This is a genomic window from Candidatus Bathyarchaeota archaeon (assembly GCA_018396705.1).
In the GTDB taxonomy this organism is placed as follows: domain Archaea; phylum Thermoproteota; class Bathyarchaeia; order Bathyarchaeales; family Bathycorpusculaceae; genus DRVP01.
This window is the reverse complement of record JAGTQZ010000003.1, coordinates 115,034-230,376: the sequence shown is the minus strand read 5'-3', so window position 1 is coordinate 230,376 and position 115,343 is coordinate 115,034. Positions and strand designations below refer to the sequence as shown.

Genomic DNA, 115,343 nt, shown 5'->3' with positions numbered 1-115,343 from the left:
CTGCTGCTAGGGCAAGTCCACCAACCATACATAACCCAAACCTATCCATGGACACTGGCACACCGAGCACAGGTTCATTAGGAACGCCAAAAGCTAAAACGCCTCCCCACCCCCTTTCCTTCAACGTCGTAACAATTTTATGTGTTCTTTCCCTAGCTTCAGCCACGATCTCCCTCATGCCCACAGGCAAAACACCAGATCCAGTTTTAACAACTTTCAAAACCGAAGTCTGGTTGCTTCTAATGAAAAGCTCAAGCGGAGAAATCGTCGTCCCCTCATAGGATATCATATCAACAAAACGTAAAGGTTTACCATTCACCACTTGAACCAAACCGCCATACCTAAAAAATAATGGAATCCCGGAACGGATAAGCACTCCGTCCACAGTCAGATCGCAAATTGTGAGAAGACAAATCTTTCCCTCAGGAACAACAATATTTTGATACTCTTCATTCTCATCTAAAACCTTAATGTAGGGAGCCAAAAGCAAATTCGCAAGGTGTAAATCCCTTACTATCTCCAACATTCTATCATGAAAAGACTTATCCACAAGAGAAACATTCGCAACCACCATCCCGGAATCTGCAATATAGTCATATGTAACCGAACAAGCCATCGATAAGAAACGGGTTATAACAAAACCAACCCTCTGAGAAACCAAAGCCCTGCTAAGCTCCTCCAACCCTTGACTGGTTATAGTCCTTCCACTTCGCTCATGCCCAGCAACTAAACCTTTTAGCTCCAGCAATTGAAGATGATACCTCACAGTCCTCTCACTCAGAAAGAAACCCCTCTTCTCCAATTCCCGCTGAAGCAACCTCGACCCGACATGCTCGGCCGACTCACTCAAAACCCTCAATATCTCAGTTTCCAACCTAGAAATCTCCTCAGCAGACTTAACCATACGCCATCACAAGAGAATGCTCCTAAATAACTTATAAAACTTTCAATACTCAACCCCCAATACTTATCTAAACACAAAAGGCGAAAACAAATCAAAATTTAGCCCCGTAATGAATACTGTGTACAAACCTAATTCTTCTGTTAGTTGTAGTAAATAGAAGAATTTTATAGATGTTGATTTATAAAATGCGTTTGGAGTTGTGGTTGTGTGTCTGGCAGGAAATTGGTTTGTCGTATGTGTGGTGGGGAGCTTTCTGAGGGTGAGGCTGTCCCTGTTTATAAGAGTGTTTTGGATCGTGAGAGTGGCGAGTTGAAGCGTGTTTTGGATTATTATCTTTGTAAATCATGTGATGCTTTTGTGAAGAAAAGAGTAAAAACTTGTTAGTATTTTTTGATTAGGATTTTTTGTGATGGTAGTACGCTTACGAATTGCCACCCTTTTGCCAAATATTTTCCAAGCTCTCTTTCATGTATTATTCTTTGTGGGTTGTGTTTTCCCTCTCTTAGTTTTTTCAGCTCTTTCTCGTAAAGCTCGAGTTCTTCGTCCTTGTTTAGTTCTCTTCCAATCTGCCTTTCTTTTGCAACCTTAACGTCAAGCAGGTCTATTCCAAGGAGGCTTTTGGCCATACTTTTCAAAGCTTCAATTTTGGCTTCCTTAATTATGCTTGATTGTTCTAGGGGTTGGGTTGCCGTGCTTAGGAAGGGCTCGCATTCTTTGTAGGCTTTGCGCATGTCCTCGATCATGTTTGGCGGCAGTACGCCCTTGTTTGTGCTGTATCTGGCTTCTATGTCGCCCTTATGCCCCATAATAAACTGCAGATATGGGTGGCTGATTTTACCTTTAGACTCGGCTATGATCATGTTTGTGTCGCAGTAAGCCCTCAAGACATAAGGCCTCCACTTGAAGCCGGCCCTCAAAATGGCTTCGCGAATATCCCTCGTCACTAAGGTTGTCCTCAAAAACCTGTTCTTTTTAACCCCTCTAGGGTCAAAGCCCAGTAATGGGGAATCTTTACTCAATTCTTCGCCTTGTTTAACTCGCTCCTCCAAATACTCCTCAATGTAGGTTATTGTTTGCTGCGGAACGAATGTGAAGTATTGGTGCCTAGCTTTGCTGAGGCTTTTCCTTACCACGAGCATTGATGGAATTTTTGCGAATTCTATACCGTCTGGGCGGATTTCAGCCTCAACAAAGTCTCCAAGTTTCAAGCCGTCGCTTCCATCATAATTGCCTATGCTCTCAGGCCTTAAACCGCTGAAAGCCATTAGGGCTATTGAAACTCTTCCTCTGGGCGTGGCCATTCTGAGGATTCTGTCCAGCTCTTCTTTGTTTGGCACGCGCTCATCGGCTATTCGTGGCGTATCAGACTCGCCTCTGATGTTAACTTTAAGCTTTACGTTAACGCCATTATAGGAAAGCCAAGAGTTAAGCACTTTCTTGAACCTGGACAGGTAGGAGCCAGCCTTGCCCTCACGCTCCATACGCCTAATAAAGTCTGTGAAGTCATCCCTGAAAGCCTTGGTTTTGGCGGCTTTAAGAATTGCCTTTGGATCAGTCTTGTTAAGCTCGCAGTAGAAACCCAGAGTCCTAAGATAGACAGTAGCGGTGACAATGGACTTAGCGGCCAAATTTTCAAACCAACGCTTGACATCCGCATCATTAAGCAGATGCGCGTACTTAGACCCCATACTCCATCAATTAGAGAGAAGAATGTTCCATATTTAAGGATTCACTTAAAAATCTAAGTGGGCCGGGCCGGATTTGAACCGGCGACCTTTCGGTTATCAGCCGAACGCTCCAGCCAAGCTGAGCTACCGGCCCACACTAGCACCAATTATAATAGAAAGGCATATCATTTCCTTTTAAGGTTTTCAGAATACTTTTAATCGTATAGCAACAATTTTTCCAATAAATACGGGCCCGTGGCCAAGTATGGATTAAGGCGCCGGCCTTCGGAGCCGGAGAACCGGGGTTCAAATCCCCGCGGGCCCGCTTGCTGTGTTCCTTTCTTTGGCAAGATTAGTTTTACATAATTAGTATTTGGCTTATTTGTAGGGTATGTACTCTCTGCCTAGGAGTTCTCTTGCTATAATTATTCTCTGGATATTCATGGTGCCTTCAGCTCCTATGTAATAGGACATTATGCCTCGCAACCCCATTTCCAGTGGGCAGTCTTTTGTGTAGCCCCATGCTCCCATCCAGAGCATAACATGTTCGAAAACTTTGAAGGTGAAGGGCGGCACTTTCAATTTGACGGCTGAGATGTACTTTGTAACTTCCAGTGTTGTGAATCGTCCTCGTTTGTATTTTTCGTCATTCATCCATGCTGTACGATAAACAAGCGACCTTAAAGCTTCAAGTTCAGCCCACAAGTCTGCTAAATCGAATTGAATGCCCTCATACTTGCCAATAGGATTTCTGAAGGCTTTACGCTCCTTGATATATTGCATACCAAGCTCTAGGGCTCTTTGAGCTGCACCAAGGCATGTTGCGCCTATAAGCAGTCTAGCATTGTCGAATCCTTCCATGGCTAAATAGAAGCCTTTGCCTTCCTCGCCTATGCGGTAAGCGTCAGGCAGCCTAACATTATCCATGGCTATACTGCCTGTGGAAATCGCCATTCGCCCCATCTCTTCGAAACGTTTGCCTGTCTCCACACCTGGCGCGTTTATAGGCAAGTAAAAGGCTGTCATACCTCGATGGCTTGCCTCAGGCGGTGGGGGCGAAGTTCTAACAAGTGTGAAGTGTCCTCCGCCAAGCCTTTTGGCTTCCTCGGTTCCACTTATATAGGTTTTCTCGCCGTTCAAAATCCAATGGTCCCCATTCCTTGTTCCCGTAGACTTTATTGCGGCAACGTCTGAGCCGCCGCCAGCTTCGGTTGATGCTATGCCTATGAACGCTTCTCCCTTAGCGGCTTTCCGTATAACCTCCTCTCTGACCTGCTCAGTGCAGTGCTTGTCTGTTACAAAACCCCATGCAGTTTCCACCAAGAAAAACACGGGTACAGCTATGCTTATGTCAGCGTAGCCTAACTCCTCAGCTGCGATACATGCGGTTGTCCAATCTACGCCTGCACCACCATGTTCTTCAGGCACCGTCATAAGCAACAGCCCTAAATCAGCTAAGCCCTTAATGATCTCTCTTGGAATTTCGCCTTTTGTGTCCGTTTCCCTAACTTTTTCTAGTGTAAGCTCTTTGCTGCACCATTCGCGGACAGACTTACGGAAAAGTATTTGCTCTTCAGTGAAAGCAAAATCCACCATAAAAGTTCACCTTCCCAATATCCTTTTATTCATTTTTCACAGCATATAAAAATTGCCAGATTCTAAGCAAAAGCTTTCTAAACAAGAAATTCATATTTTTGCATGACTGGTGAAGGCTTTGAACCTATTCATATTCCTTCTTCTATGGGCTTCTATTTGGTACATGCCCATCCCACTGCGAAAAACTGGTTGGAAAAAATTTGCCCGTGTAATTTCGCTCCTTTTAGGTTTGTTCCTCTTCTTTTCTAATTCAGTTTCTACAGCTGCCCTTAAGCGTCTTCACATACACGCTTGTTTTTCTCAGAGTTTTTGTCGCCTTTGTGGAATTTACCATAACAATAAGGCGAATTAGTACGGAAGAAGTGTCGGAAAGACACCACTACTATTACTACCACCGCCATAGCCGTCTACCATGGAAAATTTCTGCGAAAATAAGGGCGAAGCTGGCTGCAGTTCTATTTTTGGCTTATTTGTTGGCTGTTTCCGGCTTTATGTATTCTGGTAGGTTCAAAGAGTTGCCAACGCCGCGTACTTCAACAATTTCATCCAAATAAGCTCAGGGCTACCTTTCAACAGGGAAATTCCAGACAGCATGGTGTGGCTTGTCACAGGGGAACTTGCAGTTTCCATTGTCAGACGCCACATGTCAGAGTTTGGAAGCAACACTCAAGTTCTAGGCTGCCACATAACGAAAACTCCGGATGGCAAGCTGGTTTGGGTTGCCATCATAGGCTCGACAAGCGTTATAGCCGAAAACTATGTGAAAAGCTTTGTGATAATAAATGCCACAGAACCGCTTGCCCCTCCCAAGGTTTTGAGAAAGGAGTTTAAAGTCGGTGAAAGTTTATGGTTTGATCGCAACATTCACTATGGTTCTTATATGAATGACATTTCTAAATGCTATGGCACAGCCTATGTAACATGGGATTTTGAAACAAATGAGCCGGTTTACGTTGTAACACGCTGCAATATTGGCTTCGACTTGATTAGACGTTATGAAACTCCCATAGTTTACAACGAAGATTATGGCTTACATCCTAAAGCAGAAGACCTTCAGCACATCCCATTGTGGATTACGCAGGTTTATGACGAGGACTGGCTTGAAGAAATGATAAACGAGATGGGAAACTTCGGAAGAGGCGGAGGCTTTGATTATTGGGCCGGAGGCCTCTTGTGGTTTATACCGCCAAGCCGTGAACGCTTCGAAATGACAGAGGGCACCCGCTACATTGTGGATCCAGAAACAGGTGACGTTGTAGCTCTTGTCTGCGTGAATCCTGTTGGCAACAGGCGCACTTTATCCGGCGTTTTTAAATCCACTAGGGGCAGCATACACTTCTACGATTACAGACAAGCCAACTACATTTCCGGCATGACGGCTGAAGATCTTGTGAAGGGAGACTTCCAAAACCAGCAACAGGCTTATACGATGCTGAAATGCCACTACTCTATCCGGTACAAGTTTCACAAGGCAACTATCGCCTCGCGTGGTATGTGCCTATCTACTGGCGAGAAGGCACTGGTGGAAAAGATGAAACCATCTATCTAGCTGGGTTTGCTATTATTGACGCAGAGGAAACGAACAAAATAGCTATAAAAATGCATGAAGAGGGCATGACCAGCGAGCAACTCGTGCGCGCTACGAGGCTTAATTTTCTGAAACTTTTCGGCACAATAACAGAAATAGAAATCACAGCTAAAGTTTTAGGAAAATATGAGTACGTGGAGGATGGCACAACTCACATAGTTCTCCGTTTGGACAATACCACATACCAGTGGGTGGAAGCTACACCAAAAGATCTCCCGGCGCTTCAATGGAACAAGCTTATGGTAACAAAAAATGGTGATACTGTAACTATGCGTCTCGAAAAGCGAGGAGAAAAATGGATAATAATAGCCTTCGAGAACATGGGCATCTAATAGACGGAAACTTTGGCGACACCCTTAACCTTTAAGAACTCAGGGATAAGTTCTCCAGGAATCTTCTTCTCAACAATAAGCGTCAGCTTTGGCTCTGGGGAAAGCTCCGGATCATCCACAATTGCCTGTCTTATACTTAAACCGTTTTTTGCCAGTATCATAGCTGAATTAGCCAATATACCCGGTGTTCTCGCGTCTGCAGGGGTTATCTCAACCACTCCAAATCCAAGATGGCGCGCAATTTCCTTTAAGGAATGCCCAGCTGATCTTAACCCTTCAAAGATTTGACGAAGTTCCCTATTAGCCCTTATAGCTTTTAATGTTTCGTTTACGGTTCTCCTATCCACGCCGGCGGCTTTAGCTATTCGCGCTCGTGGAATTTCAATCTCGTTTAGATAGATTTTTCCGTTTTTGACGGTTAAGCCGTTTTCCACAAGGATTCGAGCCACCTTTAGCCTCTCCGGGTAGTTTTCTAAATGTTGTTTTATAGTATTCCACATTTTTGTTCACCCTTGAATGTACTTTTTTGTGCAATAAAGCATAAATATGTTCATTCCGTCATTATGAATTCCATGTACAAAAATGTGCATAGGTGAAGATAAATGGGCGTTAAACTTCAGAAAAACGAATACTTCATTCTGTTGAGTCAAGATGATATTCCCACGGCGTGGTACAATATTCAGGCAGACCTTCCAGAACCACTTCCACCACCTTTGGATCCAACGACATTGGAGCCCATAGATCCAAAATTGTTAGAGAGAATATTTGCAAAAGAGCTTATAAGGCAGGAAATTTCGACAGAACGCTTCATAAAAATTCCAGATGCAGTTTTAGATGCCTATTTACGGTTACCTCGTCCTACACCATTGTATAGAGCGAGGCGACTTGAGAAGTTCTTGAAAACGCCAGCGAAAATATACTTTAAGTTCGAGAATTTCAGCCCCACCGGAAGCCATAAGACTAACACGGCTATAGCTCAAGCTTACTACAACAAGGAACAGGGCATAAAACGGCTTGTAACCGAAACTGGCGCTGGACAATGGGGCACCGCTTTGGCTTTTGCATGCACTATTTTCGGTTTAAAATGCCGCATATACATGGTTCGCGTTAGCTATACGCAGAAGCCTGGCAGAAGAACCATAGCTCAGCTTTACGGCGCTGAAATGTTTCCGTCGCCAAGCGACCAAACCGAGTTTGGAAGAAAACTTTTGAGGGAAAACCCCAATCATCCAGGCACTTTAGGCATTGCCATAAGCGAAGCCTTAGAAGACACGCTAAACCATGAGGATACGCGCTATTCTTTAGGTTCAGTGTTAAACCATGTATTGTTACACCAGTCCATCATAGGCTTAGAGGCTAAAAAACAATTTGAGATTATAGGTGAATATCCGGACATTGTGTGTGGCTGCATAGGCGGCGGCTCCAACTATGGCGGTTTCTGTTTTCCCTTCATGATGGACAAGCTTAAGGGCAAAGTTGACACTGAGTTTGTTGCCTGCGAGTCTAAAGCTGTTCCACATACGACAAAGGGCGTTTACACCTACGACTTCGGAGATACGGCCAAGCTTACACCCCTCCTGAAAATGTTGACGTTAGGACATGAGTATGCATGTCCGCCAATTCACGCCGGAGGCTTAAGATATCATGGGATGGCGCCCTTAATATCCTATCTGATAACAAAAGGATATATGCGGTCTGTTGCATATCACCAGACAGAAGTGTTCAAGGCAGCTCAAATATTAGCCCAAACAGAGGGCCTAATAATTGCACCAGAAACAGCTCACAGCTTAAAATTCGTCATAGACGAGGCTCTGCGGTGCCGAGAAAAAGGCGAAAAGAAGGTTATAGCCATGAACTACAGCGGCCACGGTCTATTGGACATCGGTGCTTATGAACAATTCCTTGCAGGCAAACTTGCAGATTATGAGCCTGAAAAAATAGAAGTTCCAACTATTGCTCCCAAAAAATAAAACGGTAGATCGTTAACATTTGTAGCTTTTCCCTTTTGTTCTTTTGTCTTACAGCAAGTTTTTTAATAATTTTTGAATACACAGTATTGGGAGTGGAGCTTTTGATTCCAATAAACGCTCCGCAGATAGGGGAAAAAGAAATTGAAGCTGTTGTCAAAGTTTTGAAAAGCGGTGTACTCACCCATGGGCTTGGCACTGGTCCGATGGTTAGAAAATTTGAAGTGGAATTTGCAAGGTTTATGAGATCGAAATATGCCGTGGCCGTCAACAGCGGAACCGCTGCCCTTCACATGGCCGTTGTTGCGACTGGTGTAAAACGCGGAAATGAGGTGGTTCTTCCAAGCTTCACGTTTGTGGCAACAGCGGAGGCAGTGGTGCTAGCTGGAGCAAGGCCTGTCTTTGTAGATATAGACCCTGAAACTTACACTATTTCCCCAGAAGAGGTTGAAAAGGCTATAACAAAACGGACGAAGGCCATAGTCGCCGTAGACCTGTACGGTGCACCAGCAGATATGAAGCCGATACGGGAAATAGCGGACAAGTATGGATTAAAAGTCATAGAGGATGCAGCTCAGGCCCATGGCGCTGTTTACGATGGCAAGCCAGTTGGCGCTTATGCTGATGTTACTTGTTGGAGTTTTTATGGCAGCAAAAACATGACCACCGGCGAGGGCGGTATGATAACAACAAATGACGGCGATTTAGCCGAGAAATTAAGGCTCATACGCTGCCACGGAGAACGGCAAAAATACACATCGAACCTTATAGGCCATAACTACAGAATGCCAGAAATCGAAGCAGCCATAGGCCTTGTTCAACTGGAAAAATTACCGGGGTTTCTAGCTGCGCGAATGAAAAACGCTGAAAGGCTTACCGCAAAACTCTGTACAGCGGAAAAACTGCAACTGCCGAGGGAGCAACCCAACTGCAAAAACAGCTGGTACCTCTATACTGTCAGACTTAAAGGAGCCCCCAGACAGAAGCGAGACGCGGTTGTTGAGCAACTCAAGAGCAAGGGAATTGGCACCGAGGTATACTATCCTTGGCCAATCCATCTAATGCTCCCGTACCGCAGATTCAGGCGATTGAAGCTTACCGAAACAGAAAGAACATCAGAGCAAGTGTTTTCGCTTCCAGTTCACCCGGGCGTAAAAGTCGAGCAAATCGACTTCATAGCAGAGAATGTGCTAAATCTTATCTAAACGCATTTTCCGTCTTAAGCTTTATAGAATTTTTGATTTTGAATTTTCATTTGCTGTTCATAATGCTTATGTAGCTTTCCCATCGTATCGTTTAGAATCATCTCTACAGAGGAGTTTGAATGGAAAAGAAAAAAGTATCCGTTTTTCTGGCTTTTCTTCTATTATCAGTTGTTCTGCAAATTGGTTTGGTTACGCGTTCCTCTTTGGTGATGGCGCACAGCGATGTTTTGTTGTCTGCTTGGACTTGGAACCAGCCAACAATAGACGGTGTCATAAATGCCGCTGAATGGAGTGCAGCGGCAAAAATTAATTTCAGCTTGACTGCTTCAAGCCTTGTATACAATGGTACAATTTATGTTATGAATGACTATGAAAACTTGTATTTGGCTGCAAAGATAACCGATGATGACTTTGGAACCAACGAGAGCACAGTCGACATTTTCGGCTTCTTCTTTGAAAACGACCACGATGGTATACCTCATGAGCAAGGCGACGATGGACTTGTGTGCGCTAGTATCAGTGGACTGCCTCTTGACATTTTTTATGTTGCGGGTGATGGATGGCCCACTGACAGTGCGGATGGTGGAACACAAGACGGAACTGCTTCAGCTTCCGGAGATGGCATCTACAATTATTTTGAGTTTGTTCACCCATTGAATTCAATGGACGATGCTCACGATTTTAGCCTAAAAATTGGAGATGTTGTAGGTTTCTGTGTCGCATATGCTGACAACGGCCTTAACTCATCTCCCAATCCTTTCGATGTTATCTGGGGTTGGCATGACATTAAGATTGCTGCGCCTTTCTGGCAAGGCGACTTAGTGCTTTCAGATAACGACGTTTACATAATCACTGGAGAGTTTAACATTAATGGAAGCATAGTTGTGACAGAAAACGCCACGCTGATTATAGAGAACGCGCATCTGATGTTTACACAAACGGCTCCCTTTCAGTTTAACATCACTCTAAAAGATGCTTTCGGCGGAAAACCACGCTTAATAATGGATAGCATCACTATTAACACGAACACTCATTCCTTCAGAATAGAGCTTTTCGAAAATAGCATAGCGCAGATAGATGGTGCACAATTAGCCCCTAACTGCCCAGTCTACTTGTTGCTGTATGACCTTTCCTCAGCTAAAGTTTCCAACTCCACTTTTACAGAAATATCGCTATGCGAAAACGCATCACTTGTTTTGTCTTCATCACACGTGAGTTTACTAACCGCGTCGGGTTCCTCCTTTATCCGCGCGCACCACGCTTACGTTGAGTCAGTTAACATCAGCGGTTCCTCTGAAGTTAATGCGGAGAATTCAAGGGCTAGCAATGTTTATATGTATAGCTTTTCCGTGCTTCGTGCAGTAAACTCCACAGTCATAACAACAAACGTTCAAGGACGGTCTCTAATTTTTGTCAACTGGTATCTTGACGTTCACGTAGTTGATTCTACTGGGCAGAACGTTCCAGGGGCAAATATAACCGTTGTATGCTCGGATGGAACAGAAACCGCAAGGGAACAGACAAACGCTACCGGATGGGCAAGGCTGACAGTACTCTCCAGCATTATCAATGCGACATGCGAGTATCCGCAAGGCTCCCATAATATCACGGTATCATATGAAACTTACAGCAACACAACCACCATAAATGTAACAAGAAATATGCAGGTTACGGTTATGTTGTCGGATTTCATAATTCCAGAATTCCCGACAGTGCCTCTGCTATTAATGGCGCTTCTCACAGTATCATCCACGGTTCTAGTGTTTCGCATGAACAAAAACGCTAGGGAAAAGCGCTAGTGCTGCGGTCTCTACTCTTTCATTAAATGTCCACCGAATGCTATAGCCCAAAGCAACACCGGATAGGCTATCATGCGTTCCATTCCACCTTTGCCCAACCCTAGGTAAATGTTTGTGGCGAACATCACAAGCGCCGCCAGTGAAGTTAAGCCCAAAACTACAGCGAAATAAGATAAAGGCGGCTTCTGATATCCATGGGAGGCTATGGCGGATAAAGCTCCGAATAGAAATGCAATTAAGGAGACTATTGTGTGCAATATGCCAAAGTCTTCTGGAAATATTCCAACACCCATGGCACCTATTCCGCACAAAACTAGGAAGCCTAGGAAAACCTTTCCGCGGATAGTTCGTCTCAGAAAATAAGTGCCAATTACAACCGTAAACCCAAGCACGAAAACCGACGTGTTGAAAACCGGAGCAGATGCAGCGTCTAATTTTCCTAAGTCGCTTATGTAATTGCTTGAAACGCTATAGTTAGGATAAAGGCATTCAGCAATTAACATGCTTAAAATAAACTGGACAGCACCGACGAATATTAAGGCTCCAGCCGCTTTACCATTAAAATGCTTCATATTCTTTCTAAAATGCTCCATCCCGCTGATAAATTTTAACGTCCGGAGTGCTGGCTGAACGCTTTAAGCAGCTCATCCACACACTTTCCAACGTTCTCGCCGACATAGCCACCCTCCAAAACGAAAAACGTTGGCTTACCGAAAGAAGCCAGCATCTCACCTATTTTTCTGTAAGTTTTCTCAGTTAACCCTAAAGAAGCCAAATCTCCAACGTAAGCATCGAATCCAGCTGAAACAGCAATAACCTCAATTTTCTGCATATTCACCCTTTTTATGGCTTCCTCAAGAGTTTTTAGGTAAACTGTCTCTCCACAATCCGCCGGCAATGGAAAATTTAGGCAATTATCCTCAGAATTGACGCCGGTTCCCGGATAGTGAGGATACCTATGCAGGGAAATAAAGATAACTTTCGGGTCCCTTAAGAAAATTTCCTGTGTGCCGTTTCCATGATGGCCGTCAATGTCTAAAATCAGTGTGGGCTTGCCTAGGTGTTTAACGGCTACGGAGATGTTGTTTATATAACAAAAACCCTTTGTGTAGGCTCCCAAAGCAGCGCCAAATTTGCCAGCATGGTGTCCCGGCGGCCTCATCAGGGAGAAACCGTTTATTTTTGCGGCTAGGATGGCTCCTCCCGCAGAGAGCCTCGCGTATTCATAAATGTTTTCGTAGGCTGGAGTATCAGGGTCTTCAATGTTACCTCGCTTAAGCAGTTGAATATATTCTACACTATGAACTTTAAGTAAGTCTTCTTCGCTTGCTGGTTCGGGTTCGACAAACTCGTAGCCTTTTTCCTTTAATATTTCGTAGGCTATTTGCACCCGCCTCGGGCTCTCAATATGCCACGATCCATACTCCAAACATTTTTCAGAAAATACTATCTTCGGCTTCATATCATGCCACTCCTTTCAGATTATTTTGCTCCTTCACTTTCTCACCTTGAAGACATTATTGCGCGAGTCCCCATGTGGCTAAAGTGGAAGATATGTTAACAGTTTGTTTTTATAAGCTTATACGTTAGGTATTCTCTCTTAACTGTAGGTCATAAGAAGGCGAAAACTTAATGATCTCAGAAAACCCTTTGGCTGAACTGAAAAAAGAATGCGAAGCCTTACTGGAAGAAGCTATAAGCAAACTCCAAATAGAAAACTTGCCTACAAAAAAGTTCACCTTTGAAAAGCCTCCAATCTGGGATTTTGGGCAACTTGCCACATCCATCTGCTTTGAAATTGCAAGACACATGGATGAAAAGCCTCTGATTCTGGCGCATCGTCTGGTCCAAGCTATGGACAAGTCAAAGTACTCGCTTGTGAAGGAAGCCACAGCAGCTGGTGGAGGTTACATAAACTTTTACGTTAACTTTGAACGTTTTTCAGCCTTGACAATAGAATCCGTCCGAAAATTAGACGCTGACTATGGACTAGTTAAAGTTGAAAAACCATTGAGGATTATTGTTGAGCATACGAGTGTGAATCCGCTTCATCCAATTCACATTGGACAAGCTAGAAACCCCATGTTAGGTGACGCCCTTGCACGCATCTTATCTGCGAGAGGACACACGGTGTTCCGTCACTATTACGTGGACGACGTTGGAAGACAAACAGCCGTAATTGCATATGGATATGAGAAGCTCGAAAGACCAAAACCAATGGAAAAGTCAGATCACTTCATAGGAAAAATCTACACTATAACAAGCTGCCTCGTCGAAATAAACAGGCTTAAACGAGAACTTGAAAGGGCGAAGACTGTTTCAGCTGAAGAAGAAATCCTAAAAATCAATAGAGAACTTGACGATTGGATGTCCATAGCATTTGAACTGAAACAAAAACATCCGGAACTTTTTGAAAAGCTTCTACAAAAGATAGGTGAAGACCAGGATCCGGAAGAAAGAATAAGCGAGCTAAACAGAGCCTATGAAGCCGGAGACGAAAAGGCTAAAAAGCTCATCCGTGAAGTGAGCCAACTATGCCTTGAAGGTTTCAAGGAAACATTGAGCCGAGCTGGTGTGTTTTATGATTCTTGGGACTGGGAAAGTGACCTTGTGTGGAATGGACTGGTCGCAGAAACTCTTCAGAAACTTAAACAAACGCCTTACGTTTCCGTTCTTGGTGGTGTTCTCGAATTTGAAGCCGGAAAAGTTGTTGAAGACTTGAACCTACGAGAAAAACTTGGCTTAAGAAAGGACTATGAAGTGCCAAGTTTAACGCTTGTCCGAGCTGATGGCACAACGTTGTATACTACCAGAGACATAGCCTACACTTTATGGAAGTTTAGGAAAGCTGAAAGATGTATAAACGTCATTGGAATGGAGCAATCGCTTGCACAGCTTCAATTAAAAATAGCATTATACGCCTTGGGCTACGGCAAATACGCCGAAAACCTGACCCACTTCGCATATAACTTGGTAACTTTGCCAGGCTACAAAATGTCAAGCCGTCGAGGACGCTACATAACCTTAGACGAAGTTTTAGACGAAGCCACGAGAAGAGCTTACGAAGAGGTCTCAAAGCGTTCACCCCAGCTTTCTGAAGGGGAAAAACATAGGGTTGCTGAAATTGTGGGCATAGGTGCTGTCCGTTACGCGCTTGTGGAAGTTGACCCAGCTAAACCAGTCGAATTTAACTGGGACCGCGTTTTAAACTTTGAGAAGAACAGTGCACCTTACATTCAGTACTCGCATGCACGAGCATGCAGCATAATGCGTAAGGCTGCAAGAAAACCTGAAAAACCGGATTACAGCCTCCTAAAGGAAAGGCTTGAGCACGAACTTGTTTTCGCTCTTGCAGAATTTCCGGAAAACTTTGTTGAAGCTGCTGAAACCCTTAAACCAAACCTCATAGCTGAATACGCAAACGCTCTGGCCGATAAATTCAACACGTTTTACAATGGCTTTCCAGTTATTAAAGCTGAACCGCCCGAACTTAGCGACGCAAGACTGGCGCTTGTTGATGCTGTCCGAATAGTTTTAAGAAACGCCCTAAACCTTATAGGAATAACAGCGCCAGAAAGAATGTAACTTTTTATGGTGCACCTTGAATTATCGCTGTTGCAGCGCTTGTTCCTATGCGGTTGGCGCCCGCCTCAATCATGGCTATAGCATCCGTATAAGTTCTTATACCGCCGGCAGCTTTAACTCCAAAATCTTTTCCAACAACTTGACGCATAAGCTTGACATCCTCCACCGTGACACCTTTGCCAAAAAGACCCGTAGAAGTTTTAACGAAGTCCGCCCCAACCTCCTTAACAATCTTACATGCGGCAACCTTCTCTTCATTTGTTAGTAATGGAGTTTCAATTATCACTTTAACGATTATGTCGCTATATAATCGTTTTACCGCCACTACCGCTTCGATGTCCCGCTTAACCAGATCATAGTCGCCGGATTTGAAAGCGCTGAGGTTCATAACCATGTCAAGCTCACATGCCCCATCCTCTACAGCTTTAACAGCCTCCAAAGCCTTAATGTCGGACAAAGAAACCCCAAATGGAAAACCCACTGTGGAGCCAACCTTGACATCTGTGCCCCTCAATCTAGACGCTGCAAGACGCACATAAACGGGGTTCACAATGACGCATCTAAAACCATACTGGACAGCTTCTCGGCAAAGCTTTTCAACTTCACTCCTTGTGGCTGTAGCCTTAACCATTGTGGAATCAATAAGCTTGGCCAATAGCTCTCTCGAAACAACCAACAAGCACACCTTAAAATTATAAGATCACGAACCCAACTATTAATGATTTCTTCCAAAGCTTAAAAAGTAATTTGTCCTGTCGCTGTTGTCATTTCCTCAACTATAATTTCCATAAGGTTTATGCGCGTTTAAAAAAGTAAGCTAACTTTTATCTTTTGTGTTAACTAAAAATAGAATTTGGTTAGCGAGGCGTATGAAAAAGCGAGAAAGGATATGCGTAGCAATAGGAGGTTTTCTCATAATGATTGGGGCAATTTTGACAGGAGTAACCTTGCTAATTTTATTCAACCTTATTGACACCACAGTCTTTCAACATGAACTACACATGTCCTTGCTGATGTTAACTCTCTTTTTGATTGGAATATTAGATTTCACAGCTGGGATAATACTGTTGCGGAGATAAATGCCTATGAAATTTATAAGGGCTATTTCAAAAGCAATTGGTTTGTTGCAAGCTCTTATTGGCGGTATATCGTTAATTTTTGCGTTTCTTCTGTTCTATAATTTCTTCAATGTTCAATCTATTTTTGGCTTCTCCGGAGACAATATAGAATTTTACATGCTGGTTTTTATGGTGTTTGGCTTCTTTTCAGTTGTAAGTGGTTTACTGCTTTTCTATGAATAAAGGAGACGGTGCAGATGGGTGAGCTGCATTTAAAACGGGAGCTGGGTCTTCTGCGCGCGACAATGTTAGGGATTGGAGGCACGTTAAGCGCGGGCAATTTCGTTATAATAGGTCACGCTGCAGGTCTAGCAGGATACGGTATTGTTCCGGTGGTCTTTATTTGCGGCATCATAAGTTTGCTAACAATGTTCAGCTACTGCGAATTAGGAACAGCTATTCCTAAGGCTGGAGGAGAATACACTTTCGCAAAGGCAGCATATGGCGGCTTCATCAGTTTTATTACTGGATGGTTTGAATGGGTAAGTAACATGTTCTACGCAGCGCTATCTTCCATAGGCTTTGCGTATGTTATTTCTTATATTTTTCCCAAAATCAATATTCCGTTAACAGCGGCACTTGTAGTGATCATTTTCACAATTATCAACATAAGAGGGGTTAAAGAAACGGGAACTGTTGAAACCCTAATAACCGCTTTAGTGCTTGCCATATTGGGCATTTACATTTTAAGAGGCTGGCCCCATACACAACAGGCACAAGCACCCATTTTATCACCTCCAACTAACTGGTTAGGAATTTTTGCGGCTATCGCCTACCTTTTTGAACTTTACCTTGGAGCAGAGGCTGTTGCTGCAGCTCAAGCTGAAATAAAAAATCCCGAGAAAAACATTCCACGGGCAATAATACTGTCGTCGATTGTGCTGATTGCACTATATACGAGTATAGTGTATGTTGCCGTCAGCGTTGTTCCCCCCGAAGTTCTTAGCAAGCAACCCTCACCCATCGCTTTTGTCGCGGAACAAGTAATGGGACCGATTGGAGGCATCTTAGTGACAATTGGCTTGGCAATTGCTGGGTTAGCCGCGACAAATGAAGCTATTATGGCTCAGTCGAGGGTTCTATACGCCATGGGTAGAGACGGTTATTTCCCACAAAAAGTTTCTAAAATTCATAAGCGCTTCGGCACACCCTATATTGCAGTAACAATAAGCGCTGTTTTCACCCTATTTTTTACGGCCACCGGACTCGTAAACTTTGTGGTTTACGCAGTTAATCTCGGTTTTATCGTCGGTTTTTCGATCGTCAACTTGTCAGTAATAAAACTTCGAAAAGAGAAACCATACTTGGAAAGACCTTTTAAAGCACCTTTTTATCCCTTAACGCCTATCGCAGGATTAGCTGCCTCAATTTTCCTTGTAGCCTTCATTGAACCAGCAGTTTTGATTTTGGGTTTAGAACTCAGCATTATAGCCTTGTTTGTCTATTACATTAGAATGGTGGGCTATCACCGTCTACGCATCGCTTTTGGAGGAATGAGCCTTGGCACAGGTGTTTTCGCCTCCTTCACAGCCTACCTCATAAGAACAAGCCAAATAACGCTAAACAGCGTATCAGCAGAAGCAATCTTCTATATACTGATTTTTGTAAGTGCTGTACAAATTTTAGCAGGAGTTTTTAATATAACAACATCAGAATAGGAAATTAAAATGCCCACAAGACTTAATACTAGGGGACATCTACCTTTACAAATCGAAACTTCATGCCTCGAAAACGTAGAAAAAGTTATATCCGCCCACGGACGTCACATACGTCAATCTACAGCAGCTCGGACAACCTCATAACAGACACCACAGGAGAAGAGCGCTTTAAAGTATTTGAAGTTTGCTCTCGCATGCGCAAATACACTGCTGCTTTGCTTATAACCAGCGCAAGCCTCTCCACATTTATGCTACTCTTGCAGTTTTTTATAAATACCCAAATGTTCCTCATATCTCAGCTGAAACCTTTCACCATCATTGCAACAAGCTTCATGGGAATAACTAATCTAGTTTGTGGACTACTGTTATTAGCTACAGAGTGAATCAAAATTTCAACAGAATTCTTAGCGGGCCCGCGGGGATTTGAACCCCGGTTCTCCGGCTCCGGAGGCCTACGCGCATGTCACGGCTTCTCCATGATACATGTTCGGCGCCTTAATCCTTGCTGGGCTACGGGCCCATCTTTTAAGGGAAGTTAAGCTTTTTCTAGGAATTAATGATTATCGGTGCTGTATAGGGCTTTTAAATTTCTATAAGCTCATCGTTTAACCACCACGCTTTTTTCTTGCCAGTTTTTTCGCCTGGATAGTATTCTATTATTGGTTTGCCGAGTTGTTTTTTGGAGTTTTTCTCTATCCTTTTAAGCCTGTTCAATATCAGCCACCTATTTGTTTTCAAGTATTCAGCTATCTCAGGCGTTGTGGCACCTTTATAGTGTATTAGGTAATCTATGATCTTATGGTCTAATTCGTCTAAGCAGAAGGCGTAGGGGTTTGCTTTGCCTCTTTCATGTGTAAGAAGCTCCAAGTCTGCGAGATACTTTCTTATTTGGGAGAATTCAGCCTCAAGCTTTTCTAATCGTCTTTCAATTTCGAGAATCTTGTCCGGCCTCGGCGTTTTTTGAAGTTTCTCAATTATAGCGTCTCTTATGAAGTTACTTCTTTCGCCTTCTGGAACCCGCAAGACTAGTTCTTGATAAACTTCTTCAGGAATTTTCACGGAAACCACTTTTAACTCGCTCATATTACCACCGCTAGGCTAATGTTAACTATTCCCTATTTTCTTCGGTAAACCTTTTAAAAGCTAGAGGTTCTAACTTTTAACCGTAATCTGCTTGGCAAAGTGGGTATTTCATGGCCAAGAAAACCACGATTTCAATTATAAAATGTGATGTAGGTTCCCTGGCTGGACACCATGTGGTTCCTAAACCATTACTTGAAATAGCAAATAGAAACCTTGAAAAAGCTAAGGAAAAAGGCTTAATAAACAGTTACTATGTTTTCAACGTTGGAGACGACTTACAGCTTCTTATGGTGCATGAGAGGGGTGAGTCAAACCGGGAAATTCACCAGCTTGCATGGAACACCTTCCAAGAGGCTGCTAGTAAAGCTTTAGAGCTGAAGCTTTACGGAGCGGGGCAAGACTTGTTGAAAAATGCTTTCAGCGGGAACATTCGTGGATTAGGCCCTGGTGTAGCTGAAATGGAAATTGAAGAACGCAAATCAGACCCAATAGTAGTTTTTGCAGCAGACAAAACATCAGCTGGATGCTTTAACTTGCCACTTTTCCGCATTTTTGCGGATCCAATGAACACTGCTGGCCTCGTTATAGATCCAAACATGGCTGGAGGTTTCAAGTTCGAGGTTGTGGACACAAAGGAAGGAAAGAAAGTTGTCCTTAAATGTCCAGAAGAAATGTATGAGCTTGTAGCGTTAATAGGCACTGTTGAACGATACATAGTTTCAAGGGTTTGGCGAGCCCGAGACGATTTAATATGCGCTTCAAGCAGCGTAACAAAGCTTTCACTTATTGCTGGAAAATACGTTGGAAAAGATGACCCCGTCATGATTGTACGCGCTCAGTATGGCTTACCGGCTGTCGGCGAAATTCTTGTACCTTTTATGCATAGCTACCTTGTGGCAGGTTGGATGCGAGGAAGCCACTGGGGACCCATAATGCCCGTGGGGTTGAATGACGCACGGTGCACAATTTTTGATGGTCCTCCAAGACTTGTGGCTTTAGGCTTCCAAGTTTGTAACGGGACAATAGCGAGCGACGATGAAGGCAACCCTATGATAGCAGACTTTTTCGCAGATCCAGCTTTTGAAAAGGCAAGGAAGGAAGCCTTGAAGCTTGCAGCCATGCTTAGGCACATGGGCGAATTTGAGCCAGCCCGCTTAGGCGTCGAATCCATGGAGTACACAACTTTGCCTCAGATCATTGAAAAGCTTAAGGAAAAGTTTGTGCCAGTCTAACAAATTTACTGGTTGTTCCATGCGGATTTTCTCAGTTTTACAATTTTTTGATGCCTCTTCCTCATATATACTTCGAGTCAGCCTTTAAATCCAAAAGTTTGAATATTAACTTATGAAGTCAACCAAAATTTTAACCATGATAAACCCTAATAGAAGGATTTTTTATAATAATGTTTGCTGAAGGGCTCAGTTTGGCTGTAGAAAGACTTTCGACTGGCGTGCATGCTCTTGACAAAATGCTTGCAGGCGGTATTCCAAGAGGTTTCTGTGTAGCCGTCACTGGTGAACCGGGCACCGGGAAAACTATTCTATGTATTCATTTCATTGCGCAAGGTTTATCCGACGAAGACAAGTGTATTTATGTGACAACTGAGGAAAGTAGAGAGTCTATAGTAACGCAGGCTGCACAGTTCGGCTTCGACTTTGCCAGCGCTATAAAAAATGGAAGACTTGTTTTGATTGACGCTTTGATGGGAACCGAAGATCAGTGGACCATTAAAACATTAAGCGTTGAAGAGCTTGTAAACAAGGTTATTGAGGCGAAAAAGGCTTTGGGTTATGGGAGAGCCCGCTTAGTTATTGATTCGCTTTCAGCTTTTTGGCTTGACAAGCCTGCCATGGCACGACGGCATTCCTATTTTGTCAAGAAGGTTTTAGCAAAATGGGGCTTCACCATTTTGGCGACATCCCAATATGCCATAACCACTTCTGAGGCTTTCGGCTGGGGCGTCGAGCACATAGCAGATGGCATAATAAGGTTTAGGCGTTTTGTACGAAACGGCGTTTTAAAGCGTTATTTGCTTGTAGAAAAAATGCGACAAACGTATCATAGTCTCCAAATGCACGAAATCGCCATTGAACCTGGAAAAGGACTTGTGATTCTGGGACCGGTGGAGGAACGTATAGAAGATATAGCTTTGCCCAGAAAAGTTATGGAGAAGATTGAGAGGACGATGGAGAAAAGAAGGTTTGAACAACCGGAATCTAGTCCTTGAACATTATTCTAGACTGGATGTTCAAAAAGAAATAGCGGGCTTCTGCGCCTAAAGGTGGATTGCAACTCATTGCGTAAACGAAAAGGGTGAATTGGTTTTCAGAAGATACATTAAGGGCAAACCACTAACAGTCAAGGAGGTAAGAGATTTCCAAGAACTTTTGAGAGCAATGAATTTTCAAGTGAGAACCATTTATGCGTCAGCTAACAAATACCGCTCAGTGAATAATGTTGGAGACGTGCGCGCACTTTCAAATGTAGCCCGCTGCACTCCAACATGGGATGTTAACAGCAAACTTTCAAACTGGCAGGAGACCATAGCTGTTGCAAAGCGAATAATTGCTTTTCTCGAAAACGAAGGTGTGAAAGATTCCGTTTACATTAAATGGTCTGGGAACGGTTGCCACATCCACATTCACGAAGAAGCAATCTCTGAAGACGCTCTCAACGGAGCACATCCATTAGACTTGGCTTACGCTATCGTGGAGTATGTAAATCTTCATGCATTGCCAAAGATCTCTGAAAAACTATGCGCTGGAAATATACGTGTCGAAAATAGGATGGATGCTGGTAGAGTCTTCACATGCCCATTAAGTTTTCATCGTAAATTAAACGTGGTTTGTGTATGCCTAAAACCAAATAAAGTTGACAGCTTCTCCACAGAATGGATTCAACCAAAAAAGTTTAAACATAACCCTGCCTGGCGAAACTTCAAAAAGAGGGAAGCTGACGCCCTTGCCACAAAAGCTTACGAATCAATCGGAGGTTACATAGGCTCATGGAGAGGAAAAAAGCCCAAAAACAAAAGACTTGACAAGCAGATAAACGAGTGGCTCCGAAAATTTTGATTACTCAGCACACCGTTGGACGTTAAAACACAAGTGGTATCTCCAACTCCAGTTTTCAGTGTTCGATGCGATTAACGTTCATCAAATTTCCAGTTTGCCTTTCCACTTCTTATATTTATTTTTGGTATGGTCATAGTAAACTTGACTCCCTTTCCATATTCGCCTGTTTCCTGTATCGTCCAACCGTAGCCTTCACAGATTTTTCTTATCAAATACAAACCATAACCCGTACCTTTTCCATAGCCCTCCTTGAAAATTAGTTCCTTTTCTTTTTTAGGTATACCTACACCATCATCTTCATAGATCAGATTTAACTGTTCTTCGCTTGTCTTTTCATAATATACTCTAATTTTCTTTATTTTCTTGCCATACTTCAAAGAGTTATCGATAAGATTGTAAAAGATTTGTCTCAGCAATGAATCTGCTAACACTTTCAAGCCTTTGCATTTATTCATTACTTTGACGCCTTTAAGGTCTGTAAATAGCGAAACCGCTTCTTGAATGGTTTTCTCGACGTCGATGTATACTAACTCTTCAACACCAAGCAACTCATATGTCGCAGCGAAATTAAGGATTCTCTCGATTTGTTTAATGACACCCTCTATTTCTTCTAAATACCTTAAAGCTTCATGATTGTCGGCCAATCTTTTTTTAATTAAGTAAACATTACCAACAACTGCTGATAGTTTATTTCGCACGTCATGTCTCGTCAATTTGCCGACAACACGCAACTTTTCCAGCGCATCCCTCAATTCTTTTTCAATTTTTTTCAAGTGTGAAATATCTTTGTATATTCCTATAGTGCCGACAAGTTTTCCATCTATAACTATTGGAGCTGCAGATATGGATACTGGAATTAAAGTTCCATCTTTTCTTTGTCTGATACTGTCGTAATAGATATACCCCTTCTCGGCTTTTTCGTTTAACATAAGCCCCTCTTTGATAAGGTCTTTAGGCACTAATACATCATCAATATGCTTACCTTTAATTTCTTTGAGCGTGTAGCCGAAAAGCTCCGTGAAACGAGGATTAATATCTAATATGCGAAAGTTCGAATCCGTATAAACAGCGGCTTCCGGGTTGTTCATAAACAACTTTTCAAATTTTTCTTGGCTCGCTTTGATCTTACGTGCGTATTTTTCTAGGTTTTGGGCATGCTTTAGGTTGCTTATTGCGGTTGCAGCATGAGACGCCAAGATTTCAAGTAACTCTTGGTCCTTTTCGCTGAAAGCAGCTGCCCTTTTACTTTCAACATTTAAAACTCCAAGGACTTTGTTACCAACTTTGATAGGTACGGCAAGTTCGGAGAGAACTCCATATTTAACTCTAACGAGATCACCTTCATTCCTAACGTCTGACACTAGAATTGACTTGCCTGTTCTTGCCACCTCTACGGCTACACCGCTCTTACTGCCATCAAGAGGCAAATCAGAGCAAATGGGTTGCGAATATCCACGGCAGGCGACAACACGAAGCGTGTTTCCGCTAATCATCATTACTTCAGCATACTCAAACCCAAGCACCTTTTGTAAAGCGTCCAATATTAGGTTGTAGATTTCTTTCATACTTTTGGCAGCGTTTAGGCTGTGGCCGTAAAAGTTCAACGCAGATAGGCGTTCCTCATAACGTTTTCTCTCTGTTATGTCTCTATATATTCCCACCGCCCCTAAAAGTTTACCTTTAAATTTTATTGGAGCTATAGACAAGGACACTGGTATTAAGGAGCCATCTCTCCTTTTTCTGACCGTTTCGAAACAAAAGGGGCCTTCAAGCGCTTTTTTGTTTAGTTCCCTTGCCTCATCAATTTTATCATTTGGTACAACCACGTCGTTAATGTTTTTACCTTTGATTTCCTCCGATGTGTAGCCAAAAAGTTCCGTGAAACGAGGATTAATATCTAAAACATGAAAGTTCGGATCTAAATAAACACAAGCATCAGGGCTATCCATGAATAACCGTTTAAACCTAACTTCACTTTCACGTATTCTTTGTTCATCTCCCTCGTCGCTATACGACATCAACTGTATACTTCCTAAGCCAATATCAGGTAAGCCTCCAGTGAGATATCACATAAAGATTATGGACATCTAATCAATATCAGAGAAGCAAAAACTAAAACAATCAATTTGTTTCGCATTAGAAAACGCAAATAAGCCAGCACACTAAAAAGTAAACGAAGACTGGGAAACACTATGAAGATGGCTGTACTTGTCTACGAGTACCCGCCTAAAATCGTTGGTGGCTTAGGCACGTACGCAGCTGAAATTACACGTAAATTCGTTTTGATGGATCATGACGTTACAGTTTTCACAATGAATGATGACGAGGGCACTCTTCCAACGAGAGAAATTTGGCGCGGCATAGAAATCCACCGGCCATTACACATTGACATTTCGGATTCTCTGCCAGACGTGGTGGCTGAAGACGTTAAAAAATGGGGCAGGGGCATACAGCTTTTCTCAAAAATTTTAGTTTATAACTATTTAAGTGCTTCAAAACTTGTTAACGAGCTTATCGCCAAAGAAGGCTTCAAGTTTGACATTGTAGTTGCCCATGATTGGCTTTCAGTTATAGCCGGCATAACCGTTAAAAAAGAGACCGGCCTGCCGCTGGCTTTCCACGTCCACTCCACAGAGAGGGGCAGAACGCTTGGAAACGGCTCGGAGGTTGTTAGCAACATAGAACTTCGCGGGGCTAGAGCTGCAGACATGGTTATCACAGTTTCCTATGCCATGAAGGACGAATTAATATCGCTAGGCTTCCCTAAGGATAAGATAGAGGTTTGCTACAATGGTGTCGACCCACAGAAATACAATCCAGAAACAGTAACCCAGGAACAAATAACCCGCGTAAGAGAGTTTTACGGCATAAAACCCGAAGAACCTATGATTCTGTTCATTGGAAGACTCGTAGGTGTCAAAGGCGTTGACAAACTTGTAATGGCGATGCCTCATATACTGCAGAAAATCCCAAACGCAAAACTGGTTATTGTTGGATTAGGCGACATGCAAGACTACCTTGTTAACCTCGTAAGGATGATGAAGCTCCAAGATGCTGTAAAATTTAACTTCCAATTCTTGCCAGAAGATGAACGCATCCTTCACTACGCGGCATGCGATGTGGCGGTTTTCCCAAGCCTCTACGAACCCTTTGGGATAGTTGCACTGGAAGCCATGAGCATGGAGCGTCCAGTCGTTGTAGGCGCAGCGGGCATAAGCGGAATGCGCGAAATAGTCGTGCCATGCGGTGAGGAGCAATGTGGCTTTCACATCAACCCAAACAACCCAGCGGACATCGCTTGGGGCGTTTTAAATGCTTTGGAAAATCCTGAAAAGAAAAAATGGCTTGGCAAAAACGGAAGACGCCGAGTTTTAAATGAATTCACATGGGACAAAATAGCTGAAAGAACCATTGAACTATATGAGCGAATAATAGAACGCTGAAATGTTGCATTGGGCTTTCTGATGGACGCTGGCATCCGAAGAAAAGTTGCAAGAGAGGCTGCTAACCTTTTATACCAAGGAATTGAGAAAGAGTACAAGCAAGCAAAACTGAAGGCAGCTGAGACTTTCAAAGCAAGCATTCTGCCAACAAACCTTGAAGTTGCAATGGAGCTTGACAGGATAGCCGAAGAAAAAGAAGGCGCCACACGACAAGAACGCCTCATCCGAATGCGGCAGGAAGCTCTAAATCTTATGAAAACCTTAAAAAGATATAGCCCGGTGCTTGTGGGTAGCGTTTGGCGAGGCACAATCCACCACAAAAGCGATATAGACATAAACGTCTATCATGACCAGCCTGAAGAAGTTTCAGCTACACTGGAGCAAGCTGGCATTAAGATAGTGGAAAAAGGTTGGATAGCCATGACTAAGGGCGGCAAATGGAAAAGGGCTTACCGCGTACTGGCGAAGTTACCCTCTGGTGAGGAAGCGGAAATAATAGTCAAAAATCAAGCGGAAGCAGAAGCAGAACATGACGCAAAAGAAAGTTGCGAAATATATGGAGACATTATTTCAGGACTTAACATTCATGAATTGGAAAAAGTGCTATCAAAAAACCCAACCAAAAGATTTGTTCCATTCTAGTCGACATTAAACCTTGCTAGACATTTAAATATTAGAATCATCATTTGAGATTATGAAACCTTTGAAGGTAAACCATGTGGAGTTCGACAAAGAAACTTTCAAAAAGCTTTTCCCGAACCTAGCGAGAGAAATAGAATTAGACGAAAACAAAGTTCAAATAAATTCTATCCGCACAAATGTTGAAGTGGGGGAAAAAGCAGTTTCTGAAAAACGGAGAAACCACGCTGACCCCTTTATCCACTATGACCCAGATGTTATTGACTTTTTACGCCGATGTGACACAGAAGAACAAGCCGAGGAGATAATAGCTTACATGGAGAAAAGGGGTGAAATAAGCAGTGAATATGCTTTACAACTTAGAAAACAGCTTAAAGAAAAAGGCGTTCGAAGTTTCGGTCCCAAAAAAGAAGAAAACTACTACCTGAAACATGGTGGATTACTTTAAACTTGCTCCGGGGGAACGCTTTCAGGAGCATAACCAGAATAATACTTCAATCCATGCTTTTGTAGTCTCCGAATGACATGCGGGTACAATATAAGCTCTTCAATTTCAATTTCTTCCACTAGTTTAGGACTTATTTGATTTAGTTTATGCATAAGCGATTGGAGGCTTTCCCTTGTTGAAAAAGAAGCCATAACCGATGGATGGCAGCTTACACCAGCCTCAACAAGCTTCCAGAGGGCTTCAAGTTGCAGTTTGAACCCCTCCGGCTTAGCACCCGTTAGCATTGTAAATTCCTCTTCGCTGCACCCTTTAAGCGAAACCCTCACGTGGACGAAATCGTATTTTGCCAGATTTTTGGCGTAGTCTTCGTCGTGAGCTATAAGTATGCCGTTGGTTTCAAGAATGAAACGATATCTTTCCCTGCCTAAGTTTTCAAGTACAGCCAGCAGATGTTCTTTCCCTATGGTTGGCTCCCCTCCGCTTATTCTAAGTTGGTCTAGTTTGCATTTTCTTGCAAGGGTGATTAGGTTTTCAGCAACTTTTTTTGGTGTGTAAAAGCTTCCAACACTTGCTGGTCGATTGGCGACAACATCCGAAACCCAGCAGAAACGGCACAATAAACCGCATCCAACACAGTCAGCTGTGACTATTCCACCATACCATCTTGCAAGTCTTATACGGTAATATTTTCTCTCCTGCCCCTCTGGGCTATGACGTGTCACCAATTTTTCGACGGTAATATGCCGTTCAACAGGATCGTAGGGCAATGTGAAACCTTTCCTTTTAAGGACTGCTCAAGGGCTCCTGTTTCTCAATGCTTTATTTTATGCTAGGGATACTTTAATTCTTGTCTGCACATGTGTACATTGATGGATATATGCGGTTGAAGGTTGGCGATATCCTCAGCAATCGGGAAATTTCAAGAATTTTCAATGTGTGTACGCGACGGGGGATAAGGTATAGCGGAAGCCTAAAAACTGGGATTAAGCATGTTGTTCTCACAACGGTTATTGTTAAGACTCCAGAGGAGCGTGTTGAAAACCCATACCACGATAGGTTTGAGGGTGAAATTCTCCTGTACACCGGTGAAGGACGCTTTGGGGATCAGCAAATGACAAGGGGAAACCTAGTCCTAAAAATGCAGATAGAAAAACGTTTCCCATTATTTGTTTTCGAGAAAAAGTCTCCAGGAAAATACATGTTTCTCGGACAGTACAATGTCGAATCGGTTCAAACGGAGAAGCAACCCGACGTTAAAGGGAAACTTAGAAGCGTCTTTATTTATAGGCTTAAAAGAGCATCAAATTTCATATCACAAGTGCCCCTCTAGAAGCGTGAAAACCTCGGAAAATGTAAAAGAAAATAAATAGTTCTTCGAATATCTTTGAAAACCAGACTCGAAGGCAAGCGGAGGAAAACCGTTGAAAAGGAAAACTTTGATGTTCACAGTTTGGGTTGTTCTATCTTTAACCTTGGCATTAAACATTTTTCATGTTGAGAGATCCCAGGCGGAAAACAAATACACTGTAGAGTGGGTTAACCACAAAGTGGAGGTTCTTTACAACGGCTATATCCTTATAAACGACACAATTAAGGTGGGTGGTAATCCACCAGACAATTTTTTGATAGGCCTACCGTACTTATACGGTGCTTATATCCTAGAGTGCATGGCTTATTCACATTCTAACGCCATGCAACGATATAATGTTGTAGCTGGTGTTCCGCTAGAAGAACGAGTAGGCTTTTATGGCGTGAGTATAAACCTCAACCCTCCACCGGAAGGAGGTGTTTTCAGCGTCTGTTTTGTACTCTCACAAAATCTCCTTATACAAAATGCAACGAACAAAAATCTTTTCACTTTAGATTTTCCAGCGTTTCCAAGCTTAACGTTAAAAGCAGCTTCCTGCAACGCTTCGCTAGTTTTGCCTTCAAACGCGCAGTATGTTTCTGGCACAGTTTCTGGGTTCAACTATGCGGCTGATGTTGAATTGCAGCCTTTCGTTTATGAAAAGGCCAACGTAACCTTTTCTTTAACCACGGAAGAAATACAACTTTTCACTGTGGAAGAGTTTAAACGGGAAATCTCTGTAGGTGCGATGGGGGAAGTTACAGTTTCAGACAGTTACCTCATTAAGAATCAATCGCCAAAAGAGATATCATCCATAGACGTCGTTCTCATGCCGAATGCCTCTGACGTAACTGTAGAAGACGAATTTGGAAGAAAGGGGGAAAAACCCACACTGACTGATGCAAACTCAAGCCGTTATAAAGTGAAGTTAACATTTGCCGGTCGAGCTTTGTCCTTGAAAACAGGAGAATCTGCAAGGTTTATCGTAAAATACAAACTTTCAGACAACCTTGTTGCAAGGTGTGAAAAAGGTAATGAACTTAAACTGCAAATGTTCCAAAATATCAAATACTACGTTAAAGAAGCATGGATAACGCTTACATTTCCAGAAGGAGCTAAAATAACGGATTTAAGCTGTGAAGGTTCTCCAACCGATACGACTTATGGAACTGTCAAGGAGATTTTTCAAGAAAAAATTATACTGCACAAGCAAGGTTTGCTTTTATTGGATGCGTTTACAGTGATTGCGTCCTACACGTATAACCCTATTTGGCTTTCTTTCAGGCCCACACTTTGGACTTGGGCTTTAGCCACATTCGTATGCGCAATCATAGCTGTTTGGAGGAAGCCTAAAGCACCAGCGGCTGTGGCCGTTATGGTTCCAACAGTGGCTGTGAAGCTAACCCTTGAGACAATAAAGGCTTTTGTCGATTTTTACGAAGAAAAGAGAAAAATCCTTGCTGAAATAAAGTCTCTTGAAAATGCGGTAAGTAAGGGGCGCATTCCAAGACGAAGGTACAAGATTAAAAGGAAGACTTTGGAAACACGTCTTACAACGCTTAATCGAAACTTAAATGAGCTTAAAGTTAAAATTCGATCCGCTGGAGGCCGATACGCAAACTTAATGCATCAGTTGGAAGCAGCAGAAGCCGAAGTCAATGAAGTTGAAGCGGACATCCAAAGCATAGAGGCCCGTCATAGAAGGGGCGAATTATCCATAGAGGCATACCGTAAACTTCTCGCCGACTATCAACGTAGAAAAGAAAAAGCTGAAACAACAATTAATGGAATTCTATTGAGAATACGTGAAGAAATCCGCTAGAGCACCTAAAGATTTTTATCCCACTCGTTAAATCTAGATGAGATCTAGTTTAAGGAGGATGAATATGGTAAAGATAGTAGTTGACAACCACAAGTGCACGGGTTGTGGAACATGCGTTGACACATGCCCGGTGGGCGTCTACGAGATAAAGGACGGAAAATCTGTCCCGGTGAAAGTGGAAGAGTGTCTTGTCTGCAGAGCATGCGAAGCTCAATGCCCTGAAAGCGCCATTCAAGTAATCGAGTAACGTTTTTGCCAAAACCCCTTTTCATCCCCCTCCTAAAGTTTTACCAAAGCTTTCCTTGAAAATCTTCACTAAATACCGTTTTAGAGACAGACTATGTTTTTTAGCCAATTTTTTGAGGGTTTTATCAACTCCTGTGGCGTATTGTATTGCTTTTTTAGGTTTACAGATTATTTGTTTGGGCAGTCCAAGCTTTTCAGCCGTCTTTCTAAGTACAAATTTTCGAAGCATGTCACTTTTGGAAACTATTTTCAAGTTTAATGGTAGGCCCATGGCCAATTCGACAAGCGGGTAGGAGGCAAAGGGCAAACGAAGTTCAATGTTGTGGTAGTTGCAAACTTTGAAGTCCCTTTCGAAATTGTTCTCATACATTTTCAAAATGTCAGATATAATAGCTTTCTCAGCAAAATCTTCGCCGAAGCGTGTGTAAAGAGTCAAATACCGCCTATAACCCCCAAAAAGTTCATCCGCTCCCTGTCCAGCAAACAAAACTCCAAACCCTAGTTCCGCAGCTTTTTCAGCTGCCCAGAAAACGGGTATGCCTATGCTTACTTGAAGCGGATCTGGGATTTCAACACACCACAAGATTTTTGGAAGGTCACGTTCCACCTCTTCAACACTATACAAAAACTTGTTAAATGGAAGATCCAGCAAGCGAGCCACCTCTTCGGCTTGTGAAGTTTCAATTTGGCTTTCAAGGCTTACATGGATTAAGTGCACATCAATTCCAGTTTTCTGAATTAGGAAAGCTGTTAGACTGCTGTCTAGACCTCCAGAAAATGCCACCGCAACTTTATCTAGGCATGCTGTTCTTTCAGCCGTCGACTGTAACAAAAGCCTATGAACTTTATCAACAGCCTCTTCCACCGACATTGATTTAACTGGGTTCGAAGGAGTTTTAACTCGTTTAATTTTAAAACTTTGTTTATCCGTGATCAATACATGTCCCGGTGGAAATGATTTTGCTCTGGTTATGCCTATCTTCCGGAGGGCTTTACATTCTGATGCAACCGCAAAAAAGTCGCTGTTTTCTCCATAGTATAGGGGATACGTTCCCAAGGCATCCCTACCGGCAACCAGTTTCCCGTTTTCAACCATGGCAAAGGCAAAGCATCCGTCAAACTCTTTGATCAATGTTTCAGCCGCTGTTAAGACGTTGCCAGCTTGAAACTTCTGTGCTAAAACTGTTTCAAGGTTCTCCGTAGCGGGAGAGTATACTCTTCCATCAAAAACGAATGCTGATTTTCCAAACTGTAGCAGTTTGGGTTTGTCCGCAGCCACCACCTTTAAGAACACATGTCCTAAGGCTGTTGACGATTTAATCCCTTGAATTGAAAGTTTCTCTAATGAAGAGTTTAAGGTTATGTCATCTTGTGTAGCTATACAAAAGGTGTCTGTACCGGTTCGTCCCAGGACATTAAGCATTGAAACTAACATGTTAACAGCATTTTTCCCCCTTTTATTGAGAATCGCTGCAAGTGCTTTCATTGTCATCCAACCTTTCTGGGCACGTAGCAATTTATAGCGGTTATAGCCATTTAAAGCAGATTGCATTGTTTATATGATATGCTCATAAACTGAAAAAGCATTAATCCCCAACTGTAATACTCTCTAAGAGGGAAAAAATTGCCAATCCTCCCAATCGATACTGGGCGCTACGGCACGCCTGAAATAAGGCGCATTTTCGAAGAAGAAAACCGTATCCAAAAGATGTTAGATGTCGAGGCAGCCTTGGCTTGGGCGCACGCTGAAGTTGGTAACATACCGCGGGAAGACGCTGAACGGATAGTAGCTGCTGCGTCGCTTGAACATGTGAAACTTGCCCGCATAAAAGAGATTGAACGAGAGATCAAACACGATGTGATGGCGCTCGTCAAGGCACTGGCAGAGGCTTGCGGTCCAAGCGGGGCTTACGTACACCTCGGCGCCACAAGCTATGATGTTGTTGATACAGCTACAGCCCTCCAATTGAAAGAAGCCCTGGATATCATAGAGAAGCGGCTGAACGATTTTGAGAAAGTTTTGATGGAAAAAGCCCTATGCTATAAGGAAACGTTGATGATGGGACGAACCCATGGGCAGCATGCCCTACCCATAACTTTGGGCTTCAAGTTTGCTGTTTGGATGAGGGAAGTATCCCGCCACATTCAAAGGCTTAGACAATGCCGTGAACGAGTGCTTGTGGGGAAAATCAGCGGTGCTGTGGGTACACAGGCAGGTTTAGGCGAACACGCCATGAAAATCCAAGAACTTGTCATGCAAAAGCTTGGCTTAAAGCCAGCGGACATTTCAACGCAAATTGTGCAGAGAGATCGCCACGCCGAGCTAGTATGTCTACTGGCCTTGATTGCCGTAAGCCTCGAAAACTTCGCCACAGAAATACGCGAGCTCCAGCGGCCTGAAATAGGTGAGCTGGCTGAACCATTTGAGGCTGAAAAACAAGTGGGAAGCTCCACCATGCCCCATAAGAGGAACCCGGAGACATGTGAGCGCATTTGCGGATTATCACGCATAGTCAGGAGCCTCATAATTCCAGCTCTAGAGAATGTAGTGACATGGCACGAACGCGACTTAACCCAGTCATCCGCGGAGCGCTTTATTATTCCAGAAGCCTGCATCCTCGTGGATTACATGCTCCTTCTAATGACAAATGTGATTGCAAACATTTACGTGAACGAGGAGCGCATGCGCCAGAACATAGAGCTAACCCAAGGAAGAGCCATGTCAGAAGCCGTCATGATAGCCCTAACGAGAAAAGGTTTAAGCCGACAGGAAGCCCACGAACTGCTCAGAAAATTAACAATAAAGAGTGAAGTGGAAAAAGTTCCATTCAAAAAAGTTTTGTTGGAAAACGAGATTGTAAGGGGGAAACTAAGTGAAAAAGAGATCGACGATGCGTTAAATCCGCGGAACTATCTTGGAACAGCCATGCAACAGGTTGAACTTATGGTGGAAAAGACAAGACAAGAGCGCAAAAATAGAGGGCTAAAGGATTAGAAAATTTTAAACCATCATAAGCGTCACTCACACGTAAGACATTCAAAGCTTTAAACAAGACATGCAAGCTATCCCAAGGTTTAAATGGCAAAAGAGATGAACCCATTGAACCGCTGGAAAAATTGTTCTCGCCGCTGTAGGTTTTAATCTCCTCTTTGAATACTCAATGAGGGGATTAAACAACTTAGCTGTTCGCCCACTGCTGCCGGTTTTCCTGTTTATGGTTTACTTTCCATACTTACACTGCTGGAAGACTTGATTACGAGACACCGCCTAAAAGACTATAACGTTGTCATTGCCTGTTTCTTTTTCGGAACCTTTTTCACGCTTTTCGTACCCGCGTCACAGTTTATTGACCCACAAATCTTCGGCATAAACTGGGCAGCCCTCTTGTTCATTAACATTTTCTGGTGGGGTGTCTTGCAGAGTGTGCTAACATTTTATGTTGCGACACGTCTTTTCCCGAGAGACTGGGATCATAAACTTCTCTCAAACGGGCAAGGGCAATTTTGGTCTTGTTACTGCTTTTTGTGGGCTTCCTCTACTGCATAAGCATACAATTAAACATGCCCGGAGCCCCGCAAATCCATCCAGGAGCATACATTGCGATTGCCGTTTTACTAGTTGTAACTGCCTTTATCTTTAAGAAAACGATTCCAAAGCAGGCAACGCTGCAAACCCAAACAAGAGAAAAATTGATCGACCTTGTGGCTGTGGCAACAATGATAATCTTTGCCTTTTGCGCCGTTTTCTTGACGCGAGATCCAACTCAGATAAATGTTCATGAAGTAAATGCGATGGCTGCGCGTGTAGTAACCGCATGGACAATCATAGCCGACTTGATTGTTTTAGGATATAGGTTATACACGCGTCGTCCAATACCAGTCTAACCTTGAAGCTGCAAAAGGAAGCCTTTGGTTCTGTTAAAGCCATTCCTTGTTTTGATTGTAGCTAGAACTGTGAAAATTGTAAACAGTAGCACTGCGGCTAAGCTCAAGCGTTCTGGGATGACTTCTGTTCCGAGTATTTCAAGTTCATGCGCGCTATGGGTGTATGTTATATGGAAAAGGCATTGGACATCATTGCACGTCTTCATGTAGTTGACACCCTCCTCTAGTTGGACACCGTCCATATATAGTGTGAAGTCTCCCCAGAGGAGGTTTAACGGGACAGTTATGTTGCAGAAGCCTTTCGTTCCCGCTGGTCCGGTTATGTTGAAGCTTATCGATTTGGCAGTTGTATCGAATTGGAACTGCGAGATGGAAGAGTTGCTGCGCACTTCCACTTTCGTATCGTCGTAGGCGGTGAACTTTCTCGTTATGGGTTTTGTCGGCGCCATAAGCGGATAGTAGTCAATGTTTTTCGTGTTTATTATGTATGGTGTATCCCATAAACCGGAATTATTAAGTTCAGTTGCGTTTGGGTATTTGTCTTCGTATCCGGTCCAGTAGTTTCCGCCAATAGGATAGGTGTTATTCCAAGAGTTAGCGATGCCGGACCAGTAGTAGGTTACGTGTTTTTTGTTGTCCACGAAGTTATTGTGGAAAAATAAGTTGTTTGTACCATAGCTGTAAAGATAAACTCCTTCGTTGTTATTCATGATGTTGTTCTCGGTAAAGTTGTTAAATGAACCATCCAGCGAGATCCCTTTTTCCAAATTGTCCATAATGTTGTTTCCGACTATGGTGTTCCGTTGACCCACTACGTAAACGCCTTGTTGATAAGCGGTTATGTTGTTTTCCGAAATGATGTTGTGTTCCATGCCAAGGTATATACCGTATTTGCCTGGACCTAATATGTCGTTGTTATGCACCTTATTGTTTGATGAGTATTCTAAGCTGATTCCTCGGTTACCGTTGTTTTTAAGAAAGTTGCTGGATATGTTATTATGATGGCTATCACTTGGCAGGTAAACTCCGACACTAGTCTTCGTGATGTTGTTTTTTGAAACTGTATTGTGTGAAGAACCGTGATCAAGTACTATTCCATGCCCATTCCAGTTGCTTGTTGCCACATTGTTGTTGTATATGCTGTTGTTTGATGAGCGGTAAAGTGCGATGTTACCGTAGTAATATGAGGAATATCCGTTGTCGGTAAGGTTATTTCCATAAATTGTGCAGTTGTTGGAGTAGGCGAGTATGATGCCCTCTAGGTTTTTTTCTATGTTCAGGTTTGCTACTGTTATGTTTTTGCAGTTAATTAGGGCTACAAACCCGGCGTCTAATGGAAGTGCATCATTTTCTTTACTAATCCAATAGTAGATTGGTTTGCCATTAACGGTGTTTGAAGTGTCTACATCATTGTATAAGTGCGGCATCTCAGCCCGATAGCCTTCGAGTCCGAAGTTTATGCGGCTGTTGTTCACCATAACATTGCCTTTCAAAGTGTTAGGCGTATAGTCGCCATGACCAGCTCCCAGTATAATGCCCCAGGTGTTTTCTGCGACATAATTATAAGACACATTACAGCCTCCACCCTGTGAATGGATGGAGATACCTTCCCCGTCGGGGTATTTGTTTCGCGTGATAATGTTTTCGTAAACGTTGTTAAAGTTGCCTCCAATACTGATTCCGCGGTTGTTTCCAGTTACGTTGTTTCTGTAAACGCTGTTGCTGTAGCCGAGCAAGTATATTCCATGATTGCTGTTGGAGGCTACGGTGTTGTTGTATATCAAATTGTGGTGTCCGGCGCTCTCAACCTCTGAGCCTGTTATGCTTATGCCTATGCCGTTGCCTTCAATGGTGTTTCCGTATATTTTGCAGTATGAAGTGTAGTAGATGCTTATGCCGGTGCTTGAAGAGTAAACCCTGCAGCCAAATATGGTTATGTTATTGGAATAGTAGGCGTATATGCCAAATGAGTTTGGTCCAGCGTCCACGTTCAAATTCTCTATTGTTATGTTGCTTTGATACTGAAAGCTTATTCCATCAGCACTTGCCACTTTAAGCGTGAACCCCGCTCCGTTAAGTATTATGTTGCTCCGCTCTATGACTATGGTGTCGTAATTGTTGCCGGTAAAAGTGTAAGTCATATTAAACTCGTCTCGAGTTATGTTCGCGGTTGGTGGGTCAATGGATCCATCGGCTCGAATATAAATGGTTCCAGCCGCTTCCACATTTGGCGTTTTAAGGGCGTAAAATGATGCGGAAACAAGCATAAGCAACATTATAAGCCATACTTTGCCAACATTTTTCATTCTTAATTTCTCCTTCAATTTTGTTGAGAAAAACGCAACTTCCGAATTCGCCCGAACCCTTCAAAAGAAGAGTTAGGCAAACCCCAGCGAAGCGTCTTTCCCAGCATACAAAGTTTCTACAAAACTTTTATGTTTTTCGGATACTTGATCTAGGTTAGTACTCGGTTAGGGCTTTCTGCTTCCACTCTTCTTTTTCAAGCTTCTCCAAAGCTTCTTTTTTGATGAAGCCGCCCACCTGCTCCTTAATTTTCTTTGCCAACTTCGGCCCGATTAGCGGTAGATTCATCAAGTCTTCAATTTGAGCATGTTTCAAGTCCTCTATTGTTTTGTATCCAGCGTTGTATATTATGCGTCCACGCACTCTGCCCACGCCTCCTAGGCGGACTATTGGAAGAAGCTCCTTTTTCACGCCTTTTTCCACTCTTTCCATGAGTTCACTGGCTAGGGGCGGTATTTCCTTGTTGTTGAATAGAACTGCCAGCTCGTGGGTTGCGTAAAGCAGCCACTTGGCGCTTTCGATGGTTCGGTATAGATCGCCGGGCTGCACGCGGTACTTTTCAATTATTTCGTCTTCGCTGACTTCCTCAATCCAGGCCTTCAAAACCATGGCTGTTTTCACTTCGCCCAAGAACTGCTCGTAGGCTATGCGATCCTCCCATTCGTCTGGAACGGGCACCATAAACTCGTCCCAATGCTCTTCTAGGAAAACCGCAACAGTGTCAAGTTCGCTTGTGAATGGTCTGAGAATCGGCCCCATGTCGGGAGTGTGGCAGATCATGTGGAGGAGGCTTAATTCCGTCAGAAGTGGGGGTTTCTGCCGCAGGGCGTCGCGGATTATAACTGCCGAAATGGGGTCTATGTAGAGTTCACTTACGCGTTTGCCGAATCTTGTAGCGTAAATGTTGGCGCCGCTCACATCTATCATTTCCTCATCATAGAGGAACTTGAGGATTTTTGCAATCATTCCTTTAATGGCTGCCACATCATACTGGTAGGCGTAGAAGGTTTTGCCGAAAAACTCGTAAATGCCAGCCTCTGTGTGAGCGTAATCAGCAGCGATGGTAGCCAGCACGTGGCTGCGCAGAACACGCTCCACAGCAAGCTTAGACCATATGCGTTCGGGCTTGGCAAGCACGTAGCTTTCCATTAAGTAGTCGGCTTCGTCGGCTGTTCTAGCCACTATAACGGCTTCGCCTATCTTGTCATATTTTGGTCTGCCAGCCCGCCCGCACATCTGCTTATACTCTAAAACGCTAATGGGATAGTAGCCGTACCCCGGCTCATAACGCCTATAATCGTAGATGATGACTGTTCTGGCTGGAAGGTTCACGCCGAAAGCTAGGGTGGGTGTGGCGGTTAAAACCTTAATCTTGCCCTCACGAAACGCGTCTTCAATGATTTTTCTGTGCTCACCCCCTAAACCAGCATGGTGAAAGGCGACGCCTCGCTTAACCAGCTCAGCCAATAGCTCGCTTATCCTTGTTTTTTCGCCGGCGCCCAAAATTCGCTCAGCTTCGCGTTCTAAAGCCCTTTTAGCCGGCTTCGAAAGCACCTCTTCTATCTTTTTGGCTGTCTTCTTCGCCAAAGCCACGGCGCTTTTCCGAGTAGCCGCAAAAATTAAGGCTTGTCCGCCAGTTTTCACCGTGTGCAGAGCCAAGTTGATGGCTGGATTTTTGACCTCCTTCTCTATTTTTCTGGCGTCGCCTTCTTTGAACTGAATTTCATTGTGAAGCAGGACGCCCTCCTTTAGCGTTATGGGACGCCATTCAGTGGTTATGCAGCCAGCCCTAATCCAGCCTGCAACCTCCTCCACGTTGTTTATGGTGGCGCTCAGAGCCAATATCTGGATGTCTGGATTTGTCTGCATAAGCCTCGCCAAAACCACCTCCAAGGTTGGACCGCGGTCCACCTCGTTGAGCAGGTGCACTTCATCCGCTACTACGAGGCTGACGTCGTCAAGCCATTTGGCTTTATGCCTCAAAAGCGAGTCCACTTTCTCATTGGTGGCGACAATAATATCGTAATGCTCAAGCCACGGGTCAGAACCATCATAATCACCCGTAGAAATTCCCACGCTTACCCGTTTACCATCTGGCTTAATTATGACTGAATATTTCCTAAATTCCTCATACTTCTCGCTGGCTAAAGCCCTTAAAGGCGACAGGTAGAGGACTTTACCATTCTTTTCCAAGACATGTTTAAGCGCGCAAAGTTCCGCAACCAAAGTCTTGCCAGAAGCTGTTGGACTAGCCAAGACAAGGTTATGCCCATCCAAAGCCCCAGCCTTAATAGCTTCTTCTTGGGGCGGATATAGCTCGACAATCCCGCCTTTAATAAGAATCTCCTTGACAGACTCGGGAATCGGTAGATCAACAATTTTCACTTGGACGCCCTTTTATGTTCCTACTGCATAATAAAGAGTGCCATCAATTTAAAACATTACGTAGGTTTAAAATCATGAAGTGCGAAGCGATTATTAAGGAGAAGCCAAACCAAATGTTGGGATGTAAACGGTTGGAATGCTAATGATCAACCTGCTCCTATTCTTAGCTGGGTTGCTGGTGGCCACCATTTGCAGTTTAGTTGGTCTCGGTGGGGGATTCTCATAGTCCCCATACTTGTTTTGGGTTTCGGCCTCAAAACACAGCACGCTATCGGAGTCAGTTTATTAATGATGACGTTTACAACAATTTCTGCAGCAATAGCATATGCTAGGCAAAGGAAAATTAATTATAAAGTGGGAGTTTTGCTTGACGTATTTGACGTCCCTGGCGCTGTTCTAGGAGCTTTCATCACAACGCTCTTATCTTCCAACATCCTTGCAAGCTTATTTGGCTGTTTGCTTATGATAATTTCAATTCGCATTCTCAAAACGAAGAATGAGAAAGGTGGCGAAATCGAATGTGGAGACTTTATTTTATCTAGGCGGACAATTTGTCTCTGTCTTTTAGCAAGCTTCGTCAGCGGCTTCGTTGCTGGGCTGTTCGGCGCTGGCGGCGGCACAGTGGATATGATAGTAATGGTTTTAGTTCTGGGCATGTCGCCATACATAGCTGCGGGTACAAGCGAGTTTGGGATGGCCCTCACGAACACGGCTGCTCTTATACCTCACATTTTTCTTGGAAACGTTGCCCTACAGTGGGCTGCACCAGTAACTATTGGGGCCGTCATAGGCGCTCAGCTTGGACCAGCCATTTCAAGGCGGATAAAAGTTACAACTTTAAGGAGGATCCTTGGCTTAGTCCTTTTTGTCGTTGGGATAAGAATGCTGGCAACATTGTATATTGGAGTTTAAACTTGATTGATGGGCTATCTTGTAGACTGTGAAAAACTAAGGGAAGAGTCGCTATTTTGCTTCGTAAACGCCAAAAATATATGGAGAGGAGGGAAGCTAGGTATTGTTTTATAGCAACTGCAAATTATTGACCTTTTGGATGCAGTTTCACATTTTCAAATAGCTTTTTCTATAAGCTTAAACCTATTATGAAGTGACAAGTATAAGCGGATCTGAAGGTTATGATGGAAAACGTTCGTGAACTTCTTAAAGCCCATGAAGGGCTAAAACATGAAGTTTACTTAGACATTGAGAACTCAAGCTTTGTTCATCCAGAAGTCGTTGAGGTTATGCTTCCATATTTTAATAAACGTGCTATTGGCAACCCAACGCTTACCCACAAGCCGGGATGGGAAGCCTACGAGGCAATAATGGAATCTGCCCAAAAAATTGCTAGCTATTTAGGATGTAGAAGCATTGAAGAAGTCAATTTCACACCAGGTGAAACTGAAGCTAACAACCTCGCTTTGCTTGGCGCAGCTTCTCAGATGCGGATGAAGGGTGCGAAAATCGTGATCTCCGAGATTGAGCCATTAAGTGTGATACACGTGGCCGAAATGATGGCCCAACAAGGATTCTTAGTAGTAAAAATTCCAGTAAACAGCGAAGGCTTCGTAAACCTTGAAAAACTTAAGGAGGCGGTTAACGGCGAAACAGTTCTCGCAAGCTTCTCGGCAGTAAACCATGAAATTGGAACAATACAGCCCATAAAAGAGATAGTTGAAATCATAAAGGACAAAAACCCAAACGCTCTTGTCCACGTAGATGCATCAGATGCTTATGGCAAAATTCCTTTTAACGTGCAAAAGCTGAATGTGGACATGGCAACAATAAGCAGCTACAAGATACTGGGGCCACGCGGGATTGGCGCTCTATACGTAAAGGAAGGCGTAAATATCCAAAGAATATTGGAGGGGCAAATAGGCACTCAGAAACTTTGGCCCGGCGTTGAAAACACGCCGCTGATTGTTGGTTTTGCAAAGGCGTCTGAGTTAGCCTTCAAGAACTTTGAGGATAATGTTAGCTACATGCGGAAACTCCGCGACAAACTCATTGAAGGCGTAATGGGTAAAATACCGGACGTGCGACTTAACGGTCCAAGAGGTGAGAAAAGGGCACCTGACAACGTTAACATAAGTTTTCTACGCTGTGAAGGCGAAGCTCTAACCATTGAGTTAAGCCTAAACGGTGTATATGTTTCAAGTGGAAGCGCCTGCACAAGACGTTTGCTCCAGCCGAGTCACGTGCTGGTTGCCATAGGCAGAAAATTCGAAGAGGCCCACGGGAGCATCCTCATGAAAGTTACACGAGTCCATACAGAGGCGGATATAGATTACGTGTTGAAGGTTTTGCCCAGAGCCGTTGAAAGGCTTAGGGGAATAACAGGTTCAACGGTGGTGGAGTAGCCTTGTCACGTGTACCTTTACCCTACAGCCAAAAAATCTTGGAACTCTTCAGGAACCCAAAGAATTTAGGGAAAATGGAGGACGCTACGGTTTCAGCGGTGGCTGGAAACCCACAATGTGGAGACATGATAACCTTCTATTTGAAGATTAACGAGCAAGATACCATTGAAAAGGCAACCTTTGAAAGTTACGGATGCGCCGCCAACATTGCCACATCAAGCATTGTAACTGAGAAAATTAAGGGAATGAAACTTGAAGACGCCTGGAAAATCTCGTGGAAAAGTATAGCTGAAGAGGTGGGTGGGCTGCCAGCTGTTAAATTTCACTGCGGGATATTGGCTGTCGGAGCTTTGAGACGCGCCATCCGCGCCTATTACAAAATGAGACAGCAAACTCCAGAATGGTTGCCGGGAGAGTTAACTTTCGAAGAAAAACAGGCATTAGAGGAGGAGGAGCTGGCAAAAATCCTCTCGAAAAAAATGAAGATGGCTGAAGAAGGCGCTTAAAATGTTTGACCCCTACAAGGTTAGGGAAGACTTTCCCATATTGAAACGAAAAATAAACAATTATCCACTCATATACTTTGACAACGCGGCGACATCTCAAAAGCCAAAGCAAGTTATCGAAGCCATGAAAGAGTTTTACGAAAAACAAAACGCCAACGTCCACCGTGCTGTGCACACATTATCGCTGGAAGCCACAGAACTCTATGAGGAAGCCCACGAAGAAGTTGCCGAATTCATAGGCGCCAAAGACATGGAAGAAATAATCTTTGTCAGAGGCACAACGGAGGCTATAAACCTTGTCGCCTATTCGTGGGGGCTTCGCAACCTCAAACGGGAAGATGAAGTCCTTGTAACCCTCATGGAACACCACAGCAACATGGTTCCATGGGAGATCCTTTCAAAAATAAGAGGCTTCAAGCTCAAGTATGCAGACGTCAACCCAGACGGCACACTAAAGTATGAATCCCTAAAGGAAATGTTAACGCCTAAGGTAAAGCTTGTCTGCATAACCCATGTTTCAAACGTGACGGGCGTCATAAACGACGTGCAAACTATAGCAAAACTAGCCCACGAAAATGGTGCTCTAGTGCTTGTGGATGGTGCTCAATCAGTGCCTCATATACCCGTAAACGTTCGGGAGTTAGACTGCGACTTCTTAGCTTTTTCTGGGCATAAGATGCTTGGGCCGACAGGAATAGGCGTATTGTACGGCAAACGGGAAATTCTTGAAAAAATGGAGCCTTTTCACGGCGGCGGCGAAATGATTAGGGAAGTTTCCTTCAATCCCGAAACTCAGCGATGCAAAATTTCATGGAACGAACTACCGTGGAAGTTTGAAGCTGGAACCCCAGATGTCTGCGGGGCTGTTGGTTTAACGGCTGCAATAAAATATTTGAGGACTCTTGGAATGGAAAATGTAAAAGCCTACGAGTGCGACTTAACCGAATACGCCATGAAACGCTTAGGAGAATGCTCAAAAGTCATGGTTTACGGCCCAAAGGATAGGGCGCTGAAATGTGGAATAATACCATTCAACGTTGAGGGATTCAACTCCCACGACGTGGCTCTACTCCTTGACAGCTATGGCATAATGGTGAGGAGCGGTTTCCACTGTGCTCAACCGCTTCACCAAAGACTTAACATTTCATCATCTACAAGAGCCAGTTTCTATATTTACAACACGCTGGAAGAAATAGATCGATTCATTGAAGCTCTAAAGGAGATTGAAAAAGCTCTATGACTACAAGCACAGGTCTGGGAGAATACATAGCTAGGATTGAGGAGGCTTGTGGCGAGGAAAAAGACGTTATAGTTCACTTCAAATATGAGAAAAAAAACGAGGCAATAGCAAAAATGCTTAAAAAAGCAAAAGTAGAGAGGACCGCTGCTGGAATAATCTTCGACCTAACATATAAGGACTTTTCCATACGCCTCTACAACACTGGAAAAGCGATCTTCAGAAAAGTGAGAGAAAAAAGCCAAGTACAAGAAGCTCTAGTTGAGCTTTTGTTGTAGGTTTGTAGACAACAAAACAACCATAAAGAAAAGCTTTCAAGAAAGGGCTCAGAACTCAATGCCGCCAAGTTACCTTATATTTGCTTCACGACGGAGAAGTCAGCTACAAACTTGAACTTTTCCTCGTTCTCTAAAGTTTTCTTTGGTTTGATGGCTATTTTCTCCGGGACGCCGTTTTGAATGTAGGTTACGTAAACAACGTTTTTGCCAAATCCGTAACGTTCCAGCTCTGTTAAAGAGTTTTTAGCCTTCTCCAACTTGTTAATTTTGTTTTTTAACTCTTCAACAGCCTCAAAGATTATTTCTATTTCGCCAAACTCATCTGCGCAGAGCATTAAATCCTTGAATTCAACCCATTCCGATGAGTATGAAGGTTTTTCCTCTTTTTTCCCACTTCTGCTACTTCCGGATTTCAAAATTTTCTGCAGCTCTGAGACTTTTTTAGCCCATTCAGGATTCTTTGATGATTCTGGATTTCTTAACAATGTGCCTAGCCATTGGCTGTAGTCCTCCAACAACGCTTTATACTGGCTTATTTCAGCTTCAACAGTTTCCCTGATTTCTCTGATCGAAGAGAACGTTCGAATCTCTGTAGCAAGGCTGTTCAATCTTAGCGGTACCCCCTTTGTAAATTAACCAGAACTAGTTTTCGGCATTTAATGTGCTCTTAACAACGTCCACAGACTCCCTATCAGCTTCCTCAGTAACTTGGTTTCCAACTATCGCTTTTACAACGTTCTTTAATTCCTTCTTTATCTTTACAAAAAAGTTGATGCGAGCGCTTATCCTTTTCCTGTGTAACATTAAAACCTCAGCTAGCTCAGGCATTATCACCAATAAAATTGCTAAAACTATCTCCGGAGGGTATTCCGCCAAAAAAGCAGAACGCGTCTCACCCTTATCGTAAACTAGTATTAGACAGCATTCTTCATTTAAAATCACCTTCTTTACCTTACCCTTTACCGGAATTTCCCGCGGTGGAATATAAAACGAAACTCTCAATTTCTTCAAAACTTGCTTGAGAGAGTCGCATAACTCTTTTATTAACTTGTTTTCCTCCGTTAAAAACTCGCTGAGTTGTAATGTTTCCTCATTTATATTCTTTAAAAGCTCCTGAAGTTTTTGTTCAAACCCCGCTCTATTATTTTCAAACTCCTCGGGACTTGAAGTTTCATCTCCGCCAGAAACTCCCGATGAATGGAGAAAGTAAACAGTCTCTGCAGTCTCTTCCTGAACATTTTTTCCACTCGCCCAAAATTCAGCATTTTCATCTCTCTTTATATCTTTATTTTCCACATCAGACACCAACTTACAAAGCTAGCCTAGTCACATATTGAAAAGCATCTTAATGAGATAATAGAGTTAGTATGTGGCACATTGATACGCACTGAAACGCCTGCCACAAAAAAGGCGTGGGGGCCTTATAAAAACAAATACACCAAAGAGATATAACGCTGCGCCTGGACCTTGCCTTAAAAGGCTAGGGGCAGTCCAAAACCAGCTTGCCCCTCCGTCAAAATGTAGTCCTGCGATAAACCATGCGAAAACAAAATCCACAAAAGATTCTGCAACAACAGCTATCCGAGAAGGAAGTCGAACAACGTTAGAATCAAGCGTCAACAGTATGTAGACGGAAAAATTGGCTGACAGAACGAAAAGCGTCAAACCTGCATGAATGCCGAGGTTCTCCATGAAGAACCTAGCATAAATGTTAGCTTCCTCCCAAGGCGTGTGACAAAAAACCAGCGTTGAAAAGTAGTCGAATAAGATAAAGGAAAAAATCAGAATGATTCGCCTCAGCCAGTGATTTTTCTCAGGAATAAGAAAAGTTCTCAGCCTCAAAGATAAACCCAAACTCTTGATACGCAACCTCCTTTCCCCTCTTCTGGGCATTTTATTTTCAAGAGTAGTTGGCTTTAAGTTTTAGCAACATGTATTTCTAATTCATATTTTGAATTCAGAAGTATAAAATATAGTGACAACTGAATCGAGTTTCGGCTTCGAATCAGAACAATGTAGGGATTTAAATGGAGTTATCTATCGAAAAGCCTGAAAGCATAGTGAAACTTTACGATGAAAACAGCGGGTTATGGCGTTTTGTAAAAGCAGACAAGGGGCTGGTAAAATCTATAGAAGTGATAGAGAAAGCCCTTCGTGGGTTAGGATTATCAAAAAACGAAGTTAAAGTTTACATTTACCTGGCAAGAACTGGTGAGCATAAGGCAAGCGATATTTCTGAGGCGTTATCTCTGCATAGAACAGAAACTTACCGAATATTACGGGATCTAGAGAAAAAGGGGTTAGTTTCTTCAGTTTTTGAAAAACCTTTAAAATTCATTGCGACACCTTTCGAAAAAGCGTTAGACATACTCATAGAAACTAAAAGGATGAAACTTAGCCTCCTTGAAAAAAAGAGGCAAAGCCTTATTGATATTTGGCTTTCACTACCAAGACCAGAGATAGAAGCTGACAGGAAAGAAGTCTTCCAAATATTGGAAGGTGAAGAGCAAATAAGCTTGAAGGCAGATGAAATCCTCGACAAGGCTATAAAGGAAATCCTTGCATTCATTTCAGAAAACGACATTGCAAACTTCTACCATTCAGGATTCTTGGACAGGTTGGAAAAGACATCCAAAAAAGGCGCAAACGTGCAACTTCTCACAAATTACTCGCCAAAAACATGCTTCTTTCTGGAAAGAACCAAGTTAAAGAAAGCGAAATACTCAAGGCTAAACGCTGAAGAAATACCAACCTTCATAATAGCGGACAACGAACAGTTACTACTGTTAATCCGAAAAGGAAACGGCAAAAAAAGAACAGCAGCCCTATGGACAAACTACGACGCGTTCATAAAAACCCTAAAAGCCCTTTTCAGTGAACTATGGAGTAACAACGAGTAACCCCTACTATTCGAACTTTGTCTTTACTTCCAGCCAAGCTGACTTGACAAGAACTCTTGCATTTTCATCTATAACCATGAGCAAAGCGAAATAAAAAATGCCAGCCAACACGGTTATGCCAAGAGCTTGATACACCCTTGTTAAAGATAACCTTAAGCATAGCCAATGGAGAAGGCAACCCATAACTACCGAAGCTAAAACATACTTTGCAATGCTCTTCCAAGGAATAACCATCTTAATCATTCTACGAACCATAATGTACAGTATAAGAAACATGGTAAACCGTGCTACAGAATTTATCAAAGCCACCGCAAAAGCCGACGTTACAGGCTGGTTTAAAGTGAAATTAGTCAACACAAAATACGTTGAGGGTATAGTTATGGCCGAGTGAAAATACGGTAATGAGAAAGCTATAAACATGCGGCTTTTTAAAAGTTCTTTAAAGGATATTTTTGCTCCTTCATCAACTCTCTCAAACCCGTAAAGAACAAAGCCGTAAAGTGTAGATACTGTTGCAACTAAAGCATCTATAGCCAAGACGACTAAAACATGCCACGCGCTGGCGTACTCACGTTCAAGGATTGAAAGATATAGTCCGGGCGCGGCAAGAGCACCAATAGTCATGGGAATTGCAAACATCAAAACCGTTTTAAAAGAGGTTGTAACGTCTTCACTTTTACCTTCAGCCAAAAGTTTTGGGTATAAAGCAAACGCCAAAGCGGTTGAATATGTTACAATGTTTGCTATCAAGGAGGCGGCGCCGTAATAGCCTCGAGCCCCCTCTCCGCCGTAGGCGAATAGTAGGATGAAAACGAAGGCGGCTATTTGATTTCCTAAGACATTATAGAGATTTGCAATTGATCCTTTTACCCACTCCTTCACATATGCCCATTCAATTTTCTGTTTAAAGTCTTCAGCCAAAAGTTTTAGGTAATAAATTAGCTGAGCAGCTATAGCCGTTATTATGCTAATTATAGCACCTTCTAAAGGCTTTTGTAATCTCATGATGAGGATATATCCCAAAGATACTTTGATTATTTCAGCGATAACCGCTCCGTACCCCAAGACTTGTGGCTTCCTAGCTCTAAGACACGCCTCGATCACATTTAACATATAAAATTCTACCACTTGAAGAGCGGCAAGCAGATAAAGGCTGGTATACTGGTGAACACCTATGGCTGAAGTTATCAGCGGGACAGAAACCAAATAAATAATGGTCGCCACTAACGAGATAGTCAAATTTGCTAGAACACCTGTTTTCACAGCCCCCTCCTCAGATCTCGCCACAAAACGTACAACCCAAAATGGTATAACCCCGGCAAGAACCAGAAAATAGCCTAGCACATCATTTATGTTGAACCATATGCCATATTCCACTGTAGAGGTGTAACGAGCTATCATATACTGGAAAATAAAACCAGTGGCCACGCTGAACATTTTTGCTGAAAAAATTACGAAACCTGAATACTGAAGCCTTATTGGGTTTTCTCTCAAACACCAGCACCAAACGATGCGAGTCCGATTTTAGAGTCTAAAAACAATTACTTTTTTAAAACACTTGCTGTCCATAATTGTACCGCGGAAGACCCCCTAAAAGAGGAGCAATGAATTGCCAACCAAAAACGTATTAATTCTTGCTGGTGGTGGAGGACATACCGCCTACGGCTACGCCTTAGCCCAGAGGCTCTGTGGAAAAGTGAACTTATACTTTCTCGTCCCTAAAGGAGACAAATTAAGCTATGAAAGACTCGAAAAGTTCGGCTCCGTTGATTTCCTTTTAAAACCTAGGGAACCAAAAACGCCAACAAAAGAGTTTTTGCCGAAACTTGCCAAGGCCTTCGCTGAAGCCTTCAAAAAAGTTCCAAGTAAATTCGACGTCGTCGTAAGCACGGGCAGCAACTTTTGCATACCACCTTGCCTATTCGCGTGGATGAAAAATATACCCGTGGTTAACATAGAAAGCTCAGTGCGCTTTACAAAAGCCTCCAAAAGCGCCCTCCTCCTGCAACCTCTCTCAACTGTAACGGTGCTTCAATGGGAGGAACAGAAAAAACTGCTAAAAAAAGGAATAGTTTTTGGTCCACTGATTCCAAAACCCGAGATTCAACCATGGAACGGAGGATACATCCTTGTAACGGGAGGCACTCATGGACATAAACAACTTTTTGACGTGATCTCAAAAAGCAAGCTGAAAAATGTAGTGCTACAAACAGGTAGGGTTGATCCGGAACCATACAGAAAACGCCATCCAGAATGGAAAATCTTGGAACATACGGCGAAATTCTATGAACTTATTGCAGGTGCAGAGACTGTGGTCACGCATTTCGGCGCAACAATTTTAGAAGCACTCATCTACAGAAAACCAATAGTCGTTGTTCCGAATCTCGAATGGACAAGAACCGCTGGAGTTGAAGATGCAAAACACTACGTGAATAAAGTGAACGCTGTGCTAGTTTCAGAAATCACTTTAGAAAGCATATTAAACGCCATAGAAAGGGCAAAAGAAACCAAGCCACCAACCTTGCCAGACGGAGCAGACAACCTTGCAAACTTTATTCTAAACCTTTGAAGAAATAAAAATGATCATATTTGACAGTGCAAAACATTGTAACATTAGATTTTTGGGCGTCTAGACAATGTATTGTTGACTATTTCTACAACTTTTTGGGCAAGCCTCCGCCTGTCAAAGTTCATTGCAAGCTCTCTGGCTTTTGACATATACTTCTCATGCTCAGCAACCAGCTTAACTAGTTCCCTTGAAAGAATTTGAGGGTTAGGCTCAGCTACATATGCGCCTATGGTGTTTCTTTTAATAAATTCTTCTAACGCTGAATTTTTAGGGCCATACCCCACTATTGGAAGGCCAGCTGCCAAATAGTCATAGGTTTTAACTGGAATAGCGTATAAATATCCAACATTGCTGATGAAGGGGCGGCCCACAACTCCTACTTTTGCCATGCAGAGGTAGGAAGAGAGGTCTTCGTATGGAACCCAACCTGCAAAGGAGACATTATCAGTGATTTGGAGATTTTGCACCTCTCTTTGCATTGCGGCCAAATGCTTGCCACCACCGATGACAACGAGGCGGAGTTTACTGTTTTTCAGTGCGGAAAATAGAAATTCTATGTTATGATAAGGGTGATTTAAATCCGCCAAGTACACAAGGTCTTCTTTTCGTTTGGCTGTGTTATCACACTTGATTGTGCCAACGTCCGTGCCGTTGCTGATTACGGTGACCTTATCGCTGTTGCCGAGAACGTTCTCATAGTATCGTTTCATTGGTTCTGTTACGACGAGAATTTTCGACGCGTATTTTAGCGCCTTGTAGTATTCTGCAACTATTCTTTTTACCACGCCTAGGCTATGCATTAGGGAGTGAGCCGTTTTTGCGTATTCCTCCCATATATCTCTCACGTCGACTATCAGCGGCAGTCCCTGTTTTTTGGCGATTTTATAGCTTAATATAGCGTTCAACAAGGTTGGCGAAGTTGTTATTATCAAATTCGCCGTCTTCGCAGCTTCAATCAAGTTTTTAGGCGGAGACCTGAAAAAATAACTTAGATATTTTTTGAAGCCGCTCAAGCCAATCTCAAAGTTAACGACTTCGTAGCCGTTAGCCTCGAGAGCTTGTCTGAAGTACTTGATCCTTACATTGCTTGCGGATGTTTTCTCGCCTTTCGTGGACACAAACAGCACTGTTTTTCTCGCCATTCTCGTCCCTGTAAGTGTTAGTGTAAAGTCTCAGCGAAAAACCTTAATAAAATATTCCCAATTTTGTGAAGGGCTTGATGGTTTATTTTAGCCTATACCATAAGATTTAATGGTTTCCAGTATTCTTTGAGAAGCCTTTCCGTCTCCAAAAGGGTTAGGCAGCTTTTGAATTTTTTCACGGGTTTCCCTTTTCGCTATTAGCTTTGTCGCCGTGTGCACTATTTTTTGCGTGTCTGCGCCCATTAAGTAGTTGGCTCCCAGTTCCACCGTTTCCGGCCATTCTGTTGTTTCTCGTAATGTTATGCACGGTGTTTTTAGCCAGAAGGCCTCTTTCTGCATTCCACCGGAATCCGTCAAGACTAGCGCTGCGTTTTTTATCAGCTTTATTGTTTCATGATATCCTATGGGCTTGATAATTTTGATGTGGCTTTGCCCTTGAATATTATTGTAGAGCTTCAATTTTCTGAGTTGTTTTTGGGTTCTCGGGTGGACTGGAAAAACTATAGTTAATTGGTTAAGCTGGATTATGGCTTTCATTATGTTCTCTAACTTTTGAGGATTGTCCACGTTTTCCGGTCTGTGCGTTGTTAATAAAGCATAGGCGTTAGGCTCTAGGTTTAACTGCTCTAAAATTGGGTTTTTCTCCGCTTTTGGAAGTTGCTGAACCAATACATCATACATTGTGTCGCCTGCTTGGTGAATTTTCGCCTTTTCTATACCCTCATTGATGAGGTTTTTTGTGCAGTTTTCTGTTGGAGTGAACAGAATCGTGGAGCAATGGTCTGTTAGGCGTCTGTTTACTTCTTCTGGCATGCGCATGTCGTAGCTTCTTGCGCCTGCTTCGATGTGGGCTATTGGAATATGAAGTTTTACAGCTGTTAGTGCTCCAGCAAGTGTTGAATTTGTGTCGCCTGGAACTATAACCATGTCTGGTTTCTGTTTTTGCAAAACTTTTTCTAGGCGGAGCATCACTTTCGCTGTTTGCTGCGCATGTGTTCCACTTCCAACGTTCAAGTTCACTATCGGGTCTGGCAGTTTCAGTTCTTCGAAAAAGATTTTCGTCATCTCATAGTCATAATGCTGACCCGTGTGAATTATGTCTAAGCGGATTTGTTTATCGTTGCTTGCTAAATGGATTAAAGGCGCGGACTTAACGATTTGGGGGCGAGCGCCAAGAACCAAGGTTACGTTCAAACGCTTTTCCACCAGCATTAGCTTGAATTCTTAGTTTTGGATAACAGTTATTTAACTAATATGTTTCACCTTTGTTTCTGGTTGGCAAAAGCCATGCACAAACACAGCGGAAAGAAAATCAGGATTTTATTTGTCTACTACCAGTTATCCAGTTTTGTGCGCAATGATCTGGAGTTTCTCAGGAAATACTTTGACGTAAAAGAGTTAGAGATACCAACTTTTAGAAATTCATTGAATGTACTTAAAATGTTTTTATGGACTACCCGCGTCGATTTGGTTTACACATGGTTCGCCGGCACAAACGCCCTTTTCGCAGTGTTATTTTCAAAACTTTTAAGGAAAAAATCAATGGTGGTTGTAGGCGGCTACGAGGTGGCTTATGTTCCAGAAATTGGTTATGGATCTTTGCTTTCGCCGTTTGAACGTGTTAAAGTGAAGTTTGTTTTGAGACATGCCAGCATGGTTTTACCCGTTTCTGAGTCAACGGCCAGAGAAATGTTGAGGATTGCCAAACCGGAAAAATTTGAGGTTGTGTATAACGGTGTTGACGTTGACAGATTTAAGCCTCTTGGCAAAAAAGAAGACTTAGTCATAACAGTCGCGAAAGTTACTGAATTAACTATAAAGAAGAAGGGCTTAGAGTGTTTCGTAAAAACAGCGGCACTTCTTCCTGAAATTAGATTTGTCTTGATCGGAAAATACGATGACTCAATTAAACGTCTGAAGGAAATTGCCGGTCCCAACGTGGTTTTTACAGGTTATGCTTCAAGCGAAACACTATTAGAGTATTACAGAAAAGCGAAGGTCTATTGCCAACTGTCAGCTCAAGAAAGCTTTAGTGTGGCTTTGGCTGAAGCTATGGCGTGCGGGTGTGTCCCAGTTGTTACAAAGCGGTATGCTCTTCCAGAGGTCGTTGGAGACACGGGCTTTTATGTGCCCTATAATGACCCCGAAGCGACAGCAGAAGCTATCAAAAAAGCATTAAAATCAGAAGATAAAGGCGGAAAAGCGCGAGAAAGAATACAGAGAAAGTTCTCAATAAAAACTAGAGAGTGTAGACTTGTTAATGAAATTGTTAAAATTATAGATAAAAACTATAAATTATAAGATAACAAGATAACTAAATGGTCCACAAGAATCGCTTGTAAAATGCCAAAGCAAAATTGTTAAGTGTTGTAAAATATTTTTAACAGTCCCTTGCTTTTTTAGGGTACATTTTAGGAATTATGCATCCTTGCGCCCCTGAAGCGTTTGGATGTTTCTCAAAAATCTCTAATATCTTCTCTACTATATAATCTGGATAAAGTAAAACATCACTATCCAAAAGGAGTAATTATTTCGCCTTTAACCATACTTACTCCAATGTTGCGTGCAATTGTAAGTGAAGGTCTCTTATAATCTTAACAAAATATCAAACTGCAGACGACTAAGTGGTTCACACATGGCTTTTAGGCGGATGGTCTTTATCTTTAGTGAATTCAGATTTTCGTCAAATCTCTTAAAATATTTATATTTGGAAGACTTGCTATTCACCTATCCAATTGAGAAAAAATATCCAAACACTCTTTATATAACCCCTTATGCAAAGTGCATACATAAAGTAAGCGTGGAAGGACGAATAGAAGCTTCATTTTTAGAGCGTCCTTATTTTACGTATATGTAGAAAATATGCGTTAATGAAGCTTTTCGGTGTAAAAGGTCTATTAATCTTTAGTTGGCAAACTTTAGGCCTATTAATGCATGGCATACTGCGAAAAATCTGGAGATTCCGTTAGATTTTAAAGTCTTGATCAAAAAAAGTTCGTAGAAATATTTCCAAGGTTATTAGAAAGGCGATTTTTTCTCCGTTGTTTCTTCGTCCTTTAAGATGTTCGTCTACGATTTTGACTACATAGTCTCTATTTAAGTAGCCAAATTTATATATCAGAGCGTTTTTATCCATCAAAGTTTCTTTGAGCAAAATTATCCATCTAGAATGACGGCGCAAAATTTCATTGAACTCAAAATAAGAGTGTTTATATCTAATTGCGTCTCTTGATAATTTTTTTAGTGCACCGATGACCAAAATTGCTGGATGCCAAAATCGTGAGGGCACAATTGGAGGTAACAGCGTCTTTTGGTAAGGCACCTTAGCCAATTCAAAGTTTAAGGCAAAAAGAAACTTTCTGTAAATACGATAATTGAAGCGTAGTTCGGGTGGTATGCGACGTATTATCTCGATAACTTCATTGTCTATTGTTGGAAGCATCTCTTCAACAAACTCCCTACATAAAATAGAACCCATTAAAGTATAACGTCGCTGACGCGTTGTTATAATAAAGTAGTCTGCCCTATCTGGGAAAGTATTCCCCTTAGTCTCACGGGCTGTTTTGGCAAATTCTTCTCGGACTTGGGCTATGTATTTATGAAGTCTCACGTTTAAGAGTCTTTTTAATTCAGAAGGCTGAAACAGTGTATACTTTTTCTCTAAGGATTGCATAAATTCATTAAAACCTTTAACTTTAAAGAATTCTTTAGACAGAAAACTTCCACCTAACAATACATCAAATATGAAACCTTGTAGGTAATATTTAAGCCCGTTTTCCATCATTTTCTTAGCAACGTATGGGATGTAGCTAACGTTCACTGTTGCTTGTCCATCAGTTAGAGATACAACATCAAAAGAATAATCAACCATCTCGTTGGGATCATAGTTAATTATTAGACGCCTAACTCCCAACCTTTTAGTAACTTCTATGGCTATAGCAATGTCATTGCAACCCTTAATACCAAAAGTCACGGCTGTCACATTGCTTTTCTCTTTAATCACACCAAGCACGCACCGAGAATCTAAACCACCACTAAGCTGTACTGAAACTCCATCTAAGTCTTTAACTCTAAGGTTCACAGCCTTTTTGAAGGCTTTAACAAGAGCTTGTACCAATTCATCTTCATTTACAGATCGAGCGGAATAGACGAGATCCCAATACTTGTCTAAAGTGTAACCCTTTTCCGTAAATGTTAACACGGATGCTGAAGGCATGAGTTTTATTCCTTCAAACCATGTTTCATCGCCTAAAATGCCTAGCTTCCCATAATATAAGAACTTGACAAGCGTCTTAAGATTAAGCTTCCTTGGAAAAGGGCACTCCAGAATAGCTCTACAATGAGACGAAAAGATGATTTCTCCGTCCATAAAAGTGTAATAAATTGGTCTTGTTCCGAAACGATCTGTCACCAAAAGCACCTTAGGAACCTTTACATCATACAAGGTTAGGCAAAAAGAGCCATTTAAATCGCGAAAAACTTCATTACCATGTTCCTCGTATGCGTGTACTATGAACTCTGCGCAGTTGCTCTCATTCTTAAAATAGTGACCCTTATTTTTAAGAAGCTTTAGCTCATCCTTAAAACCAAAAATTTTACCATAAATGAGAACACCAACCGATCCGTCCTCATTAACGGCGAACTCGCTGAAACCAATATCTGGGTACGCGACAGATGCAACATCAAGGAAATCGTTTGAGAAATATTCAATTTTTTGGTCCCTGTTTGTTTTTATAGCGCCAGCCATTCGCTGGATCCGTGTTTTCGATGGAGAATTCTTGAATTTTGTGTATCCAACAATGCCAACCATTTTAGTACACGTAAATTTGCCAGACTATATAACTTTTGATCAAAGTTACAGAATTATGCCATACCTTCTTTTTGCGTATTCTTTTAATGGTCGGGGATAATCACCATAAACATCCTTACGGTACTTGACCAGATTTAAAAGGTATTTTTGAAAATATAGGTTTGCTGCTTGATTAATGTCTGTTGTTTGGAAGTCTTGGCTTATTCTCGTTTTAACATAATCCTCTGGGTTTACTTTGCCTTCAAGTCCTTCTCTGCGCATAAGCCATCTATAATGTCTATAAAGTAGTCTAATTGGGCTCCGCACGGTTCTCAAGTGAAAGCTTAACGGCTCATTAACATACAAGACTTTATAGTAGGCCAAGGGAGCCACGAGGCTGTCGGATAAGCCTACTTTCGCGTAGCGCAACTTGGGGCTCCATGTGAAAAGCCAATGTTCAACATGAAGCGCATTCCTAGGATCTTGATGCATTAAATCTCCATCAAGGCAGATGTGCGGCCAGTAAATAAGATAGTACCTTCTCTCGTCTAAGCTTTCCAAAAGCTTCTTTAATATAGATGCGGCTTCATCCTTCAACACAAAGTCAGCGTCCCATATCAAAATCCACTTGTACTTTGCCATTGAGAGCCCAAGATTTCTCGTATGCGCCATGTCGCCTAATGGCACCCTATGCAGCTTAACTGGAAGCCCATGGTTTTCGCGGAGGTCTTCCACAATTTCTGGTGTTCTGTCTGTTGAAGAATCCAGCACCAAAATTTCGTTGACAAGGTCTTTTATCGACATTAAGGATGCTTCTATCCAGTCTTCTTCATTGTAGGTGCAGGTGATAGCAGATATGCCATCTTGTCTTTTTACGTTGGTTGCTGGAGGAATAAGCCTTAAAGAGAAAGCCATAGACGACGCGATGTTTCTAAGGAGAAAAATGCCCCTGCGGCCAAGCATCTTCCGAACGGTTATCCTCCAATGCAAAAACTTTTCACCTTACACTTTTTCAACGCTTTAGTTATTGATCTTGCAATTTTTTTGGAGAATTTCCACACGTTTCATAATTTTTGCAACCTCATCGCGGACACGTTTGTCTTTCATTTCTTCAACACGCCTCTCGTTGGATTCAAATATAAACCGCAGAAGCTTAGAATCGTAATTTCTAAGAAGAAGCTCAGCGTTGGGAATTAAACAGTGCCCCCCAATAACTCCTGGAAACATCACCGGCCTATCTAGTCTAACACGATGTGTGTCTTCGATAAAGTCAACCACTTCGTCGAAATCTGCACCGAAGTGTCTGCTAATTCTGTGCATTTCCTGGAAGCACACGATCATCCAAGCCCGGTAAGTAGTTTCAAAAAGTTTAGCTAACTCTGTTTCAAGGCTGCTTTTCAAAACTTTTGTTTTTAATCCTAGTTTTTCATAATGCTTTTTTGCATTTTGCGCTGATTCTTCGTTAACTCCGCCTATGTATTTTGTCCAACGTTTCAACTCCCATTTCATGTGTTCTAGGCTTTTGTGGACTCCGCGCACAGGGGAATGCGCCACGAAACATGCTTTGCGGAGACGCTTGTAGATTTCCGCGGTTGTGCCGGGTTCAACAGTGCTGTTTATTATTACAAGGTTAGGCTTGAAACACTCCACATAGCCCACAACAGCGTCGGCGAATTTCTCTTTATTAACGCATGGAATGCAAACGTGCATTATGTCAACGGTTTCGGGCAGGGAATCTTTAGACTGGCCGATTTCACGCATTCTATCCGTATTCAAATCATAGCCGTAAACTTCAAACTTTCCACATTCTTTTAGCAGTTCAAACAAGGGACGGCCAACTTCGCCTAAACCGACAACTAAAACCCTTTCTTTAACCATTTCAACCACTTTAACTAGTGGAAAACACTAAAATCGTCAAACTATTTAAGCTTCACATCATTGTTCATAACTAAAAGCGAAAGGAGAAAAATTGATGCCCACTCCTAAAAAGGGTGAAGGCGTGATAATAGGCAGAAACGTACAAGTAGGCAAAGACGTCGTGATATGGAACTACGTAGTGATAGGCGACAATACAGAAATAGGTGATGGAACCCGCATCGGAAGCTTCTGCGACATCGGCAGAAACGTTGTGATAGGCAGAAACTGCAACATACAAGCCCACGTGACAATATCAAACGAGTGCAAAGTGGGCGACAATGTCTTTATAGGCCCCAACACCAGCTTATTAAATGACAAATTTCCCAATGGTCGATGCATAACACCATCCATAATAGAGGATAACGCCATAATAGGCGGGGGATGCATAATCCTCCCAAACGTGAAGATCGGCAAACACGCCGTGGTCGGTGCCGGAAGCCTTGTTACAAAGGATGTGCCTCCACACACGGTTGTTGCCGGTTCGCCAGCTAAACCAATTATGACAAGAATGGAGTATGAAGCGAAAAAAGAGGCTTTCACCAAGAAACATTCAAAGTGAAGGATATGCGAGTTTGGTATGACGCGTGCACCGGAAAGCATGTACGCTATGGAACAACCATAGCCAGAAAGCTGCGCAGTCTAGGCCACGAAGTAATCCTAACAACAAGAAGACATCCCGACACTTTAGCTTTAGCAAGCTTACTAAAAGAGGACTTTGTCGCCATCGGCAGATACAGCTCAGCCTCGCTTTTCAGCAAGCTAAAGGAAAGCACAAAGCGAACATCTAAACTAGCCGAGTTTTTTAAAAACAACTTGCCAGACGTTGCCATTTCCCATCAGTCCGTAGAACTGTGCCGCGTGGCGTTTGGACTTGCCATTCCCATAATTTTAACAGCCGACACCCCTCATGCGGACGCGGTTAACAGACTTACGATTCCCCTGTCAAAAGCTCTTGTAGTTTCGGAAGCAATTCCGAAAAGGCTTTTCGCGTGCTATGGCAAACCCAAAATCTACCAGTTCAAAGGCGTGGACGAAGTCGCATGGATTAAGGGTTTTTCGCCAACCAAAGACTTTAACTTTGAAAGGCCGTTAATCGTTGTAAGGCAACTTGAAACGCGAGCCTCATACGCCCTTGAAAAAGAAGACGTAACTGAGAAAGCGGCGAAAAAACTTGCTAAACTTGGAAATGTCCTTTTTATCTCGCGTTACGGCAAACAAAAAATAAACGGAGTGATAACCCTTGAAAAATTCGTGGACACTGCAAGTTTAGTGGCTTCAGCTGACCTTGTTGTAAGCGCTGGTGGAACGATATCAAGGGAAGCAGCTTTGCAGGGAACCCCAAGCATAGTCATTTCCGAGTTCGGGAAAACATATGTGAACGAATATCTTGCAAAGAAAGGTTTCCCGTTATTTATGGCGAATGCTTCAGACGTCATCTCAATAGCTAAACGTTACATTGGAAAGCGGTTTGATGTACAAAAAAAGCTTTCATCTTTAGAAGATCCTGTGGATATTATTGTAAAAGTTATTTCCGAGAACTTTAATAAAAGCTGCTAAGAGATAACGTGTGGAAAAGGGCCGGTCGTCTAGTTTGGTTAGGACGCAGCCCTTACGAGGCTGAGGTCACCGGTTCAAATCCGGTCCGGCCCATTATGTTAAAAGAAGCTAAATAATCGTGCGGTTGTATGGTAGCCCGGGGGAGATTCGAACTCCCGTCAGCGGGTCCAAAGCCCGCTATGCTTGTCCGCTACACCACCGGGCTTCTGTTTAGTCTTTAATATTAACTCTTTATGTGGGTTTTGATTAAATGTTTCTTTTCTCTGCGCAGTTTAACTATGTCTCTTTTGGCTTTTTCGATAATCTTTTTCACTTTTGCTTCGTCTGTGTCGTTCAGTCCTAGAAATTTTACTATACTCTGATAGTTTCTTGGGCTTGTTTTTTCAAGGTTTTCCATGGAGCGTATCAGTGTTGTGTAGTCAACTTGCTGTCTTTCTACGACAGATTTTAGCCAAGCATAGTTTTCAAGCATATTAAGAAAAACGTTGTTTAAGTAGTGGACAGATTCTGCAAAATTTTTGGCGTTGATTATTGAGGTTGTTCTTAAGACAGTACCTTGCATAAAGACTGGGTTAAAATAGTATCTTAGACTTGTTTTTATTTTGAAGTGGGCTCTTTCAATTGTTTGAGCGTTCTGCTTAACCAGATGGCTCATTTCGTCCCATAATGCCTTAAAAAGTTTCAATTTTTCCTCAGCCAGAACTCTGTCTGCCATGTCTAACTTCAATGTTTCCATGTAGTTTGTGAATATTTCTTTCAAACCGAGTTTTTCTGTTGCGATTTCAGCGTTTTCTATGAAGCGGCTGTTTGAAATTGGCTGCAATGTTATCTCTAATGGTATCTTCAGGATGTTTTCTATAGCTGTTGAAGCGAAAAGATGAGCGCTTAAAAAGTCCTTTTTTGATAGGGCTGAGGTTGCTCTGCTTAAATGGATATCGGCTTCCACCGCGTGGGCATCTGTTCGAATTTCCACTCTTTCTGGAGAGCCGTAAGATTTAGCCATTAACATTTTAACGTTTGCTAATGTCCAATCTCTGTCATAGAGAATTTGGGTTTCGAAGATTTTTTGGTCCAACTCAGGCGGTAGGAGCCCTTGAACCCATTGCATTGGGATGAAGTCCAGATCTACCATTATATCGTTAACTACAACTCTTTCCACACATTCGTCTGGAATGCTGCTTTTTGTTAAGATAAGCAAGTCGACGTCGCTTGTGCTGGTGGAGTCTCCCCTGCTCCAGCTTCCAAACATGCCTAAGCCGTAAACATTCTCTTTTACAGTCATCTCTTTGACTATTTTTTCGAGAGTTCTTCTGATTTTTTCTGGAAGTTTTATCATACTGGACATTTGTGTTCTCCCAATAAATCAATAGTTTACATTAGTATTCAAAATTTGTGAATGGTATCCTTTAATCTGAACCGTAAAATTTATATATTAAAACATTTCATCTGAGTAAGCACGCGGGCCGAATGGCTGTCTTCTATTCCGATCTGATGAGGGAAATGAAAAGAGGCAACGGTTCTACCGCGGCAGAGATGGTGAGAAAGTGAGTGAGCAACAAGAAGTTAAAACCCGTCAACGCTTGGTTGACAAGTGTCCAGAGTGCGGTAGTCCAAACCTTATTCATGATTATGACACTGGTGAGACTGTTTGCGGAGAATGTGGGCTTGTTCTTCACGAACAAATGATGGACAAAGGACCGGAGTGGCGAGCTTTCACTCAAGAAGAAAAAGCTTCAAGAAGCCGTGTGGGTGTCCCGACATCCTACTCTGTCCACGACAAGGGGCTTTCAACAGCCATAAGCCAAGTGGACCGCGACGCTTTCGGAAGGAAACTTCCACTTTCAACACGCTTACAGATGTGGCGTTTGAGGAAGTGGCAGATACGCTCAAGAGTACATTCCTCAATAGACCGCAACTTAGCACAAGCCATGGCTGAGCTCGATCGCTTGTCAGACAAGGTTTACATTCCACCACCCATAAAGGAAAAGGCTGCAGTTATATACCGAAAAGCTCTCGACAAGGGACTAGTAAGAGGCCGATCAATAGCCGCAATAGCCGCAGCTGCTTTGTACGCGGCTTGTCGTGGAAGCGGAACCCCTAGAACATTGCGGGAAATAGCTGAAGCCAGCCTTGTCGACAAAAAAGATGTTGCTCGTTGCTACAGACTTTTACTTCGAGAGCTGGATGTGCAGATGCCTATAGCTGACCCATTAACATACGTGTCAAAAATCGCTGAGAAAACTGGAATTTCTGGCAAAACGCAGGGGATTGCCATACAAATCTTGAGAGAAGCTAAAAAACGTAGGGCTGCAGCAGGCAAAGATCCAATGGGGCTTGCAGCCGCAGCCCTTTACATTGCGTGTTTAATGGGTAACGAAAAGAAGACTCAAAAAGACATTGCAGAAGCTGCTGGTGTTACAGAGGTTACAGTGCGGAACCGCTACAAAACTTTAAAGAGACAGCTTAACCTCGAATTGCCGGACTAAGTGTTCTCGGGTTAGTAGCCATTTTTTCTGTCCTCTTCAAGCTCCATAACTATTGGTCCATAATAGCCGCAGTCCTCACAAAAATATTTTTTAGGAGTTAGCCAATAATCTAAACTGTTTGACAGATGGAGTTTCGAGCTTCCGCATTTTGGACAATAAATTTTTGATGGTCTACAGTGTCTTAGAGTTTTAAATATCTCACGCAGGTTTTGTAGGAATCCCGTTGGCTTAATCCCCTTTGCAGTCTCTAAGGTCTACTGAACTTCTATGTTTTCCTCAGGATATCCGAGTTTTATTAGGTACTGGCGAACTTTTTCGCGGTGGTCTCCTTGGAGTATTATTTGTCCATTTTTTGCTGTCCCACCACAAGCGCAGAAGCTTTTGAGTTTTTGTGCTATGCTTCCGATGTCTGTGTCTTTGTTGTCCAAGCCTTCCACAATTGTTGTTGGTCTGCCAAACTTCCTTGTTTCAAACCTTATGCGAATCCTTTGCTGCTCTTTTCCTATTTCACCGCAGACACATAAGTCCTTGGGAAGCCCGCATATTTGACAGATATCCGCCATGACACTCAACACTACAATAACAATAGCCCTATATAAAATTTTCAAATCTCAAACTTTAGAATCATAAAACGCTTGTCTGAATTTTAGTAATCAAAGCTTTCCTTAACTTATGTAGGTTCTCATAGCCGGCTACAGGAGAATGTGTCCAGTGGCGGCGGAAATGGGTTAGCCACATCAAAGTTTTTATAGTTAAACAAAAGGCCCGTTGGCAGCCAAAAAGTTGCTAAAAAGTTGGAAAGCAAAATATTTCATGGACGCTGTTGTTTCGCCAAAACATAAAGAGCTTACAAATGCATTGAAAAGACTTTGACTTAATTTTAGGTTTCTTCCGCCAAGGTTTGGCTTCCGTCGATGAAAGCGTGTATCCCGGCCAAGAGAAGTCTTGTGGACATTTCTTACATGCTCGAAAATCCTCTCATGTTGCATGTATAAACTATAGCCGAACAGAATAATAGAGGAATCAGAATCGCAGAGGGAACTTTTACATGGTAAATACGAGCCTACGCTGGGCGTTGCTTCTTTCGTCTTCCTTTCAAGCTTTATATTTCATTTTGCTTTTCTTCTAGAGTTGAAAAGCCATGCCCATAACAAGAATTAGAAAGAGAGACGGTCGCATAGTTGACTTTAACCATGAACGGATTCGAAGCGCCATTCACAAGGCTTTTGTAGCCGTGGAACTTGAAAATGGCGAAAAAGCTGAAAAACTGACACGAGAAGTTGTAGGGCTTCTGGAGGAAAGGTTTAAGGAAAAAATTCCATCAGTTGAAGATGTTCAAGACGCGGTTATAGAGGTTTTAAAGAAAAATGGTTTCGAAGAGGTGGCCGTTGAATATCAAGCCTATAGAGAGAGAAAGACGGAGATAAGGCAGCTTAGGGCGCAGCTTGGAATTGAAGAACCGAAGTTGTCGGTTAATGCGCTTGAAGTCTTGAAGAAACGTTATCTATTGAAAGATGAAAACGAGCGTGTAATTGAGACTCCTGCGCAAATGTTCCGTCGAGTTGCCAGAGCCATAGCAAGAGTAGACAGAAGATATGGTGATAATCCGAAGACAAGCGAGGAAACTTTTTACAAAATGATGGCAAGGCTGGAATTTCTGCCGAATTCACCTACACTTTTTAATGCGGGCACAAGACTTGGACAACTTTCTGCATGTTTTGTGCTACCGGTTGAAGACTCATTAGACAGTATTTTCACGGCGGTGAAGAATATGGCTTTAATTGAGAAGAGCGGCGGTGGGGTGGGCTTCGACTTTTCAAGGCTTAGACCGAAAGGTGACATAGTGATGTCCACAAAGGGCGTAGCTTCTGGGCCAGTAAGTTTCATGAGGGTTTTCGACGTTGCCACAGAAGTTATAAAGGCTGGCGGAAAGCGGAGAGGTGCTATGATGGGTATTCTGCGCATCGACCATCCAGACATATTAGAGTTTATAACAGCTAAACAGAAACCCGGCTTCTTGTCTAATTTTAACATTTCAGTGGCGGTGACAGATGATTTCATGAAAGCGGTTGAAGAAAACGGCAACTACTGGCTTATTAACCCAAGAAATAGAGATAAGACAAGCGAGCTTAAAGCCAGAGAAGTTTGGGATTTAATTGCACGTTCCGCGTGGGCGAGCGGTGATCCCGGCGTAATATTCATAGACGAAGTTAATAGGCATAACCCTACACCAGAGTTAGGGCGTATAGAAGCAACCAACCCATGTGGTGAACAGCCGCTTTTGCCTTACGAGTCGTGTAATCTCGGTTCAATTAACCTTTCCCGCATGGTGGAAAACGGGAAAATCAGCTGGGAAAAACTTAGAGAAACCGTGCACAATGCCGTCCACTTCTTAGACAATGTTATAGACGCTAACAAATATCCGCTAAAGGAGATTGAAAGGATAACAAAAGCAAATAGGAAAATAGGCCTAGGCGTGATGGGATTCGCTGATATGCTCATAAAGCTTGGGATCCCATACAATTCTGAACAAGCCTTGGAACTTGCCGAAAAACTGATGCGTTTTATCGACGAGGAAGCCCACCGTAAGTCTGAGGAAATAGCTGAAAAACGTGGGTCATTCCCAAACTTTGACAAAAGTATCTGGAAAGATAAGTACAAGGCTATGAGAAACGCCACAGTCACTACTATTGCACCAACAGGTAGCATAAGCATTATAGCCGGTTGCTCTTCAGGGATTGAACCCCTGTTCGCTATATCTTTCATTAGAAACGTTTTAGATGGTACAAGACTTTTTGAAACGAATCCGCTTTTCGAAATAATAGCCAAGGAAAGAGGCTTCTATGATGCAAGGCTTCTTGAGGAGATTGCTAAAACTGGTTCTGTGCAGAAAATTGACAAGATTCCAGAAGACGTGAAAAAGGTTTTCGTAACAGCCTTGGACATTGCGCCAGAATGGCACGTGCGGATGCAGGCTGCCTTCCAGAAATATACGGATAACGCTGTTTCAAAAACTGTAAACTTACCTTTCGAGGCTACTGTTGAGGACGTCCGTAAAGTGTTTGAACTTGCTTGGCGGTTGAAATGTAAGGGTATAACGGTGTTCCGTTATGGAAGCAAGCCGGAGCAAGTGCTCTACATTGGCGAGGTGAAAACTGCTGAGAAAACTTTCGTGGCAGCAGAATCAGAATATGCTGGAGGGTGTCCCGCTAAAACTTGCCCGTTCCCCGGATAGAAAAAGGGATATTAGTTGGTTGTCGCATGGTGAAAGTCTATGAAAGGCACGTTGGGCTTCGTTAACGAGTCTAACATGAGCATGCTCACAGATTTATACGAGCTTACCATGTGTGCTAGCTATTTTGACCACAAAAAGTTTGAGCCAGCCACCTTCGACCTATTCATTAGGCGTCTTCCACCAAACCGTTCCTATTTCCTTTTTGCTGGTTTAGAACAGGTTCTGCTTTTTCTAGAAAAAATGAAGTTCACAGAAGAACACATAAAATATCTGAAAAGTTTAGGGTTTAAGGATGATTTTCTGAATTATTTGAAGGATTTCCGCTTCACTGGTGATGTTTGGGCGGTTCCGGAGGGGACTGTGGTTTTTCCAAACGAGCCTTTGATTAGGGTTACAGCCCCAATAATCGAGGCTCAGTTGATAGAGACCTTCGCCTTGAACACCATTAATTTGCAGACAACCATCGCTACAAAAGCTTCTAGAGTTGTTTACGCTGCTAAAGGCAGAACCGTAATCGAGTTTGGATTAAGACGGGAACACGGAACGGATGCTGGCATGAAGGTTGCACGGGCAAGCTACATAGCTGGCTGCAACGGCACGTCAAACGTTCTCGCCGGAATGGTTTATGGCATGCCAGTTTTTGGGACTATGGCGCATTCTTTTGTCATGTTTTTCAGTAATGAGTTAGAATCTTTTAGGGCTTTTGCTAGAACGTTTCCAGATAAGGTTACGCTTCTCATAGACACCTTTGACAACGTTAAGGGTGCTGAAAACGCCATAAAAGTCGCTAAAGAGCTTGAAAGACAAGGGTTTAGACTTCGAGGGGTACGTATTGACAGCGGTGACCTTGTGGCGATAAGCCACAGGGTTAGAGAGATGCTCGATAAAAATGGGCTTGGCTATGTGCAAATTTTCGCCAGCGGAGACCTAGACGAGTATAGAATAGAAGAACTATTGAGTAGGGGGGCAAAAATTGATGCTTTCGGCGTTGGTACAAAGATGGGGACTTCAGCTGACAGACCGTATGTGGATATAATATACAAGCTGTGCGAAAGAGCCAACGAAAAAGGCGAGTTTGTTCCGATAATGAAGCTCAGCGAAAGAAAAGCCACATTGCCTGGAAGAAAACAGGTCCATAGATTTGTAGACGACAAAGGCAACTTTATAAAGGACGTCATAGCTCTCGAAGGCGAAAAAATCAGCGGGGAACCACTGCTGGTTAAAGTCATGGAAAAGGGCAGAATAGTGTACAATTTGCCTTCGCTTGAGGATATCCGGAAAAGGGCTTTAGACAATCTTGCTAGACTTCCAGACAAATACAAGCGCCTCCGGGGCGCTGCCAAATACCCTGTTAAGCTTAGCCCAAAGCTTAGAAGTCTCATTAAAGAGTTGAGCGAGAAACTGCGGAAAACAGAGGAAGCAATTGCCAGTTTAGGCGGACAGCCTTAAAACTAGAATGAGAACGTTTATGAAGGTTACCTCTAACACCGCTGCAGCTAGAAAAATACTGTAAATGAAGGCCAGGTCTCTTGTCTTCATTGTTTGGCTTAGCGTCTTCTTTATTGTTGTGTATATGCCGTAGCCCTCCACCAAGCCGATTGGTGTACTTATCAGAAGTATTGCAGGTAAGGTCTCGAGGCTAACTCCGCCATATATAAGGGTACACCCCCTCAATATGCTTAGGAAAACTACCACCACTGTAAAAACGAGGGCGAATATTCTCGGGTGCTCCAAAACTATGTGAGAGTGTTTTTCTCTTCTAAAAAATCCAGATTGCACGAGGCTGACGTAAAAGCTCATGCCAAGCAAAATAAGCGAGACCACAAGGAGGTTGTGTAACAAAAGCGTTCCAACAGCCAAAAACTGGTTTTTGAGGATTTCTCTCAACAAAAGATTGAAGAAAACAGTGTTTTCGTAGGATGATAAAAGCAAAAAAGCGAGGAAGACTAAGCCCAGCAAGGCTGTGTGCTTCTTAGATTCTGACAACAGTTAAACCTCGCTTGTTGTCTCTAGAAGGGTATAGTAGTGAGCCACCGGGTTATCCAGCCCAGAAGCCCGAGGACGAAGGCTAACAGCATGAGGATTGCCAAGTAGATTAAGATGGCCAGTATGCCTACGGCGATGGCGCCAAGCCAGCCTGTTTCAAATAAGCGTTTTATCAGTAACAGCCATGTAACAACTATGAGCAGTAGCGCGATGAGGTTTGGAAGAAAGATCACAAAAAGTGTTGACAGCACTGTTCCAAGAAGCGCTATTATAAAGGCGTCTGAAAACAATGCACGCTTTTTGCCGACGACAATTAAGCCTGCAAGGTAAAGCAGAACCGCCAGCACAAACAGTTCTATAAAGAACAAGGCAAGAGCGAAAAGCAGCGTTAGGCCTTCTCTCATTCCCCAGTGCCAGTCTAGTTTAGCGCTGGCCAGCAGCGATTGTATAAGGATTCCAATTAAGTGTTTCCACATCATTTCTCTTAATCACTTAATGTTCAGCATGTGGCGTGTTAAAAATAAAAGGGTTGTTATTTAAGAATATACATTGAAACGCTCAACACTTATTCTGTTATTTCCTCGACTTCTTTTTTCCCCTTTTCCAACTCTTGGGCTTGCTCTACATCCTCCTTCAGGAGCAATGCTTGAAACTCGCCGACATGGGTTTTCTCTTCCTTGGCAACTTCTAAGAGCACTTTCTTGACCTTCTCATTGTTAGCGACGGCTGCCATTTGCTCATAAAGGTTCACAGCGTCCAATTCAGCGATTATAGCAACCCTCAAAATTTCACAGTCTAACGGCTTCTTTGAAACCTTCTCCATCTTGGTAGGCATCTGGGATAACATACATTTCTCACCTTTCATGCCGATTATATTTTGCCACTGTGTTTTCAGCACAAATTAAACTTTCGCAAAGAAAATGGCAAACACTCACAGCTTATTTCCCTACTCCCCCCTCTAGTTCATTAGTGCAGAAACATACGTCAAAATAAATAAAAAGGGTGTGAAGGGAATGGAGTTGCGTGTTTATAGTTCTTCTGCTAGAGTTGTGAATAGGTCATGGTGTTCCTCTTCGTCCTTGAGAATTCCTTCAAATAAGAATGCTGTTGTTACATCGCCCTCTTTCTGGGCTTGGGCTATTATCTCCTTGTATAGGTTTATGGCGTTTTCCTCGTCTTTTATGTCTCGTTCAATCATTTCCTTAAGGGTTTTACCAACAAAAATTTCGGTTGGCTTTGTGGTGGGCGTCCCGCCTAAATAGAAAAGCCTTTCAGCAATAGCTTCTGCATGCTTCATCTCTGTAATTGCCACTTTTTTGAGTTCTTCTTGGACGGCGAAGCCTTTAACTCCGCTCCATTGAACGTGCTGCCACATGTATTGGATAGCGACTTGCATCTCCCTTGCGATGGCGTCATTCAACATTTCCAACAACTTTTTAGAAACCAACAAATTCACCTCCTTTCCAGTTTTATTTAAAGTTCAATTTTAAAACTTTCACGAAAAAAGGGGGATTTGAAGCATGTAAGCTAACCACCCGGTGCTCCGTGGAACGGCACATTTTTCCAGAGAATGTCCCACCAGTCTTCCTCGGTTATTGTTTCGCCTCTAACAATGATTTCCAAAACCGCTTTCAGAAGTTCATGATGTCTCCTTTCGTCGGCAAGTATGGCGGTTAAAAGAAGCTTAACTTTCTCATTTTCAACTGTTGGTAAGATATCACTTATCTTCTTAATCAGCTCGGCTTCCACACGGATATGCTTCTCTACAAGACTTCGCTGCTTGTCAAGATGCTCTTGGGCAAGCGCCTGCTGGGTTGTAGTTAAAAGCTTCAAGGCTGCATCATACATTTCCGCATGCTTTAGAGAATCAAGCGAAATCCCTTTCAAAACACCCCTAACCGACGGATTGCCAATAGTTTTCAAAGCTTCGTTAAGCGAATCAACAATCTCGTTCTCCACTTCTATCTGTCGTTTAATAAAATTTAAAAGCTCACTTTTTGAGGGCATAACCCCTTTCTCCATACATAATATGTCCACTTTAACCTATTTATGGATAAGCCTCTCAGCAACTCTCCGCCCAAACTCCTTGCACTTTTCAAGCATCGCTTGGTCCGGTGTGTACTTCGCCAAAAGAGGAGGCTCCGCCACGTCCATACTAAACCTGTTTTTCATAATTTCAAGGACCAGTCTCGGGGCTTCGCCACTCCACCCGTAGGATCCAAAAGCAGCACCAGCCTTGTCCTTCAAGTCTATGTTTTTTGCAGCCGCATCTTCAAACAGCTTTTTAATGTCGATGGTTGTGTCATGGTGATATGTTGGTGTCCCCACAATTATGGCGTCAAACTCCTTCAGCTGCTCCGCCGTCACATGATAGGTTAATTCCACTTCGATGCCTTGCACTGTTTTTGCGCCTTCAGCCACGGCCCTAGCCATCTTCTCAGTGTTGCCAGTCTTACTATAATAAAGTACTAGAATTTTTGCCACTTTCCCTCATCCTATTTTAGGGATTCTTCCAAGCGTCTGTCGACTTCGTCCCAGTTTACTATGTTCCAGAAAGCTTCGACGAACTTGGCTCTGTCATTTTTGTAGTCTATGTAGTAGGCGTGTTCGAAAACATCTAAAACCATTAGTATGCGGAACATTGGATAAACGTTCACGTTGTGTTTTTCCACCTGCATAAGCATTAGGCGGCCCGTCTGCCTACATAATGTTAGGGCTGCCCAGCCGGAGCCTTCAACGCTTAGAGCTGCCTGTGAAAACTCTTTCTTGAAGCGTTCAAAGCTTCCGAATTCTTCAGCGATTTTATCGGCGAGTTTGCCGCCGGGCTTCCCGCCGTCTCTGCTTGGCGGGGCTAGGTTGCCCCAGAATAGCGAATGCAGCAAATGCCCAGCCACGTTCCATGAAAGCTCTTTAAGTGTAGCCTTAACGTCGATGTCTAGGTTTTCCCTGCGAGCTTTGTCCAGCCTTTGGAGGATGGCGTTCGCCCCGTTAACGTAGGCTTGATGGTGTTTGGTGTGGTGTATCCGCAACTGCTCCTCAGACATGTAAGGCTGCAAATCTCCATAGCCGTAAAGCAGCTGCGGCAAAACATAGAGTTTAGTCTGCTCCAAAGCATTCACCTCCATAAAACTATTCCTTCTTAACAAACTGGTCTTTAGGGGCTCCGCAAATTGGGCAAACCCAATCTTCAGGTAGAGCCTCGAAGGGTGTTCCGGGTTTTACGCCGTGCTCCGGGTCTCCAATCACCGGGTCGTAAATGTACCCGCAAATCGAGCATTCCCACTTTGTCAAAGGCATCTAGCTCCTATCTTTCTGTTTTTAGGTTATAGCTGATCTTGACGTTGGCTCTTTCGAAAAGCTTCCCAACCGGACAGTTTTCCACCGTCAGCTTGAAAATTCTCTGAACTGTTTCCTCTGAAGCGTCGGTTTTCACGAGGATATCAAAAGCTGCTTCTGTTAGGGTTCCAGCCTCGTCGGATTTTACGGCTTCAAGTTTAACTTCCAAGTCATTAAGCTGAACTCTCATTTTCTTAGCCATCAAAGCGAAAATTGTTGCGAAACAGCCCGCATAGCTCATTACGCATAATTCAAGAGCTGTGGGTCCCATATTTGTTCCAAGTTCAGGCGGTAGGTCAAGGCAGACGCTGTGGGCTCTGCCGTTGTCAACATTTATTCGAAAGTCTTTCACAAGCTTAGCTGTGGAACGAAGCTTCTGCACCAAACACTTTCACCTCAATTAAATGCATAAAAAGGAGGTTTATGGAAGCTTTTTCTTGCATAGGAACCAGTCAACGCACTCGTAGCCTTGTTGAGCGGCTTCCTGCAAACGTTTTTCAGCATCCTCTTGAGTTGTTGGAGGCGGCACTATCACCGGGTCGCCGGGTCTCCAGTTGGCTGGCAAAGCCACCTTGTACTTGTCAGCTGTTTGTAGCGCGTCAATAAGCCTCAAAATCTCGTCCATGTTTCTACCTACATTCAGCGGGTAATATATCATTGCGCGTAATTTCATTTCCGGGTCTATTACAAAGACACAGCGAACTGCTGCTGTCGTGCTTTGTTTGGGATGTATCATGCCGAATAAGCTGGCTACTTTCATGTCTAAATCGGCGATCACTGGGAATGGTATTGTTATGCCAAATTTTTCCTTGATGGTTTTAACCCATGCGATGTGGGAGTAGACACTGTCAATGCTTAATCCTATAAGTTGGACGTTGCGTTTGACAAGCTCAGGATAAATTTGAGCGAAAGCCACAAACTCCGTTGTGCAGACAGGTGTGAAGTCAGCGGGATGTGAAAACAGGATAACCCATCTTCCCTTAAAGTCTGAAAGCCTAATCTTGCCATGGGTTGTCAGCGCCTCAAAATCTGGAACCACTTCGCCGAGACTCAAAAGCGGTTTTTTCTCTTCAACTTTCTCCATTTTACATCCTTCTCCACTTCCGTATACCACAATCTTTTTATCTTTCAAGGCATATATGCTTTTCGTACAAATTTCAGCTAAAATCGTACAAGATGATACGAAAATGGCGCGAAAAAATGCGGAAATAGACGAAGTTGATCAGAAAATCCTAAAGCTTCTGCAGGAGGATGCAAGGCTTCCCTTTTTAGAGATAGCTCAAAAGCTCAGATTAAGCGAGTCCACAATCCGCAAGAGGGTTCAAGCCCTTAAAGAAAAAGGCGTAATAAAAAGGTTCACTGTTGAAATAAACCCAGCGATGATAGGATTAAACACCGTGGCTATTGTTGGCATAGATGTGGATCCACCTAAACTTTTGGAGGTTGCCCAAAAACTCTGCGAGTTCAAAGAAATCCGAAGCGTCGCCACATCCACCGGCGACCACATGATAATGACGGAAATCTGGACAAAAGACGGCCGAGAACTAACGAGGCTTATATCTGAAAAAATCGGGCCAATAGAAGGGGTTAAGAAAATCTGTCCCGCAATAATTCTTGAGAAGCTTAAAGGCTAGATACTGGAGCGGAGGCATTTGAGCACCCATAGTCATCATCACCATGCCCATCACGTGGGGGAATTTAAGCGGAGATTTTGGGTTTCGCTTGTGTTAACGGTTCCAATTTTGCTACTTTCCGAAATGATTCAGATGTGGTTTGGCTTAGAGTGGCTTAAAATCCCCTTCCAGAAGGAAATCCTTTCACTGTTATCTCTGATAGTCTATGTTTATGGCGGCTGGCCCTTCCTCAAAGGCTTGACGGACGAGATTAAGGCTAAACAGCCGGGCATGATGACGCTTATCGGTGTAGCCATTTCAGTTGCTATGTTCTACTCGCTTGGAACAGTCTTTGTCTTTAGCGGAAAAGACTTCTACTGGGAGCTTGCAACATTGATTGATGTTATGCTTTTGGGTCATTGGGTTGAAGCCAAGAGCGTTATGGGCGCTTCCATGGCACTGGAGGAGCTTGTCCGCATAATGCCAACATCAGCCCACTTGGTCAAAAATGGCGAAATCGTAGATGTGCCAACAGCCCAGCTGCAGAAGGGCGACGTTGTGTTAGTTCGCCCCGGAGAGAAAATACCGTCAGACGGCGTTGTCGTTGAGGGTACGTCTTCGGTTAACGAGGCGCTGCTGACTGGGGAGTCAAAGCCCATAAGCAAAACCATCGGCGACAAAGTGGTGGGCGGCTCCATAAACAGCGAAGGCATGCTAAAAGTGCGTATTGAAAGGATAGGCGAAGAAACCTATCTAGCGCAGGTCATAAAGCTTGTCAAACAAGCCCAAGAAAGCCGTTCGCGAACACAGGATTTGGCGAACAGGGCTGCAGCTCTGCTCTTTTACGTGGCGCTTGTGGCTGGAATAACCTCCTTCATAGCATGGAGTTTTCTGGCTGGTTCAGATGCTGCCCTTGAAAGGGCTGTAACAGTGCTTGTCATCGCTTGTCCCCATGCGCTTGGCTTGGCGATACCGCTGGTTGTGGCAATTTCCACATCAATAACCGCAAAGAGCGGCATCCTCATAAGGGATAGACGTGCCTTTGAAATGGTTAAAGACGTGGACGTTGTAGTCTTCGACAAAACCGGCACCTTAACTGTTGGCAAGTTCGGCGTAACAGACATCGTTACACAAATGTCTGAGGAAAAGCTTTTGAGTTTAACAGCCGCCGTTGAACTCAACTCAGAGCACGTGATTGCAAAAGCCATAGTGGAGTACGCCAGAAACAAGGGAGCCAAAATTCCACAAGTCAAAGAATTTAAGGCTCTACCTGGGCGAGGTGCCTACGCCAAGGTTGGAAAAAACGAGGTTTATGTTGGAAGCGTAAATCTCCTAGACGAGTTGGGCATAAGCGTCAACGACCCAAAAATAGCGGAGTTGCAAAGGCAAGGCAAAACCGTTGTCTTTGTGGTTGTTGATGGCAAGCTTGCCGGCGCCTTGGCTTTGGCTGACATTATTAGGGAAGAATCCTACGAGGCTGTTAGGGAACTCAAAAAGAGAGGCGTAAAGGTTTACATGCTTACCGGTGACTCGGAAGAAGTTGCCAGCTGGGTTGCCAAGGAACTCGGCATAGACAACTATTTCGCCAGAGTTTTACCCGACAAAAAGGCGGAAAAAATAAAGTTTCTAAGAGACGGAGGCTACCGCGTTGCCATGGTAGGCGACGGCATCAACGACGCTCCGGCGCTTGTCACAGCGGATGTGGGCATAGCCATAGGCGCTGGAACAGACGTGGCAATTGAAAGCGCCGACATAATCCTCGTTCGAAACGACCCGCGGGACGTGGTTAAAGCCATAGACGTTTCCCGCAAAACCTACTCTAAAATGGTTCAAAACCTATGGTGGGCAGCCGGCTACAACACGGTGACAATACCCTTAGCAGCAGGTGTGCTAGCAGGCTACGGCGTGAATCTACCGCCAGCCATCGGCGCGATAATAATGTCCCTAAGCACTGTTATAGTCGCCTTAAATAGTCAGACTTTAAGGAAATATGAGCCAGAGGTGGTGAAAGGGATAATGGCGAAAAAACGCTTGGTTACGGATCCTGTCTGCGGCATGAAAATAGATCCGGATACAGCCTACAGCAAAATTGAATATGATGGGCGCGTCATCTATTTCTGTTCAAGAATATGCGAGGAAGAATTCAAGAAGAATCCAAAGAAATACGCGAAATAGCCGACGTTTAGGGAAAACCTTAACTCATATTAGTAACTGCAATCTCACTGGTGTTAGTGAGTCTTGGGAAGGCTGGCTGAGCTTAAGCTTGCCATGGGCACATCTATATTCCTCGCTGCCTTTATATTTGCCCTCTTCTTAACCGCGGTAATGATAGTTCTCCAAGTGAGCGTCTTATACGCTTTGATCCTCACTGTCCTCTTCATACTCTTCCAGTACCTTATTGGGCCAGCTATTGTAGCAAGCTCCACGGGGCTACGCTACTTGGAGAAGGGTGAAAACCCATGGCTTGAAGAAACCGTAAGAGAGCTCGCCGTAAAGGCCGGGCTGCCAATGCCCAAACTTGCAATAGTGCCGGACGGGACGCCTAACGCCTTCGTGTTCGGCAGAATGGCCAAGGATGCCACACTGGCAGTTCACGAAGGCCTATTGAAGAAGCTCAATAAGGACGAGATTAGAGGCGTTATAGGCCACGAGCTCGGCCACATAAAACATAAAGACTTCATTGTTATGACTGTGCTTTCCGCCTTGCCGCTCATTGCATATATAATCGCGCGAGCCACTTGGGAAGCTGGAAGATGGGCGCCGACGTCAAGAAAGCAGGAAGAGGGGAGCAGCATTAAAGCAGCCTTTTTCGCCGCAGCCTTAATCTCCTATATTGTCTACATTATTTCACTTTTATGCGTTAGGGGGTTAAGCCGTCTCCGCGAACATTACGCGGATGCCTACTCCGCCTACTTAACTGGTTCGCCTCGAAGCCTCCAAAGCGCCTTGGCGAAAATTACTTATGGCTTGTCACTTTCGCCTAGACCACCTTCCGGAGCTAGACCTTTCTATATAGGGGATCCGGCGACCGCTAAGCTTGAGATATCCTCAATAATAGAGAAAAAGGCTGAATATGACCTCGACAAAGACGGTGTTTTAGACGAGCGGGAACTTGAACTAGCCATGGAAAAGGAAGCTCAATCCACATGGACAAAAATCAACACATGGTTCTCCACGCATCCGCCAACCTTCAAGCGCATTTTATTGCTGCGTGAAATTGAAATGGAAATGGAGAGCGGAAAATACACAGTCGACCGCATATACGAGAAAATCTAGACACCACTTGGAACACATTTGGCAACAAAAATTAGGAAAGCCTCAGTTTCATTGTTTTCTAGGCTAAACTGGAACACCCCATCCGCCCAGTTTCTCGCTAGCTTCAGGAGGTTGTCATCCAACTCCCTTTTAACATAGGCAACTATGCATTTGGCTTCAGGTTTCCACTTTTTCAATATGGCAAAGGAGGCAATTGCCGTTTTCAACCTTGAAGAATCCAGTTCCACTTTGGCATCTAAAACAATCATTGGATCCACAAGCTCGCCCTTGCAGGTGCCTATTGAAACGTCGAATTCCATAGCATATTCTTTGCCCTTCTCCCGCCAAACGAGGCATTTTTCAGCCCAAAAGATTTCCAGAGGCTTTTCTAGGTGAATTTTTGCCTTTAAAATGCGATAAATATATTCTTCGAAGGCGTAAGCTCTAAATTTTCCGAAAAACTGGGCTGCGCCGATTTCCGCCTTGTTTTCCATTATAGTTTCGCTGAATTTTAAAAAGTCTTCAAGGGTAAGCGTCTCTGTCCACCGTTTATACTGGGCCCTGAGTGTCTCTCCAAGGGCTCGCTGTTTCTCGTTTTTGCTTTCACACAGCTCGTTTATGTAGTCTATGGCTTTCTTTATTCTTGCCATGAAGCAGTCCAAAAGCGTTTTATCGCAAGCCAGATTTATTTCCTTCGGAGTCTAAAACGCAAAAGGTGTTCAAAATGAGGGTTAAGCTTCTCCGTTATACGGCGGATCCGGAACTTCTCTGTGGAGCTGCAGCGCTAACCTCATCTAAAGGCGGGTACCCCTCTGAAATGTTTGAGAGCATGGACTTGGAAAGGGCTAGGCAGATTGTTAAACGCGTCACTGGCTACGGGCACATGTCTGTTATTGAGCATGCCTCCTTTACTTTTAGTATTGAAGATGTTTCTAGGGCTTTGACGCACCAGCTTGTGCGTCATCGCCTTGCCTCCTACACACAGCAGAGCCAACGCTACGTGAAATATGACATTTTGAAAAGCTATGTGGTTCCACCGTCCATAAACGCTAACCCGGAAGCCAAAAAACTGTTTGATGAAACCCTAGAACGCATATCAGAAACCTACAACAAGCTTCTGGAAATGGGAATCCACAAAGAGGATGCACGTTATATTCTGCCCAACGCTGCGAAAACCAACATCGTCGTAACCATGAACGCTCGGGAACTCCGCCACTTCTTTAATCTGCGCTGTTGCACACGCTCCCAATGGGAACTCCGTGAAGTAGCAACCGAAATGCTTCGCCAAGTAAAACAGGTTGCGCCATCCCTTTTCGAAAACGCTGGACCTACATGCGTGGAGCTCGGCTACTGTCCAGAAGGCAAAATGAAGCCGCCGGAATGCAACATTGAGGAAATTAAAAAGCGTTTCAAAAATCTCTGAGTGTAAACGTTTGAAAATTGTTTTTAAGACTTATGCTATAAAAACTAAATACTGGCGACCGGGCGAAAACTACTTACAAGAAATAATCAAAAGTGTCGCTGGAAAAATCTCGGACAGCGACTTCTTAGTCATATCAGAAAAAGCCATTTCCATTGCAAATGGCAACATTGTGGATGAAGGCAAAGTGCAGCCAAGCCTAAACGCAAAATTGATCGCCAAGCTATGGATGCCCATAATATGGGGTTATGTTTTAGGACTCATCTGCCACCTACGACCAAAATTAATACAACAACTTCGAAAGTATCCGCAAGATGCTGGAAGCCGCCACAAACAGGTTGCTCTTCAATATGCTGGTTTGTTACAAGCCCTCATGTTCGGCTCCGAGGGAGGCATAGATGGAACAAATCTTCCTTACTCGTATGTTTGCCTACCACTAAAAAATGCCCAAGAAATAGCTGAAAAAATTCACAGAAAAATTTTTGAAACGCTTGGGAAGAGAGTCTGCGTCATAATTGTCGACACTGATAAAACATACTCGTTCAGAAACTTTCACTTCACGCCAAGACCAAACTCCATCAAAGGAATCCACCCATGCGGCGGCTTTATAACGTACGTTGTTGGACGAATGCTGAAACTTAGAAGGAGAGCAACGCCCTTAGCGGTTGCCGGATGCAAGATTTCAGCCGAGAATGCTCTAACAATTGCAGAGCTTGCGAACCGCGCTAGAGGCTTCGGCGCCGGCAGAACCGTCTGGGAAATGGCTGAAAGGTTTAAAGTTGGTGTAGCTGAAGTAAGCTGGGAAATGCTTGAAACGATAAAGCATAAACCAATAGTTATAGTTCATGCAACTTCACCTGCAAAATCTACACAAAATTGTAAACTTCATAGGCATGAGAACCGTTAATATCAAGATTAAAATGAAAGAAATAGCGGTTGCAAAGTATTTTTATAAGTCTAGGTAAGGCTTTATAAAGTATATTTAAAGACTAAATATGTGTGCAAGTGTAGTGATGTTTCATGCCCAAGGTTAAACCTATAATAAGTATAGAAAACGTCGTTGCATCTGCAACCTTAAACCAAAAAGTGGACTTAAACGCAGTTGTTAAAGGCTATCCTGGTGTCGAGTATCGTCCAGAGCAGTTTCCAGGGCTGGTTTTCAGGCTTAAACGTCCTAAAACAGCTACTTTAATCTTCAATTCTGGCAAGATGGTTTGTACTGGAGCTAAATCTGAGAAGGAAGCTAAAAGAGCTGTTATGAAGGTTATCAAGGAACTGAAAAGAGGTGGAATAATTATTATTAGTAAACCTGAACTTAAAATCCAGAACATTGTGGCATCCGCCAGTCTTGGTGGAATGATAGATCTGGAGAAGGCTGCTTACACACTTGGAAAAACTATGTATGAGCCTGAACAGTTTCCAGGGTTGATTTACCGCATGGACGATCCGAAGGTGGTTATACTGCTTTTCGCCAGCGGCAAACTTGTTTGCACTGGAGCGAAAAGAGAACAAGACGTCTACGACGCTGTCAACAAACTTCATGAAATACTGGAGGAAAAAGGGCTCATATTCTACGAGTAGCTGCCCGCTAATTCTCTAAACCCTTTTTATCACTTTTTAACTTGTTTCAAAATAGTTTTTAATTGCTCTTCATTTATTGCACCTGTTTCATAAAGCATGTTGGCTGCCTCGCTGATTTTTACCACTGCATGAAGCCTAATTCCACTCTTGCAGAGTTTTTCTTCTCCCCCCTCCTCTCTGTCGAGGAGAACCACAGCGTCATTTACAACTCCCCCTTCAGCAATGACTGTTTTGGCTGCCCGTCTAAGCGACAGCCCTGTTGTAATGAGGTCATCAACCAACAAAACACGGTCACCTGGAGCCAAAACACCTTCAACCCTCCTTTGCCTTCCGTGCAGGCGCACTCCCTTCCGGATATATATGAAGGGTTTTTTGAGGTTGTAAGCGATTATAGTGGCGAAAGGCATGCCTGCCATGGGTGTTCCAGAAACCCTGTCAAAGTTTTCAACACCCACTGTTTCTTTCACAAAGCTCGTGTATATGTCGCATATTCGCTTGAAAGCGTCTGGAAAGCTTGGGACCACACGGAGGTCTATATAGTAAGGGCTTATTTTGCCGCTGGTAAGTTTAAATGTTCCAAATTGCAGCGCTCCAATCTTGTTTAGGATTTTACACACTTCAACCTTTACGTCTTCCTGTGGCATCACCTACACCTTTTTTGAAACTTGGTAAACCTTGCCAGTCTCAGGAATTAAACATGTAGTTTTGGGCATTTCCTTCTTTAAAAGTTCGCTAAACTTCTTTAAGTCAGCGTTTGAACCGGTATGATATGGAACAGCCACCTTAGGCTTGGTAAGCCTTGCTATTTCAAATCCTGTTTCTGGAGAAGCTCCCGGAGCAATTCCAACGGTGCAGAAAACAACGTCAAATTTTTCTCTTTCACCTATGGCTGCCATCTCCGGGTATGGAAGACTGTCTGCTGTATGGAAAATTTTGACGCCATCCTCGCTTGTAATTATGTAGGACACGGGCGTAGACGCAGGTGGATGGTTGCACTTCTCAGCCTTGACAGAAACCTCGCCTAATGTAATCTCCAATCCTGGTTGAACTTGGCTGAGCTTTTCTTGTGGAATAGTGTTGCGTAGTCTCCTCGCTGAAGTTTGATCGGCTATAACTAAGCATTGGGAAAACTTGTGGATCTCCGCAACCAGTGAAGGATCCAAATGATCGTAGTGCTCGTGGGTTATTAGCACGGCATCAACTTTCTGGAAAATTTTAGCTTTAACATCAACAGGATCTACGACAAGAGTTTTCGTCGGGGTTTTTATGGTCACTCCAGCATAGCGGTTAAACCACACAAACATTATCTCATTTTTTCCAGGCGTTTTCTCGATTGCCATACAAGGTTCCTCACGTCTATACTTAATGCTACCCATGTCCTTAAAGAGCTTATGCCCATCCATTAATTACTAAAACTGATGGTTTCCAGCCGGTTGTTCCGAGTTTACAGTCTCGCCTTATATCACGTTTTAAAATTAGCGAGCTGGTAGTTCCTCTTGCCAATGCGTTTTCAATGGATCATATCGATCGAAGAAGATATTGCTACCCCTAACTGAGATAGGTATGCCGAAGACAACATCTCCATCTATAAGCTTCAAACTTTGAGCCGCTTTGCCAACGGTGAACATTACCCTGTTATCTATATTCAGCAAGCTTGCGGTTTTAACAGCTGAACCAATAGCAATACCCAAATCCACTAATCTCATGATGCGCTCGTTTTCATCTTTTTCTGCATCGATTTTCACTCCAATTAAAACAACTGCATCAGCATTTTTTACGTTAACAACTTGTTTGCGAATACGCTCTTCCGGAAGGCCCGGCACAGCTAACTCCACCATTCTATTGGCAAGCGCTTCTTTTTCATCTCCGGTTACAATAGCAGCGGTGATCTTATCTTCTCCACGTGCTTTAGGTGCAGTTCTTGCAGATGCAACCATCAACTTAGCTGCTATTAAAGCAGCCTCAACTTCCACATCGTTTGACTTGAGCACAACCATATTCAACACCAGAGATTGAATTTATCGTCAACTCATATCATATAAAAACATATAAAAAGAATGATAATGAATGATGAGAGAGACGTCGAAGACAACATTGCTGATGTTTGATCACGTTCAAAGCTGCCAAATAAACAGAACTAAAATATTCTGGGAAATGTAAATAGACGGATGATTGGCGGTGAAAATGCTTTGGTTGACGTTTGGCTTCCCTACGGGAAAACTGAGGTATGCTTGAGAGTTCCAACTCGAAACTTTTTGGGCACCGTAGAACCTAAAGAAAAGCTTGCTGTTTCGGATGCACGGGTAGAGATCGAAAGGGCTTTAAAAGAACCAGTTGGCTCTAAAAGGTTGGCGGAAATCGTTAAGCCGGATCATAAAGTGGCAATTGTGGTTGATGATGCCACGCGTCCGGCACCAAGCCATTTAATGATTCCTCCAATCCTAGAGGAATTAAACAACGCCGGGGTTAGAGATGAAAACGTAACTATCATTTTTGGCTGCGGCGTCCACAGGGCTGTTACCCGCGAAGAAGCAGTTAGACTCATAGGCGATGCTGTTGTAAACCGTGTTAAAACCATAAGCCACGACTGCAGAGCGTCAGATCTAGTTTATGTTGGCACCACAAAGTTTGGGACAAAAGTTTACCTTAACCATGTCTTTGCAGAGGCAGATGTTAAAATTTTGACGGGAGACGTGAGTTTCCATTATTATGCTGGCTATGGCGGCGGAAGAAAAAGCGTTCTTCCAGGAGTTGCGGGCGAGGAAACTATAAAGGCTAACCACGCCATGCTCCTGCATCCAAAGGCAAGAACAGGTGTTTTAGACGGGAACCCTGTTCATGAAGACATGGTTGAAGCTGCAAAAATGGCGAAAGTTGATTTCATATTGAATGTTGTGGTCAACAGTAAAGGCGAAATAGTGAAAGCCTTCGCAGGAGACTTGGAACAAGCCTTCTTAGAGGGCGTTAAGCTTGTAGACGAAATGTATCGTGTCCCCGTAGACCGTAGAGCAGACATTGTTGTTGTAAGTCCTGGTGGATATCCAGCGGACGTGAACCTTTATCAAGCATATAAAGCTATTGACAGTGCTTTAGAGATTGTTAAACGAAACGGCGTCATTATCCTTGTCGCCGAGTGTCCAGAAGGGCATGGAAACCAAGCTTTTTTTGATTGGATGGCCAAGTTCAAGGATTTAAAGATCATGGAGAAAGAGATTAAAAGGAACTTTGTTTTAGGCGGGCATAAGGCATACCTCTTGATGAAGGCGTTACAAAAAGCCCAAATAATCCTTGTCTCAGTCATGCCTGATTACTATACCGTAAATGTTTTCAAGTTAAAAACGGCGCGGACAGTGAATGAAGCCTTAGGTCAAGCCTTCAAAATAGCTGAGGAAAACGCTAAAGTTTGGGTTATACCCTACGGGAACTATACCCTTCCAGAAGTTAAAGCGAGCGAGTGAAACCTACAGACGTTATAAAGGAAAACCTTTAAAGTCTGGCTGTGAACCTAACTTAAGCTTTGAAAGGGCGCACGTATGGTGAAAAGTGCTTGCAGCAAGCATTTATTCTTCGAAAATTCGCGCCGAAGGATCTGGAGCGCGTCATGTATATAAACCGTGTTTGTCTTCCAGAAAATTATGGAGACTACTTTTTCATGGACTTACATAACCGTTTCCCAGAAACTTTTATAGTTGCCGAAGTGAACGGCGAAGTTGTAGGTTATGTTATGTGCCGCATCGAAATAGGCTTGTCCAACTTTGGTTTCAGCGGTTTCATAAAGAAAGGCCATATTGTCTCAATAGCTGTCATGCCTGAACATAGACAAAAAGGTATAGGTCATGCATTGGTATCCAAAGCTATGGAGGGAATGCGCCTATACAATGCCAAGCAAGCCTTTCTAGAGGTTAGGGTTTCTAACACGCCAGCTATAAACTTATATAAAAAATTGGGTTTCAAGGTCACAAGAACAATTAACGGTTACTATTCGGACGGCGAAGACGCATATCTAATGAGCAGAGAACTCTAAAGTGCCCTTTAGAAGTAAAGTCGATTGAGACATAAATACCATGCGCCAGCCTATGATTTTTTGGTAGTAGATGTTGAATCTTTAATTTTACCCCACGTTATCTTTCGGGCTTCTGAAATTAAATTCGTAAGTGCTGACAAGGCTTTCCCGACATCCTTTAACTGCAGAACTATTATCGTTTCGGTGGAGCAGCTTAATGTTTCTTCAATGTTTATGTGCATTCTTGAAATGGTGTTGTAAAAGGACGTGATGCAACCAGGTGTTTCAATGATTTTTTGTGGACTCGTTATAATTATAGCTACAAGGTTGCTCTTTTCTTCAATAATGTTTTCTAGCGGAAAGTTTGATCGAATTCTTTCCATCAATTTCTGGTCGAGGAGCATGGTTATCGTTCGCATTCCATCTATTATTTGGATGTATTCATCACGCGTGAACTCCGCCAATATTTTTCTTACTGTTTCTATGTTTCTCCTAGTTTTTTCAGCTGAGATTTTAACCACGTCTGTTCTTAGGTTTATTGTGCTGTCTGCGATGACGCTGGTTGCATCGTTGTAGTATGTGAGTTTGTAGGCTGTACCTGCCCTTTTTACGGCTGTGATTATACTTCCAAGTTTAACTTTCCGGTTTAATATCTCTTCAACCATTGGTTTTAACATTCTTGCTATCGCGCTGTAGTTTCCGTATCCCTTTTCAAGGGCATGTTGAATGGAAATATCTTTATCTATCAACTCTTGAACAATTCTAGATATACTCATTGTATATTTAGTCACCTTTGTCTGTTTCTGATATATTTTGACCAAAAAATATATAAGGTTTGCTAGGTACCAGCCCAACACATGTCAAAAGAAAAAGTCATCTTGGCATACTCAGGCGGCCTTGACACATCTGTCATGATAAAGTGGATTCAAGAAAAATACGGAGCAGATGTCGTAACACTTACGGTAGACGTAGGTCAAGGAATGGATGCGAAAACAATAGAAGAGAAAGCCTTAGCACTTGGTGCCATCAAGCACTATACAATTGACGCGAAAAAGGAATTCGTCATGAACTATGTTTTCCCAGCAATAAAAGCCAACGCCCTCTATGAAGAAAAATACCCACTCTGCAGCGCCCTCTCGCGTCCACTAATAGCTGCAAAAATGGTGGAAATTGCCAAAAAGGAAAAGGCAACCACAGTCGCCCATGGATGCAGCGGCAAAGGAAATGACCAAGTTCGCTTTGACGTTACCATAAAGTCGCTTGCATCCCATTTGAAGGTTATAGCACCCGTAAGGGACTGGCAATTAACAAGAGACAAAGAAATAGAATTTGCAAAGGAGAAAAACTTGCCAATACCTCTAGGCAAAAAAAGTCCCTATAGTATTGATCAAAATCTTTGGGGTCGCGCGATTGAATGCGGTGTATTAGAGGATCCAGACAGTGAACCACCAGAGGATGCTTTTGAGTGGACCTTGCCGCCTGAGAAGTGTCCCGACAAACCGGAGTACGTAACAATAGGTTTTGAGCATGGTGTTCCATACTCACTCAATAACGAGATAATGGATCCGGTTTCATTAATTGTAAAACTGAACGAAATTGGAGGTACACATGGAATTGGACGCATCGACCACATTGAGGACAGGATCGTAGGCATTAAATCAAGAGAAGTCTATGAATGTCCAGCGGCCACATTAATAATAGAGGCGCACAAAGACCTAGAAAAAATGGTTCTTACAAGCCATGAATTAGCGTTCAAAAAATATGTAGATGCGCAATGGACTTTTCTGGCATATGCTGGCTTATGGGTAGATCCTCTAAGAGCAGATTTAGAAGCATTCATAAATAAAACCCAAGAACGCGTCTGTGGTAAGGTTAGGCTAAAGTTATATAAGGGAAACTTAAGGGTTGTTGGTCGTTCGTCAAAATACGCGCTTTATGACTTGAAATTGGCTACTTACGACGTTGGAACAACATTTGACCAAACTCTGGCGCGCGGTTTTGTTGAGCTTTGGGGACTGCAGTCGAAGACTTTCCATGTTCTCAAAAGCGTTCTAGGGGTTGAAGAGGGAAAAATACCGTGAGTTTGCTGTTCAAGGGAGGCAGAATAAAGTCTACAAAAAAAGAGGTTTCTCATTTTATTTCTTCAATAGAGGATGACGTGAAGCTCTTAAAACATGTAGTAGCGATAAACAAAGCCCACACCATAATGTTGATGGAGCAGAAAATAATAGGCGAAGAGGACGCGGTCGAGATTCTCAAAGCCTTGAAACAAGAAGAATTCAAAATAAAACCGTGGCTTGAGGACATACATGTCTGCATCGAAGAAGAGGTCATTAGAAAAACGAAAGAATCGGCTGGCGAAAACCTTCACGTGGCAAAGAGCAGGAACGATCAAGTTGCAACAGCCATTCGGATGGGGTTACGTGAAGAACTAGTAGATTTGATGAAGATCATACTTGGCTTTCAGACAAAATTGTTGGCAAAAGCTGAAAAACATGTGGACACGATTATATGTGGGTATACTCACCTTAGACCAGCTCAACCAATAACTTTTGCCCACTACCTCCTGTATCAATTCGATGTTTTTCAGAGACACTTTGAGAGACTTGTGGAATGCTATAACAGAGTTAATATGTGCCCCATGGGCGCCGCAGCCTTGGCTACAACAAGTTTCCCAATAAACAGGGAAAGAGTGGCTGAGCTTTTAGGTTTCAATGAAGTCTTAGAAAACTCGATTGACGCTGTCAGCAGCCGCGACTTTGTCATGGAAACACTTGCTGTTCTATCTATGCTGGCCGTTGACGTAAGTCGTCTTGTTGAAGATATGATAATTTGGAGCGCACCCGAATTCAATTTGATCGAGATTCCAGATGAGTTTTGTTCAACCAGCAGTATAATGCCCCAAAAAAAGAACCCGGACGTACTTGAGGTGATTCGCGCGAGAATGGGCCATGTTATAGGCAATTTTGCGACGTGTGCCTTGATTTTGAAATCTCTGCCATCAGGTTATAACCTAGATTTTCAAGAAGTAACACCGAAACTTTGGGAGTCTTGTGCCAAAATTAGTGATTCGCTCAATATTCTGTCCAAGTTGATTGCTGCATGTGAGCCTATGCAAAACTTAGAAAACCCGAATTTAGCTTTTTCAACTTTTACGGAGCTTATAAGAGTTTTGTTCCAGAAATATCATGTTCCATTTAGAACAGCGCATAAAATCGTAGGCGCCTTAAGTAGAAAACTTGTCGAAAACGGGTTACATCCAAAAGACGTAACTTCTCAAATGCTGAAAGAAACCGCTGAAGAGGTTGCTGGTTTATCTTTAAGCGTTAACGAAAGCGACATCAAGAGTTCAGTTGATGTGGCAAATTTTGTTAAAACGCACAGCGTCCGAGGAGGCCCATCCCCAGTTGAAGCACGGAGGATGGTTGACTCCCGCCGAAACATGCTTGCTTTATCAAATGCAAAAGTGGCTGAGGTAGAGGAAAAAATGGCAACTGCAAGCAAAAACCTTAACAGTTTGATTGAAGAGCTTTGCAAGGCAACAAAACCAAAAAGTTTAAAAATAAAAATGTGAAGGTGTTGTAGGGCTTTGAGCACAAAAGGATTGCCCCGGAAAAGAAAAGCTGCTCTGGTTTTGGAAGACGGGTCGTGCTTCATTGGTTTTGGTTTTGGGGCACCTAAAAAAGTGGTAGGGGAAGTTGTATTCTCAACTTCTATGGTTGGTTATGTGGAATCTTTGACAGATCCATCTTATCATGGGCAAATTTTGGTTTTAACTTATCCTCTCATCGGCAATTATGGAATCCCCGTACATAGAAAAGAAGATTTGTTTCCCCCGTTTGAGTCTGATGGAATAAAAGTTGCTGGTCTTGTGATTCATGAACTTTGTGAAAATCCCCATCATTGGGCTTCGAGAAGAACTTTAAACGAATGGCTTTCCGAAGAGGGTGTCCCTGGAATATGGGGCGTAGACACCAGAATGATTACAAAAAAGCTTAGAGTGAGCGGCGTAATGCGTGGCGTGCTCCAAGTGTGTGAAGAAGATGAACAGCCAAATGTTGAACAACTCATTGAAGAAGCGAAAAGAGCCCCCGATCCAAATATGCGAAATTTGGTCAGCGAAGTATCCATCAAAAAGCCAGTATGCTATAATCATGGCGGCAAGAAAACTGTTGTAGTTATCGATTGTGGTGTAAAGCACAGCATATTGATAAATCTTATCGAACGCGGATTAAAGGTTGTCCGCGTACCGTATAATTGTTCAGCTAAAGAGCTCATGGAGTACAAACCCAGTGGGGTTGTTGTAAGCAACGGCCCCGGAGACCCGAAAAAATGCGTTGAAACCATCGAATGCGTTAAAGAGCTAATAGCGCTGGATTTTCCACTCATGGGAATCTGTCTTGGAAACCAGATAATAGCCTTAGCCTCGGGCGCAAACACCTATAAAATGAAGTATGGACATCGTTCACAAAACCAACCAGCCCTTGAGCTTGAAACGAACAGATGTTACATAACAACTCAAAACCATGGCTATGCCGTGGACGCGGATTCTCTGAAAAAAACGGAATTGAACATTTGGTTTGTAAACGCAAACGATAGTACCGTGGAAGGTTTAAAACATAAGCAAAAGCCTGTCTTTGCCGTTCAATTCCATCCGGAAGCAAATCCGGGGCCTTATGACACTGGTTTCCTTTTCGACGAATTTTGTAAACTTTTGAGGGATTGAAAATGCCAAAGTTTGAATGGATAAAGAAGGTGTTGGTTCTCGGAAGCGGTGCAATAAAAATTGGTGAGGCTGCTGAGTTTGATTATTCTGGTAGCCAATGCCTCAAAGCCTTAAGGGAAGAAGGAATTGAAACTATTCTAGTTAACCCGAACGTTGCGACAATACAAACCGATCCGCGTTTAGCGGGTAAAGTTTACCTTTTGCCTGTTGAACCAAATTATGTTGAGGAAGTTATCAAAAAAGAGAAGCCTGACGGAATACTGCTAGGTTTTGGTGGTCAAACAGCTCTAAACTGTGGCGTGCAGTTAGCGAAAGAAGGCATACTCGAAAAATATGGAGTGGAAGTTTTAGGAACCCCAATATCAGCTATCGAAGCAACAGAAGACAGAGAACTTTTCAGGCAAGCAATGATACAAGCTGGCATACCCGTTCTTAGGAGCAAATCCGCTACATCCGTTAAAGAAGCTCTAGAAATAGCTGAAGAAATAGGCTATCCTGTCATCTTAAGGGTTGCGTACACGCTTGGAGGCGGAGGTTCAGGCGTTGCTTTCAACGCGGAAGAGTTAAAGCGGTTGGCGGCCAAAGCCCTAGCTCAAAGCATGATATCCCAAGTGCTTGTTGAGGAATATGTCGGTAAATGGAAGGAAATTGAGTATGAAGTTATGAGGGACAGAGCAAACAATTGCATAACAGTTTGCAACATGGAAAATTTCGATCCGATGGGAATTCACACAGGCGATTCAATAGTCGTCGCCCCATCTCAAACACTTACAAACAGAGAATATCACCTTCTCCGTTCTGCTTCTATAAAAGTCATTCAAAGCCTCGGCATAGTAGGCGAATGCAACATTCAATGGGCCTTACATCCAAAATGCGAAGAATTCCGCGCTATTGAGGTCAACGCCCGCATGTCAAGAAGCTCTGCATTGGCAAGTAAAGCAACAGGTTACCCGCTTGCCTACATTGCAGCCAAACTAGCCATAGGATATTTGCTTCCTGAACTCTTAAACAAAGTCACCAGAATCACAACAGCTTGTTTTGAACCGTCCCTAGACTATATTGTCGTCAAAATTCCAAGATGGGACTTCCAAAAGTTTAACGGCGTCAACAGAAGAATAGGGACTCAAATGAAATCTGTTGGAGAAGTCATGGCCATTGGCAGATGCTTTGAAGAAGCCCTGCAGAAAGCCGTTAGAATGTTAGACATTGGAAAAGCTGGGCTTGTGGGCAATGGTGAAGACGATAAAGCGGAGCCAGTTGAGCTGATTAAAAAAGCTTTGGCGGAGCCCACCGACGAAAGGCTCTTCAAAATCGTAAAAGCAATAAAAATGGGTGTTCCAATAGAGGAAATCTACAATTTAAGCGGCATAGATCCGTGGTTCCTATATAAAATAAAGAACATTATTGAAATGGAAGAAAAATTGAAGTCTTTAGATATAGAATCTGAAGAAGTCTTCGAAGTTATAAAAGAAGCAAAACGTTTAGGATTTTCAGACAAGCAAATCGCCCAGTGCCTCCACAAGAGCGAAATAGAAATAAGAGAATGGAGAAAACGCAAGGGCATAATTCCGGTAGTCAAGCAGGTGGATACGCTGGCAGCTGAATGGCCTGCCAAAACAAACTATCTCTACCTAACTTATGGTGGAGAAGAAGATGACGTTAAATTTGAGACAAATAAAAACAAAGTTGTAGTTTTGGGTGCTGGTGTTTTCCGAATAGGTTCAAGTGTTGAATTTGACTGGTGTGCAGTAAACACTGTGTGGTCCCTCAAAAAACACGGTGTAGAAGAAGTAATCATGGTGAACTATAACCCCGAAACAGTTTCAACAGACTATGACGTGTCTGACAAGCTCTACTTTGAAGAGCTAACCTTAGAACGGGTTTTAGACATTTACGAGAAGGAAAAGCCGATGGGTGTTGTTGTAAGCGTTGGAGGACAAATACCGAATAACATCGCTCTGAAACTTGCAAAATTTGGAGTTAAACTACTTGGGACTTCTGCGGAAAGCATAGATAGAGCTGAAGACCGCTCAAAATTCAGCCAACTCTTAGAGGAACTTAGGATTCCCCAACCTAAGTGGAGCAAAATGGCGACAATAGACGACGCTATAAAGTTTGCTGAAGAAATAGGCTATCCGGTTCTTGTGAGGCCAAGTTATGTTTTATCGGGTTCTGGCATGAAGATTGCACACTCAAGTCATGAACTCAAGGAGTACCTTGAAATAGCGGCAAAAGTTTCACCTGAATATCCTGTTGTTGTATCCAAATTCATCCAAAACGCCAAGGAAGTTGACGTAGACGGCGTGGCGGACGGCGAAGAAGTTTTCATAGGTGCCATAATAGAACATGTGGAAAATGCGGGGGTGCATAGTGGCGACGCAGTTATGTGTATACCTCCACAGACGCTTAAGGAAAGCACAATACAAAAGATAGAAGAATACACGCGTAAAATAGCGAGATCCCTTAGAATTAAGGGGCCTTTTAACATACAATATCTTGTTAAAAATGGCGAGGTCTATGTTATTGAATGCAATTTAAGAGCATCCAGATCCATGCCCTTCACAAGCAAAACTGTAGGCGTTAACTTAATGGAATTATCCAGCCTTGCAATGCTTGGAAAGAAAATTAGTGAGCTAAAGATAAGCCGCCCAAGAATCCAACATGTAGGCGTTAAAGTTCCCCAATTCAGTTTCGCACGTTTAAATGAGGCTGATCCGCTGCTTGGAGTTGAGATGCAAAGCACAGGTGAAGTTGCATGTTTAGGAGAAGATTTCGCCGATGCGCTGATAAAAGCCTTACATGCTGCTGGATTCGCCATACCGACAAATGAAGGACGTGTGCTAATAACCGTTGAAGACGACAAAAGGGCTGAAGAAATTTCATCTATAGCCGCGGCCCTCTATGAAATGGGGTTCAAAATCTATGCGGACAGAAATGTTTTCAACATGTTGGTGAATGAAGGGATAAGCAACGTAGAGATGCTTCACAACGTGAACGATGCGCTTGGTAATCCTAACCCTATTGTGTTGTTATCTCAACGGAAAATAGACTTCGTCATAAGTATTCCATCTGGGAACTCTCGAAAACATCCAGATGCGTATGCCATTAGAAGAACTGCTGTTGATTTCAATGTTCCAGTGATCACAACAGTCGAGCTTGCGTCATTCATAGCCCAAACTTTAAAATGCTTGAAAAATAGAAAACCAACAGTGCAACCGCTTCAAGAATACATTCTTGCTTGAAAATTAGCAGCATGTGCTGTCTCATCAACTTTTATCGCAGCAAGACTTGCTATCATGATAATTTTATGCGGACGTGTATGACCTAACTCAATAGTACATTAAACTGCGTGCAACTTGAAGGTTAAGAAATATAAGGCCAAAATGTCAAAGCAAAAAGCATAGTTATTAAGGCGCTTATAATATTCAATACCGATCCGACTTTCACCATCTCTTTAACTTTTACTTTTCCAGTGCTATACGCAATTGCGTTAGGTGGTGTGCCTACTGGCAGCATAAAGTCAAGGCTACAACATATGGCCACTAGAACAGCGGACACGACTGGACTTATGCCTGCGGCCAGACTCGCAGATATGGCTATAGGAATGAAAACGTTGGCGCTCGCAGTGTTACTGGCGATCATCGTGAAAATCAACGCAGAAAATCCCAAAATAACGAATAACGTAACAGATGAGCCCCCGCCAACGATTTCAGCTAAATTTTGACCTATCCAATCAGTCAATCCAGACGCTTCCATAGCCGCACCTAAACTTAGGCCACCGCCAAAAAGTAAGACAGTGTTCCAATCTACCCTTAGAATGTCATGCTGGTTTAAAATTCCTGTCAGGAATAGAACAATCGCTATAACTAAAGCCACTAGACCTGAAGGAAGCCCATGTCCACTCCATCCCAAAATAAACGCTATAGGCTCCGGTAAATTGCTAGTAAGCCATAAAAATGCGGCTAGAATAAAAATAATTAAAGTGAGCTTCTGCTTGAAATTCAGTGTAGAAACTTCTTTTTTAGGTATTTGGACATCAACTTCTCCTACAGGAAACAGCTTAAAAAGAAGGGCCCAAATTAAAAGAACCAAAATAACCGTTATTGGCAGCCCGTAAAGAATCCATCCGAGGAAGGCTAAATCATAGCCGACTAGTTCCTGGAGCATTCCAGCGGCCACCATATTAGGTGGTGTTCCAATAAGAGTTGCTATTCCCCCAACACTGGAGGAATATGCTATGCCTAAAATCATCACTTTATAAAAGTTCTCCTTGTCCTGTTCTTTATTACATTTTATTGCTAAGCTCAATGCTAGCGTTATCATCAACGCCGCGGTGGCAGTGTTATTCAGCCACATCGAGAGAAAAGCTGTAGTAAACATTAATCCTAAAACCAATTTTTTAATGTTGCTTCCTAAATGTGTAACCATTCTATAGGCTAAGGCCTCATCTAAATCTTGCTTTTCAAAAGCTAATGCCAGAAAAAAGCTGCCAAGTATAAGAACAACTGTTGGAGAGAAAAAGGGGGCTAAAGCCTTCTCAAAGGTTTGAATTCTCAGTAACGGTTGCATAACCGCAATTATTAGTGCGGTTACGCCTAGGGGAAGAAGTTCCGTAATCCAAAGCCCTGAGGCGAGGATCAAAATGGATAATGTCGACTGCATTCTTTCCTCGAAGGGAGCAGCCAAATAATATGTCACTAAAAACGAAGTAACAACGGCCAATAGCTTAATTGTCTTCTTAAGATCCATTAAATTGTCCCTGATCGTTGTTACAACTCATGAATTGAGACTATTTCACAGTTTTCTGCGCGGATAAAGTCCTTCAAAAGTTTTTCAACATGGAATTTATCTTCGATGTCTACCATTATATGCAATACGCAAATAGAGGGATAACGTTTTTCGATGGCTTTTATGAAGGGTGGAACCACTATTGAGGCGCTGAAATCTGCCCTCAGTTTCGTTTCTTCCAATTTCTTTCCAAACTTTAAAACAATGTTCCTCTCTATAATGTCCCCGCGGATAACAACTTCTAAAGTTTGAAGCTTACCCAAACTGGACACCAGTTTCGGAAACTCCCAGAATACTACCACCGAATTTAAACTTTTTCATAACATTTACGTAGAAGAATACAGTTGCAAGCATTGATTGTAAATTAATGACTTTATATTCCTACGAAGAAATGTGAGCTAGGAACGTTTCTGGTGTGTATTGCAGTATGCCTCTTGCCTGATAAGCGAATCCTCGTGCAACCAAAACTTTCAAAATTTTTTCTGGGCATAAACGCTGCTTTATAAGAAGCTCAAGGGCGTGTGTATAGTTGCGGTTTAACTCTCGGACAGCCAAAACCTGCTGCTTTCGAGATAAAGCGTAGTCTTTACATTCTACTAGATATGCCAAAGTCATGTCTGGTTTAACCGCCAAAACGTCGCAGTGGTTTTGTCTCGTGAAAACTATAAAACCCTTCTTTCGGAAGGTTTCTGAAACTGTGTCTTCGAGTATTGTTCCGCTCATTTCAGGTTCAAATTTAAATCTTCTAGGGTGCGTGTTAAGTGTTTTTCGGTTCTATTGGACTAGGAAAGTTTAAATAAAAAGCGGTTTACTTCTAAGTTTGCTATAAAAAGGTATGGATGGCTTTAAATGGCAAGTCAAGCAGCCAGAGAATTCCGTCACATACTAAGAATAATAGATGCAGATATAGATGGCACTTTGAAGGTTCCATATGCCTTAAGAAAAATTAAGGGCATAAGCCTAAACTTGGCCCATGCCATACTTAAGAAGGCCGGAATCGACCCCCACATGAGGGCAGGTTTCCTAACAGAGGCTGAAGTTGAAAGGATAGAAGGAATAATAAAAGACCCTGGAAAACATGGCTTGCCCGGCTGGCTTCTCAATCGACGAAAGGACTTGGAAACTGGAAAGAATATGCACCTCATAAGTGCGGACCTAATCTTGAGAACAAAAATGGATATTGAAAAAATGAAGGAAATAAAATCTTGGCGGGGCTATAGGCATGCCTATGGTTTAAAAGTCAGGGGGCAGAGAACAAGAACCACGGGAAGAACTGGTAAGACCGTTGGAGTCAAAAAGAAGACGGCGGCTAAAGCGGGAGGGGGAGGAGGTGGCAAGTAGCCATGGGCGATCCTAAAAAACAGAAGAAAAAGTATGAAACTCCACGCTTTCCATGGCGTACGGATGTTTTGCAAGAAGAGCTTAAACTTTTGGGGCAGTATGGTTTAAGGAATAAACGCGAATTATGGCGTCATAAAACTATGCTCTCAAAGTTTAGAGGTATAGCCCGCTCACTTATAGGTAAACCTCCCGAGGAAAGGAAAAAAATGGAGGAAGAACTACTATCTCGTTTAAAAAAACTGGGCATAATTCATGAAACAGCGGTTTTAGACGACGTTCTCGACTTGACTGTTGAGGATATCCTTGAACGTCGCCTTCAAACAATAGTTTTCAGAAAAGGACTGGCTAAAACAATCTATCAAGCTCGCCAACTCATAACTCATGGGCACATAGTTATAGGAGGACAGCGTGTAACAGTGCCGAGTTACTTGGTAACGAGAGAAGAAGATAAGGTGGGTTATTCACCTGACAGTCCATTGGCTAACCCGAACCATCCAATACGCCAAATAATTGCAGTTACTCCGGCAGTCACGGCAAAAGAGGGAAAATCTGAAACGGTGAGAGGTGAAGAGTGAAAATGAGTAGCAGTGGTGGAACCGTGTCCACAGCAAAGAAAACTGAAAAGTGGGGTGTAGCTCACATTTACAGTTCCTACAATAACACAATAGTGCACATAACCGACCTTTCAGGGGCAGAAACCATAGCTCGTACATCTGGGGGAATGTTCGTAAAAGCCGATAGACTGGAGTCTTCGCCATATGCAGCCATGCGTGCAGCCACCGCAGCGGCAGAAATAGCCAAAGACAAAGGGATAACAGCCATCCACATAAAAGTGCGAGCACCAGGAGGACCTGGACCTAGAACACCGGGACCAGGTGCCCAAGCAGCTATAAGGGCCCTCGCACGGGCTGGTTTCCGCATAGGTCGCATAGAAGAGGTTACGCCCATACCTCACGACGGCACACGCAGACCTGGCGGCAGAAGAGGTAGAAGAGTCTAAAACATTTATTTTTGAGTAGGTTTCATGCAACTCATAGAAAAATTGAAATAATGCACTGGTACTCTATTCAACGGCATCTGCGGTTAAACGCATACTTACGGTGGGTTAACTTCAAGTGGAAATAAAAGTGTTGGGAAAAGACGAAAACACTATGAGTCTTTTGATAAAAGGAGTGGACACGCCGTATGTCAACGCTTTGAGAAGAAACGTTTTGGCAGAAGTCCCGTGTATGGCGATTGATGAAGTGGTCATTATTGAAAATTCATCCGTGTTACATGATGAGATTATAGCCCACAGACTTGGGCTTATACCATTAAAAACGGATCTTGACGGCTACAATCTTCCAGAAGAATGCACGTGCAAAAGCGAGTTTGGATGCAACCTATGCAGAGTCACCCTCACATTGGATCGAGAAGCGAAAGATGAAACAGTGACGGTGTATTCCGGTGAACTTGTTTCTGAAAACCCAAGCATAGTGCCAATAAGCGATAAAATCCCAATTGTTAAACTTGCAAAAGGGCAAAGGCTGAGGCTTGAAGCCTACGCAAGACTGGGGAAAGGCAAAAACCACGCTAAGTGGCAACCTGTCTCTACATGCACATACAAGTATCTACCAAAGATAGAGATTAACAGCCAAAACTGTGACGCCTGTGGAGAATGCGTTAACATCTGCCCCAGAAAAGTCCTAACAAAAAGGGAGGGCAAAATAGAAGTTCGCGAGTTATTTGCTTGTACCTTATGCAATGACTGTGCTGATGTCTGTCCAAAAGAACCTCCGGCAATAAAAGTTGAATGGGAGAAAAATGCTTTCATATTCAACTTGGAATCCACCGGGAGCCTTCCACCAGAGAGAATAATGGTTGAAGCTGTGAAAATTTTGGAGAAACAACTGAAAGAATTTGCATCCCAAATCGAGGTGCAAAAGCTTGAAAGAAGTTAAAGCGACAAATCCGGAGCTTGTAGAACTTATTCGCTTTCTTAAGAGGCAAAGCCGCGAACAAAAAGCGGCAATATGGAAAACTATAGCTGAGAAACTGGCGGCTGCTAGGAGACGACGAATAGCCGTTAACATAAGTCGAATAAACCGGTACACCGACAAGAACGAGACTGTTGTTGTTCCCGGCAAGGTTTTAGGCGCAGGTGAGTTAAACCATCCAGTAACGGTTGCAGCCTTCGCTTTCTCGGAAAAGGCTAAACATAAAATAGAGAATGCAAAGGGAAAATGTCTCACCATACATGAGCTTGTCAAGAAAAATCCGAAAGGTTCAAATGTCAAGATTATAGGGTGAAGCTGGAATGGAGGAGCTGAAGGAGTTCACGGTGATAAATGCTGACGGACTTATTCTTGGAAGGATGGCAAGTATAATAGCTAAACGCCTTTTAAAAGGCGAGAAAATAGCTGTTGTAAACGCTGAAAAAGCAGTAATTTCCGGCAAAAAGAAAAGCAAGGTGGCAGAGGCAAAGGAATTTCTTGAGGTAGGCTACCCTGGGAAAGGTCCCTTCCACTATAGGAGGCCTGACAGAATTTTGAGAAAAACCGTCAGGGGTATGCTTCCGTATAAACAGCCTAAAGGCAAACAAGCCTTCAAAAGATTAAGGGTTTTCATAGGTGTTCCAGAAGAACTTAAAAATGTAAAGATGGAAACCATTGAGGAGGCTCAAGCCAAAAAGTTAACATGCTCCTACTTTACTCTTGGAGAATTTGCAAAAGAAATAGGCTGGAGCGGAGAGTAAAATATGCCAATGGCAAAAAGGGTTTTGGTTGTCAGCGGGAAAAGAAAAACAGCTATAGCAAGAGCCATCGTTAAACCAGGAATAGGTAGAATAAGAATCAATAAAACACCCTTAGAGATCTACGAGCCTGAAATTGCCCGCCAAAAAATAATGGAGCCACTTATCCAGGCTGGAGACGAGGTTTGGAAACAACTGGACATAGACGTAAAAGTATGGGGTGGCGGATACATGGGACAAGCAGAGGCGGCCAGAATGGCCATCGCAAACGCCTTATTGAAATGGACGAAAAGTGCGCAACTGCGAACAGCTTTCATTGAGTATGACAGAACTATGGTTGTTGGAGACCCCAGAAGAAAAGAGCCTAAAAAATTTGGAGGACCCGGTGCGAGAGCGCGAGATCAGAAAAGCTATAGGTAAATGGAGGACTTATATGATCATACCTGTAAGATGTTTCACATGTGGCAAACTTATTGGAGATAAGTGGGAGGAGTTTGCGCGGAGAGTAAAAACTGGTGAGGATGCTAGCGACGTTTTAGACAGCTTGGGAATTAAGAGGTATTGTTGTCGTCGTATGCTTCTCTCTCATGTTGAAATTATAGATGAGGTTTTACGTTTTTATAGAGAGGCTGAGAAGAGAAAGGAGGCTAGAAACTACTATTACCAAGAGTAATCGCGGGGAATTTGTGGTATGTCCACAGTTATTGAAGACGTTATCGCCAGAAAAGTTTTCAATAGCCGGGGCGAAGAGACAATAGAAGTTGATGTAATCACTAACTCTGGGTTTGGAAGGGCATCCGCTCCAGCCGGAAAAAGCCGCGGCAAAGCCGAGGTTGTATATTTCCCTCAAGGCGGGGTGGATGAGGCAATAAAAAAGGTTGAAGAGCTTGTGGCTCCAGAACTTATAGGATTGAACGCCGACTTTCAAGAGGAAATAGACCGAATTCTTCATGAAATAGACAACACAAAGGATTTTAGGATAATAGGAGGAAACACAGCCTTCGCGGTCTCTTTGGCGAATGCGGAAGCCGCAGCCAATTCTTACGGTATTCCTCTATTCCAGTATTTGGGCGGCTATGCTGCCCGTGAGCTTCCATATCCTCTTGGAAACGTTATTAGTGGTGGAAGCCACACGAGTGGCAAGGCTCCAGACTTTCAAGAGTTTCTGGTTCTACCGCATGGCGCCGACTCCTTCATAGAAGCAGCAAAAGCGAACATCACAGTTCACAGGAAAATTGGAGACCTTCTGGAAAAGAAGGATAAATTGTTCGGCCACGGAAAAAGCGACGAAGGCGCATGGACAGCTAACATCACAAACCTTGATGCATTGGAAATCTTAACACAAACTTGCGAAGAAGTTAGCAATGAAGTTAACTTTAAATGTAGCCCCGGCGTTGACGCAGCAGCGTCCACCCTTTGGAATGGCAAAATTAAAAAGTACGTATATCAGAGGGAAGGCAAAGAACTAGACTCTGGGGAGCAATTAGAGTTTATCCGTCAAATCGTCGAAAAATATCATTTGGCTTACATTGAAGACCCCTTTCATGAGGAAGACTATGAAAGCTTTGCGGAATTGACAAAAAAATTGAAAAACTGTTTGGTTTGCGGAGACGACCTTTTCGTTACAAACAATGAGAGGTTAACCCATGGAATTAAGATGCATGCCGCCAATGCTGTCATAATAAAGGTGAATCAGGTTGGCACCTTAACAGATGCTTTGGAAACAATCGAAACAGCTAAAAGAGCTGGATGTATCCCGGTTATATCTCACCGTTCAGGAGACACCTGTGACTGGCACATAGCTCATTTGGCTGTAGCCTTTAAATGTCCAATCATAAAAACTGGTGTGGTTGAAGGGGCTAGAATAGCGAAGATAAACGAATTAATAAGGGTGGAGGAATTCTTAGGAGACAGAGCTAAAATGGCTGAGCTCCGAATGTTATAAAAATGGGGTGTAGAAATTGACGGCTGAAGGGGAGGCGAAAAAAGAGAAATTCGAGGAAGAAACCAGCGTTAGCGCAGAAGAAGAACTTTTACTACCTCGGGACACGTTGCTGTCAGCTGGGATACACATAGGAACAAGAATGAAAACGAAAGATATGGAACAATTCATATATCGTGTTAGACCAGACGGACTATTTGTGCTAGACGTTAAAAAAACAGATGAACGAATACGGGTTACGGCTAAATTCTTAGCAAGGTTTAACCCTTCTAGAATAGTGGCTGCGGCAGCGAGACTTTACGCTCAAGAACCTGTCAGAAAATTCTGTGAATTGACAGGCGCAACGCCTGTTATAGGGCGTTTTATTCCAGGACTGCTGTCTAACCCTTTATATCCAAACCGTATTGAACCCGACGTTCTAATAGTCTCCGACCCGAGAGCGGACTTTCAAGCCGTAAAAGAGGCTGCTTCTGTTGGTATTCCAGTTGTGGCCTTATGCAGCACTGACAACGATTTTTCCGGAGTGGATTTAGTGATTCCAACAAACAACAAGGGAAGAAGAGCGCTTGCCGTTATATACTGGCTTCTAGCTAGACAAGTGCTTCGTGAAAGAGGAGAGCTTCCACCAGATAAAGATCCATCGCTGTCCATTGAGGATTTTGAGGCTAAGATCTCCAAAGAGGAGGAGGGCAGCTAACATAGTGGCTAGGGTTCGATACCCATGTCAGGCTGGAGCCTTCTATGCTGGAACAGCTGAAGCCTTAAAAAGACAGATTGAGAAATGCTTTCTGCATGAACTTGGGCCTGGAAAGATTCCATCCGTTGCCGAGGCTGGAGCTCGACATATAATCGGGCTTGTTTGTCCTCATGCGGGGTACATGTATTCTGGTCCGGTCGCAGCCCATGCGTATTACAGTTTGGCGTTGGATGGTAAACCAGACGTCGTGGTTCTTTTTGGGCCTAATCACACGGGTTATGGAAGCGCCCTAGCCATCATGAATGAAGGTGTTTGGCGCACCCCCCTTGGTGACGTTGAAGTTGATGCTGATACAGCTGACCAGATTGTAAGGGAGTCCCGCATTGTAGATGTCGACGAGGTTGCTCATCGTTATGAACATTCAATTGAAGTCCAACTTCCTTTTTTGCAGTATCTTTTCGGTTCAAGATTTAGGATTGTGCCCATCTGCTTTTTAATGCAGGATTTACACTCCTCTATGGAGGTTGGACAGGCTACGGCTAAAGTTTTGGCTGGGAAAAACGCTGTGATAATCGCTTCTTCGGATATGACTCACTACGAGCCGCATAAAGTGGCGGAACGAAAGGACAAGCTTGCCCTTCAAGCTGTCGAAAAAATGGATGAAGCGAAGTTTTATTCGATCATCGAAGAACATCGAATCACCGCGTGTGGCTACGGCCCTATAGCTGCTCTCATCACGGCTGCAAAGGTTTTAGGGGTGAAAGAAGCAAAATTATTATGTTACAAAACCAGTGGAGATGTTAGTGGCGACTACTCAGCCGTTGTTGGGTATGCCGCCATGCAATTTACAAAATAGGGTTTAGCATGGGGGCGGCTGTTGCTTCAGCTCCGGCAAAAGTAATCATTTTCGGAGAGCACTTCGTTGTTTACGGTGAACCAGCCATCGTCTTAGCTATCGATAAAAGAGCTTACGCTAGAGTGGAAACTAGACAGGATAAAAAGTTACTTATATGTTCACAAAATCTTGGCTTGTCAGCCTTTTTTGAAAACAGCAACATCAAAGTGGAAAAAGGAGAACCCCGAGAAGCTAAAATGAAACTTGAACCAATAAGATGCGCTGTAGAAAAAGTCTTAGAAAAAACTGGAGAAAAAGTTGGCTTAACCGTAGAAGTCAATTCGACAGTACCAGTTGCCGCTGGTTTAGGTTCATCTGCAGCCGTAGCTGCTGCCGTTGCAGCAGCGGTCAGTGCGGTGTTAAACATTAAAATGTCAAAAGAAGATGTTTTCCGTATAGCCCTCGAGGCTGAAAAAATTATGCACGGCACCCCCTCCGGCGTTGATCCTGCAATATCGACTTTTGGTGGAACAATGCTATTTCAATTGGACACGGGGTTTAAACCCCTTGAGGTTAAAACTGAAGTACCCCTTGTTATTGGCAACACGGGTGTTGAAAGGTCAACTCGTGTGCAAGTTGAAAAAGTTCGCGAGTTGAAGTATAAGTATCCGCAAATTGTTGAGCCAATGATGCGGGCTGCCCGCGAAATAGTTTTACAAGCTATTGAAGCCTTGAAAAAAGGAGACCTGGAAACTCTCGGTGAATTAATGAACATAAACCACGCGTTGTTATATGGCTTGGGAGTTTCAGATGAATCTCTGGAGTGGCTGATAAACACAGCCAAAAAAGCCGGGGCATTAGGCGCAAAACTAACCGGAGCGGGTGGTGGCGGCTGCATGATAGCCCTAGCATATAAAGATAAACTTAACAAAGTTCTGGAGGCTGTTCAGAGAGCCGGAGCCAACGCCTTCATAGCTAAAAAGACAGATGAAGGGGTTAGAATTGAGTCAAGCTAAACCAACTGTTCTGAAAATAGGTGGTTCAGTTATAACAGATAAAAGTAAAGAAATGGAAGTTAGAATGGATGCAATAAGCCGTCTAGCCGACGAAATACTTGAAGCAAACCTCAAAAACCTGATAATTGTTCACGGTGGGGGAAGTTTCGGTCACCCCACGGCTCAGAAACATGCGATAAAAGAAGGTTTCAAAAACGAAAGCCAAATCATAGGATTCGCGGAAACACACCATGTTATGACAGTGCTTAATGGACTTTTCATGGATGCCCTTATATGGCGGGGCATCCCAGCTGTAAGTGTCACACCGTCTTCCTGTATAATGACGAAAAATGGAAGAATAGCATGTTTTGAAGATGCACCGTTAAGGCTTTTAATGAGGATGGGTTTTATTCCAGTCCTCTACGGGGATGCTGTCCTCGACACCGAACTAGGCTTCACAATATTGTCAGGCGACCAGCTAACCTCTTTCCTGGCTTTAAAATTTGACGCTGAAAAAATTTTGATAGGTGTGGATGTAGACGGCCTATATGACGATGATCCAAAGAATAATGTTAACGCAAAAATGTTTGAACGTTTGACATTAGATGAACTTAGAAGAGTTCAGGGGAAATTAGGTGTTTCAAATGTTTGCGATGTCACTGGTGGTATGCCCAACAAAATTGCAGAGCTTATACCCGCTATAGAGCATGGAATTCGTGTTCTAATAGTTAATGCTTCTAAACCAAGATATCTCTATAAAGCTCTTAGGGGAGAAAAAGTTAAGGGCACAATCATAGAGAAGGAATGATGTTGGCTGAGAAAACTGAAAAAAGGAAAGCGGATCATATTAGAATAGCAACAACTCATAACGTGCAGTCGAAGAAGAACACCACGGGATTTGAGGATGTACACTTCGTCCACAGAGCATTGCCGGAAATAGACAAAGAGAAAATAGACACGTCCACTACAGTTTTTAATCATAAGTTTTCGGCGCCAATAATGGTAAGCGCCATAACTGGTGGGACAAGTGAAGCAAGGAAAATAAATGCAGTAATTGCCACGGTTGTCGAGGAGCTTGGTCTTGGGATGGGTGTGGGAAGTCAGAGAGCCGCGCTGGAAGACAAGCGTCTTGAGAAAACCTTTGCAATCGTTAGAAAAAAAGCGCCAACAGCATTTATTGTGGCGAACTTAGGTGGGGTGCAGCTTACTCGTGGATACGGCATTAAAGAGGTACGAAAAGCTGTAGAAATGATCGATGCGGATGCCATTGCAATACATTTAAACCCGCTTCAAGAAGCTGTACAGCCTGAGGGTGAAACAAGCTTTAGGGGCGTCCTTGAAAAGATAGGGGAAATCGCCAAAGAACTTGATAGGCCAGTGATAGTGAAAGAGACTGGTGCCGGGATAGCCGCCGAAGAGGCAAGAAAACTTGAGAACGTAGGTGTAAAGGGCATAGATGTAAGTGGCACTGGTGGCACGAGTTTTGCGGCTGTCGAGTTTTTTCGTGCAAAAGGTGGAAGAAACTTTCACCGTCGAAGATTAGGTGAAGTTTTTTGGGATTGGGGTATACCCACTGCAATAAGCGTGGTTGAAGTAGCTCAAACGGTGAACATCCCAGTTATAGCTTCGGGGGGAATACGCAGCGGATTAGACGCAGCTAAAGCACTGGCTCTTGGAGCAAGCCTTGCAGGTCTTGCTCAGCCAGTTTTGCAAGCGGTTGTTGAAGGAGGTGTTAAGAAAACCAGGAAAGTGTTGGGCTTTCTTATTGAAGAATTAAAGAACGCGATGTTTCTTACAGGAGCTGAAAATCCGCAACATTTACAGAGGGTGCCCCTTATTATAATTGGAAAAACAGCAGAATGGCTGAGATTAAGAGGGTTCGATTTAGAAGCTTACGCCAGAAGGAGCGAAATTAAATTTGAACATTGAAAAACTGTTAGAAGAAAAAGCTTCCATCATAAATAGGGCTATTGAAAAGTATATTCCAAGAATATTTTCCAAGGAGGCGCTAATCTTCAAAATCAACCAGCCCAGATACTCTTACAACATAGGAGCGCTAAACAAGGCTATAGCTGAACCTGTATGGGAATTTCTAGATAGGGGCGGAAAACGCTGGCGTCCTACTCTGTTTTTGTTGATATGCGAAGCGTTAGGCAAAAATTCAGAGGAGTATGTGGACTACGCCATAATTCCAGAGGTTGTTCACAACGGAACCCTGATCATTGACGACATTGAAGATTCATCTGAATACCGCAGAGGAAAACCTTGCACCTACAAGATTTATGGCTTAGACATAGCCCTAAACGCTGGAAACACTATGTATTACTTGCCACTTTTGCCTTTGATGGAAAATAGGGATAAAATAGGCTGCGAAAAACTGGCCAAAGTGTACGAAATATACGTACAGGAGATGATAAACCTAAGTCTTGGACAAGCCATGGACATAACATGGCACAGAGGACTAGCAAATGCTGACCAAATAAGCGAAGAAGATTATCTGCAGATGTGTGCTTACAAAACAGGGACTCTGGCGAGAATGGCTGCAAAAATCGCCGCAGTGCTTGCCGACGCTGACGACGAGCTTGTTGAAAAGCTTGGAATATTTGCTGAAAGCATTGGCATAGCCTTCCAAATTCAAGATGACATTTTAGACTTAGTTGGAGAAGAGTTTGCAGAAAAGAAAGGCGGCCGCGGGCAAGATATAACCGAGGGAAAGCGCACATTAATGGTCATCCACACTTTAAAAGTTGCAAACGCCAAAGATAGAAAGCGTCTTATCGAAATTCTTAAAATGCACACTTCAGACCAAAAGCTAAGAGATGAGGCGATAGCAATAATGCAAAAATATGGCTCAATAGAATATGCCAAAAATTTTGCGAGAAAAATCTTGGAAGAAAGTTGGAAAAGTGTGGATGAACTTCTTCCAAGATCAGAGGCAAAAGAAAAGTTAAACGCCTTCGCAAGATTTCTCATTGAGAGAAAAATATAATCCCATAAGCGAGCTTCGAGGCTTTCAGTCTTGAATGAGATAGCGCTAAAGGAAATTGAGGAGTTAGCCCGCAAAATTGCTCTACTTAATGCTGTAAAGCATGATGGTAAAGCCCAAGCTGGGCCGGTTATTGGTAAACTTTTGGCTGAAAGACCTGAACTGCGAACAAGGGTAAAGGAAATAACAGTCCTTGTAACAAAGATAGTGGGCGAAGTTAACAGTCTTTCCCTAAACGATCAAAGACGAATTGTTGAGAAAAATTGGCCTGAGGCTCTTGTAAGGGAAAAGGTTGAAGTGGAGAAAACGCTTCCGCCATTGCCCAACGTTGACAAATATCCAATGATTGTGACACGTTTTTCGCCTAATCCTGACTGCGTTCTTCATCTGGGCTCAGCCAGAGCAATAGTTCTCTGCCATGACTATGCCCGCATGTACCATGGGAAATTTATTCTACGTTTTGAAGATACGGATCCAAAAGTGAAAAGGCCCGTTTTAGAGTTTTACGACCGCATACGCGAGGACCTTGCTTGGCTTGACTGCAAACCAGATGAGGAATTCATCCAAAGCGACAGAATCCCATTATACTATGAGTATGCAAAGAAGCTTCTCGAGGCCGGTGACGCCTACGTGTGCACGTGTTCCCCTCAAGTTTTCAGAGAGAGAATACTTGCCAAAACGGCCTGTCCATGCCGCAGTTTGCCGCCAGAGACCCATATGGAAAGATGGCAACGTATGTTGGACGGCTTGTATGGCGAAGGCCAAGCCGTAGTGCGGATAAAAACTGATTTAAACCATCCAAACCCAGCGGTTAGGGACTGGCCGGCTTTACGTGTTATAGACACTGAAAAGTTTCCCCATCCAAGGGTTGGAAGCAAATACCGTGTCTGGCCTCTCTACAATTTCGCATGCGGGCTCGACGACCACTTGATGGGAGTTACCCACATTATACGCGGCAAAGAACATTTGACAAACATGGCTCGCCAAGAATATATGTACCATCATCTAGGATGGAAGTATCCGGAGGCCATACACTACGGTAGACTTAAAATTGTGGGGGCACACCTTAGCAAATCGAAAATTGTCCAAGGAATAAGAGAAGGCATCTACAAAGGCTGGGACGACCCGAGACTGGCAACTTTTGCCGCATTAAGAAAACGTGGAATAACGTCAGCAGCCATAAGAAAGCTCATTATTGATGTTGGCCCAAAAACTTCAGACGTCGTCCTAAGCTGGGAGAACCTCTATGCATACAATAGAAAATTCTTGGATCCGGAGGTGAACCGTTACTTTTTTGTGCCAAGCCCAATTCAACTTACAGTGTACAAAGTTCCAAAAACTTTTACCGTTAAGATTAGGCTACACCCAGAGCGCTTGGAAAGAGGATATAGAGAATATACCATAAAACCCACAGAACAAGGTGAAGTCCTCTTCTGGATCTCAAAGAACGACTTGAAAAATCTAGGCGTTGGAAAGATTGTGCGTCTCATGGAACTTTTTAACATTAAAGTTGAAAACGTTGAAGTATATGCTGTTGAAGCATCCTTCCTAAGCGAATCCTACGATGATGCGAAAAAAGCTGGGGCTCCCTTAATCCACTGGGTTCCCATAGGGGCAGATGCGCCGTGTAAAATTGTTATGCCAAATGCTACAATTATCGAGGGTGTAGCTGAAAAAGCCTGTAAAAACTTAAGAATTGGCGATATAGTGCAGTTTGAAAGATTCGGCTTTGCAAGGATAGACAAAGTTAATAGTAAAATCTTAGCCTACTTTGCTCACAAGTAAAAAGGAGTAGTAACTATGCGAGAGCAAGACAAAGTGATTCTATGGCCGGCATATTTTGACGCAACGAAAACCCGGGGTGAGGGAAGGAAAATACCGAAAAATTTAGCCGTACCATCGCCTAAAATCGCTGAACTAAAAGAAGCAGCTGAAAAACTAGGCCTTGAACATGAACTGGTTTTTGATGTTTGTTATCCAAAGACACCTTGGCTTAAAACTGGCATGCTTCTAGTCGTCAAAAAAGAGTCGAAAACTCAGATTCTTAAGAAAGTCGCTAAACAACTACATAAAATCCGCAGCGTCGCAGCCACGAAATAGCTCAGTCAGCTTCTTCCTTGCTTATTAAAACAGCGTTTATTACACCATTCTGTCCAGGACGAGATGTAACACGCGCTAATCCTAAATTGGTTTCTATAATTGTGCCTTTTGTTATTACACCCCTTCTATCGTAGTCTACGTTCGCCGGATTTTTGACAACGCGAAGTATTTCAGCTTTTTCAGTCTTTCCGGTTTTCACGTCGGTTACGCAAGCGTATTTTTCGCTTAAAACTCTAACCTTAAGGTTGCCACCCCTCCTTCGTTCAAACTTTCTTTTAGGCTCGCCAAGGGTTGTTTCAACGGGAAAAGATCCTTGCTCAAACTTTCGTTTTCCTCGGTAAGGCTTCTTTTTTCCTCCTGTTGGTTTTCTTTTATGCAAGTCACCGTGCCAAACAGACATATTTTAACCCTCTCTTGGGCTGTTCACTATCCATTGCTTAAAATATAAATCTATCCGTGTCAACAGCTATATTTCCGAATTAACGACCGTCCCCTCTGCCGCTCTATCTTTTTCCAGAATTTTTTTCAGTTCCCTCTTCATTGTTGGCATGTCGTGGCTTAAGCCAAAATAGTCTGCAAAATAGTCGGTGGTCTTCAAGACCAATGAACGCCCTTTTCTTTCAGAGGCGATTAATCCCATTTCTTTGAGCAATTTTATATGTCCATAAGCATGATGCCCCCGCACTTCCACGACTCGTTTTTGGGGCACTGGCTGCCTTAAGGCTATATACGCCAAAGTTTTAAGCGGGCCTGTGGAAAGGAGAGGACGCTTAACAAGTTTTCTTACATGCGGCGTGAACTCGGTTTTAAGTTGAAGGACATATCTTTCATCTTTTAATTCTAAGATTTCTAGGGCAGTGTTTCGGTTGGCATATTCCTGCATTAGCGTTTTTACAAGCATTTTCACCTTATTTTTTGACTTAGTTTTCAGGACAGAGCAAAGCTCTGAAATAGTTAACGGCCGGCCGGCAACGTATAATGCAGCCTCAACTAGGGCTAGCTCATTTAAAGTTTTTTCTTGATTGCTTTGAGCTAACTTGTTAAGCGCGCTTTTCGGTTCCTGCAGTGTTAAGTCCTCCAATGGTTATGTAAATTTCCTCGTTTTCTTCATCTTGCCATAACCCTATCTTTTCATTTTGAGCTAGGAAAAGCAAAAGAATAAATGTGCGTATAGCCTCCAACCTTGTCATACCCTTGATTAGCGTTGAAAACTGTATTATCCCGGCACCTTTCACCATTTCAGAAATCAACTTGTAAAGCTTCTCCATCTGAAGCTCAATTTCCATAAGATAATAATCGATCTGTGGAAGAATTTCAGAGGGCGTCGGAAGGACCTGTTCAGGCATAACCCTTTGCGGTTTAAGAAGAATTTCCCCTTTTAAAACGTCTTCTAACACTTCCAACAAATGTTTTATTGTTGTGGAGGTTAGCTCGTATCTGAGGGGAAGAAAGAGCGGCGGAGGCAAAAAATCCTGCGAAGGCTTCGGCGGAGATGGAGGCTCTTCAAGCTGCAGCAGCAACTTTGACTTCATTAAGTATATTAAGGCTGAAGAGTCTAAAGCCACTCCGGATGCCCGGAAATCTATCTGCCCCGTTTTCTCCATCTCCTCCAGAAAAGTGGTGAGCAGATATGCAATGTTAATATTCCATGGGGTCAACTTCTCCAGTTTGTGAAACTCAAAGAGAATGTTCCATGGTGGACGGAGATAAAAGGGTTTTTTAATAACCGTTGCCATCTAGCTTGGCACCTCAAGGAATTTTGCTGAAATAACATTTGAGACACCGTTACGCCCGTAAACACCATACACTTTCTGTGCTTTGTTAACCATCTCAGGCTTTAACGTAATAATGATAAACTGTGTCTTCTCCGACTCTTCTAATAATAAGTCGGCAAGTTTCGAAACGTGGAAGGCGTCTAAGTGCGCATCCACCTCATCCATGATATAGAAGGCTGCTGGTGTGAATTCCTTCAAGGCAAACAGAAATGCTACAGCAGCCACGGAACGCTCTCCGCCGCTTGCCCCGCTGACAACTATGGATGGTTTATTTGGAAACTGAACAACCATTTCTATTCCGCCAGCAAATGGGTCTTCCACATTCTCAAGTTTGAGGGTGGCGAATCCCCCTCCAGTAAGTTTTGAGAAATACCTTTGCAGGTTTTGATTAATCTTCTCGTAGGCTTCCATGAATGCTTTGCGTTTTTTGCTTTCAATTTCCTCCATAAACTTCAATATCGCCTGTTTTTCCCTTTCAAGCTCGTTCATTCGAATGGACAACTCTTTGTAACGAGAGATCTGCTCCGCGTAATGCGACAAAGCAAGCTGATTTACCGCTTCTATCCTTTCAAACTCAAACTTCAACATTCTTAGGGAAGCTTCTGCTTCCTCAACTTCTTTAGCGGTGACTTCCAAAGGTTTTTCGTAACCAAATTGCTTCAGTTGTTTTTGCCACTGTTCAAGTTGTATTAGCGCTGTTTGAATGTTCAACTGATACTGGTTCCACAAGCGGTCTGTTTCCTCGTATTCAGCATCAAGCTTACGAAGCACCTTGTCAATTTCGTCTATTTGAGATGTAAACTTTTGAGCTTCCTCTTTGGCGGATAAAACGTTTTTGGAAAGTTCAACACGGCTTCTCTCTAAATCTGCTAACTCTTGTTTTAATTTTTCCCTTTCCTGTAGAGCTTCCTCAACTTCGCTTTCCACTTTTTTAAGTTGCTGTTCAACTCTGGACAATTCAATTCGAGCGTTTTTATATCCCATTCTCAAAACGTTGTCATATTGAGACTGAAGGGTTGAAATTTCCGTTTGGACGGCGCCAAGTTTCTGCCTCAGAGTATTTATCTCTTCGGAAATTTTTTCCCGTTTGGTTTCCATCTCTTGGATGTTTGCTGGGTCGACTTTGCGTCTCAAAATTATTAATTCATTTTGAAGCCTGCGAATTTCCTTTTGTATAACGGTTTTCTCTGCTTTACATGTCCATATTTTCGATTTTTCAGCTTCAATTTCGCTTTCAACTCGTTTAATGTTAGAAGTTATCCTTCTAATGTTTGCTTTTGTTCTTCTTATGCTCCTTTTAACTCTGGCTATCTCCCTGTCAAGCATGGTTATGGCATCAGATAAGCGGGCAATCTCAACACGGGTCTTGTCTATCTCTCCTTCTAAAGAGGAGATGTCATTTTCTCTCCTTAAAAGGTGCTGTTGCAAAGCAGTAACAGCTTCATCCAAGCTCTTTATCGCTGCCTCGCTTGGAATTATAGCTGAAAAATCTATTGGAGCTCGATAGTAACCGCTTTCAAGGGCGCCTCCTGGCTCATATAAGTCACCATTCACCGTAACCGTTCTATAACCTTCATTAGATAAAGCTAAAGCTGTTTTATCTTCTTGAACAACAATAGTGTCACCAAAGACAAAGTACACCGCGGGCTCGTATTGTTTTGCACATTTAATGAAAGAGAAAGCTGCACCGTTAACTCCCTCCCTATTCGGTACTTCGACTGGTTTAGTGTTGGAGATTCCTTCAAGCGGTATTATCTTTATGCGTCCAAGCTTCATTCTTCGCAGTGTTTCAGTACACGTGAAGGCTGTGTCAAAATCCTTCACGACTATTGCATCCAACCAGCCACCAGCAGCAACTTCTATTGCTTGCTGGTAAGCCTTGTCGATTTTTATTAGATTACGCAGTCTCCCATAGACTCCAGGTATTACGCCTAACTCGCCTAACTCCTCTATGCTTCTCAAGGCTTTTTCTTCGGCGGCTATGGTTTCTGCAAGCTCCCTCTGGGTGGCGAATTCTACAACAGCTTCGCGTGCTGAGTCCGCTATTTTTCCAGCTTCAGCTATTTCCCGTTCTATGGCTTCCTTTTGGGCTATTCTTCTTTCAAGCATGTATTCTAGGCTTTTTAGCTGATTTTTCTGTTCTTTTTGCACTTTTTCCAACTCGTCTATAGATTTTTCAAGCTCGCTGAGAGTTAATGCAAGCCGCTCTTTCCGTTCGTTTAAGTCTTTAAGTCTTCTCTCGCGGATTTTTATTGCCGTCTGACTTTTAGCTTGCTCAGACCTCAAAAATGCAAGTCTCCTGTAGTTTTTGTCGATCTGTGATTCTATTTCGCGGATTTTTTTACTATTTTCGCCGAGGTTTTCCCAAAGCTGTGCAGCATCCTTTGCAAGTGCATCATGTTTCGCTTGTTTTTCGTTGATTTCGTTTAAAATACGCTCATACTCAGCCCTTAAGCGTCTTATTTTTAAACGGTTTTCGCGAATTTCATCTCTAATGGTCCTATATTGTTGGAGATTGTTTTCTCTGACTTTTCTGAGGCCTTCAACGCTTGTCTTTCCCGAGGTTATCTTCGTAGTTAACTCTGTAATTTTGGACTTAAGTTCACCTATTTTCATCTGGACTTTTAAAACTTGTGAGCTACCCTCTTCAACAATTTCAGAGCTCAGTTTCCGCCATTCACTTTCAACTTCTTTGCGCTTAAGCCTATATTGGTCACGGATAGCTTTAATTTTTTCAAGCCTATCCTTAATTTTTTCAGCTTGAGCTGAATCATGTTCTATCTTCGACCTGATTTTTGCAATGTCGTGGGACAGTTTGATAGCTTCGAACTTTTTTATCTCATTTTTGAGAAAGTTGTATCTGAGAAGTTCGTTGCGCTCTCTTTCTAGGTCCTCAACGCGTCTCTGAACTTCGTCGATTCTTCCCATGGCAGTGCGTATTGAAAGGTCTGCAGCGCGTAGCTTCTCTTCAGCTTCAGCTTTTTCCGCATCATATTGGGCGATCCCAACTAAATCCTCAATTATTTTTCGTCTCTCGATCGGGGAGATATCTGCTAATCGTGTTATGGTACCTTGTAAAACTATGTTTTGGCTTGTCGGACTCATTCCCGCCATGGAAAGGATTTCCGTGAGATAAGCTCTTGAAACTCTTCTTCCGTTCAGTCTGTAAACGCTTTGGCCGTTTCGGTAAACTTCACGTGAAATCGTGACTGTGTTTGTGTCAACTGGTATGCGTCCGTCAGAATTATCAAACTGTATAACCACCTTGGCCATTTTCGCTTTTTCTAAACCAGCTTTCTCAGAGCCTTGAAAAATAAGTTTTGCAGCGTTTTCAGCTCTAAGTCTTTTGACGCTTAATTCGCCTAAAGCAAACAAAACCGCGTCCAAAATGTTTGTTTTCCCACTGCCATTGGGTCCTGTTATAGCAGTGAACCCTTTGTCTAAAAGAATCTTAACAGTTTGAGGTCCGAATGATTTGAAGCCCTTAAGCTCTATTTTTTTGATGTAGGGCATTAAACTACGCCCTCACCCCGCATGAAACCGCCAGCACTTTATTTTTGGACTCAATTCTGTAAGTTTTCTCTATAAAAGTCTTACATTAGCATGCTTTAACGGTTATGCACTTTAAAACAGCTATTTCTCTGTCTTTAAACTATACTTTGTAGCTATTTTCTTGACAAACTTTTTAACACTCTCGTCTTCGCCATAAACAAGCAAATACCCGTCAGCTTGTGTTTCAAATGAAAGATTTAACTCTTCGGCTAAAGCCTTTAATGTGTCGAGAGGTATCTCATTCGATGACTTAACGCGAATCCAACGTTGTTCCCTTGGCAATCCTGGAACAAACCTTGAAACACCTTCGTCCTCATCGATTTTTCTGCTGGCTTCTTCTAGCTTTTCAAGCCATTCTTCAACATATTTTTCTCCAAACTTTTGCCCTTCCGAAATAAGATAAGACTCCACATTGTTTAGGCATTCCTCGATTTTCTGGCTTGTTTCAAGCCTTGAAGGGTCAGCCTTCAAGACATTGATTAAAATTCGCGCGTATTTCAAGTCGTCAAAAATGTTGGAAGGGATGGAAACACCTTTTTTACGGAAGTCTGTAACCATTTCCTCAAGAACTTTCCAAACACTCAAGTAGCCCATGCATAGCCCACAATAATCTTGCTAACGCACTATAAAATGGTTATCAGCAAAAATGCGATTAATGACATAACCAAAATTTCAATTGTAACATCTATCTAATAACTTGCTTGATGTTTTGACATTTGTGTTCATTTGGTTCGCAACTTAAGTTTTTCGCCTAACAGAAGCTATCATAAATCTACAAGTGTGGTGTGTGGTGTCCTCTCGAAAGCGAAAAATAAGTGTGAAAACAGACCACCAAGGAAAAGGTTTTTAGTTAAGTTGTTATATGTGTGTTCAGCAAGCATTTAGTAGTGTGGAGTTGATGTTTAATGTCCGTGTTTGCAGCTCCGGGTGCGTATGACCGCGCCATAACCGTTTTCTCGCCCGACGGTAGGCTCTTTCAAGTTGAATACGCCATGGAGCTTGTCAATCGGGGAGCGACAATCTTGGGAATAAAATGTCCTGAAGGCGTTGTTTTAGGGGCTGAGGAAACAGTTGAACCTCTTGAAGAGTCTGAAACTTCTTGGAAAATTTTTAAAATTGACGAACATATTGGTGCAGCCATAGTTGGTTTAAGCTCTGATGCTAGAGTTTTGATTGATAACGCTAGAATTTATGCACAGAGTAATAGGCTGACTTATGATGAGCCAATTGACGTGGAAGTTGTAACCAAGCGGGTATGCGATATAAAGCAGCTTTACACTCAGCATGGAGGAGTTAGACCGTTCGGCGTTTCGCTGCTGTTCGGTGGAGTGGATAAAACTGGTTGTCGTCTTTTTGCAACTCATCCAAGCGGCACATATAGAGGGCATAAAGCTATAGCTGTGGGGGCTGGAAAGGAGACAGCGATGAATATTTTGCGAGAAGAATACCGCGATGGTATGAGTCTAGAAGACGCAATAAAACTTGCAGTGAAATGTCTCGTGAAAGCTCTTGAAGCCAGAGGGCTTCCACCTCGAATAAAAGTTGCAGTTATTTCAGTAGCCACAAAGAAAATGGAGATGCTTAGCGACGAAGCGGTTGAAGGCTACATGAAAAAGTTGGGACTGGGCAAGTGAACGTGCGATGAGTGAAAAGTACACGATTGCCCGCATTACAAGGGGCAGTGAACACTTTGAAGTCGTTGTGAAACCTGATAAGGCTTTAGACTACCGCTTAGGAAAGACTTCTGCAATTACAGAAGTGCTTGTTACTGAAACCATTTTCTCAGACGCAAGTAAGGGTACAAGAGTTTCAGAGGAAACTCTCCGTAAGGTTTTTGGAACAACTGATCCTCTTAAAGTGGCAGATATAATAATTAAAAAGGGTACGCTTCAACTGACAACCGAGCAGCGTAGAAAAATGATTGAAGAAAAACGTAGGCAAATAATAGCGTTCATATCAAAACAATGTGTGGACCCGCGGACGAACCTCCCTCATCCACCTATGCGCATTGAACAAGCCATGGAGCAAATTCACTATTCGATAGACCCGTTCAAAACGACTGAGGAACAAGCAAGAGAGGTGATTAAGCTTTTGAGGCAAGTCTTGCCCCTGAAAATTGAGCAAGTCTCAGTCAGCGTTCATGTACCAGCGGAGTATGCAGCAAAAGCCTACGGGACAATAAAGGCTATGGGAACAATAAAACGTGAGGAATGGCGAGCAGACGGTTCATGGTATGGAATTTTGGAAATGCCCGCGGGCCTTTATGGGCCGTTTCTCGAAAAAATTGGGGAGGTTACAAAGGGAAACGCTGAGGCAAAAATAATATCCTAAATTGTTTAATTAATGAATTTGGATGTGTGTCTTATGCCTACATTTTTTGAGAAAAGGCAACTTGTAACACCCGGGGACTTATTAGCTGAAGGTGATTACATTGCTGGTGAGAACACTTTTAAATCAAACGATAAAATTTACGCCTCTAGAATTGGGCTTGTAGAATATGAAGATAAAAAAGTAAACGTTGTAGCTTTAAGAGCATTTTATGTCCCAAGGGTTGGAGACACAGTTATAGGAACAGTTGTAGAAGTTGGATTCAATGGATGGGTTGTTGACATAAATGCACCTTACTTGGCGCTTTTAAGAGCTTCAGATGTGCTTAGTCGACCTTTCAAGCCACAGAAAGATGATTTAACACAAGTCCTTGATGTAGGTGATTTAGTTGTGGCAAAAATAGCCTCGTACGATAGAACCCATAATCCCCAGTTAAACGTCGGTGAACCTGGGCTTGGAAAGATAACCCGTGGACAGATTGTGAAGATAACGCCAACGAAAATTCCACGAGTGATTGGAAAGAAAGGTTCAATGATTTCTATGATAAAACAGGAGACTGGTTGCCACATAATACTGGGTCAAAATGGAGTAATACTCATTACTGGTAAAAATCTAGAAGATGAAGAATTAGCAATGATGGCCATACATAAAATTGAGGAGGAATCTCACACAACCGGGTTAACCGATCGTATATTACAGATGATTAGAAAGGAGAAGGAAAAGAGGGGAGGTAGTTAAATACATGAGCCAAAAAGTTGAGACCTTAATTGATAAAAGAGGTTTAAGACTTGACGGGAGAAAACCTGATGAGCTTAGACCCATAAAAATTGAGGTTGGTGTGCTTTCAAATGCTGACGGCTCAGCCTATATTGAACAAGGGAAAAACAAGATTTTAGCCGCCGTTTATGGGCCGAAGGAGCTTCATCCAAAACATTTGGCTTTACCTGACCGCATGGTTTTAAGGTGTCGCTATCATATGGCGCCTTTTTCCGTTCAGGAGCGCAAGTCTCCGGCTCCATCTAGGCGAGAGATAGAGCTTTCAAAGGTTATTAGGGAGGCCATTGAACCAGCCGTTTTCGTTGAGTATTATCCCCGCACAGCAGTTGATCTGTTTGTTGAAGTTTTGCAGGCTGATGGAAGCACGAGGTGTACAAGTATAACTGCCGCCTCGTTGGCTTTAGCTGACGCTGGTATTCCAATGCGGGATTTAGTGGCCGCATGCTCCGCAGGCAAAGTTGAAGACGTGATAGTTCTGGATTTAATGGATACCGAGGACAAGGTGGGTTCTGCCGATGTTCCAGTGGCTTACATGCCTAATTTGGGCGTTATAACGCTCCTACAAATGGATGGAACCCTAACTCACGAAGAATTCGAGAAGGCTGTGAACCTTGCCATTGAAGGCTGCAAAAAAATCTATACCTTGCAAAAGGAAGCTTTAAAAGCCAAATATGTAAGCGTCAAGGAGGTTGAAGAATGATGACTACCACAACAGTTGTCCGCGTAAAGCAAAAGCAAATTGCACAGCTGATTGCAAAAGGAAAAAGATTGGACGGCAGGGGCCTAAACGACTACCGCGATATAAAAATCGAGCAAGGAATAGTTGAAAGGGCTGAGGGTTCCGCAAGGGTTCTCCTTGGAAAAACGGAGGTTATGGCTGGAGTTAAAATCGAAACCGGCGAACCTTTTCCAGACACACCTAATGAAGGTGTTTTAACAGTTAACGCTGAACTTGTGCCTTTAGCTTCACCGACCTTCGAGCCTGGACCGCCGGATGAAAACTCAATAGAATTGGCAAGAGTTGTCGATAGGGGAATAAGAGAATCTAAGGCGATAGATCTTGAAAAACTATGCATAACACCCGGCAAGAAGGTATTCGTAATATTTGTGGATATATATGTTCTAAACCATGATGGAAACCTGATCGATGCTTCAGCCCTAGCAGCTCTAGCTGCATTACTAAACACAAAAATGTTTAATTATGAAATTGAAGACGGAGAAGTAAAAGTGAAATCCGGCTATATCCCGCTTCCAGTGCGTAGACATCCAGTGGCAGTCACGTTTGCAAAGATAAATGACAAGCTTGTAGTAGATCCATGGCTTGAAGAGGAACAGATAATGGATGCACGACTTACAATAACAACAGACGATGACGGCAACATTTGCGCAGTCCAAAAAGGTGGAAGCGGATACTTTACACCAAAACAAGTATTTGAAGCAGCTCAAATAGCTAAGGAAAAGGCTGAGGAAATAAGGAAAAAGCTGGGATGGTGAAAATGGGTAAAAGAACCAAAAAAGTTGGTCCAACCAGAGGATTAGGGGCTCGTTACGGAGCAACGGTTAGGAAACGCTATATAAAAATTGTTACTGAAATGAAGAAAAAGCACAAGTGTCCTCAATGTGGTCTTCCAAAAGTCAAAAGAGTTAGTGTAGGTATCTGGAAATGTAAGAAATGCGGTTTCACATTCACTGGTGGGGCATATGCACCAGCAACAAAACTTGGAACCGTTGCTAAACGTGTGGCCAAAGGCGCACCGGTAGAAGCAGAAGTCTCAGCAGCGTCAGGGACTGAGGAAGAGTAGGTTGAAAAACGTTTGATACTTTTAACAACTTCACGGAGACCTACAAGGAGCATAAGAACCTTTTGCAAGGATCTTTCTCATACCATACCAAATATCATTAGAATAAACCGTGGAAAATTAAGCTTAGAGGGCTTAGCTGCTAAAGCCTTGGAGTTGAACGCTGAGAAGGTTGTCGTTATAAACAGATGGAAAGGCGGCCCTGGCAAAATAGAGCTTTACTTGTTAAACGAAACTGGACTTTGCTTAACATCACCATTAATCTATCTAAGAGGTGTTAAGCTTCGAAGAGAATTCGGAAACATGCCTAGAGGAAGAAGGATAAAGTTTATGGCTATGCTAACTTCGCCAAAGTGCCTGGAAGAGGTAAGCAAACTGGAGAAAACACTTTCAATGTTTTTCAATGTGCCAATTATACGTGCAATAGATGAATGTAAAACACTCGATGCGGTAATGCAAGTAACAGCGAGCCAGACCAAAGAATTAACAGTAACGTTTAGACTTCTTCCAGAAAACATTGAAATAGGTCCAAGGATGAGAATATCACATCTCATTTGGGACTTAACCCATGAAAGCTAACGCTGTTATACGCTTGGAAATACCCTTCAAAGAACATTTAGAAACAGTTTATCCATCATTGTTTCCGGAGGCAGTTAAACCAGCATCATCACGGTCCAAAGTATGGCTAAAAATCGAGCGTGACCATTTAATTTTAACGATAGAAGCTAGAGACGCTATAGCTCTACGGGCCTCGTTAAACGCGTATTTAAGGTGGATATCCAGCATCTGCGATGTCCTTTCGATTATAGACTTATTCAGTTAAAAAACTAGCGTTCCCTTTTCCCCTTTATATAGTCTTCTACCCATTCTTTTGCCACAGGATCTGGAACTTGGATTGGTGGATGCTTAAAGGCGTAGGATGATATGCTTATTAGGGGTCCAGCTACTTTTCGGTCTAGTGCAAGTTTTACGGCTCTTATAACATCGATAACCACTCCGGCACTGTTGGGCGAGTCTTCCACTTCAAGTTTAACAGTTATTGTTAACGGTCTGTCACCGAATTTTCTGCCCTTAAGCCAAATGTAGCATATCTTCTTATTTCCAAGGAAAGGCACATAGTCTGATGGTCCTATACGGGTTGGTAAGTCGTATGGCACTAGACTTTTAACGGCTTCTGTTTTGCTTACACGCTTTGTTTTCAATCTTTCCTCGACAGTCATGTTTAGGAAATCGGTGTCTCCGCCTAGGTTCAACTGATAGGTTTCATCAACAATAACGCCTCTATCAACGCATAAGCGTACAAGATTTCTGTGGAGGATTGTTGCACCCAATTGACTTTTAACATCATCACCTGCTACAGGAAGGCCTCTTTCTTCAAATTTTCGACTCCAATTTGGGTCTGAAGCTATGAACTCTGGAATGCAATTAACAAACGCACATCCCGCATCTAAAGCGGCCTTAGCGTAAAACCTAGTGGCATTGTGGCTTCCAACTGGCAGATAATTTACTAAAACTTCTGCTTCAACTTCTTTTAACACGTTCACTACATCCACTGGTTTAATCTCGCCTTCATTATAAACGTTGAAAGGTCCTCTCATATGTTCAGCTACACCATCAAGGATTGGCCCCGGCTGAACTTTCACGCCCATTTTTGGAACTTCGGCGAACTTCGCACAGCAGTTCGGTTTTGTGAATATAGCTTCAGACA

At 43.0% G+C, this 115,343-nt stretch carries 117 protein-coding genes and 5 tRNA genes (2 of these 122 running past the window's edge); 71 read left to right on the top strand and 51 right to left on the bottom strand.

From position 1 onward, the window contains the following. The 3 genes from KEJ24_03755 to KEJ24_03745 form a co-directional block, all read right to left on the bottom strand. Positions 1–904, bottom strand: partial view of a DUF128 domain-containing protein gene (locus tag KEJ24_03755; GenBank protein ID MBS7646932.1) — the 5' portion only. The gene continues 80 nt to the left of window position 1, outside the view; the window shows 904 of its 984 coding nt (coding positions 1–904); the start codon lies at positions 902–904; its stop codon lies off the left edge, out of view. A 380-nt stretch (positions 905–1,284) separates the two neighbouring features. Then, the gene (locus tag KEJ24_03750) at positions 1,285–2,592 is read right to left on the bottom strand and encodes a site-specific integrase (GenBank protein ID MBS7646931.1); all 1,308 of its coding nucleotides are present in this window, start codon (positions 2,590–2,592) and stop codon (positions 1,285–1,287) included. Positions 2,593–2,650: 58 nt separating this feature from the next. Continuing rightward, positions 2,651–2,725 (bottom strand) — tRNA-Ile (locus KEJ24_03745). 95 nt (positions 2,726–2,820) lie between these two features. Here KEJ24_03745 and KEJ24_03740 point away from each other — a divergent pair. Further along, positions 2,821–2,896 (top strand) — tRNA-Arg (locus KEJ24_03740). Between the two features lie 53 nt (positions 2,897–2,949). Here KEJ24_03740 and KEJ24_03735 read toward each other — a convergent pair. After that, the gene (locus KEJ24_03735) at positions 2,950–4,164 is read right to left on the bottom strand and encodes an acyl-CoA/acyl-ACP dehydrogenase (GenBank protein MBS7646930.1); all 1,215 of its coding nucleotides are present in this window, start codon (positions 4,162–4,164) and stop codon (positions 2,950–2,952) included. A 595-nt stretch (positions 4,165–4,759) separates the two neighbouring features. On the opposite strand from KEJ24_03735, the gene KEJ24_03730 reads away from it, so the two are divergent. Both KEJ24_03730 and KEJ24_03725 read left to right on the top strand, forming a co-directional pair. Next, on the top strand, positions 4,760–5,716 hold the full coding sequence (locus KEJ24_03730; protein ID MBS7646929.1) for a hypothetical protein: 957 nt from the start codon (positions 4,760–4,762) through the stop codon (positions 5,714–5,716). Beyond that, a complete protein-coding gene (locus KEJ24_03725) occupies positions 5,662–6,087 on the top strand; it encodes a hypothetical protein (protein MBS7646928.1) in 426 nt (141 codons plus the stop codon). The genes KEJ24_03730 and KEJ24_03725 overlap by 55 nt, the downstream gene beginning before the upstream one ends. Here the strand turns inward: KEJ24_03725 and KEJ24_03720 are convergent. Then, positions 6,084–6,587, bottom strand: coding sequence for an amino acid-binding protein (locus KEJ24_03720; protein ID MBS7646927.1), 504 nt, complete (start codon positions 6,585–6,587; stop codon positions 6,084–6,086). The two genes, KEJ24_03725 and KEJ24_03720, sit on opposite strands and share 4 nt — an antisense overlap. A 102-nt stretch (positions 6,588–6,689) precedes the next feature. Here KEJ24_03720 and KEJ24_03715 point away from each other — a divergent pair, with 102 nt between their 5' ends. From KEJ24_03715 to KEJ24_03705, 3 genes are all read left to right on the top strand, one after another. Next, a complete protein-coding gene (locus KEJ24_03715) occupies positions 6,690–8,057 on the top strand; it encodes a TrpB-like pyridoxal phosphate-dependent enzyme (GenBank protein MBS7646926.1) in 1,368 nt (455 codons plus the stop codon). Between the two features lie 101 nt (positions 8,058–8,158). Then, the gene (locus tag KEJ24_03710) at positions 8,159–9,259 is read left to right on the top strand and encodes a DegT/DnrJ/EryC1/StrS family aminotransferase (GenBank protein ID MBS7646925.1); all 1,101 of its coding nucleotides are present in this window, start codon (positions 8,159–8,161) and stop codon (positions 9,257–9,259) included. A 119-nt stretch (positions 9,260–9,378) separates the two neighbouring features. Next, positions 9,379–11,058, top strand: a complete 1,680-nt coding sequence (locus tag KEJ24_03705) for a hypothetical protein (protein ID MBS7646924.1) — start codon at positions 9,379–9,381, stop codon at positions 11,056–11,058. Positions 11,059–11,069: 11 nt separating this feature from the next. Here the strand turns inward: KEJ24_03705 and KEJ24_03700 are convergent, their stop codons facing one another. Together KEJ24_03700 and KEJ24_03695 are read right to left on the bottom strand one after the other, a co-directional pair. After that, positions 11,070–11,630 carry a DUF998 domain-containing protein gene (locus KEJ24_03700; protein ID MBS7646923.1) on the bottom strand — a complete coding sequence of 187 codons (561 nt, stop codon included), beginning with the start codon at positions 11,628–11,630 and terminating at the stop codon, positions 11,070–11,072. 35 nt (positions 11,631–11,665) lie between these two features. After that, on the bottom strand, positions 11,666–12,520 hold the full coding sequence (locus KEJ24_03695; protein MBS7646922.1) for a histone deacetylase: 855 nt from the start codon (positions 12,518–12,520) through the stop codon (positions 11,666–11,668). 170 nt (positions 12,521–12,690) lie between these two features. Here KEJ24_03695 and KEJ24_03690 point away from each other — a divergent pair, with 170 nt between their 5' ends. Then, entirely contained in the window at positions 12,691–14,643 is a 1,953-nt protein-coding gene (locus KEJ24_03690) for an arginine--tRNA ligase (protein ID MBS7646921.1), read from the top strand. Positions 14,644–14,647: 4 nt separating this feature from the next. Here KEJ24_03690 and deoC read toward each other — a convergent pair whose 3' ends face one another. Then, positions 14,648–15,319 (bottom strand): deoxyribose-phosphate aldolase, encoded by a 672-nt coding sequence (gene deoC / locus KEJ24_03685; protein ID MBS7646920.1) that lies wholly within the window; start codon positions 15,317–15,319, stop codon positions 14,648–14,650. A 193-nt stretch (positions 15,320–15,512) separates the two neighbouring features. Here deoC and KEJ24_03680 point away from each other — a divergent pair, with 193 nt between their 5' ends. Further along, positions 15,513–15,722: a hypothetical protein gene (locus KEJ24_03680; protein MBS7646919.1), complete on the top strand. Its 210-nt coding sequence runs from the start codon at positions 15,513–15,515 to the stop codon at positions 15,720–15,722. A 236-nt stretch (positions 15,723–15,958) separates the two neighbouring features. Next, a complete protein-coding gene (locus tag KEJ24_03675) occupies positions 15,959–17,419 on the top strand; it encodes an amino acid permease (protein MBS7646918.1) in 1,461 nt (486 codons plus the stop codon). A gap of 408 nt (positions 17,420–17,827) precedes the next feature. Here the strand turns inward: KEJ24_03675 and KEJ24_03670 are convergent. Then, positions 17,828–17,939, bottom strand: a tRNA-Arg gene (locus KEJ24_03670). A gap of 62 nt (positions 17,940–18,001) precedes the next feature. Continuing rightward, a complete protein-coding gene (locus KEJ24_03665) occupies positions 18,002–18,502 on the bottom strand; it encodes a hypothetical protein (GenBank protein MBS7646917.1) in 501 nt (166 codons plus the stop codon). Between the two features lie 110 nt (positions 18,503–18,612). Here KEJ24_03665 and KEJ24_03660 point away from each other — a divergent pair, with 110 nt between their 5' ends. From KEJ24_03660 to KEJ24_03650, 3 genes are all read left to right on the top strand, one after another. Beyond that, positions 18,613–19,734, top strand: coding sequence for a fructose 1,6-bisphosphatase (locus KEJ24_03660; protein MBS7646916.1), 1,122 nt, complete (start codon positions 18,613–18,615; stop codon positions 19,732–19,734). A 170-nt stretch (positions 19,735–19,904) separates the two neighbouring features. Continuing rightward, positions 19,905–20,729 carry a KaiC domain-containing protein gene (locus KEJ24_03655; GenBank protein MBS7646915.1) on the top strand — a complete coding sequence of 275 codons (825 nt, stop codon included), beginning with the start codon at positions 19,905–19,907 and terminating at the stop codon, positions 20,727–20,729. Positions 20,730–20,820: 91 nt separating this feature from the next. Continuing rightward, on the top strand, positions 20,821–21,576 hold the full coding sequence (locus KEJ24_03650; protein ID MBS7646914.1) for a hypothetical protein: 756 nt from the start codon (positions 20,821–20,823) through the stop codon (positions 21,574–21,576). A gap of 71 nt (positions 21,577–21,647) precedes the next feature. On the opposite strand, the gene KEJ24_03645 is transcribed toward KEJ24_03650, so the two are convergent. Then, positions 21,648–23,594: a PAS domain S-box protein gene (locus KEJ24_03645; protein MBS7646913.1), complete on the bottom strand. Its 1,947-nt coding sequence runs from the start codon at positions 23,592–23,594 to the stop codon at positions 21,648–21,650. A 174-nt stretch (positions 23,595–23,768) separates the two neighbouring features. On the opposite strand from KEJ24_03645, the gene KEJ24_03640 reads away from it, so the two are divergent. From KEJ24_03640 to KEJ24_03630, 3 genes are read left to right on the top strand one after another with little or no spacing between them, the layout of a single operon-like run. Further along, positions 23,769–25,019, top strand: coding sequence for a glycosyltransferase family 4 protein (locus KEJ24_03640; protein MBS7646912.1), 1,251 nt, complete (start codon positions 23,769–23,771; stop codon positions 25,017–25,019). Positions 25,020–25,040: 21 nt separating this feature from the next. After that, positions 25,041–25,661: a nucleotidyltransferase domain-containing protein gene (locus tag KEJ24_03635; GenBank protein MBS7646911.1), complete on the top strand. Its 621-nt coding sequence runs from the start codon at positions 25,041–25,043 to the stop codon at positions 25,659–25,661. 52 nt (positions 25,662–25,713) lie between these two features. After that, the gene (locus KEJ24_03630; GenBank protein MBS7646910.1) at positions 25,714–26,106 is read left to right on the top strand and encodes a DUF2095 family protein; all 393 of its coding nucleotides are present in this window, start codon (positions 25,714–25,716) and stop codon (positions 26,104–26,106) included. Here the strand turns inward: KEJ24_03630 and KEJ24_03625 are convergent. Further along, the gene (locus tag KEJ24_03625) at positions 26,103–26,873 is read right to left on the bottom strand and encodes a radical SAM protein (GenBank protein MBS7646909.1); all 771 of its coding nucleotides are present in this window, start codon (positions 26,871–26,873) and stop codon (positions 26,103–26,105) included. The genes KEJ24_03630 and KEJ24_03625 overlap by 4 nt on opposite strands. Positions 26,874–26,953: 80 nt before the next feature. On the opposite strand from KEJ24_03625, the gene KEJ24_03620 reads away from it, so the two are divergent. From KEJ24_03620 to KEJ24_03610, 3 genes are all read left to right on the top strand, one after another. Next, entirely contained in the window at positions 26,954–27,436 is a 483-nt protein-coding gene (locus KEJ24_03620) for a hypothetical protein (protein ID MBS7646908.1), read from the top strand. Positions 27,437–27,527: 91 nt separating this feature from the next. Then, a complete protein-coding gene (locus KEJ24_03615) occupies positions 27,528–29,276 on the top strand; it encodes a hypothetical protein (protein MBS7646907.1) in 1,749 nt (582 codons plus the stop codon). A 64-nt stretch (positions 29,277–29,340) separates the two neighbouring features. Then, positions 29,341–29,523: a 4Fe-4S dicluster domain-containing protein gene (locus tag KEJ24_03610; GenBank protein ID MBS7646906.1), complete on the top strand. Its 183-nt coding sequence runs from the start codon at positions 29,341–29,343 to the stop codon at positions 29,521–29,523. A 21-nt stretch (positions 29,524–29,544) separates the two neighbouring features. Here the strand turns inward: KEJ24_03610 and KEJ24_03605 are convergent, their stop codons facing one another. Beyond that, on the bottom strand, positions 29,545–31,008 hold the full coding sequence (locus KEJ24_03605; GenBank protein ID MBS7646905.1) for an asparagine synthetase B: 1,464 nt from the start codon (positions 31,006–31,008) through the stop codon (positions 29,545–29,547). 138 nt (positions 31,009–31,146) lie between these two features. Between KEJ24_03605 and KEJ24_03600 the strand changes: the two genes are divergently transcribed. Together KEJ24_03600 and KEJ24_03595 are read left to right on the top strand one after the other, a co-directional pair. Then, on the top strand, positions 31,147–32,517 hold the full coding sequence (locus KEJ24_03600; protein MBS7646904.1) for an adenylosuccinate lyase: 1,371 nt from the start codon (positions 31,147–31,149) through the stop codon (positions 32,515–32,517). Between the two features lie 515 nt (positions 32,518–33,032). After that, complete coding sequence (locus KEJ24_03595; protein ID MBS7646903.1) at positions 33,033–33,407, top strand: hypothetical protein; 375 nt, start codon at positions 33,033–33,035, stop codon at positions 33,405–33,407. Here the strand turns inward: KEJ24_03595 and KEJ24_03590 are convergent. Next, positions 33,404–35,713: a right-handed parallel beta-helix repeat-containing protein gene (locus KEJ24_03590; GenBank protein MBS7646902.1), complete on the bottom strand. Its 2,310-nt coding sequence runs from the start codon at positions 35,711–35,713 to the stop codon at positions 33,404–33,406. The two genes, KEJ24_03595 and KEJ24_03590, sit on opposite strands and share 4 nt — an antisense overlap. 154 nt (positions 35,714–35,867) lie before the next feature. Continuing rightward, positions 35,868–38,096: a DEAD/DEAH box helicase gene (locus tag KEJ24_03585; GenBank protein MBS7646901.1), complete on the bottom strand. Its 2,229-nt coding sequence runs from the start codon at positions 38,094–38,096 to the stop codon at positions 35,868–35,870. Positions 38,097–38,285: 189 nt separating this feature from the next. Here KEJ24_03585 and KEJ24_03580 point away from each other — a divergent pair, with 189 nt between their 5' ends. The 5 genes from KEJ24_03580 (at position 38,286) to KEJ24_03560 (ending at position 42,474) form a co-directional block, all read left to right on the top strand. Beyond that, positions 38,286–39,008 (top strand): sulfite exporter TauE/SafE family protein, encoded by a 723-nt coding sequence (locus KEJ24_03580; protein ID MBS7646900.1) that lies wholly within the window; start codon positions 38,286–38,288, stop codon positions 39,006–39,008. A 221-nt stretch (positions 39,009–39,229) separates the two neighbouring features. Continuing rightward, positions 39,230–40,453, top strand: a complete 1,224-nt coding sequence (locus KEJ24_03575; protein ID MBS7646899.1) for a cysteine desulfurase — start codon at positions 39,230–39,232, stop codon at positions 40,451–40,453. A 2-nt stretch (positions 40,454–40,455) separates the two neighbouring features. Continuing rightward, complete coding sequence (locus KEJ24_03570; protein MBS7646898.1) at positions 40,456–40,959, top strand: iron-sulfur cluster assembly scaffold protein; 504 nt, start codon at positions 40,456–40,458, stop codon at positions 40,957–40,959. A 1-nt stretch (position 40,960) separates the two neighbouring features. Next, positions 40,961–42,199, top strand: coding sequence for a cysteine desulfurase (locus tag KEJ24_03565; protein MBS7646897.1), 1,239 nt, complete (start codon positions 40,961–40,963; stop codon positions 42,197–42,199). Further along, the gene (locus KEJ24_03560) at positions 42,196–42,474 is read left to right on the top strand and encodes a hypothetical protein (protein MBS7646896.1); all 279 of its coding nucleotides are present in this window, start codon (positions 42,196–42,198) and stop codon (positions 42,472–42,474) included. The genes KEJ24_03565 and KEJ24_03560 overlap by 4 nt, the downstream gene beginning before the upstream one ends. A 74-nt stretch (positions 42,475–42,548) precedes the next feature. Here KEJ24_03560 and KEJ24_03555 read toward each other — a convergent pair whose 3' ends face one another. From KEJ24_03555 to KEJ24_03545, 3 genes are all read right to left on the bottom strand, one after another. Further along, entirely contained in the window at positions 42,549–43,082 is a 534-nt protein-coding gene (locus tag KEJ24_03555; protein ID MBS7646895.1) for a hypothetical protein, read from the bottom strand. Between the two features lie 34 nt (positions 43,083–43,116). Further along, positions 43,117–43,770: a hypothetical protein gene (locus tag KEJ24_03550; protein MBS7646894.1), complete on the bottom strand. Its 654-nt coding sequence runs from the start codon at positions 43,768–43,770 to the stop codon at positions 43,117–43,119. Between the two features lie 66 nt (positions 43,771–43,836). After that, positions 43,837–44,343, bottom strand: a complete 507-nt coding sequence (locus tag KEJ24_03545; protein MBS7646893.1) for a hypothetical protein — start codon at positions 44,341–44,343, stop codon at positions 43,837–43,839. Between the two features lie 158 nt (positions 44,344–44,501). Between KEJ24_03545 and KEJ24_03540 the strand changes: the two genes are divergently transcribed. Beyond that, positions 44,502–45,374 carry a TrmB family transcriptional regulator gene (locus KEJ24_03540; GenBank protein ID MBS7646892.1) on the top strand — a complete coding sequence of 291 codons (873 nt, stop codon included), beginning with the start codon at positions 44,502–44,504 and terminating at the stop codon, positions 45,372–45,374. 6 nt (positions 45,375–45,380) lie between these two features. Here the strand turns inward: KEJ24_03540 and KEJ24_03535 are convergent, their stop codons facing one another. Further along, complete coding sequence (locus KEJ24_03535) at positions 45,381–46,868, bottom strand: hypothetical protein (protein ID MBS7646891.1); 1,488 nt, start codon at positions 46,866–46,868, stop codon at positions 45,381–45,383. Positions 46,869–46,983: 115 nt separating this feature from the next. Here KEJ24_03535 and KEJ24_03530 point away from each other — a divergent pair, with 115 nt between their 5' ends. Next, the gene (locus KEJ24_03530) at positions 46,984–47,943 is read left to right on the top strand and encodes a polysaccharide biosynthesis protein (protein MBS7646890.1); all 960 of its coding nucleotides are present in this window, start codon (positions 46,984–46,986) and stop codon (positions 47,941–47,943) included. A 44-nt stretch (positions 47,944–47,987) separates the two neighbouring features. On the opposite strand, the gene KEJ24_03525 is transcribed toward KEJ24_03530, so the two are convergent. Further along, positions 47,988–49,085: a glycosyltransferase gene (locus tag KEJ24_03525; protein MBS7646889.1), complete on the bottom strand. Its 1,098-nt coding sequence runs from the start codon at positions 49,083–49,085 to the stop codon at positions 47,988–47,990. Between the two features lie 87 nt (positions 49,086–49,172). After that, on the bottom strand, positions 49,173–50,279 hold the full coding sequence (gene wecB / locus KEJ24_03520) for a UDP-N-acetylglucosamine 2-epimerase (non-hydrolyzing) (protein MBS7646888.1): 1,107 nt from the start codon (positions 50,277–50,279) through the stop codon (positions 49,173–49,175). Between the two features lie 117 nt (positions 50,280–50,396). Here wecB and KEJ24_03515 point away from each other — a divergent pair, with 117 nt between their 5' ends. After that, on the top strand, positions 50,397–51,386 hold the full coding sequence (locus KEJ24_03515; protein ID MBS7646887.1) for a glycosyltransferase family 4 protein: 990 nt from the start codon (positions 50,397–50,399) through the stop codon (positions 51,384–51,386). A gap of 664 nt (positions 51,387–52,050) precedes the next feature. Here KEJ24_03515 and KEJ24_03510 read toward each other — a convergent pair. Genes KEJ24_03510 through KEJ24_03500 form a run of 3 tightly spaced genes read right to left on the bottom strand, consistent with a single transcriptional unit; the run spans position 52,051 to position 55,752 of the window. Beyond that, on the bottom strand, positions 52,051–53,895 hold the full coding sequence (locus KEJ24_03510; protein ID MBS7646886.1) for an asparagine synthetase B: 1,845 nt from the start codon (positions 53,893–53,895) through the stop codon (positions 52,051–52,053). Positions 53,896–53,940: 45 nt separating this feature from the next. Beyond that, a complete protein-coding gene (locus KEJ24_03505) occupies positions 53,941–54,864 on the bottom strand; it encodes a glycosyltransferase (GenBank protein MBS7646885.1) in 924 nt (307 codons plus the stop codon). Positions 54,865–54,894: 30 nt separating this feature from the next. Further along, positions 54,895–55,752: a GDP-mannose dehydrogenase gene (locus tag KEJ24_03500; protein ID MBS7646884.1), complete on the bottom strand. Its 858-nt coding sequence runs from the start codon at positions 55,750–55,752 to the stop codon at positions 54,895–54,897. A gap of 235 nt (positions 55,753–55,987) precedes the next feature. On the opposite strand from KEJ24_03500, the gene KEJ24_03495 reads away from it, so the two are divergent. The 3 genes from KEJ24_03495 to KEJ24_03485 all read left to right on the top strand — a co-directional run bounded on the left by KEJ24_03495 (position 55,988) and on the right by KEJ24_03485 (position 57,441). Then, positions 55,988–56,350, top strand: a complete 363-nt coding sequence (locus KEJ24_03495) for an N-acetyltransferase (protein MBS7646883.1) — start codon at positions 55,988–55,990, stop codon at positions 56,348–56,350. Between the two features lie 5 nt (positions 56,351–56,355). Continuing rightward, positions 56,356–57,348 (top strand): DUF354 domain-containing protein, encoded by a 993-nt coding sequence (locus tag KEJ24_03490; GenBank protein MBS7646882.1) that lies wholly within the window; start codon positions 56,356–56,358, stop codon positions 57,346–57,348. Positions 57,349–57,366: 18 nt separating this feature from the next. After that, positions 57,367–57,441 (top strand) — tRNA-Val (locus KEJ24_03485). Between the two features lie 36 nt (positions 57,442–57,477). Here KEJ24_03485 and KEJ24_03480 read toward each other — a convergent pair. Beyond that, positions 57,478–57,553, bottom strand: a tRNA-Gln gene (locus KEJ24_03480). 18 nt (positions 57,554–57,571) lie between these two features. Then, complete coding sequence (locus KEJ24_03475) at positions 57,572–58,693, bottom strand: nucleotidyltransferase domain-containing protein (GenBank protein ID MBS7646881.1); 1,122 nt, start codon at positions 58,691–58,693, stop codon at positions 57,572–57,574. Between the two features lie 199 nt (positions 58,694–58,892). Here KEJ24_03475 and KEJ24_03470 point away from each other — a divergent pair, with 199 nt between their 5' ends. After that, a complete protein-coding gene (locus KEJ24_03470; GenBank protein MBS7646880.1) occupies positions 58,893–59,834 on the top strand; it encodes a transcription initiation factor IIB in 942 nt (313 codons plus the stop codon). Between the two features lie 254 nt (positions 59,835–60,088). Here the strand turns inward: KEJ24_03470 and KEJ24_03465 are convergent, their stop codons facing one another. Further along, positions 60,089–60,397: a translation initiation factor gene (locus KEJ24_03465; GenBank protein ID MBS7646879.1), complete on the bottom strand. Its 309-nt coding sequence runs from the start codon at positions 60,395–60,397 to the stop codon at positions 60,089–60,091. A 578-nt stretch (positions 60,398–60,975) separates the two neighbouring features. On the opposite strand from KEJ24_03465, the gene KEJ24_03460 reads away from it, so the two are divergent. Together KEJ24_03460 and KEJ24_03455 are read left to right on the top strand one after the other, a co-directional pair. After that, positions 60,976–63,069 (top strand): vitamin B12-dependent ribonucleotide reductase, encoded by a 2,094-nt coding sequence (locus tag KEJ24_03460; protein ID MBS7646878.1) that lies wholly within the window; start codon positions 60,976–60,978, stop codon positions 63,067–63,069. Between the two features lie 39 nt (positions 63,070–63,108). Next, on the top strand, positions 63,109–64,518 hold the full coding sequence (locus tag KEJ24_03455; GenBank protein ID MBS7646877.1) for a nicotinate phosphoribosyltransferase: 1,410 nt from the start codon (positions 63,109–63,111) through the stop codon (positions 64,516–64,518). Here the strand turns inward: KEJ24_03455 and KEJ24_03450 are convergent. The 10 genes from KEJ24_03450 to KEJ24_03405 form a co-directional block, all read right to left on the bottom strand. Continuing rightward, the gene (locus tag KEJ24_03450) at positions 64,501–65,055 is read right to left on the bottom strand and encodes a hypothetical protein (GenBank protein ID MBS7646876.1); all 555 of its coding nucleotides are present in this window, start codon (positions 65,053–65,055) and stop codon (positions 64,501–64,503) included. The genes KEJ24_03455 and KEJ24_03450 overlap by 18 nt on opposite strands. Positions 65,056–65,078: 23 nt before the next feature. Further along, positions 65,079–65,534 carry a hypothetical protein gene (locus KEJ24_03445; protein ID MBS7646875.1) on the bottom strand — a complete coding sequence of 152 codons (456 nt, stop codon included), beginning with the start codon at positions 65,532–65,534 and terminating at the stop codon, positions 65,079–65,081. An 86-nt stretch (positions 65,535–65,620) separates the two neighbouring features. Continuing rightward, positions 65,621–65,902: a demethoxyubiquinone hydroxylase family protein gene (locus tag KEJ24_03440; protein MBS7646874.1), complete on the bottom strand. Its 282-nt coding sequence runs from the start codon at positions 65,900–65,902 to the stop codon at positions 65,621–65,623. Between the two features lie 180 nt (positions 65,903–66,082). Further along, on the bottom strand, positions 66,083–66,502 hold the full coding sequence (locus KEJ24_03435; protein MBS7646873.1) for a ferritin: 420 nt from the start codon (positions 66,500–66,502) through the stop codon (positions 66,083–66,085). A gap of 80 nt (positions 66,503–66,582) precedes the next feature. Continuing rightward, positions 66,583–67,062 carry a hypothetical protein gene (locus KEJ24_03430; GenBank protein MBS7646872.1) on the bottom strand — a complete coding sequence of 160 codons (480 nt, stop codon included), beginning with the start codon at positions 67,060–67,062 and terminating at the stop codon, positions 66,583–66,585. Between the two features lie 36 nt (positions 67,063–67,098). Continuing rightward, positions 67,099–67,539: an FprA family A-type flavoprotein gene (locus KEJ24_03425; GenBank protein MBS7646871.1), complete on the bottom strand. Its 441-nt coding sequence runs from the start codon at positions 67,537–67,539 to the stop codon at positions 67,099–67,101. 11 nt (positions 67,540–67,550) lie between these two features. Next, positions 67,551–68,180 (bottom strand): superoxide dismutase, encoded by a 630-nt coding sequence (locus KEJ24_03420; protein MBS7646870.1) that lies wholly within the window; start codon positions 68,178–68,180, stop codon positions 67,551–67,553. Between the two features lie 4 nt (positions 68,181–68,184). After that, positions 68,185–68,352, bottom strand: coding sequence for a rubredoxin (locus KEJ24_03415; GenBank protein MBS7646869.1), 168 nt, complete (start codon positions 68,350–68,352; stop codon positions 68,185–68,187). Between the two features lie 7 nt (positions 68,353–68,359). Continuing rightward, complete coding sequence (locus KEJ24_03410) at positions 68,360–68,776, bottom strand: OsmC family protein (GenBank protein MBS7646868.1); 417 nt, start codon at positions 68,774–68,776, stop codon at positions 68,360–68,362. Positions 68,777–68,812: 36 nt separating this feature from the next. After that, entirely contained in the window at positions 68,813–69,475 is a 663-nt protein-coding gene (locus KEJ24_03405) for a peroxiredoxin (GenBank protein ID MBS7646867.1), read from the bottom strand. 103 nt (positions 69,476–69,578) lie between these two features. On the opposite strand from KEJ24_03405, the gene KEJ24_03400 reads away from it, so the two are divergent. From KEJ24_03400 to KEJ24_03390, 3 genes are all read left to right on the top strand, one after another. Next, positions 69,579–70,025 (top strand): Lrp/AsnC family transcriptional regulator, encoded by a 447-nt coding sequence (locus tag KEJ24_03400; protein ID MBS7646866.1) that lies wholly within the window; start codon positions 69,579–69,581, stop codon positions 70,023–70,025. Between the two features lie 18 nt (positions 70,026–70,043). Next, a complete protein-coding gene (locus KEJ24_03395) occupies positions 70,044–72,179 on the top strand; it encodes a copper-translocating P-type ATPase (protein MBS7646865.1) in 2,136 nt (711 codons plus the stop codon). Between the two features lie 63 nt (positions 72,180–72,242). Beyond that, positions 72,243–73,280 (top strand): M48 family metalloprotease, encoded by a 1,038-nt coding sequence (locus KEJ24_03390; GenBank protein MBS7646864.1) that lies wholly within the window; start codon positions 72,243–72,245, stop codon positions 73,278–73,280. Here KEJ24_03390 and KEJ24_03385 read toward each other — a convergent pair. Then, entirely contained in the window at positions 73,277–73,909 is a 633-nt protein-coding gene (locus KEJ24_03385) for a hypothetical protein (GenBank protein ID MBS7646863.1), read from the bottom strand. The two genes, KEJ24_03390 and KEJ24_03385, sit on opposite strands and share 4 nt — an antisense overlap. 74 nt (positions 73,910–73,983) lie before the next feature. Between KEJ24_03385 and KEJ24_03380 the strand changes: the two genes are divergently transcribed. The 3 genes from KEJ24_03380 (at position 73,984) to KEJ24_03370 (ending at position 76,260) form a co-directional block, all read left to right on the top strand. Further along, a complete protein-coding gene (locus tag KEJ24_03380) occupies positions 73,984–74,682 on the top strand; it encodes an FAD-dependent thymidylate synthase (GenBank protein ID MBS7646862.1) in 699 nt (232 codons plus the stop codon). A 10-nt stretch (positions 74,683–74,692) separates the two neighbouring features. Continuing rightward, entirely contained in the window at positions 74,693–75,586 is an 894-nt protein-coding gene (locus KEJ24_03375) for a coenzyme F420-0:L-glutamate ligase (protein MBS7646861.1), read from the top strand. 113 nt (positions 75,587–75,699) lie between these two features. Continuing rightward, positions 75,700–76,260 carry a TATA-box-binding protein gene (locus tag KEJ24_03370; GenBank protein ID MBS7646860.1) on the top strand — a complete coding sequence of 187 codons (561 nt, stop codon included), beginning with the start codon at positions 75,700–75,702 and terminating at the stop codon, positions 76,258–76,260. 29 nt (positions 76,261–76,289) lie between these two features. Here KEJ24_03370 and KEJ24_03365 read toward each other — a convergent pair whose 3' ends face one another. The 3 genes from KEJ24_03365 to KEJ24_03355 form a co-directional block, all read right to left on the bottom strand. Then, positions 76,290–76,904 carry an orotate phosphoribosyltransferase gene (locus tag KEJ24_03365; protein ID MBS7646859.1) on the bottom strand — a complete coding sequence of 205 codons (615 nt, stop codon included), beginning with the start codon at positions 76,902–76,904 and terminating at the stop codon, positions 76,290–76,292. A gap of 3 nt (positions 76,905–76,907) precedes the next feature. Then, positions 76,908–77,600: an MBL fold metallo-hydrolase gene (locus KEJ24_03360; protein MBS7646858.1), complete on the bottom strand. Its 693-nt coding sequence runs from the start codon at positions 77,598–77,600 to the stop codon at positions 76,908–76,910. A gap of 135 nt (positions 77,601–77,735) precedes the next feature. Further along, on the bottom strand, positions 77,736–78,257 hold the full coding sequence (locus KEJ24_03355) for a ferredoxin (GenBank protein MBS7646857.1): 522 nt from the start codon (positions 78,255–78,257) through the stop codon (positions 77,736–77,738). 192 nt (positions 78,258–78,449) lie between these two features. Between KEJ24_03355 and larA the strand changes: the two genes are divergently transcribed. Continuing rightward, positions 78,450–79,718 carry a nickel-dependent lactate racemase gene (gene larA, locus KEJ24_03350; protein ID MBS7646856.1) on the top strand — a complete coding sequence of 423 codons (1,269 nt, stop codon included), beginning with the start codon at positions 78,450–78,452 and terminating at the stop codon, positions 79,716–79,718. A gap of 143 nt (positions 79,719–79,861) precedes the next feature. Beyond that, positions 79,862–80,284: a ribosomal protein S18-alanine N-acetyltransferase gene (gene rimI, locus KEJ24_03345; protein ID MBS7646855.1), complete on the top strand. Its 423-nt coding sequence runs from the start codon at positions 79,862–79,864 to the stop codon at positions 80,282–80,284. A gap of 50 nt (positions 80,285–80,334) precedes the next feature. Here rimI and KEJ24_03340 read toward each other — a convergent pair whose 3' ends face one another. After that, positions 80,335–81,039: a hypothetical protein gene (locus KEJ24_03340; GenBank protein MBS7646854.1), complete on the bottom strand. Its 705-nt coding sequence runs from the start codon at positions 81,037–81,039 to the stop codon at positions 80,335–80,337. 81 nt (positions 81,040–81,120) lie between these two features. On the opposite strand from KEJ24_03340, the gene KEJ24_03335 reads away from it, so the two are divergent. From KEJ24_03335 to carB, 4 genes are read left to right on the top strand one after another with little or no spacing between them, the layout of a single operon-like run. After that, positions 81,121–82,344: an argininosuccinate synthase gene (locus tag KEJ24_03335; GenBank protein ID MBS7646853.1), complete on the top strand. Its 1,224-nt coding sequence runs from the start codon at positions 81,121–81,123 to the stop codon at positions 82,342–82,344. Further along, positions 82,341–83,837: an argininosuccinate lyase gene (gene argH / locus KEJ24_03330; GenBank protein ID MBS7646852.1), complete on the top strand. Its 1,497-nt coding sequence runs from the start codon at positions 82,341–82,343 to the stop codon at positions 83,835–83,837. Before KEJ24_03335 ends, argH begins: the two co-directional genes overlap by 4 nt. Before the next feature lie 30 nt (positions 83,838–83,867). Further along, entirely contained in the window at positions 83,868–84,989 is a 1,122-nt protein-coding gene (carA, locus tag KEJ24_03325; protein MBS7646851.1) for a glutamine-hydrolyzing carbamoyl-phosphate synthase small subunit, read from the top strand. Between the two features lie 2 nt (positions 84,990–84,991). Further along, positions 84,992–88,231, top strand: a complete 3,240-nt coding sequence (carB, locus tag KEJ24_03320; protein ID MBS7646850.1) for a carbamoyl-phosphate synthase (glutamine-hydrolyzing) large subunit — start codon at positions 84,992–84,994, stop codon at positions 88,229–88,231. A gap of 121 nt (positions 88,232–88,352) precedes the next feature. Here the strand turns inward: carB and KEJ24_03315 are convergent, their stop codons facing one another. From KEJ24_03315 to KEJ24_03305, 3 genes are all read right to left on the bottom strand, one after another. Continuing rightward, positions 88,353–89,738 carry a DASS family sodium-coupled anion symporter gene (locus KEJ24_03315; GenBank protein MBS7646849.1) on the bottom strand — a complete coding sequence of 462 codons (1,386 nt, stop codon included), beginning with the start codon at positions 89,736–89,738 and terminating at the stop codon, positions 88,353–88,355. Positions 89,739–89,758: 20 nt separating this feature from the next. Then, entirely contained in the window at positions 89,759–90,040 is a 282-nt protein-coding gene (locus KEJ24_03310; protein ID MBS7646848.1) for a hypothetical protein, read from the bottom strand. Between the two features lie 118 nt (positions 90,041–90,158). Beyond that, a complete protein-coding gene (locus KEJ24_03305) occupies positions 90,159–90,500 on the bottom strand; it encodes a hypothetical protein (GenBank protein ID MBS7646847.1) in 342 nt (113 codons plus the stop codon). A gap of 126 nt (positions 90,501–90,626) precedes the next feature. Between KEJ24_03305 and KEJ24_03300 the strand changes: the two genes are divergently transcribed. The 17 genes from KEJ24_03300 to KEJ24_03220 all read left to right on the top strand — a co-directional run bounded on the left by KEJ24_03300 (position 90,627) and on the right by KEJ24_03220 (position 103,404). Beyond that, positions 90,627–91,118 carry a 30S ribosomal protein S13 gene (locus tag KEJ24_03300; protein MBS7646846.1) on the top strand — a complete coding sequence of 164 codons (492 nt, stop codon included), beginning with the start codon at positions 90,627–90,629 and terminating at the stop codon, positions 91,116–91,118. A gap of 2 nt (positions 91,119–91,120) precedes the next feature. Continuing rightward, positions 91,121–91,693 carry a 30S ribosomal protein S4 gene (locus tag KEJ24_03295; GenBank protein ID MBS7646845.1) on the top strand — a complete coding sequence of 191 codons (573 nt, stop codon included), beginning with the start codon at positions 91,121–91,123 and terminating at the stop codon, positions 91,691–91,693. A gap of 2 nt (positions 91,694–91,695) precedes the next feature. Beyond that, complete coding sequence (locus KEJ24_03290) at positions 91,696–92,118, top strand: 30S ribosomal protein S11 (GenBank protein ID MBS7646844.1); 423 nt, start codon at positions 91,696–91,698, stop codon at positions 92,116–92,118. 115 nt (positions 92,119–92,233) lie between these two features. Continuing rightward, on the top strand, positions 92,234–93,058 hold the full coding sequence (locus KEJ24_03285; GenBank protein MBS7646843.1) for a DNA-directed RNA polymerase subunit D: 825 nt from the start codon (positions 92,234–92,236) through the stop codon (positions 93,056–93,058). Next, positions 93,045–93,407 carry a 50S ribosomal protein L18e gene (locus KEJ24_03280; protein MBS7646842.1) on the top strand — a complete coding sequence of 121 codons (363 nt, stop codon included), beginning with the start codon at positions 93,045–93,047 and terminating at the stop codon, positions 93,405–93,407. The genes KEJ24_03285 and KEJ24_03280 overlap by 14 nt, the downstream gene beginning before the upstream one ends. A gap of 7 nt (positions 93,408–93,414) precedes the next feature. Next, complete coding sequence (rplM, locus tag KEJ24_03275; GenBank protein MBS7646841.1) at positions 93,415–93,852, top strand: 50S ribosomal protein L13; 438 nt, start codon at positions 93,415–93,417, stop codon at positions 93,850–93,852. 9 nt (positions 93,853–93,861) lie between these two features. Further along, the gene (locus KEJ24_03270; GenBank protein ID MBS7646840.1) at positions 93,862–94,269 is read left to right on the top strand and encodes a 30S ribosomal protein S9; all 408 of its coding nucleotides are present in this window, start codon (positions 93,862–93,864) and stop codon (positions 94,267–94,269) included. A 13-nt stretch (positions 94,270–94,282) separates the two neighbouring features. Further along, complete coding sequence (locus tag KEJ24_03265; protein MBS7646839.1) at positions 94,283–94,522, top strand: DNA-directed RNA polymerase subunit N; 240 nt, start codon at positions 94,283–94,285, stop codon at positions 94,520–94,522. A gap of 18 nt (positions 94,523–94,540) precedes the next feature. Continuing rightward, entirely contained in the window at positions 94,541–95,794 is a 1,254-nt protein-coding gene (locus KEJ24_03260; protein MBS7646838.1) for a phosphopyruvate hydratase, read from the top strand. 16 nt (positions 95,795–95,810) lie between these two features. Continuing rightward, complete coding sequence (rpsB, locus tag KEJ24_03255; GenBank protein MBS7646837.1) at positions 95,811–96,488, top strand: 30S ribosomal protein S2; 678 nt, start codon at positions 95,811–95,813, stop codon at positions 96,486–96,488. 4 nt (positions 96,489–96,492) lie between these two features. After that, on the top strand, positions 96,493–97,344 hold the full coding sequence (gene amrB / locus KEJ24_03250; GenBank protein ID MBS7646836.1) for an AmmeMemoRadiSam system protein B: 852 nt from the start codon (positions 96,493–96,495) through the stop codon (positions 97,342–97,344). An 8-nt stretch (positions 97,345–97,352) separates the two neighbouring features. Next, positions 97,353–98,339, top strand: a complete 987-nt coding sequence (gene mvk, locus KEJ24_03245; GenBank protein ID MBS7646835.1) for a mevalonate kinase — start codon at positions 97,353–97,355, stop codon at positions 98,337–98,339. Continuing rightward, the gene (locus tag KEJ24_03240; GenBank protein ID MBS7646834.1) at positions 98,326–99,126 is read left to right on the top strand and encodes an isopentenyl phosphate kinase family protein; all 801 of its coding nucleotides are present in this window, start codon (positions 98,326–98,328) and stop codon (positions 99,124–99,126) included. The genes mvk and KEJ24_03240 overlap by 14 nt, the downstream gene beginning before the upstream one ends. Next, a complete protein-coding gene (gene fni / locus KEJ24_03235; GenBank protein ID MBS7646833.1) occupies positions 99,126–100,247 on the top strand; it encodes a type 2 isopentenyl-diphosphate Delta-isomerase in 1,122 nt (373 codons plus the stop codon). Before KEJ24_03240 ends, fni begins: the two co-directional genes overlap by 1 nt. After that, entirely contained in the window at positions 100,237–101,307 is a 1,071-nt protein-coding gene (locus tag KEJ24_03230) for a polyprenyl synthetase family protein (protein ID MBS7646832.1), read from the top strand. Before fni ends, KEJ24_03230 begins: the two co-directional genes overlap by 11 nt. A 54-nt stretch (positions 101,308–101,361) precedes the next feature. Next, positions 101,362–103,089, top strand: coding sequence for a glutamate--tRNA ligase (locus tag KEJ24_03225; protein ID MBS7646831.1), 1,728 nt, complete (start codon positions 101,362–101,364; stop codon positions 103,087–103,089). A 15-nt stretch (positions 103,090–103,104) separates the two neighbouring features. Next, complete coding sequence (locus tag KEJ24_03220; GenBank protein ID MBS7646830.1) at positions 103,105–103,404, top strand: signal recognition particle protein Srp19; 300 nt, start codon at positions 103,105–103,107, stop codon at positions 103,402–103,404. Between the two features lies 1 nt (position 103,405). Here the strand turns inward: KEJ24_03220 and KEJ24_03215 are convergent, their stop codons facing one another. From KEJ24_03215 to KEJ24_03195, 5 genes are all read right to left on the bottom strand, one after another. Beyond that, a complete protein-coding gene (locus KEJ24_03215; GenBank protein MBS7646829.1) occupies positions 103,406–103,804 on the bottom strand; it encodes a 30S ribosomal protein S8e in 399 nt (132 codons plus the stop codon). A gap of 66 nt (positions 103,805–103,870) precedes the next feature. Next, entirely contained in the window at positions 103,871–104,485 is a 615-nt protein-coding gene (gene scpB, locus KEJ24_03210; protein MBS7646828.1) for an SMC-Scp complex subunit ScpB, read from the bottom strand. Next, positions 104,445–105,140, bottom strand: coding sequence for a hypothetical protein (locus KEJ24_03205; GenBank protein ID MBS7646827.1), 696 nt, complete (start codon positions 105,138–105,140; stop codon positions 104,445–104,447). Before KEJ24_03205 ends, scpB begins: the two co-directional genes overlap by 41 nt. After that, positions 105,141–108,692, bottom strand: coding sequence for a chromosome segregation protein SMC (gene smc / locus KEJ24_03200; protein MBS7646826.1), 3,552 nt, complete (start codon positions 108,690–108,692; stop codon positions 105,141–105,143). Positions 108,693–108,812: 120 nt separating this feature from the next. Then, positions 108,813–109,316, bottom strand: coding sequence for a DUF2096 family protein (locus KEJ24_03195; protein ID MBS7646825.1), 504 nt, complete (start codon positions 109,314–109,316; stop codon positions 108,813–108,815). A 320-nt stretch (positions 109,317–109,636) separates the two neighbouring features. Here KEJ24_03195 and psmA point away from each other — a divergent pair, with 320 nt between their 5' ends. The 8 genes from psmA (at position 109,637) to KEJ24_03155 (ending at position 114,458) form a co-directional block, all read left to right on the top strand. Continuing rightward, positions 109,637–110,365: an archaeal proteasome endopeptidase complex subunit alpha gene (gene psmA / locus KEJ24_03190; GenBank protein MBS7646824.1), complete on the top strand. Its 729-nt coding sequence runs from the start codon at positions 109,637–109,639 to the stop codon at positions 110,363–110,365. Between the two features lie 7 nt (positions 110,366–110,372). Continuing rightward, positions 110,373–111,062 carry a ribosome assembly factor SBDS gene (locus tag KEJ24_03185; protein ID MBS7646823.1) on the top strand — a complete coding sequence of 230 codons (690 nt, stop codon included), beginning with the start codon at positions 110,373–110,375 and terminating at the stop codon, positions 111,060–111,062. Between the two features lie 33 nt (positions 111,063–111,095). Next, complete coding sequence (locus KEJ24_03180) at positions 111,096–111,797, top strand: RNA-binding protein (GenBank protein MBS7646822.1); 702 nt, start codon at positions 111,096–111,098, stop codon at positions 111,795–111,797. A gap of 4 nt (positions 111,798–111,801) precedes the next feature. Further along, positions 111,802–112,536: an exosome complex exonuclease Rrp41 gene (locus tag KEJ24_03175; protein MBS7646821.1), complete on the top strand. Its 735-nt coding sequence runs from the start codon at positions 111,802–111,804 to the stop codon at positions 112,534–112,536. Next, complete coding sequence (locus KEJ24_03170) at positions 112,533–113,330, top strand: exosome complex protein Rrp42 (GenBank protein MBS7646820.1); 798 nt, start codon at positions 112,533–112,535, stop codon at positions 113,328–113,330. Before KEJ24_03175 ends, KEJ24_03170 begins: the two co-directional genes overlap by 4 nt. Before the next feature lie 2 nt (positions 113,331–113,332). Beyond that, on the top strand, positions 113,333–113,638 hold the full coding sequence (locus KEJ24_03165) for a 50S ribosomal protein L37ae (GenBank protein MBS7646819.1): 306 nt from the start codon (positions 113,333–113,335) through the stop codon (positions 113,636–113,638). A gap of 147 nt (positions 113,639–113,785) precedes the next feature. Continuing rightward, positions 113,786–114,214, top strand: coding sequence for a hypothetical protein (locus KEJ24_03160; protein MBS7646818.1), 429 nt, complete (start codon positions 113,786–113,788; stop codon positions 114,212–114,214). Next, positions 114,204–114,458, top strand: coding sequence for a hypothetical protein (locus tag KEJ24_03155; protein ID MBS7646817.1), 255 nt, complete (start codon positions 114,204–114,206; stop codon positions 114,456–114,458). The genes KEJ24_03160 and KEJ24_03155 overlap by 11 nt, the downstream gene beginning before the upstream one ends. A gap of 4 nt (positions 114,459–114,462) precedes the next feature. Here the strand turns inward: KEJ24_03155 and KEJ24_03150 are convergent, their stop codons facing one another. Further along, positions 114,463–115,343, bottom strand: the 3' portion of a protein-coding gene (locus KEJ24_03150; protein ID MBS7646816.1) for an inositol-3-phosphate synthase. 199 nt of this gene lie beyond the right edge of the window; 881 of the gene's 1,080 nt are visible here — the last part of the coding sequence; its start codon lies beyond the right edge, outside the window; the stop codon is at positions 114,463–114,465.

What these genes read in the sequence shown, in the direction of transcription:
- KEJ24_03750 (MBS7646931.1), bottom strand. Translation starts at nt 2,592, where the DNA reads ATGGGGTCTAAGTACGCGCATCTGCTTAATGATGCGGATGTCAAGCGT.
- KEJ24_03730 (MBS7646929.1), top strand. Translation starts at nt 4,760, where the DNA reads ATGGTGTGGCTTGTCACAGGGGAACTTGCAGTTTCCATTGTCAGACGC.
- KEJ24_03720 (MBS7646927.1), bottom strand. Translation starts at nt 6,587, where the DNA reads ATGTGGAATACTATAAAACAACATTTAGAAAACTACCCGGAGAGGCTA.
- KEJ24_03715 (MBS7646926.1), top strand. Translation starts at nt 6,690, where the DNA reads ATGGGCGTTAAACTTCAGAAAAACGAATACTTCATTCTGTTGAGTCAA.
- KEJ24_03705 (MBS7646924.1), top strand. Translation starts at nt 9,379, where the DNA reads ATGGAAAAGAAAAAAGTATCCGTTTTTCTGGCTTTTCTTCTATTATCA.
- KEJ24_03700 (MBS7646923.1), bottom strand. Translation starts at nt 11,630, where the DNA reads ATGAAGCATTTTAATGGTAAAGCGGCTGGAGCCTTAATATTCGTCGGT.
- KEJ24_03695 (MBS7646922.1), bottom strand. Translation starts at nt 12,520, where the DNA reads ATGAAGCCGAAGATAGTATTTTCTGAAAAATGTTTGGAGTATGGATCG.
- KEJ24_03690 (MBS7646921.1), top strand. Translation starts at nt 12,691, where the DNA reads ATGATCTCAGAAAACCCTTTGGCTGAACTGAAAAAAGAATGCGAAGCC.
- KEJ24_03680 (MBS7646919.1), top strand. Translation starts at nt 15,513, where the DNA reads ATGAAAAAGCGAGAAAGGATATGCGTAGCAATAGGAGGTTTTCTCATA.
- KEJ24_03675 (MBS7646918.1), top strand. Translation starts at nt 15,959, where the DNA reads ATGGGTGAGCTGCATTTAAAACGGGAGCTGGGTCTTCTGCGCGCGACA.
- KEJ24_03665 (MBS7646917.1), bottom strand. Translation starts at nt 18,502, where the DNA reads ATGAGCGAGTTAAAAGTGGTTTCCGTGAAAATTCCTGAAGAAGTTTAT.
- KEJ24_03660 (MBS7646916.1), top strand. Translation starts at nt 18,613, where the DNA reads ATGGCCAAGAAAACCACGATTTCAATTATAAAATGTGATGTAGGTTCC.
- KEJ24_03655 (MBS7646915.1), top strand. Translation starts at nt 19,905, where the DNA reads ATGTTTGCTGAAGGGCTCAGTTTGGCTGTAGAAAGACTTTCGACTGGC.
- KEJ24_03645 (MBS7646913.1), bottom strand. Translation starts at nt 23,594, where the DNA reads ATGTCGTATAGCGACGAGGGAGATGAACAAAGAATACGTGAAAGTGAA.
- KEJ24_03640 (MBS7646912.1), top strand. Translation starts at nt 23,769, where the DNA reads ATGAAGATGGCTGTACTTGTCTACGAGTACCCGCCTAAAATCGTTGGT.
- KEJ24_03635 (MBS7646911.1), top strand. Translation starts at nt 25,041, where the DNA reads ATGGACGCTGGCATCCGAAGAAAAGTTGCAAGAGAGGCTGCTAACCTT.
- KEJ24_03630 (MBS7646910.1), top strand. Translation starts at nt 25,714, where the DNA reads ATGAAACCTTTGAAGGTAAACCATGTGGAGTTCGACAAAGAAACTTTC.
- KEJ24_03610 (MBS7646906.1), top strand. Translation starts at nt 29,341, where the DNA reads ATGGTAAAGATAGTAGTTGACAACCACAAGTGCACGGGTTGTGGAACA.
- KEJ24_03605 (MBS7646905.1), bottom strand. Translation starts at nt 31,008, where the DNA reads ATGAAAGCACTTGCAGCGATTCTCAATAAAAGGGGGAAAAATGCTGTT.
- KEJ24_03590 (MBS7646902.1), bottom strand. Translation starts at nt 35,713, where the DNA reads ATGAAAAATGTTGGCAAAGTATGGCTTATAATGTTGCTTATGCTTGTT.
- KEJ24_03575 (MBS7646899.1), top strand. Translation starts at nt 39,230, where the DNA reads ATGATGGAAAACGTTCGTGAACTTCTTAAAGCCCATGAAGGGCTAAAA.
- KEJ24_03565 (MBS7646897.1), top strand. Translation starts at nt 40,961, where the DNA reads ATGTTTGACCCCTACAAGGTTAGGGAAGACTTTCCCATATTGAAACGA.
- KEJ24_03560 (MBS7646896.1), top strand. Translation starts at nt 42,196, where the DNA reads ATGACTACAAGCACAGGTCTGGGAGAATACATAGCTAGGATTGAGGAG.
- KEJ24_03540 (MBS7646892.1), top strand. Translation starts at nt 44,502, where the DNA reads ATGGAGTTATCTATCGAAAAGCCTGAAAGCATAGTGAAACTTTACGAT.
- KEJ24_03525 (MBS7646889.1), bottom strand. Translation starts at nt 49,085, where the DNA reads ATGGCGAGAAAAACAGTGCTGTTTGTGTCCACGAAAGGCGAGAAAACA.
- KEJ24_03510 (MBS7646886.1), bottom strand. Translation starts at nt 53,895, where the DNA reads ATGGTTGGCATTGTTGGATACACAAAATTCAAGAATTCTCCATCGAAA.
- KEJ24_03500 (MBS7646884.1), bottom strand. Translation starts at nt 55,752, where the DNA reads ATGGTTAAAGAAAGGGTTTTAGTTGTCGGTTTAGGCGAAGTTGGCCGT.
- KEJ24_03490 (MBS7646882.1), top strand. Translation starts at nt 56,356, where the DNA reads ATGCGAGTTTGGTATGACGCGTGCACCGGAAAGCATGTACGCTATGGA.
- KEJ24_03475 (MBS7646881.1), bottom strand. Translation starts at nt 58,693, where the DNA reads ATGTCCAGTATGATAAAACTTCCAGAAAAAATCAGAAGAACTCTCGAA.
- KEJ24_03465 (MBS7646879.1), bottom strand. Translation starts at nt 60,397, where the DNA reads ATGGCGGATATCTGTCAAATATGCGGGCTTCCCAAGGACTTATGTGTC.
- KEJ24_03460 (MBS7646878.1), top strand. Translation starts at nt 60,976, where the DNA reads ATGCCCATAACAAGAATTAGAAAGAGAGACGGTCGCATAGTTGACTTT.
- KEJ24_03455 (MBS7646877.1), top strand. Translation starts at nt 63,109, where the DNA reads ATGAAAGGCACGTTGGGCTTCGTTAACGAGTCTAACATGAGCATGCTC.
- KEJ24_03445 (MBS7646875.1), bottom strand. Translation starts at nt 65,534, where the DNA reads ATGATGTGGAAACACTTAATTGGAATCCTTATACAATCGCTGCTGGCC.
- KEJ24_03440 (MBS7646874.1), bottom strand. Translation starts at nt 65,902, where the DNA reads ATGTTATCCCAGATGCCTACCAAGATGGAGAAGGTTTCAAAGAAGCCG.
- KEJ24_03430 (MBS7646872.1), bottom strand. Translation starts at nt 67,062, where the DNA reads ATGCCCTCAAAAAGTGAGCTTTTAAATTTTATTAAACGACAGATAGAA.
- KEJ24_03420 (MBS7646870.1), bottom strand. Translation starts at nt 68,180, where the DNA reads ATGGAGGTGAATGCTTTGGAGCAGACTAAACTCTATGTTTTGCCGCAG.
- KEJ24_03415 (MBS7646869.1), bottom strand. Translation starts at nt 68,352, where the DNA reads ATGCCTTTGACAAAGTGGGAATGCTCGATTTGCGGGTACATTTACGAC.
- KEJ24_03405 (MBS7646867.1), bottom strand. Translation starts at nt 69,475, where the DNA reads ATGGAGAAAGTTGAAGAGAAAAAACCGCTTTTGAGTCTCGGCGAAGTG.
- KEJ24_03400 (MBS7646866.1), top strand. Translation starts at nt 69,579, where the DNA reads ATGGCGCGAAAAAATGCGGAAATAGACGAAGTTGATCAGAAAATCCTA.
- KEJ24_03385 (MBS7646863.1), bottom strand. Translation starts at nt 73,909, where the DNA reads ATGGCAAGAATAAAGAAAGCCATAGACTACATAAACGAGCTGTGTGAA.
- KEJ24_03380 (MBS7646862.1), top strand. Translation starts at nt 73,984, where the DNA reads ATGAGGGTTAAGCTTCTCCGTTATACGGCGGATCCGGAACTTCTCTGT.
- KEJ24_03370 (MBS7646860.1), top strand. Translation starts at nt 75,700, where the DNA reads ATGCCCAAGGTTAAACCTATAATAAGTATAGAAAACGTCGTTGCATCT.
- KEJ24_03365 (MBS7646859.1), bottom strand. Translation starts at nt 76,904, where the DNA reads ATGCCACAGGAAGACGTAAAGGTTGAAGTGTGTAAAATCCTAAACAAG.
- KEJ24_03360 (MBS7646858.1), bottom strand. Translation starts at nt 77,600, where the DNA reads ATGGCAATCGAGAAAACGCCTGGAAAAAATGAGATAATGTTTGTGTGG.
- KEJ24_03355 (MBS7646857.1), bottom strand. Translation starts at nt 78,257, where the DNA reads ATGGTTGTGCTCAAGTCAAACGATGTGGAAGTTGAGGCTGCTTTAATA.
- rimI (MBS7646855.1), top strand. Translation starts at nt 79,862, where the DNA reads ATGTATATAAACCGTGTTTGTCTTCCAGAAAATTATGGAGACTACTTT.
- KEJ24_03340 (MBS7646854.1), bottom strand. Translation starts at nt 81,039, where the DNA reads ATGAGTATATCTAGAATTGTTCAAGAGTTGATAGATAAAGATATTTCC.
- KEJ24_03335 (MBS7646853.1), top strand. Translation starts at nt 81,121, where the DNA reads ATGTCAAAAGAAAAAGTCATCTTGGCATACTCAGGCGGCCTTGACACA.
- carB (MBS7646850.1), top strand. Translation starts at nt 84,992, where the DNA reads ATGCCAAAGTTTGAATGGATAAAGAAGGTGTTGGTTCTCGGAAGCGGT.
- KEJ24_03315 (MBS7646849.1), bottom strand. Translation starts at nt 89,738, where the DNA reads ATGGATCTTAAGAAGACAATTAAGCTATTGGCCGTTGTTACTTCGTTT.
- KEJ24_03305 (MBS7646847.1), bottom strand. Translation starts at nt 90,500, where the DNA reads ATGAGCGGAACAATACTCGAAGACACAGTTTCAGAAACCTTCCGAAAG.
- KEJ24_03300 (MBS7646846.1), top strand. Translation starts at nt 90,627, where the DNA reads ATGGCAAGTCAAGCAGCCAGAGAATTCCGTCACATACTAAGAATAATA.
- KEJ24_03295 (MBS7646845.1), top strand. Translation starts at nt 91,121, where the DNA reads ATGGGCGATCCTAAAAAACAGAAGAAAAAGTATGAAACTCCACGCTTT.
- KEJ24_03290 (MBS7646844.1), top strand. Translation starts at nt 91,696, where the DNA reads ATGAGTAGCAGTGGTGGAACCGTGTCCACAGCAAAGAAAACTGAAAAG.
- rplM (MBS7646841.1), top strand. Translation starts at nt 93,415, where the DNA reads ATGGAGGAGCTGAAGGAGTTCACGGTGATAAATGCTGACGGACTTATT.
- KEJ24_03270 (MBS7646840.1), top strand. Translation starts at nt 93,862, where the DNA reads ATGGCAAAAAGGGTTTTGGTTGTCAGCGGGAAAAGAAAAACAGCTATA.
- KEJ24_03265 (MBS7646839.1), top strand. Translation starts at nt 94,283, where the DNA reads ATGATCATACCTGTAAGATGTTTCACATGTGGCAAACTTATTGGAGAT.
- KEJ24_03260 (MBS7646838.1), top strand. Translation starts at nt 94,541, where the DNA reads ATGTCCACAGTTATTGAAGACGTTATCGCCAGAAAAGTTTTCAATAGC.
- mvk (MBS7646835.1), top strand. Translation starts at nt 97,353, where the DNA reads ATGGGGGCGGCTGTTGCTTCAGCTCCGGCAAAAGTAATCATTTTCGGA.
- fni (MBS7646833.1), top strand. Translation starts at nt 99,126, where the DNA reads ATGTTGGCTGAGAAAACTGAAAAAAGGAAAGCGGATCATATTAGAATA.
- KEJ24_03220 (MBS7646830.1), top strand. Translation starts at nt 103,105, where the DNA reads ATGCGAGAGCAAGACAAAGTGATTCTATGGCCGGCATATTTTGACGCA.
- KEJ24_03215 (MBS7646829.1), bottom strand. Translation starts at nt 103,804, where the DNA reads ATGTCTGTTTGGCACGGTGACTTGCATAAAAGAAAACCAACAGGAGGA.
- KEJ24_03205 (MBS7646827.1), bottom strand. Translation starts at nt 105,140, where the DNA reads ATGGCAACGGTTATTAAAAAACCCTTTTATCTCCGTCCACCATGGAAC.
- smc (MBS7646826.1), bottom strand. Translation starts at nt 108,692, where the DNA reads ATGCCCTACATCAAAAAAATAGAGCTTAAGGGCTTCAAATCATTCGGA.
- psmA (MBS7646824.1), top strand. Translation starts at nt 109,637, where the DNA reads ATGTCCGTGTTTGCAGCTCCGGGTGCGTATGACCGCGCCATAACCGTT.
- KEJ24_03185 (MBS7646823.1), top strand. Translation starts at nt 110,373, where the DNA reads ATGAGTGAAAAGTACACGATTGCCCGCATTACAAGGGGCAGTGAACAC.
- KEJ24_03180 (MBS7646822.1), top strand. Translation starts at nt 111,096, where the DNA reads ATGCCTACATTTTTTGAGAAAAGGCAACTTGTAACACCCGGGGACTTA.
- KEJ24_03175 (MBS7646821.1), top strand. Translation starts at nt 111,802, where the DNA reads ATGAGCCAAAAAGTTGAGACCTTAATTGATAAAAGAGGTTTAAGACTT.
- KEJ24_03170 (MBS7646820.1), top strand. Translation starts at nt 112,533, where the DNA reads ATGATGACTACCACAACAGTTGTCCGCGTAAAGCAAAAGCAAATTGCA.
- KEJ24_03165 (MBS7646819.1), top strand. Translation starts at nt 113,333, where the DNA reads ATGGGTAAAAGAACCAAAAAAGTTGGTCCAACCAGAGGATTAGGGGCT.
- KEJ24_03155 (MBS7646817.1), top strand. Translation starts at nt 114,204, where the DNA reads ATGAAAGCTAACGCTGTTATACGCTTGGAAATACCCTTCAAAGAACAT.